Source organism: Massilia sp. CFBP9012 (assembly GCF_034045115.1).
GTDB lineage: Bacteria > Pseudomonadota > Gammaproteobacteria > Burkholderiales > Burkholderiaceae_D > Telluria.
On record NZ_JAXCWM010000011.1, the window covers coordinates 1 to 110,736 of the forward strand.

107 protein-coding genes and 2 tRNA genes (1 of these 109 only partly in view) are annotated in these 110,736 nt (G+C 66.3%); 58 read left to right on the forward strand and 51 right to left on the reverse strand.

Features of this window, described 5'->3' with window-relative positions; all coding sequences use genetic code 11:
• Positions 1–198: 198 nt before the first annotated feature.
• The 4 genes from SOM61_RS18205 to SOM61_RS18220 are packed head-to-tail and all read right to left on the reverse strand — an operon-like array spanning position 199 to position 5,720.
• Positions 199–1,299 (reverse strand): diguanylate cyclase, encoded by a 1,101-nt coding sequence (locus SOM61_RS18205; RefSeq protein WP_320475391.1) that lies wholly within the window; start codon positions 1,297–1,299, stop codon positions 199–201.
• Entirely contained in the window at positions 1,296–4,001 is a 2,706-nt protein-coding gene (locus tag SOM61_RS18210; RefSeq protein WP_320475392.1) for a bifunctional diguanylate cyclase/phosphodiesterase, read from the reverse strand. Before SOM61_RS18210 ends, SOM61_RS18205 begins: the two co-directional genes overlap by 4 nt.
• 7 nt (positions 4,002–4,008) lie before the next feature.
• Positions 4,009–4,455 carry a phosphate ABC transporter substrate-binding protein gene (locus tag SOM61_RS18215; protein ID WP_320475393.1) on the reverse strand — a complete coding sequence of 149 codons (447 nt, stop codon included), beginning with the start codon at positions 4,453–4,455 and terminating at the stop codon, positions 4,009–4,011.
• Entirely contained in the window at positions 4,455–5,720 is a 1,266-nt protein-coding gene (locus tag SOM61_RS18220) for a hypothetical protein (protein WP_320475394.1), read from the reverse strand. The genes SOM61_RS18215 and SOM61_RS18220 overlap by 1 nt, the downstream gene beginning before the upstream one ends.
• A gap of 250 nt (positions 5,721–5,970) precedes the next feature.
• On the opposite strand from SOM61_RS18220, the gene SOM61_RS18225 reads away from it, so the two are divergent.
• A complete protein-coding gene (locus SOM61_RS18225; protein WP_320475395.1) occupies positions 5,971–6,384 on the forward strand; it encodes a hypothetical protein in 414 nt (137 codons plus the stop codon).
• On the opposite strand, the gene SOM61_RS18230 is transcribed toward SOM61_RS18225, so the two are convergent.
• The 4 genes from SOM61_RS18230 to SOM61_RS18245 form a co-directional block, all read right to left on the reverse strand.
• Positions 6,381–6,896, reverse strand: coding sequence for a M48 family metallopeptidase (locus tag SOM61_RS18230; protein ID WP_320475396.1), 516 nt, complete (start codon positions 6,894–6,896; stop codon positions 6,381–6,383). The genes SOM61_RS18225 and SOM61_RS18230 overlap by 4 nt on opposite strands.
• Positions 6,897–6,980: 84 nt before the next feature.
• Positions 6,981–7,340, reverse strand: a complete 360-nt coding sequence (locus SOM61_RS18235) for a KGG domain-containing protein (RefSeq protein ID WP_320475397.1) — start codon at positions 7,338–7,340, stop codon at positions 6,981–6,983.
• A 159-nt stretch (positions 7,341–7,499) separates the two neighbouring features.
• Positions 7,500–7,904: a phasin family protein gene (locus SOM61_RS18240; RefSeq protein ID WP_320475398.1), complete on the reverse strand. Its 405-nt coding sequence runs from the start codon at positions 7,902–7,904 to the stop codon at positions 7,500–7,502.
• 65 nt (positions 7,905–7,969) lie between these two features.
• Positions 7,970–9,001 carry an NADP-dependent oxidoreductase gene (locus SOM61_RS18245; protein ID WP_320475399.1) on the reverse strand — a complete coding sequence of 344 codons (1,032 nt, stop codon included), beginning with the start codon at positions 8,999–9,001 and terminating at the stop codon, positions 7,970–7,972.
• Between the two features lie 115 nt (positions 9,002–9,116).
• Here SOM61_RS18245 and SOM61_RS18250 point away from each other — a divergent pair, with 115 nt between their 5' ends.
• Positions 9,117–9,659, forward strand: a complete 543-nt coding sequence (locus SOM61_RS18250; protein ID WP_320475400.1) for a YaeQ family protein — start codon at positions 9,117–9,119, stop codon at positions 9,657–9,659.
• A gap of 17 nt (positions 9,660–9,676) precedes the next feature.
• Here SOM61_RS18250 and SOM61_RS18255 read toward each other — a convergent pair whose 3' ends face one another.
• A complete protein-coding gene (locus tag SOM61_RS18255) occupies positions 9,677–10,447 on the reverse strand; it encodes a head GIN domain-containing protein (protein WP_320475401.1) in 771 nt (256 codons plus the stop codon).
• A gap of 182 nt (positions 10,448–10,629) precedes the next feature.
• On the opposite strand from SOM61_RS18255, the gene SOM61_RS18260 reads away from it, so the two are divergent.
• From SOM61_RS18260 to SOM61_RS18270, 3 genes are all read left to right on the forward strand, one after another.
• Positions 10,630–11,112, forward strand: a complete 483-nt coding sequence (locus SOM61_RS18260) for a DMT family transporter (RefSeq protein WP_320475402.1) — start codon at positions 10,630–10,632, stop codon at positions 11,110–11,112.
• A gap of 69 nt (positions 11,113–11,181) precedes the next feature.
• Complete coding sequence (locus tag SOM61_RS18265; protein ID WP_320475403.1) at positions 11,182–12,303, forward strand: type IV pilus twitching motility protein PilT; 1,122 nt, start codon at positions 11,182–11,184, stop codon at positions 12,301–12,303.
• A 142-nt stretch (positions 12,304–12,445) separates the two neighbouring features.
• Positions 12,446–12,844 carry a VOC family protein gene (locus tag SOM61_RS18270; RefSeq protein ID WP_320475404.1) on the forward strand — a complete coding sequence of 133 codons (399 nt, stop codon included), beginning with the start codon at positions 12,446–12,448 and terminating at the stop codon, positions 12,842–12,844.
• Positions 12,845–12,872: 28 nt separating this feature from the next.
• Here the strand turns inward: SOM61_RS18270 and budC are convergent, their stop codons facing one another.
• From budC to SOM61_RS18295, 5 genes are all read right to left on the reverse strand, one after another.
• A complete protein-coding gene (budC, locus tag SOM61_RS18275; protein ID WP_320475405.1) occupies positions 12,873–13,634 on the reverse strand; it encodes a meso-2,3-butanediol dehydrogenase in 762 nt (253 codons plus the stop codon).
• A gap of 157 nt (positions 13,635–13,791) precedes the next feature.
• Positions 13,792–15,060, reverse strand: coding sequence for a c-type cytochrome (locus SOM61_RS18280; protein ID WP_320475406.1), 1,269 nt, complete (start codon positions 15,058–15,060; stop codon positions 13,792–13,794).
• A complete protein-coding gene (locus SOM61_RS18285) occupies positions 15,057–15,776 on the reverse strand; it encodes a c-type cytochrome (RefSeq protein ID WP_320475407.1) in 720 nt (239 codons plus the stop codon). Before SOM61_RS18285 ends, SOM61_RS18280 begins: the two co-directional genes overlap by 4 nt.
• A gap of 90 nt (positions 15,777–15,866) precedes the next feature.
• Complete coding sequence (locus SOM61_RS18290; protein WP_320475408.1) at positions 15,867–16,472, reverse strand: 3'-5' exonuclease; 606 nt, start codon at positions 16,470–16,472, stop codon at positions 15,867–15,869.
• Entirely contained in the window at positions 16,469–16,978 is a 510-nt protein-coding gene (locus SOM61_RS18295) for a ProQ/FINO family protein (protein ID WP_320475409.1), read from the reverse strand. The genes SOM61_RS18290 and SOM61_RS18295 overlap by 4 nt, the downstream gene beginning before the upstream one ends.
• Positions 16,979–17,540: 562 nt before the next feature.
• Here SOM61_RS18295 and rpoD point away from each other — a divergent pair.
• Positions 17,541–20,273, forward strand: coding sequence for an RNA polymerase sigma factor RpoD (rpoD, locus tag SOM61_RS18300; RefSeq protein WP_320475410.1), 2,733 nt, complete (start codon positions 17,541–17,543; stop codon positions 20,271–20,273).
• A 217-nt stretch (positions 20,274–20,490) separates the two neighbouring features.
• Here rpoD and ppc read toward each other — a convergent pair whose 3' ends face one another.
• Positions 20,491–23,301, reverse strand: a complete 2,811-nt coding sequence (gene ppc, locus SOM61_RS18305) for a phosphoenolpyruvate carboxylase (RefSeq protein ID WP_320475411.1) — start codon at positions 23,299–23,301, stop codon at positions 20,491–20,493.
• 167 nt (positions 23,302–23,468) lie between these two features.
• On the opposite strand from ppc, the gene hemC reads away from it, so the two are divergent.
• The 5 genes from hemC to ppa all read left to right on the forward strand — a co-directional run bounded on the left by hemC (position 23,469) and on the right by ppa (position 28,332).
• Positions 23,469–24,434: a hydroxymethylbilane synthase gene (gene hemC / locus SOM61_RS18310; RefSeq protein WP_320475572.1), complete on the forward strand. Its 966-nt coding sequence runs from the start codon at positions 23,469–23,471 to the stop codon at positions 24,432–24,434.
• A complete protein-coding gene (locus tag SOM61_RS18315; RefSeq protein ID WP_320475412.1) occupies positions 24,427–25,215 on the forward strand; it encodes a uroporphyrinogen-III synthase in 789 nt (262 codons plus the stop codon). Before hemC ends, SOM61_RS18315 begins: the two co-directional genes overlap by 8 nt.
• Positions 25,215–26,465 (forward strand): uroporphyrinogen-III C-methyltransferase, encoded by a 1,251-nt coding sequence (locus tag SOM61_RS18320; protein WP_320475413.1) that lies wholly within the window; start codon positions 25,215–25,217, stop codon positions 26,463–26,465. Before SOM61_RS18315 ends, SOM61_RS18320 begins: the two co-directional genes overlap by 1 nt.
• Positions 26,466–26,491: 26 nt before the next feature.
• The gene (locus tag SOM61_RS18325; RefSeq protein ID WP_320475414.1) at positions 26,492–27,688 is read left to right on the forward strand and encodes a heme biosynthesis protein HemY; all 1,197 of its coding nucleotides are present in this window, start codon (positions 26,492–26,494) and stop codon (positions 27,686–27,688) included.
• 104 nt (positions 27,689–27,792) lie between these two features.
• Entirely contained in the window at positions 27,793–28,332 is a 540-nt protein-coding gene (gene ppa, locus SOM61_RS18330) for an inorganic diphosphatase (protein WP_320475415.1), read from the forward strand.
• A 128-nt stretch (positions 28,333–28,460) separates the two neighbouring features.
• Here ppa and SOM61_RS18335 read toward each other — a convergent pair whose 3' ends face one another.
• The 11 genes from SOM61_RS18335 to SOM61_RS18385 form a co-directional block, all read right to left on the reverse strand.
• A complete protein-coding gene (locus SOM61_RS18335) occupies positions 28,461–29,960 on the reverse strand; it encodes a PA domain-containing protein (RefSeq protein ID WP_320475416.1) in 1,500 nt (499 codons plus the stop codon).
• Positions 29,947–30,357, reverse strand: a complete 411-nt coding sequence (locus SOM61_RS18340) for a post-PEP-CTERM-1 domain-containing protein (protein ID WP_320475417.1) — start codon at positions 30,355–30,357, stop codon at positions 29,947–29,949. Before SOM61_RS18340 ends, SOM61_RS18335 begins: the two co-directional genes overlap by 14 nt.
• Positions 30,358–30,372: 15 nt before the next feature.
• On the reverse strand, positions 30,373–30,795 hold the full coding sequence (locus SOM61_RS18345) for a choice-of-anchor J domain-containing protein (protein WP_320475418.1): 423 nt from the start codon (positions 30,793–30,795) through the stop codon (positions 30,373–30,375).
• A gap of 313 nt (positions 30,796–31,108) precedes the next feature.
• A complete protein-coding gene (locus SOM61_RS18350; RefSeq protein WP_320475419.1) occupies positions 31,109–32,230 on the reverse strand; it encodes an FAD-dependent monooxygenase in 1,122 nt (373 codons plus the stop codon).
• 100 nt (positions 32,231–32,330) lie between these two features.
• Positions 32,331–33,422, reverse strand: a complete 1,092-nt coding sequence (locus SOM61_RS18355; RefSeq protein WP_320475420.1) for a branched-chain amino acid ABC transporter permease — start codon at positions 33,420–33,422, stop codon at positions 32,331–32,333.
• Between the two features lie 4 nt (positions 33,423–33,426).
• Complete coding sequence (locus tag SOM61_RS18360) at positions 33,427–34,461, reverse strand: branched-chain amino acid ABC transporter permease (RefSeq protein WP_320475421.1); 1,035 nt, start codon at positions 34,459–34,461, stop codon at positions 33,427–33,429.
• A gap of 8 nt (positions 34,462–34,469) precedes the next feature.
• The gene (locus tag SOM61_RS18365) at positions 34,470–35,228 is read right to left on the reverse strand and encodes an ABC transporter ATP-binding protein (protein ID WP_320475573.1); all 759 of its coding nucleotides are present in this window, start codon (positions 35,226–35,228) and stop codon (positions 34,470–34,472) included.
• The gene (locus SOM61_RS18370) at positions 35,215–36,015 is read right to left on the reverse strand and encodes an ABC transporter ATP-binding protein (protein ID WP_320475422.1); all 801 of its coding nucleotides are present in this window, start codon (positions 36,013–36,015) and stop codon (positions 35,215–35,217) included. Before SOM61_RS18370 ends, SOM61_RS18365 begins: the two co-directional genes overlap by 14 nt.
• A gap of 1 nt (position 36,016) precedes the next feature.
• Positions 36,017–37,216 (reverse strand): substrate-binding domain-containing protein, encoded by a 1,200-nt coding sequence (locus SOM61_RS18375; RefSeq protein WP_320475423.1) that lies wholly within the window; start codon positions 37,214–37,216, stop codon positions 36,017–36,019.
• A gap of 21 nt (positions 37,217–37,237) precedes the next feature.
• Complete coding sequence (locus tag SOM61_RS18380) at positions 37,238–38,110, reverse strand: alpha/beta fold hydrolase (RefSeq protein WP_320475424.1); 873 nt, start codon at positions 38,108–38,110, stop codon at positions 37,238–37,240.
• A gap of 120 nt (positions 38,111–38,230) precedes the next feature.
• The gene (locus SOM61_RS18385; protein ID WP_320475425.1) at positions 38,231–40,513 is read right to left on the reverse strand and encodes a TonB-dependent receptor; all 2,283 of its coding nucleotides are present in this window, start codon (positions 40,511–40,513) and stop codon (positions 38,231–38,233) included.
• 283 nt (positions 40,514–40,796) lie between these two features.
• Between SOM61_RS18385 and SOM61_RS18390 the strand changes: the two genes are divergently transcribed.
• From SOM61_RS18390 to SOM61_RS18400, 3 genes are read left to right on the forward strand one after another with little or no spacing between them, the layout of a single operon-like run.
• Complete coding sequence (locus SOM61_RS18390; RefSeq protein WP_320475426.1) at positions 40,797–41,723, forward strand: LysR family transcriptional regulator; 927 nt, start codon at positions 40,797–40,799, stop codon at positions 41,721–41,723.
• Positions 41,724–41,766: 43 nt separating this feature from the next.
• A complete protein-coding gene (locus SOM61_RS18395) occupies positions 41,767–42,684 on the forward strand; it encodes a LysR family transcriptional regulator (RefSeq protein WP_320475427.1) in 918 nt (305 codons plus the stop codon).
• On the forward strand, positions 42,681–43,544 hold the full coding sequence (locus tag SOM61_RS18400; protein WP_320475428.1) for a hypothetical protein: 864 nt from the start codon (positions 42,681–42,683) through the stop codon (positions 43,542–43,544). The genes SOM61_RS18395 and SOM61_RS18400 overlap by 4 nt, the downstream gene beginning before the upstream one ends.
• 7 nt (positions 43,545–43,551) lie before the next feature.
• Here SOM61_RS18400 and SOM61_RS18405 read toward each other — a convergent pair whose 3' ends face one another.
• A complete protein-coding gene (locus SOM61_RS18405) occupies positions 43,552–43,704 on the reverse strand; it encodes a DUF1731 domain-containing protein (protein ID WP_320475429.1) in 153 nt (50 codons plus the stop codon).
• 350 nt (positions 43,705–44,054) lie between these two features.
• Between SOM61_RS18405 and SOM61_RS18410 the strand changes: the two genes are divergently transcribed.
• From SOM61_RS18410 to SOM61_RS18455, 10 genes are all read left to right on the forward strand, one after another.
• Complete coding sequence (locus SOM61_RS18410) at positions 44,055–45,479, forward strand: SLC13 family permease (RefSeq protein WP_320475430.1); 1,425 nt, start codon at positions 44,055–44,057, stop codon at positions 45,477–45,479.
• A gap of 22 nt (positions 45,480–45,501) precedes the next feature.
• Positions 45,502–47,169: a malonate decarboxylase subunit alpha gene (mdcA, locus tag SOM61_RS18415; protein ID WP_320475431.1), complete on the forward strand. Its 1,668-nt coding sequence runs from the start codon at positions 45,502–45,504 to the stop codon at positions 47,167–47,169.
• A gap of 10 nt (positions 47,170–47,179) precedes the next feature.
• Positions 47,180–47,506 (forward strand): malonate decarboxylase acyl carrier protein, encoded by a 327-nt coding sequence (mdcC, locus tag SOM61_RS18420; protein WP_147936526.1) that lies wholly within the window; start codon positions 47,180–47,182, stop codon positions 47,504–47,506.
• The gene (locus SOM61_RS18425) at positions 47,503–48,402 is read left to right on the forward strand and encodes a biotin-independent malonate decarboxylase subunit beta (protein ID WP_320475432.1); all 900 of its coding nucleotides are present in this window, start codon (positions 47,503–47,505) and stop codon (positions 48,400–48,402) included. Before mdcC ends, SOM61_RS18425 begins: the two co-directional genes overlap by 4 nt.
• Positions 48,403–48,404: 2 nt before the next feature.
• Positions 48,405–49,121 (forward strand): biotin-independent malonate decarboxylase subunit gamma, encoded by a 717-nt coding sequence (locus tag SOM61_RS18430; RefSeq protein ID WP_320475433.1) that lies wholly within the window; start codon positions 48,405–48,407, stop codon positions 49,119–49,121.
• A complete protein-coding gene (gene mdcG, locus SOM61_RS18435) occupies positions 49,105–49,785 on the forward strand; it encodes a malonate decarboxylase holo-[acyl-carrier-protein] synthase (protein ID WP_320475434.1) in 681 nt (226 codons plus the stop codon). Before SOM61_RS18430 ends, mdcG begins: the two co-directional genes overlap by 17 nt.
• On the forward strand, positions 49,773–50,660 hold the full coding sequence (gene mdcB / locus SOM61_RS18440) for a triphosphoribosyl-dephospho-CoA synthase MdcB (RefSeq protein ID WP_414675026.1): 888 nt from the start codon (positions 49,773–49,775) through the stop codon (positions 50,658–50,660). The genes mdcG and mdcB overlap by 13 nt, the downstream gene beginning before the upstream one ends.
• A gap of 1 nt (position 50,661) precedes the next feature.
• On the forward strand, positions 50,662–51,591 hold the full coding sequence (locus SOM61_RS18445; RefSeq protein WP_320475435.1) for an ACP S-malonyltransferase: 930 nt from the start codon (positions 50,662–50,664) through the stop codon (positions 51,589–51,591).
• A 130-nt stretch (positions 51,592–51,721) separates the two neighbouring features.
• Positions 51,722–51,850 (forward strand): hypothetical protein, encoded by a 129-nt coding sequence (locus SOM61_RS18450; protein WP_320475436.1) that lies wholly within the window; start codon positions 51,722–51,724, stop codon positions 51,848–51,850.
• Positions 51,851–52,115: 265 nt separating this feature from the next.
• The gene (locus SOM61_RS18455) at positions 52,116–53,369 is read left to right on the forward strand and encodes an acetamidase/formamidase family protein (RefSeq protein ID WP_320475437.1); all 1,254 of its coding nucleotides are present in this window, start codon (positions 52,116–52,118) and stop codon (positions 53,367–53,369) included.
• A gap of 4 nt (positions 53,370–53,373) precedes the next feature.
• Here SOM61_RS18455 and SOM61_RS18460 read toward each other — a convergent pair whose 3' ends face one another.
• The 3 genes from SOM61_RS18460 to SOM61_RS18470 form a co-directional block, all read right to left on the reverse strand.
• Positions 53,374–55,692 (reverse strand): arylsulfatase, encoded by a 2,319-nt coding sequence (locus SOM61_RS18460; protein ID WP_320475438.1) that lies wholly within the window; start codon positions 55,690–55,692, stop codon positions 53,374–53,376.
• A gap of 18 nt (positions 55,693–55,710) precedes the next feature.
• On the reverse strand, positions 55,711–57,126 hold the full coding sequence (locus SOM61_RS18465) for a DUF1254 domain-containing protein (protein WP_320475439.1): 1,416 nt from the start codon (positions 57,124–57,126) through the stop codon (positions 55,711–55,713).
• Between the two features lie 103 nt (positions 57,127–57,229).
• The gene (locus tag SOM61_RS18470; RefSeq protein ID WP_320475440.1) at positions 57,230–58,381 is read right to left on the reverse strand and encodes a GNAT family N-acetyltransferase; all 1,152 of its coding nucleotides are present in this window, start codon (positions 58,379–58,381) and stop codon (positions 57,230–57,232) included.
• Between the two features lie 64 nt (positions 58,382–58,445).
• Between SOM61_RS18470 and SOM61_RS18475 the strand changes: the two genes are divergently transcribed.
• The 3 genes from SOM61_RS18475 to SOM61_RS18485 all read left to right on the forward strand — a co-directional run bounded on the left by SOM61_RS18475 (position 58,446) and on the right by SOM61_RS18485 (position 62,809).
• Positions 58,446–60,494 carry an NAD(+) synthase gene (locus SOM61_RS18475; RefSeq protein ID WP_320475441.1) on the forward strand — a complete coding sequence of 683 codons (2,049 nt, stop codon included), beginning with the start codon at positions 58,446–58,448 and terminating at the stop codon, positions 60,492–60,494.
• 26 nt (positions 60,495–60,520) lie between these two features.
• Positions 60,521–60,859, forward strand: coding sequence for a P-II family nitrogen regulator (locus SOM61_RS18480; protein WP_005669566.1), 339 nt, complete (start codon positions 60,521–60,523; stop codon positions 60,857–60,859).
• 477 nt (positions 60,860–61,336) lie between these two features.
• Positions 61,337–62,809, forward strand: coding sequence for a hypothetical protein (locus tag SOM61_RS18485; protein ID WP_320475442.1), 1,473 nt, complete (start codon positions 61,337–61,339; stop codon positions 62,807–62,809).
• Between the two features lie 29 nt (positions 62,810–62,838).
• On the opposite strand, the gene SOM61_RS18490 is transcribed toward SOM61_RS18485, so the two are convergent.
• The gene (locus SOM61_RS18490; RefSeq protein ID WP_005669569.1) at positions 62,839–63,444 is read right to left on the reverse strand and encodes a trimeric intracellular cation channel family protein; all 606 of its coding nucleotides are present in this window, start codon (positions 63,442–63,444) and stop codon (positions 62,839–62,841) included.
• Between the two features lie 104 nt (positions 63,445–63,548).
• Here SOM61_RS18490 and SOM61_RS18495 point away from each other — a divergent pair, with 104 nt between their 5' ends.
• Positions 63,549–64,601: a DUF1176 domain-containing protein gene (locus tag SOM61_RS18495; protein WP_320475443.1), complete on the forward strand. Its 1,053-nt coding sequence runs from the start codon at positions 63,549–63,551 to the stop codon at positions 64,599–64,601.
• Here the strand turns inward: SOM61_RS18495 and SOM61_RS18500 are convergent.
• From SOM61_RS18500 to trxB, 3 genes are all read right to left on the reverse strand, one after another.
• Positions 64,570–66,759, reverse strand: a complete 2,190-nt coding sequence (locus SOM61_RS18500; RefSeq protein WP_320475444.1) for an ATP-binding protein — start codon at positions 66,757–66,759, stop codon at positions 64,570–64,572. The genes SOM61_RS18495 and SOM61_RS18500 overlap by 32 nt on opposite strands.
• Positions 66,760–66,925: 166 nt before the next feature.
• Positions 66,926–67,603, reverse strand: coding sequence for a Smr/MutS family protein (locus tag SOM61_RS18505; protein WP_320475445.1), 678 nt, complete (start codon positions 67,601–67,603; stop codon positions 66,926–66,928).
• 40 nt (positions 67,604–67,643) lie between these two features.
• Complete coding sequence (trxB, locus tag SOM61_RS18510; protein WP_123068839.1) at positions 67,644–68,612, reverse strand: thioredoxin-disulfide reductase; 969 nt, start codon at positions 68,610–68,612, stop codon at positions 67,644–67,646.
• Between the two features lie 217 nt (positions 68,613–68,829).
• Here trxB and SOM61_RS18515 point away from each other — a divergent pair, with 217 nt between their 5' ends.
• From SOM61_RS18515 to nhaA, 7 genes are all read left to right on the forward strand, one after another.
• Complete coding sequence (locus tag SOM61_RS18515; protein WP_320475446.1) at positions 68,830–71,286, forward strand: DNA translocase FtsK; 2,457 nt, start codon at positions 68,830–68,832, stop codon at positions 71,284–71,286.
• A gap of 2 nt (positions 71,287–71,288) precedes the next feature.
• Positions 71,289–71,942 (forward strand): outer membrane lipoprotein chaperone LolA, encoded by a 654-nt coding sequence (lolA, locus tag SOM61_RS18520; RefSeq protein ID WP_320475575.1) that lies wholly within the window; start codon positions 71,289–71,291, stop codon positions 71,940–71,942.
• An 84-nt stretch (positions 71,943–72,026) separates the two neighbouring features.
• The gene (locus SOM61_RS18525) at positions 72,027–73,349 is read left to right on the forward strand and encodes a replication-associated recombination protein A (protein WP_320475447.1); all 1,323 of its coding nucleotides are present in this window, start codon (positions 72,027–72,029) and stop codon (positions 73,347–73,349) included.
• Between the two features lie 224 nt (positions 73,350–73,573).
• A complete protein-coding gene (locus SOM61_RS18530; RefSeq protein WP_320475448.1) occupies positions 73,574–73,753 on the forward strand; it encodes a hypothetical protein in 180 nt (59 codons plus the stop codon).
• A 127-nt stretch (positions 73,754–73,880) separates the two neighbouring features.
• Entirely contained in the window at positions 73,881–75,176 is a 1,296-nt protein-coding gene (serS, locus tag SOM61_RS18535) for a serine--tRNA ligase (RefSeq protein WP_320475449.1), read from the forward strand.
• Between the two features lie 112 nt (positions 75,177–75,288).
• Positions 75,289–75,378 (forward strand) — tRNA-Ser (locus SOM61_RS18540).
• Positions 75,379–75,568: 190 nt separating this feature from the next.
• Positions 75,569–76,786 carry a Na+/H+ antiporter NhaA gene (gene nhaA, locus SOM61_RS18545; RefSeq protein WP_320475450.1) on the forward strand — a complete coding sequence of 406 codons (1,218 nt, stop codon included), beginning with the start codon at positions 75,569–75,571 and terminating at the stop codon, positions 76,784–76,786.
• Positions 76,787–76,832: 46 nt separating this feature from the next.
• Here nhaA and arsH read toward each other — a convergent pair whose 3' ends face one another.
• From arsH to SOM61_RS18560, 3 genes are read right to left on the reverse strand one after another with little or no spacing between them, the layout of a single operon-like run.
• Positions 76,833–77,549 carry an arsenical resistance protein ArsH gene (arsH, locus tag SOM61_RS18550; protein WP_320475451.1) on the reverse strand — a complete coding sequence of 239 codons (717 nt, stop codon included), beginning with the start codon at positions 77,547–77,549 and terminating at the stop codon, positions 76,833–76,835.
• Between the two features lie 19 nt (positions 77,550–77,568).
• A complete protein-coding gene (locus tag SOM61_RS18555; protein ID WP_320475452.1) occupies positions 77,569–78,849 on the reverse strand; it encodes an arsenic transporter in 1,281 nt (426 codons plus the stop codon).
• A complete protein-coding gene (locus tag SOM61_RS18560) occupies positions 78,843–79,316 on the reverse strand; it encodes an arsenate reductase ArsC (RefSeq protein WP_320475453.1) in 474 nt (157 codons plus the stop codon). The genes SOM61_RS18555 and SOM61_RS18560 overlap by 7 nt, the downstream gene beginning before the upstream one ends.
• 101 nt (positions 79,317–79,417) lie before the next feature.
• Between SOM61_RS18560 and SOM61_RS18565 the strand changes: the two genes are divergently transcribed.
• The gene (locus tag SOM61_RS18565; RefSeq protein WP_320475454.1) at positions 79,418–79,759 is read left to right on the forward strand and encodes an ArsR/SmtB family transcription factor; all 342 of its coding nucleotides are present in this window, start codon (positions 79,418–79,420) and stop codon (positions 79,757–79,759) included.
• A gap of 113 nt (positions 79,760–79,872) precedes the next feature.
• The gene (locus SOM61_RS18570) at positions 79,873–81,378 is read left to right on the forward strand and encodes a DASS family sodium-coupled anion symporter (RefSeq protein WP_320475455.1); all 1,506 of its coding nucleotides are present in this window, start codon (positions 79,873–79,875) and stop codon (positions 81,376–81,378) included.
• Here the strand turns inward: SOM61_RS18570 and SOM61_RS18575 are convergent.
• Positions 81,369–81,944 (reverse strand): isochorismatase family protein, encoded by a 576-nt coding sequence (locus SOM61_RS18575; RefSeq protein WP_320475576.1) that lies wholly within the window; start codon positions 81,942–81,944, stop codon positions 81,369–81,371. The two genes, SOM61_RS18570 and SOM61_RS18575, sit on opposite strands and share 10 nt — an antisense overlap.
• 119 nt (positions 81,945–82,063) lie before the next feature.
• Here SOM61_RS18575 and SOM61_RS18580 point away from each other — a divergent pair, with 119 nt between their 5' ends.
• From SOM61_RS18580 to SOM61_RS18595, 4 genes are read left to right on the forward strand one after another with little or no spacing between them, the layout of a single operon-like run.
• Positions 82,064–83,014 (forward strand): phosphate acetyltransferase, encoded by a 951-nt coding sequence (locus SOM61_RS18580; RefSeq protein ID WP_320475456.1) that lies wholly within the window; start codon positions 82,064–82,066, stop codon positions 83,012–83,014.
• Between the two features lies 1 nt (position 83,015).
• The gene (locus tag SOM61_RS18585) at positions 83,016–84,212 is read left to right on the forward strand and encodes an acetate/propionate family kinase (RefSeq protein WP_320475457.1); all 1,197 of its coding nucleotides are present in this window, start codon (positions 83,016–83,018) and stop codon (positions 84,210–84,212) included.
• Complete coding sequence (gene fabI, locus SOM61_RS18590; protein WP_320475577.1) at positions 84,212–84,979, forward strand: enoyl-ACP reductase FabI; 768 nt, start codon at positions 84,212–84,214, stop codon at positions 84,977–84,979. The genes SOM61_RS18585 and fabI overlap by 1 nt, the downstream gene beginning before the upstream one ends.
• A gap of 16 nt (positions 84,980–84,995) precedes the next feature.
• On the forward strand, positions 84,996–85,283 hold the full coding sequence (locus tag SOM61_RS18595; RefSeq protein ID WP_123068860.1) for an RNA-binding protein: 288 nt from the start codon (positions 84,996–84,998) through the stop codon (positions 85,281–85,283).
• Here the strand turns inward: SOM61_RS18595 and SOM61_RS18600 are convergent.
• The 4 genes from SOM61_RS18600 to SOM61_RS18615 are packed head-to-tail and all read right to left on the reverse strand — an operon-like array spanning position 85,280 to position 87,342.
• Positions 85,280–85,528 (reverse strand): hypothetical protein, encoded by a 249-nt coding sequence (locus tag SOM61_RS18600; protein WP_320475458.1) that lies wholly within the window; start codon positions 85,526–85,528, stop codon positions 85,280–85,282. The two genes, SOM61_RS18595 and SOM61_RS18600, sit on opposite strands and share 4 nt — an antisense overlap.
• A gap of 52 nt (positions 85,529–85,580) precedes the next feature.
• Entirely contained in the window at positions 85,581–85,805 is a 225-nt protein-coding gene (locus SOM61_RS18605; protein WP_320475459.1) for a zf-HC2 domain-containing protein, read from the reverse strand.
• Positions 85,802–86,371, reverse strand: coding sequence for a sigma-70 family RNA polymerase sigma factor (locus SOM61_RS18610; protein WP_320475460.1), 570 nt, complete (start codon positions 86,369–86,371; stop codon positions 85,802–85,804). Before SOM61_RS18610 ends, SOM61_RS18605 begins: the two co-directional genes overlap by 4 nt.
• A complete protein-coding gene (locus SOM61_RS18615; RefSeq protein WP_320475461.1) occupies positions 86,368–87,342 on the reverse strand; it encodes a catalase family peroxidase in 975 nt (324 codons plus the stop codon). Before SOM61_RS18615 ends, SOM61_RS18610 begins: the two co-directional genes overlap by 4 nt.
• 386 nt (positions 87,343–87,728) lie before the next feature.
• Here SOM61_RS18615 and SOM61_RS18620 point away from each other — a divergent pair, with 386 nt between their 5' ends.
• From SOM61_RS18620 to SOM61_RS18630, 3 genes are all read left to right on the forward strand, one after another.
• On the forward strand, positions 87,729–88,271 hold the full coding sequence (locus SOM61_RS18620; protein ID WP_320475462.1) for a carboxymuconolactone decarboxylase family protein: 543 nt from the start codon (positions 87,729–87,731) through the stop codon (positions 88,269–88,271).
• Entirely contained in the window at positions 88,268–88,789 is a 522-nt protein-coding gene (locus tag SOM61_RS18625) for a redoxin domain-containing protein (RefSeq protein WP_320475463.1), read from the forward strand. The genes SOM61_RS18620 and SOM61_RS18625 overlap by 4 nt, the downstream gene beginning before the upstream one ends.
• A gap of 101 nt (positions 88,790–88,890) precedes the next feature.
• Positions 88,891–89,637 carry a hypothetical protein gene (locus tag SOM61_RS18630; protein ID WP_320475464.1) on the forward strand — a complete coding sequence of 249 codons (747 nt, stop codon included), beginning with the start codon at positions 88,891–88,893 and terminating at the stop codon, positions 89,635–89,637.
• Here the strand turns inward: SOM61_RS18630 and SOM61_RS18635 are convergent.
• The gene (locus tag SOM61_RS18635) at positions 89,627–90,112 is read right to left on the reverse strand and encodes a GNAT family N-acetyltransferase (protein ID WP_320475465.1); all 486 of its coding nucleotides are present in this window, start codon (positions 90,110–90,112) and stop codon (positions 89,627–89,629) included. The two genes, SOM61_RS18630 and SOM61_RS18635, sit on opposite strands and share 11 nt — an antisense overlap.
• The gene (locus SOM61_RS18640; RefSeq protein ID WP_320475466.1) at positions 90,109–90,798 is read right to left on the reverse strand and encodes a hypothetical protein; all 690 of its coding nucleotides are present in this window, start codon (positions 90,796–90,798) and stop codon (positions 90,109–90,111) included. Before SOM61_RS18640 ends, SOM61_RS18635 begins: the two co-directional genes overlap by 4 nt.
• Before the next feature lie 161 nt (positions 90,799–90,959).
• Here SOM61_RS18640 and SOM61_RS18645 point away from each other — a divergent pair, with 161 nt between their 5' ends.
• From SOM61_RS18645 to rnk, 6 genes are all read left to right on the forward strand, one after another.
• Positions 90,960–91,508, forward strand: a complete 549-nt coding sequence (locus SOM61_RS18645) for a GNAT family N-acetyltransferase (protein WP_320475467.1) — start codon at positions 90,960–90,962, stop codon at positions 91,506–91,508.
• A 119-nt stretch (positions 91,509–91,627) separates the two neighbouring features.
• Complete coding sequence (locus SOM61_RS18650) at positions 91,628–93,109, forward strand: RimK family protein (RefSeq protein ID WP_320475468.1); 1,482 nt, start codon at positions 91,628–91,630, stop codon at positions 93,107–93,109.
• Between the two features lie 45 nt (positions 93,110–93,154).
• Complete coding sequence (locus SOM61_RS18655; RefSeq protein WP_147936563.1) at positions 93,155–93,808, forward strand: MarR family winged helix-turn-helix transcriptional regulator; 654 nt, start codon at positions 93,155–93,157, stop codon at positions 93,806–93,808.
• A gap of 11 nt (positions 93,809–93,819) precedes the next feature.
• A complete protein-coding gene (locus tag SOM61_RS18660) occupies positions 93,820–94,542 on the forward strand; it encodes an MOSC domain-containing protein (RefSeq protein ID WP_147936564.1) in 723 nt (240 codons plus the stop codon).
• A gap of 87 nt (positions 94,543–94,629) precedes the next feature.
• Positions 94,630–94,719: transfer RNA gene (locus SOM61_RS18665), tRNA-Ser, on the forward strand.
• Between the two features lie 848 nt (positions 94,720–95,567).
• Positions 95,568–95,948 carry a nucleoside diphosphate kinase regulator gene (gene rnk, locus SOM61_RS18670; protein WP_147936755.1) on the forward strand — a complete coding sequence of 127 codons (381 nt, stop codon included), beginning with the start codon at positions 95,568–95,570 and terminating at the stop codon, positions 95,946–95,948.
• A 25-nt stretch (positions 95,949–95,973) separates the two neighbouring features.
• Here rnk and SOM61_RS18675 read toward each other — a convergent pair whose 3' ends face one another.
• On the reverse strand, positions 95,974–96,582 hold the full coding sequence (locus SOM61_RS18675; protein WP_320475469.1) for a response regulator transcription factor: 609 nt from the start codon (positions 96,580–96,582) through the stop codon (positions 95,974–95,976).
• A complete protein-coding gene (locus tag SOM61_RS18680; RefSeq protein WP_320475470.1) occupies positions 96,572–98,164 on the reverse strand; it encodes an ATP-binding protein in 1,593 nt (530 codons plus the stop codon). The genes SOM61_RS18675 and SOM61_RS18680 overlap by 11 nt, the downstream gene beginning before the upstream one ends.
• 215 nt (positions 98,165–98,379) lie before the next feature.
• Here SOM61_RS18680 and SOM61_RS18685 point away from each other — a divergent pair, with 215 nt between their 5' ends.
• Together SOM61_RS18685 and SOM61_RS18690 are read left to right on the forward strand one after the other, a co-directional pair.
• Positions 98,380–99,240 carry a DUF342 domain-containing protein gene (locus tag SOM61_RS18685; RefSeq protein ID WP_147936759.1) on the forward strand — a complete coding sequence of 287 codons (861 nt, stop codon included), beginning with the start codon at positions 98,380–98,382 and terminating at the stop codon, positions 99,238–99,240.
• On the forward strand, positions 99,237–99,938 hold the full coding sequence (locus SOM61_RS18690) for an N-acetyltransferase (protein WP_229493896.1): 702 nt from the start codon (positions 99,237–99,239) through the stop codon (positions 99,936–99,938). The genes SOM61_RS18685 and SOM61_RS18690 overlap by 4 nt, the downstream gene beginning before the upstream one ends.
• 32 nt (positions 99,939–99,970) lie before the next feature.
• Here SOM61_RS18690 and SOM61_RS18695 read toward each other — a convergent pair whose 3' ends face one another.
• Positions 99,971–100,600, reverse strand: a complete 630-nt coding sequence (locus tag SOM61_RS18695; RefSeq protein WP_320475471.1) for a response regulator transcription factor — start codon at positions 100,598–100,600, stop codon at positions 99,971–99,973.
• Positions 100,601–100,827: 227 nt separating this feature from the next.
• Here SOM61_RS18695 and SOM61_RS18700 point away from each other — a divergent pair, with 227 nt between their 5' ends.
• A complete protein-coding gene (locus SOM61_RS18700) occupies positions 100,828–101,268 on the forward strand; it encodes a winged helix-turn-helix domain-containing protein (RefSeq protein WP_147936752.1) in 441 nt (146 codons plus the stop codon).
• Here the strand turns inward: SOM61_RS18700 and SOM61_RS18705 are convergent.
• Entirely contained in the window at positions 101,258–102,772 is a 1,515-nt protein-coding gene (locus tag SOM61_RS18705; RefSeq protein WP_320475472.1) for a hypothetical protein, read from the reverse strand. The genes SOM61_RS18700 and SOM61_RS18705 overlap by 11 nt on opposite strands.
• Before the next feature lie 198 nt (positions 102,773–102,970).
• Positions 102,971–103,906: a class I SAM-dependent methyltransferase gene (locus tag SOM61_RS18710; protein WP_320475473.1), complete on the reverse strand. Its 936-nt coding sequence runs from the start codon at positions 103,904–103,906 to the stop codon at positions 102,971–102,973.
• Positions 103,907–104,065: 159 nt separating this feature from the next.
• Here SOM61_RS18710 and SOM61_RS18715 point away from each other — a divergent pair, with 159 nt between their 5' ends.
• The 5 genes from SOM61_RS18715 (at position 104,066) to SOM61_RS18735 (ending at position 109,131) form a co-directional block, all read left to right on the forward strand.
• On the forward strand, positions 104,066–104,248 hold the full coding sequence (locus SOM61_RS18715) for a hypothetical protein (RefSeq protein ID WP_147936749.1): 183 nt from the start codon (positions 104,066–104,068) through the stop codon (positions 104,246–104,248).
• A 15-nt stretch (positions 104,249–104,263) separates the two neighbouring features.
• Positions 104,264–105,145, forward strand: coding sequence for a KPN_02809 family neutral zinc metallopeptidase (gene ypfJ / locus SOM61_RS18720; RefSeq protein WP_320475474.1), 882 nt, complete (start codon positions 104,264–104,266; stop codon positions 105,143–105,145).
• Positions 105,146–105,322: 177 nt separating this feature from the next.
• Positions 105,323–106,507, forward strand: coding sequence for a zinc-dependent alcohol dehydrogenase (locus tag SOM61_RS18725; protein WP_320475475.1), 1,185 nt, complete (start codon positions 105,323–105,325; stop codon positions 106,505–106,507).
• Between the two features lie 25 nt (positions 106,508–106,532).
• Positions 106,533–107,138, forward strand: coding sequence for a hypothetical protein (locus SOM61_RS18730; protein ID WP_320475476.1), 606 nt, complete (start codon positions 106,533–106,535; stop codon positions 107,136–107,138).
• Positions 107,139–107,292: 154 nt separating this feature from the next.
• Positions 107,293–109,131 (forward strand): M4 family metallopeptidase, encoded by a 1,839-nt coding sequence (locus SOM61_RS18735; protein ID WP_320475477.1) that lies wholly within the window; start codon positions 107,293–107,295, stop codon positions 109,129–109,131.
• On the opposite strand, the gene SOM61_RS18740 is transcribed toward SOM61_RS18735, so the two are convergent.
• Together SOM61_RS18740 and SOM61_RS18745 are read right to left on the reverse strand one after the other, a co-directional pair.
• Positions 109,100–109,783: a M23 family metallopeptidase gene (locus SOM61_RS18740; RefSeq protein WP_320475478.1), complete on the reverse strand. Its 684-nt coding sequence runs from the start codon at positions 109,781–109,783 to the stop codon at positions 109,100–109,102. The genes SOM61_RS18735 and SOM61_RS18740 overlap by 32 nt on opposite strands.
• A 56-nt stretch (positions 109,784–109,839) precedes the next feature.
• Positions 109,840–110,736, reverse strand: partial view of a L,D-transpeptidase family protein gene (locus tag SOM61_RS18745; RefSeq protein ID WP_320475479.1) — the 3' portion only. The gene runs 120 nt beyond the window's last position; the window shows 897 of its 1,017 coding nt (coding positions 121–1,017); its start codon lies beyond the right edge, outside the window; it ends in the stop codon at positions 109,840–109,842.

Below are 110,736 nucleotides of genomic sequence, written 5' to 3' on the forward strand. Positions count from 1 at the left end.
TTCATCGGAGGTCGATTTCTAGGCCACTGGCCGGGCACACTTGGGTTCCCGCCTCCGCGGGAACGACGTGGTTTTTCCTATGAAGCGGGCTTATTCAAGGGCCCGAAATTATTCCGGACACCAGTGCGCCTTTGCGGGAACGACGTGTCAGCTGAGCGGTGGCCTCGGGTAGACGGCGGGTTATCACCGAGACCGGTTTCAGGCCACCTCGACCCGGTCGCGTCCCGCGGCCTTGGCCCGGTACAGCGCCTTGTCGGCGCGGCTGATCGCCTCCGTGAACGGCTCGCCCGTGCGGCGCGCGGCCAGGCCGGCTGAAAAACTGATGCGGCGCGCGGGATCGAGTCCCTCGACCCGCAGCGCGTGCACGTGGTTGGCCATGCGCTCGAGCACCTGGCGCGCGTCGTGCGGCGCGGCGTCCGGCAACAGCAGCAGGAATTCCTCGCCGCCCCAGCGCGCCAGCGTGTCGTTCGCGCGCAGCGCACCGCGCGCGGCGCTGGCGAACTCGCGCAGCACGGTGTCGCCCAGCGCGTGGCCGTGGAGGTCGTTGACCTGCTTGAAGAAGTCGATGTCGAGCAGGGCCACGCAGCTGCCCGTGCCGGGCGGCTGGCGCCGCTCCTCGGCGCACAGGAGTTCGTTCATGTGGCGGCGGTTGGCCAGGGCCGTCAGTTCGTCGATCGTGGCCAGGGTGCGGATGGTCTCGAGAGCCTGTTCCAGTTCCTGCTTCTTGCGCTTCATGCGCCGGCGCAGCTTGGTCATCTCGCTCGACAGCAGGGCGGTGGACAGCAGCGCCGCCGCCAGGTAGCCGAAGTTCATCGCTTCCACCGCCGGCGGATGGCGCAGCGGGTCGCCCGCCTGCAGCCACCACATGACGCTGCCCATGCCGCCCAGCGTGACCGCCGACAGAAACATGGTCTGGCGCGGGCGCAGGGCGACGGCGCAGAAGGCGATGATCACCACCGTCATGCACAGCAGCGCGGCGCGCATCGGTCCAGAGATCGCGTAACCCGCCATGCAGCAGCCGATAGCGAATACCGACTGCAGCATCGCCAGCACGTCTGGCGCGAGATCCAAACACGTGCTGAAGCGGATCAGCGCATACGAGGCCAGGGTGCCGGCGGCGGCGGTCGCGCCCAGCAGCAGCGCCAGGTCGCGCGGCGTGTGGCCGGCCGCCACCTGGCAGGTCAGCAGCACGATGGCCGCGAGGTACAGCAGGGCGGTGGCGATCCAGTAATTGAGCATGCGCCGAAGCGTGGGCTCGGCGCCGAGCAGGACGCTAGTGGTGTCGCGCACCGGTTTCACGCGACGACTCCGTGGCTGTCCGCCAGCAGGCGCGCCAGCGCCTGGGCCGGCAGCGGGCGGCTGAACAGATAGCCCTGCATCTCGTCGCAGTCGTTGGCGCGCAGGAAGTCGCGCTGCTGCTCGGTCTCGACTCCCTCGGCGATCACGCGCAGGTTCAGTTTATGACCGAGCGAGATCACCGCCAGGGCGATCGCCTGGTCGTCGGCGCAGCTGGCCAGGTCGGCGACGAAGGACTTGTCGATCTTGAGGCGGCTGATCGGGAACGATTTCAGCGCCGACAGGCTGGAGTAGCCGGTGCCGAAGTCGTCGATCGAGAGCGATACGCCCATCGCCTCCAGCTCGCGCATCTTGTCGACCGAGCGGCCCAGGTCGCGCATGATCAGGCTTTCGGTCACCTCCACCTCGAGGGCGTCGGGCGGCAGGCCGCTCGCGCGCAGGGCGTCGGCGATGCGCTCGACCAGGCGCTTGTCCTCGAACTGGCGCGCCGAGACGTTGACCGACATGCTGATTGGCGGCAGGCCGGCGGCGCGCCAGGAGGCGCCCTGGGCGGAGGCGGTGCGCAGCACCCATTCGCCGATCGGGACGATCAGGCCGCTCTCTTCGGCCAGGCCGATGAAGCGATCGGGCGAGACCAGGCCCTGTTCCGGATGGTGCCAGCGGATCAGCGCCTCGACGCCGAACAAGCGGCCCGAGCGCAGGTCGACCTTGGGCTGGTACAGCAGTTCGAACTGGCAGACGCCGGCATCGTCATCCAGGCAGCTGTCCAGGGCTGCACGCAAGCCTTCCAGCAGGCCCAGCTTCTCGTCGATGCTGGCGTTCATCTCGCTGGCATAGAACTGGACGTTGTCGTTGCCCAGCTCCTTGGCGCGGTACATGGCGATGTCGGCGTGCATCATGAGGGCGTTGGCATCGACCCCGTCGCGCGGATAGAAGGTCACGCCGATGCTGCAGCTGACCTGCACTTCCTGGCCCTCGACCAGCACCGGCTCGGTGACAGCCTGGCGTACCTGTTCCAGCAGCGGCGCGATTGATGCCGGTTCGCCCGACAGGGCGGGCAGCAGGATCACGAATTCGTCGCCGCCGAAGCGCGCCAGCGTGTCGCCCGCGCCCAGGCAGCGCGCCATGCGCGCGCCGACCACCTTCAGCAGCGCATCGCCGGCGTTGTGGCCAAGGGCGTCGTTGACCAGCTTGAAGCCATCGAGGTCGATGAAGGCCAGGCCCACCGCGCCGCCGTCGCCGGCGGCAGTCGCGATCGCCTCGTCCAGGCGCTCGCGCAGCAGGCTGCGGTTGGGCAGGCCGGTCAGGTCGTCGTGGTGGGCCAGGTGGCGGATGCGCCCTTCGGCCAGCTTGCGTTCGGTGATGTCGCGCACGATCACCACCACGCCGTCCTCGACCGCGACCGCCTGGCGGTACAGCCAGCGTTCGCCCTGAGGCAGCGAGCGCGCCAGCCATTCGGCTTCGTGCGTGGCCCCGTCCACCGCCACCGCGGCGAGGTCGGCGAAGATGCCGGCGCTGAAGGCGCCGGGCAGCATCACCGATATGCGCTGGCCGGCCAGCTGCTCCTTGCGCAGGCCGGTGAGCTGTTCGGCGCGGCTATTGGTGGTGACGATGGTGAAGTCGGCCACCCGGTCGTTCCGGACGATGCTGCGCAGGACGAAGAAGGCGTCGGGGCTGGCTTCCGAGGCGGCAGCATAGGTTTCCTGGGCCTGGCGCTCGCGCCGGCGCGCCTTGGCCAGCTGCCAGGACCAGGCGCTGACCAGGATCACCACCGCCACCAGCAGCGCGCTGCCGGCGCCGGCGCCCAGCAGCCAGGCGCGCCGCTGCTGGCGAAATTGCGCCATCTGTTCGCTTTCCGACAGGCCGGCCACCGCCAGCAGCGGGAAGCCCCCCAGCGGCCGGCTGGTGGTGTAGCGCGTCTCGCCATCGATGCGGCAGGCCCGCAGGCCGACCATATCGGTGGGCCCGGGCGTGTAGGACTGGCCCCAGGAGACCTGTTCGCCGATGCGCATCGCGCGCACCACGCCGTCCACACCGACCAGGCCGAGCAGGCCCCGTTCGCCCTGGCGCGAGCGTTCGTACGAACTGGTGAAATAGGCCGGGTCGACCGCGACGATGGCCACCCCGGCGAAGCGGCCGGCGGCGTCGTCGATGCGGCGCGAGAAATGAAGATGCGGCTCGGCGGCCTGCGGGTGGACGATGGCCTGGCTCACGTAGGGCTGGTCATGCCGCAAGTGGCGGTGGAACTCGAAATAACTGGCGCCGGACAGGTCGCGCGCGCCGGCGGCCGGATTGCTGGCCAGCACGCGCCCGTGGCTGTCGGTGATCTCGACCTGGAACACCAGGCCGGGCGGCAGCAGCCCCTTGGCCGCCAGCGCGGGCAGGGCGCCTTGTGCGCCGTTCTGCTCGACCGCGTATTTCAGCACGCGCAGGGTCTGGTCAATATTGCTCAGGCTGCGCGCCATCTGCGCCTCGTAGGTGTCGAGCAGCTCTTGGGTGGCGTCGCGCGCGGCGGCGGCCGCGGTGCGGCGCTCCACCTCGATCACATGCAGGGTGCCGAACCACATGGCGCCCAGCAGGAACAGGGCGAACAGCGGCAGCGAGATATGGGTCTCGAGCGCGAGGGCGAGCCAGCGCGCGGGCATGCGGCGCGCCCTGACCGGAAACGGCGCGGCCGGCGTGGCGATGGACGCGAGCGTGTTCATCGCATCCTCACGGCAGCACCAGCACGGCGCGCACCGAGGCGTCGAGCGCATCGCGCCCGATATAGCCGATCATCGCCGGATTCCCGGCCACCAGGCGGCGCACGCCGGCGTCGCCACTGGCTTCGCGCGGCGGCTGGCCGCGGCCGGTGAACACCATCTTCGACCAGTGCGCCTTGAGCAGGGCCGGCGTCTTGCCGGTGAGATCGCGGTAGAAGCTGTCGCGCTGCGGCGCGCCGAGCTGCTGGTCGACGGCGACCGCCTGGGTGCCGTCCGGGAAGCGGCTGGCATGGCCGAGGAAGATCGCGGCCACCTGGTCGGCATTGATCGCGGCGACCTGGCTGCGGCTGGAGACCACCACCACCAGTTCGGCCGACGCGTTGGCGGCGGCCAGGCCGAGGGCGAGCGTAACGAACAGACGCCGCAAGGATGGCAAGGAACGAGAGAACGCGCGCATCAGAACACGAAGTCCATGGCCACGCTGCCGACGTGCACCGCGCGGTCGGGACGCAGGCCGGGCTGGTTGTTGATCAGGGTGCCGCGCGAGCCATCGCGCGGACGCACCCGATCGAGCTGCAGCTTGAGCGCGATATTGGTCGCCGCATCCCAGCGCAGGCCGGCGCTCCAGGTGGACTGCACCGGGATCGCCGCCAGGAAGCCATTCAGGCCGGCATTGATCTGGCCGGCCGCCGCGGCCAGCGGCGGCGGCAAGCCTTCCAGCGGCAGGCCGGGATCGCGGGTCGGGACGTCGGCGCGCACCTGGGCGTAGCCGGCGTAGGGTGTCAGTGCGCCGCGGCGCAGGCCAGCGCCGACATACATCGAGGTGCCGCCACCGAGCAGCGAATCGGTGCGGGTGCGTCCGCACTCTGCGGTCACGAACCAGGCGCCCGGGTCGATGCTCATGCCGATGCTGACCATCGAGACGCGCTTGTTCCTGATCTCGTAGCGGTCGGCCAGCGCGTCGCCGGCCGGCCCGAAGCCGCGCAGCACCGTAAACAGTTCTTCGCCGATGGCGGTGTTCAAACGTCCGCTGGCGGCCGACAGGCGCGCGCTGACGGCGCCGCGTTCGATGCTGTGCGACAGGCCGACGATGTCCTCGGCCTCGATGCGCAGCCCGTTGCGCAGGTCCTGGTTGGTGCGTCCGGCGAATACCTGGGTGGCATGCAGCACCGAACCCGTGCCCCAGCGCCAGGTGGCGTCGAGGCCGTCGCTGCTGGAAATCGGCAGGGAACCGTAGACCTCGACCGGCGTGCGCACCCAGGGGATCGTGTAGCCGACCTTGCGCGATTCGGCGCCGAGGAAGACGGGCAGGGCGATGCGCCCGGCGCGCACGGCCAGGTCGGGCGTAAGCTGGTATTTGACATTGGCCCATTCGAGCCGGGGCGCATAGCTGCCGTCCAGCCGCTGCTCGCTGACCACCTGCAGCACGCCCGACCAGGCGCCAAGATCGAGGTCGAGCTGGGCGCCCAGGCGGCTGTCGACGTCCGGACTCCAGGCCCGCGTATGGCCGGCGCCGTCGGCGCGCAGCACCGAGGCGGTGAAGTCGGCGCTGCGCGAGTCTGAATACACCGCGCCCAGCGTGCCGAAGCCGGACAGCTTGAGCACGGACGTGGGCGCGGCCGGCTCGCCCGGCGCTTCGGCGCCGCTGGCGTGGGAAGACAGGAAAGCGAGCGCGCACGTAGCGAACGCGGCGGACAGGCGCCTGGTATGTTGCTGAACCATGTGATGTGTGAGTGGCCGAAGGCGAGCGAGGCCTCGGTATGACGGCAATTCCGAGTGTGCAGACTGTAGCGGAGCCGGTTCACGAAGTCGAGTGACCGGCGGTTAGAAATTTACTTTTACGAAACGTTCGTTGTTGTAGGGAAACGATAATGGTCGGCTGCGATTGCCATGGCCTTCAGGGAGCCGTGCTGTTTGAAAACAGGCTAGGATGACAGGATGGCATGCCGCCCCGTTTTCCTGAAAGGTTGGAATGAAGCGTTTAGCCTTGATCGTCCTTGCCGCCCTGGCCGCGACCGTGTCGGTGGCCAGGCCCGTGCTGGCCGCGGACCCGGCGTTCTGCACCTCGATGTGCGCCTCCGAGCAGCGCGAATGCCGCGCCGGCGCCCAGGCGCTGCCGCTGGAACAGCGCTTGACCGGGTCTACCGCCGAATCCCGCAATCCCCTGGCGCGCACGGCCCAGAGCGCGGTGCCGGGCCAAGCGACCCGCGCGCTCGATGCGGCCGGCGACAACGGACGCCGGATGGCGCGTCTCGGCGCCTGCGACACGGCGCTCCAGCGCTGCACGCGCGCTTGCGCGGCACAGCCGGATGGCGTGGGACGGTCGCCGCTGCAGCAGCCACCAGCGTCGCCAGTGTCACCCGCGGTGTCGGCGCAGTCGAGCTAGTCGCCGCCCCACAAGCGCTCGCCGGACAGGTCGAGCCAGGTCAGGTACAGGCGCACGTCGAACTCGAGCTGGTGGTATTCAGGCTCCATCCAGCAGCACAATTTATAGAACGCCTTGTCGTGTTCCTTTTCCTTCAGGTGCGCCAGTTCGTGCACGGCGATCATGCGCAGGAAGGGCAGCGGGGCGTCGCGAAACAGGCTGGCGATGCGGATCTCGTGCTTGGCCTTCAGGCGTGAACCCTGGACCCGCGAAATGGCGGTGTGCAGGCCCAGCGCGTGCTGGATGATCTGGATCTTGCTGTCGAAGGCGACCTTCGAGACCGGCGCGGCCTGACGCAGGTAGTCGTCCTTGAGATCTTGCACATAGTCGTAGAGGGCGCGGTCGGTGCGGATGCCGTGCGGCTCGGGATAGCGGCGGCGCAAGGTGTCGCCAAGGCGGTTCTGTTCGATCAGCCCGCTCACTTGGGCTTGCAGGGTGTCCGGGTAAGCGGTCAGGTATTTCAGGGTAGGCATAAGCCCGGCAATGTACCACAGGGGCAGGCCCGCCGCGCGGACCGCGCCGGGACCACCCCGTGGACAGCCAACAGCCAGGCAGCGCTAGCCGTCCTCGCCCTGGCGGTTGCCCTTCTGCGAGGCCGAGGCCGAGGCCGCGGCCGCGGCGGCTGCCGCGCGCTGCGCCGATTGCCGGCTTTCGCCGCCCTTGCGGCCGATATCGGCCATATGGGCGCGGTTGCGGCTCACGGCCTCGCCGCCTTTCTGGCCGGCGCGGCGCGCTTCTTCGGAATCGAATTCGTGCGCCGTGCCTTTCTGGTGGGCCGCCTGGCCGCCCTTGCTGGCGATTTCACGCTGCTGGTTCTGGTCCATTGCCGCGAAGCCGCGCTTGGCGGGCGGCCCGCTCTTCTGGGCGCTGCCCTGACTGCTGCTGCTCTTTCCTCCGTTCTCCTTGCTGGTCGCCATGTCGATCTCCTTGTGCCCTTGGGGCTGTCGGTTGTAGAGGCCGTACGCTATGCATGAACGCACTTGGGTTCGAAGAGCCATCTCGCGCTGCGCTCGTGCGTTTAGAGAAACGTGGTGAGCGTTAGTTCCGCCCCGTCGCCACACGGCGCCCTGGCCCGCTCAGGCGGGGCGTTTCGCGGGCGCCGGCGCCAGCGCGGCTGCGTGCCCGAGGCCGGTCTGGGCTTCGGCCATCACGCCCATCAGGCCCTGCTGCCAGGCGCGCACGTGTTCGCCCAGCGGCTGCCAGCCGCGCATCGCGGTGGGTGCCACTTGCAGGGGATCGGTGCAGGCGGCGAGCTGGCGGCCGGTGTCGAGCGCGGTCTCGACGACGTGGCGCGCCATCTGCAGGTTCAGGTCGGTCAGGCGCGCCAGCAGCTCATGGCTGCGCTGCGACAGCGTGGCCAGCAGGTTCGCTTGTGCGCCCAGCTGGGTGGCCAGTTGCGTATTGATCGGCGTGCCCAGTTGCTGATTGAACTGGCCTTGCAGCGCCGGGTTGGCGGAGAATAGTTCGAAAAGGGACAGCATGGCCGGCTCCATGGAGGCAGGGCGAGGCGCCCTGACCTGTACGACCATGGAGCCGGCGACAAGTTCTAGGCATCCGCCACTTTGAGCACCAGCTTGCCGAGGTTGCGGCCTTCGAACAGCATCAATAGCGCTTGCGGGAACTGCTCGAAGCCATCGACCACGTATTCATGGCTCTGGATCGCGCCATCCTTGAGCCATTCGCCGAGCTGGGCCACAGCCTCGGGATAGCGCGCCGCGTAGTCGAACACGATCATGCCTTCCATGCGCGCGCGATTGACCAGCAGCGCCAGGTAGTTGGCCGGACCCTTGACCGGTTCGGTCACGTTGTACTGCGAGATCGCGCCGCAGATCACGATGCGGGCCTTCATATTGATGCGGGTGAGGACGGTGTCGAGGATCTCGCCGCCGACGTTGTCGAAATAGACGTCGACGCCCTGCGGGCAATGCTGCTTGAGTGCGGCGCCGACGTTGCCGGCCTTGTAGTCGATGCAGGCATCGAAGCCGAGGCGGTCGACGACGAAGGCGCATTTTTCGGCCCCGCCGGCGATGCCTACCACGCGGCAGCCCATCTGCCTGGCGACCTGGCCCACGGTCATGCCGACCGCGCCGGCCGCGCCCGACACCACCACCGTCTCGCCGGCCTTGGCCTGGCCCACTTCGCGCAGGCCAAAGTATGCCGTCATGCCGGGCATGCCGAGCAGGTTCAGCCAGGCCGTCAGGTGGCCCACTGCCGGATCGATCTTTGTCAGGTTGGCGGTCTTGTCGTCGGCCGGGCCGGACCAGTAGCGCTGCACGCCGGTGCCGCCCATCACGTAATCGCCCACGTTGAGGCGCGGCGAGCGCGAAGCCACCACTACGCCCACGCCGCCGGCACGCATGACTTCGCCGATCGCCACCGGGCGGATATACGATTTGCCCTCGTTCATCCAGCCGCGCATGGCGGGGTCGAGCGACAGGTACAGGACCTTGACCACGACCTCGCCTTCGCCCGGTTCGGGCACGGCCTGTTCGTGGAACTGCCAGTCTTCGCGCTTGGGCAGCCCGACCGGGCGGGCGGCGAGCAGGAACTGCTGGTTCGGAGGAAAAGCATTGGTCATCGCGATCTCCATATTCGGTAAGACGGCTAGTCTATACCGGCAGGGAACCCGGCAGTCGCCGCGCATGCGACAATAGCGGGTTTTCATCCACCAGCACCTACAAGCGCACGCAACAATGGCTATCAAAGCGACCATCTACAAGGCCGACCTGTCGATCGCCGACATGGACCGAAACTATTATCAGGAACATGCCCTGACCATCGCCCGGCATCCGTCCGAGACCGAAGAGCGCGTGATGATCCGGGTGCTGGCCTTCGCCCTGCACGCCGATCCGGCGCTCGCCTATGGCAAGGATTTGTTCGACGTCGAGGAACCGGCGCTGTGGCTGAAGGACCTGACCGGCGCCATCCAGACCTGGATCGAAGTCGGCCAGCCGGACGAGAAGCGCCTGCTGAAGGCGGCCGGCCGCGCCGAGAAGGTGGTGGTGTACAGCTATAGCGCGACCAGCAGCATCTGGTTCAAGGGCCTGGCCAACAAGATCGAGCGCGCGAAAAACGTCAGCGTGATCAACATCCCGTCCGAGATCAGCGCGCAACTGGAAAAGATGGCGCAACGCTCGATGCAACTGCAGTGCACGATCCAGGACGGCCAGGTGTGGCTGACCGACGGCACGGACACGGTGCAGGTCGAGCGCGAAGCGCTGCGCGGCGCCCTGTAACAGGCGCCGCTACCGGATCAGTTCGGGGCGTCGCCCAGGCGGCGCGACTTGCCCGAACCGGCGACCGAGCTGCGCAGCTTCGGATCGCCATAGTACTTGACGTCGCCGGACCCGGCGATCGACATGCTCAGTTCGTTCCTGGCCCAGACCGTCACGTCGCCCGAGCCGGCCACGCTGATGCTGGCGCTGTCGGCCGCGACCTTGCCCAGGTCCACATTGCCCGAACCCCCGATCGACACCGACACATCGCGCGCCTTGCCGCCGTTGGCACGGAAGTCGCCGCTGCCGCCGACGCTGACCGAGACTTTGTCGGCGTCCAGGCTGGCGACCCGGATCTTGCCCGAGCCACCCAGGTTGATGCGCAGGCTCTGGGCACGCAGCGCCTCGGCATCGATGGTGCCCGAGCCGCCCAGCGACAGGCGCTCGATCTGGCGCGCGTTGACGACGATCTTCATGGTGTGCGCGCGCAGGTTCATATTGCGCTTGGTCGGGCGGATGCGCAGCACGCCGTCGTCGACCTCGGTCTCGATCAGGCGCTGCAGATTCTCGTCGGTCTCGATCGTGATGCCTTCGGTATTGCCCATGCGTAGTTCGAGCTGGGCCGGCAATTCGAGCGCGATGCCGGTGAAGCGCTCGACCTGGCGCGCCTGGCGCGTCACGCTGCCGCTGCCTTCGACTTTTTCGCCGCCGAAGGGCCAGGCCATGGCAGGCGTGGGCGCGGCGACGCAGGCGAGGGTGGCGGCCAGCAGCAGGGTGCGTACAGCGAAGGATGGCTTGAAGGCTGGCATGGGTGGACTCCGTGATTCGTTTGTATTGCAGCCATCGTAGCGAGCCGGACGTGTCCGGGAGAGGCGTTTGCGACGAATTGCAGCCTTCCGGGGATGAAATGCAGGAGCGCGCGACCGGGCGTGCCGACGCGTCGGCCCGGAATGCACTAAAATCGTGCGTTTTTCGTTAGGGATGTACAGGGATGAACCTGATTTTATTGGCGGCGGCATTTTGCATCGGCGTCGCGATGTCGGCGCAGGCTGCGGTGAACAGCCAGCTGGCCCATTCGATCGGCGCCAATTCGATCATGGCGGCGCTGATCTCATTTAGCTGCGGCACGGTGGCGCTGCTGGTGATGGCGCTGGCCAAGGGCGGCGTGTCCGGCCTGGGCACGACCCTCGCGGCGCTGCCGTCGCAGCCGGCCTGGAAATTCCTGGGCGGTTTCATGGGGGCGGCCTTCGTGCTCGGCACCGTATTCCTGGCGCCGCGCATCGGCCTGTTGACCCTGGTGGTGCTGGTGATCGCCGGTCAACTGCTCAGCTCGATGGCGATCGACCATTTCGGGCTGATCAATATGGCCAAGCGCGAGGTGTCGCCGGTGCGCCTGGTTGGTGCGCTGGTGGTGGCGCTGGGCGTGACGATCACGGTGTTTGGCGAACGCATTGTTGCGAGTTTGTCACGCTGACGATTTTTTTACTCTGGTGCAACATTCCAGTTCTATAATGACTGGAACTCGTTTTTACGTCAGCACCAGATGGAACATCACCAGTCCTCGCAGATCCCGACCCTCTCGTACATCGAAAACGAAGACCATCCGGTGTTCGAGACCCTGGTGCAGCAAATCCTGCACCTGCTCAATTCCAAGCTGGTGTTCTCGGACATCATCATTCATCAGAACAGCCCGTTGATGCTGCGCCAGCCGAAAGGCCTGGTGGCGGTGACCGATTCGCCGATTACGAAGGAAGAGCTGGAAGAATTCTTCGACGTGATCGAGCCGAACTGGCCGCAGCGCATCGCCTCACGCGCCTTCGACCGCTCCATCGATTTGCACACGGCGCGCATCCGCGCCAACTGCTTCCGTTTCCAGGGCGGCAAGCGTATCGGGTGCGTGATCCGGCGCTTTCCGAAGGAGCCGATTGCGCTGTCCGACCTGGGCCTGTGGGACGACGAGCGCGAGTTTGCGCGGCTGACCAGCGGGCTGGTGCTGATCATCGGTGACACCTGCCAGGGCAAGTCGACCACCATTGCCTCGATCCTGGACGAGATCAATCGCCAGCGTTCGGGGCACATCATCACCATCGAAGATCCGGTCGAGACCTTGATCCCGCAGCGCAAGTGCATCATTACCCAGCGCGAGGTGGGAGAGGATGGCGACGTCGAGAGCTATTACCTGGGGGCGCTGGATGCGCTGCGCGAGCGGCCGGATGTCATCGTGATCGGCGAAATCCGCGATGCGCAGACGGCGCAGGAGGCGCTGGCGCTGGCCGAGTCGGGGCCGCTGGTGCTGGCGACCCTGCATGCGCGCTCGACCGAGCTCGGGCTGCAAAAGATGCTGCGTTTGCTGGGTAATTCGGACGCGCAGGCGCAGGCATTGGCGCATGCGCTGCGGGGCATCCTGTGCCAGGCCTTGCTGCCGTCGGTCGAGGGGAATCGCTACTACCTGGCGACCGAGTGCCTGACGCCGAGTCCGGCGGTTGTGCGGATGCTGGAGGCGGGGGACCTGGGTGGTATCCGCGCTCACATGAACAAGGGGATCGATGCCGGCTGCCACACGATGAATTCATCGCTTGAGGGACTCCTGGCTTCGCACAAGGTGCGGGTCGAGGATGCGCGTAATGCCACCACGGATCGGGTCGCGTTCGCGGACATGGTCTGACCGGCCTGGCGGTCGTCGCCGCGCTGTGGGCCATGTGGCCTGGCATGAAAATATTGTTCGAGGGCGTGTCGATTCCGCGCGTTGCCGTTCGTCGTAGGGATGATGTACCGGTTGCCCATTCCACCTCTACGAAGGAAACGCGATGAACAAGCAGATTATCCTCAACTTGCCGGTGCAGGACCTGGACAAGTCCAAGGCTTTCTTTTCCGCGCTCGGCTTCACGTTCAATGCCCGCTTTAGTGGCGAGCACTCGGCATTCATGCACATCGTCGGCGACACCATTCAGGCCATGCTGACGACCGAACCTTTTTTCAGGTCGCTGATCGACAAGCCCGTCGCGCAGGCGAAGCAAGCCAATGAGATCGTCATCTGCCTGAGCTGCGAAAGTCGGGAAGAAGTCGACACCCTCATCGCAAGAGCTGTCGCCGCCGGCGGCCGGACGCCGCACCCGCCGGAGGACCACGGGTTCATGTATGACCAGGGCTTTGAGGATATCGACGGCCACTTGTGGAACCTGGTCTGGGTCGCTCCAGAGGCTTGACTCACGTTGCGCCGCCAGCGGGCCGGATTTATTGAGGCGGCTGTCCGTTCGATGCCATCAACCCCGCATCGACCGGCAGATTCACACCGGTAATCAGCCGCGCATCCTCGCTCGCCAGGAACACCATAGCCGCCGCCACGCCCTCCGGATCTTCCGGCGCGCCGAGCGGCATGCGTTCATTGAACTTGGCGACCAGTTCGGGATCGTTCACCATATCCTCGGTCATCCCGGTTTTCGTGAAGCTCGGATTGACGGCGTTTACGCGCACGCCATGCTTTGCCATATCCATCGCCATCGCCCGCACCATATTGCTGACGGCGCCTTTCGAGGTGTTATAGGCAAACAGATTCCAGTCGCCCCCAAGTCCGGAAACCGAGGAGGTCATGACGATCGAGCCGCGCGCTTTGATCAGCTCGGGCATCGCCGCCTTGGCCATGTGATAGTAGCCGCCGACATTGACCGCCATGACGCGCTCGAAGTCTTCTTCGCTCGTCTGCGTGATGTCGCCCTCGGTGGCCATGCCCGCATTGTTGATGAGGATATGCAGGCCGCCGAAGCGGTCGACGGCCGCCTTGACGGCGGCGGTCGCGGTGTCCTTGGCCGCGGTATCGCCGATCTGCACGAGGACGCGGTCTTGCGGAAGGCTGGACGCAGCCTTCTGCAGCTTGTCGCCATCGATATCGAGCATCACGACGCGGGCGCCTTCATCGAGGAAGCGGCGGGCGACCGCCAGGCCGATGCCGGAAGCCGCACCGGTGACTAGTACGGTTTTTTCGTTGAAACGGTTCATGCTATTCCTTTCGGGCCGGCTCATGGCGGCGCGACTGCGCGCAGGCCGCCAACGTGAGCCTGATCGGTTCGCGGGAGTTTGGTCCGACGATAGCACGGCCATACCTGCACAGCCGTTCGGTTCTGGCAGGCAAGGGCAGAGCACGTTGCTATCCGCTTCAGTCTCCCGTAATCGCCCGGTACCGGTTGACCTCGACCGCAGTCACAGGCGGCGCCGCATTGCCCCAGCTGGTCCGGATCCAGCTGAGCACCGCCGCCACCTGGGCATCGTCCAGCTCATGGCCGAACGGCGGCATGCCATACGGACGGGGATTGCCCTTCGTCCCGGGCGGGAAGCCACCATTGACCGTCATGCGGATCGCATTCACAGCCGGCGTAAGGGTCACGGCGCGATTGCCGGCCAGCGGAGGATAGGCGGGCAGCTTGCCCCGCCCATCGTCGCCATGGCACTGCGCGCATTTGGCTTCATAGATGCGGCGTCCTTCGATCAGCACCTGCTCACCCGCAGGCGGCACGCGACTCGGCCGCTGCGCGGGCGTTGCCGGCAGCGATTGCAGATAGCTCGCCATCGCTCCCAGGTCGTCGGTCGTCAGATGCTGCAGGCTGCGCGCCACGACTTCGGCCATCGGCCCTGTCGCCGAGCCGCGCGGCGAGATGCCGGTGCCGAGCAGCGCCACGATGTGTTCCTTGTCCCAGTCGCCAAGGCCAGCCTCGCTGCCGGACGTGAGCGACGGCGCATACCAGCCCAGCGTGGGAATCAGGCCGCCATCGAGTCCTTCCTTGTGCGCGCCGAACTGGTTGCGTGTGCTGTGACAGGCGCTGCAATGTCCCAGGCCTTCGACCAGATAGGCGCCGCGATTCCACTCCGCTCCGCGCGCCGGCTGCTGCTCGTGCACGCCGGGCCGGAAGTACAGCAGGCGCCAGCCGGCCAGCAGCGCCTGGCTGTTATAGGGGAAGCCGAGTTCGTGCGGCCGGTTCGGCTGGCGCTGCGGCGCGAGGCTGCGGAAATAGGCGAACAGGGCGTCCGAATCGTCGCGCGTGACCCTGGTGTAGTTGGTGTAGGGGAAGGCCGGATAGAGCAGGCGGCCATCTTTGGCGATGCCGTTGTGCAGGGCGTTCCAGAAGTCGTCCGCGCTCCAGTCGCCGATGCCGGTCTGCCTGTCGGGCGTGAGATTCGGCCCGTAGAAACGCCCGAATGGCGTCTCGAGCGCGCGGCCGCCGGCATACGCCACGCCGCCGCGCGCCGTGTGACAGGCGATGCAGTCGCCGGCCCGCGCCAGGTAGGCGCCGCGCTCGATATTGGCGGCAGATGGAGCGTAGGCCTGCGGCGAACTCGATGGAATATGCTCGGCGCGCGGCCAGGCCAATACCGCCGTGGCCAGCGCGACAACGATGATGACGAGGAGGACTATCCGTAACGTTTTCATCGCGCCTCCGGATCGCTGCCGCAGGCCAGCGGCAGCGGGCGTGCGATGGATTCGGCCGGGCGCGGGTCATGCGGCATCGGCTGCGCCGCCAGCCAGCCCGACACGGCCGCCACGTCCTCCAGCGACAGGCGCGCGGTGATGTCGGCCATGCAGTCGGGCGCATGCGCGCGCCGCACCTTGTTGCGCCAGGCGCCGAATTGCGCATTGACGTAATCGCGCGGCAGGCCGAGCAGGCCCGGGATGTTCGGCTGCACGCCGGTCAGGCGCGCGCCATGGCAGGCGACGCAGGCCGGGATCTTGCGCGCCGCGTCGCCGTCGACCACGAGCTGGCGCCCGCGTTCGAGCACTGCGCTTGATAAGCCGGGAGCCTGGGGCGGCAGCACGGTCGGCGGCAGGGCCGCGAAGTGCTGGGCGATCTCGCGCAGGTAAGCGTCGGGCAGGTGGTCGACCAGGTAGGTCATCAGCGGATACTGGCGCCGGCCGTCACGGAAGTTGAGCAGCTGGTGATAAAGATAGCCGGCCGGTTTGCCCTGCAATCGCGGATAGAAGCTGTCGTTGACCGGATTGCCGCGCGCATCGACCCGCGCGTGGCAGGTCGCGCAGGCGAGCAGGCGCTGGTCGAGGGTGTCGGGAACGGATTGCGGCGCCGCCGTGGCCGTACAGGCGAGCAGGCCGAACAGGGAAGCAAGGGACAGGCGTAGGCGACGTGAAATCATGAGCTCCCACCGGCATCGACGATGTGGGAATGATATCGCGAATTGTTGAGCCGGAACTCCCTCTTTTGGTGCGCAGTCAGCCGCCGAGGGTCAGGCCGGCGGATTCGCCTTCCAGTGCCGGTAGATCTTCAAGGCCGCATGCGCATCGTCGGCCGCATACTGCAGCTGCTTGTCCGACAGACGGGGCAGGGCCCAGTTGGTGGTGGTGATGCGCTTGGATTTTTGCAGGCGCTGGCCGAAGAAGCGCTCGACGGCGCTACGTGCGCCAAGCGGATTGCGTTCACCGCGCCGGCGCAGGGCCGTCGACAGGTCGAGCACATTGCGCAGCTCGATGCCGAACTTGGATTTCAGGCGCCGCACGTCGTCGCCCAGCCCAAAGCCGACCTTCAGCACGCGCTCGTCTTCGAGCACGGGTTTCAGGACGGTGATGGCCAGCGCATTGCCGGCCGGGGTCGCGGTTTGGAACAGCCAGGCCGTTTCCAGGGTCGCGAGCTGCACCAGGTGCGGCCCGGTCGAGACTTCTCCCTTGGCGAAGGTCGGCTTGGATTCGGTATCGAAGCCGATCGCGTCGCTGCCCAGCAGGTCGGCCAGCGCCTCGCGTGCGTCCTGCTCGCTGCGCACCAGGCGTACATTGGCCAGGTCGATGCCGACGTAGGCCGGCAAATCGTCCTCGATGATCTCGGGCTCTGCGCTCAATTCTTGGCGAATTTCGAGGCCAGCGCCTGCAGTTTTTCCTGGCGCTTGCGGTTGTTTTCTTCTTCTTGCGCGGCGTCGCGCTCGGCCTTCTTGCGCTCGGCTTCTTTCTTGAAGCGCTGTTGCAGCTGCTCCTTGGCGTGCAGGCGGTGCGCCTCGGGCACTTCGGCGCCGGCGGTGCCGTCCAGGTCATGGCGCGTTTTCGCCTTTTCCATCGCGCGCAGGTAGCGCATCGAACCGGTGTGGATGCCGAGTGCGGCGCGCATGACCTTCTTGTCCAGGCCGGGCATGCGGGCCAGCAGTTGCTTGTCGATGCCGATCGACAGCGGCAGGCAGTCGCGGAAGGCTGGATACTCCTGCTGGAGCTGCTTGAGCAGTGCGCGCGCCGACAGGCCTTGCGCCGGCGCGGCGCTTGGCGCCGGTGCGGCCGGTGCTGCTGCTTGCGGCTGCTGCGCCTCCGGCGTGGTGGCGTTGGTGTCGACGGACTCTGCAGGGGTATTGGTATTCATTGACTTCATGGTAAGAACAAGATTGCGAAGGATAGCACGGCGCTCGGGCGCGCATTGTACTAGTTCCAATTATAAATGTTGGGAAACTTGCAGCGGGGGGAAGCGTCGGCGCATGAAATCGTGTATCATCCGCCTCTTGCCTTGAGACCGGCTTGCGCCGGCGCAGACGCACCCAGAAGCTTGTGCAGTCGGCATGTCAGGGTGGCGCTATGTGAATTGTGTATATCCCTTATCGGATCTATCAATTATCACCAAAACTTGCATTGGGGCATAATAGCCCCTTCCCCTATTCTTCTAGAAAAATAGATGCAAGCCCGTGTTAGCGGGCTTTTTTTCGTTCCGACATGCACAGCACGATTTTGAACATCGACCATCGCCTATCTGTCCGCAGCCCAGAATCGAGTTGGCGCGCGCAAAAACCGGTAAGTCGTGCTTGAAACCTGGCATGTCCGCCCCTAGGTAGGGCCACTTCCGTTCCCCCTTTCCCAGGACCCGTACGCGGGTCCCGCTGGATTATTGACTTCGCAGGCGCGCAACTGGCCTCGACTGGAGAGTTTTAAGTATGAAAAACACCGCCAAGACATTGACACTGACAGCGAAAAAAGCGCCGGCCAAGGCTTCGGCGCCGCTGGCAGTGCCGAAAACCGCGACCTCCTACTTCCTCGAAACGGAAGCGGCGGCCAAGGTGACGGTGGTCAAGACCCGTTCGCGCCTGGCCACGCTCAAGGCCCAGGCCGACGCCATCCTGGCCGCCGGCGGCCCGGTGGCGGCCGAGCCGGTCGCTGCGCCAGTCGTGGAAGAGGCGCCTGTTGCTGCGCCGGTCGTGGCCCCGATCGCCGCCGCGGTCGAAGAAGTCGTGGCCGAAGCCGCCGCCCCGGTGCTCGACGAATCTGCTCCTGACTCTGTCGCTGCGGACGTGGAAGCCGGCATCGACCTGGCCGCCGAATACCTGCAGGCGCAGGCCAAGCCGGCCGTGGCGCCGGTCATCGTGCGCAAGCGCGGCAAGCTGGCCGCCCTGAAGACGGCCGAGCCGGAAGCGCCGGTCGTCGCCCCTGCTCCGACCGCGGCGCCGGTGGCCCAGGCCGCCGCCGAGGAAGCGCCGAAAGTCGTGCGCACCCGCGCCGTGCGCCGCGTCGACACGGGCGCCAGCGTCCCTGTGAGCGCCGTCGGCGCCGTCAGCAAGACCACCGACGCCGCCGCGCTGGCTGCGATCGACACCTCGGGCTACCTGCTGCCGCAGGTGAAGGTTCCGGGCCGCCGCGGCCGCAAGCCAAGCGAATTCGTGCCGGAGAACGACGAAGTCGCTGCGTTGAACGCCGTCGAACGCGCCGAACTGAAGGCCGCCTCGAAAGCGCGCGAGCGCAAGGCCAAGGGCATCGCCATGCTGAGCGAAGCCGGCTTCTCGGATACTGAGCTCGAAAAACGCCGCCAGCAGCTGAAGAACCTGATCAATATGGGCAAGGAGCGCGGCTACCTGACCCATGCCGAGATCAACGACCACCTGCCTGAAAACATCATCGATCCGGAAGCGATCGAAGGCATCATCGCGACCTTCAACGACATGGGCATCGCCGTCTACGAGCGGGCCCCTGAAGCCGAGATGATGCTGCTGTCGGACCAGGCCGTGACCCCGACCAGCGAAGATGAAGTCGAAGCCGCCGCCGCCACCGCCTTGTCGACCGCCGACTCCGACTTTGGCCGCACCACCGACCCGGTCCGCATGTACATGCGTGAAATGGGCGCGGTGTCGCTGCTGACCCGCGAAGGCGAGATCGAGATCGCCAAGCGCATCGAGCAGGGCCTGAAGGACATGGTGCAGGCCATCTCGGCGTGCCCGATCACGATTTCGGAAATCATCGCGCTGTCGCACAAGATCGCCAGCGACGAGATGAAGATCGACGACGTGGTGGACGGCTTCGTCGACCTGAACGACACCCCGGCGCCCGCCGCTTCGGTGGCCCACGCGGCTGCCGTGGCCGAAGAGGACGACGAGGAAGAGGAAGAAGTCGAGGAAGAAGAAGAGGAAGGCGAGGGCGGTAACGCCGGCGGCGCCGCGGCCGGCTATTCGGCCGAGCAATTGGCCCAGCTGCGCAAGAGCGCGCTGGAGAAGTTCACGCTGATCGAGCAGCAGTTCGACCTGATGGGCCACGCGTTCAAGAATGAAGGCTACGGTTCGCCGGCCTACGAAGAAGCGCAGGCCGTGATCTCGTACGAGCTGCTGGGCATCCGCTTCACCGCCAAGGTCGTGGAAAAGCTGTGCGACACCCTGCGCCGCCAGATGGACGAAGTGCGTTCGATCGAGCGCGCCGTGCTGGACATCTGCGTGAACCGCTGCGGCATGCCGCGCGCCCACTTCATCAAGGTCTTCCCGGGTAACGAAACCGACCTGCAATGGGGCGACCGCGAAGTCGACTGCGCCTATCCGTACAGCGCGGTGCTGAGCCGGAATCTGCCGGCAATCAAAGAGCTGCAGCAGCGCATGATCGACCTGCAGGCGCGCGTGGCGCTGCCACTGGCCGACCTGCGCAAGATCAACAAGCAGATGGCGGCCGGCGAAAAGCGCGCACGCCAGGCCAAGCGCGAAATGACGGTGGCCAACCTGCGTCTGGTGATCTCGATCGCGAAGAAATACATCAACCGCGGCCTGCAATTCCTGGACCTGATCCAGGAAGGCAATATCGGCCTCTTGAAGGCGGTCGACAAGTTCGAATACCGCCGCGGTTATAAATTCTCGACCTATGCGACCTGGTGGATCCGCCAGGCGATCACGCGCTCGATCGCCGACATGGCGCGCACCATCCGCGTGCCGGTGCACATGATCGAGACGATCAACAAGATGAACCGCATCTCGCGCCAGATCATGCAGGAAACCGGCAGCGAGCCGGATCTGCCGACCCTGGCCGCCAAGATGGAGATGCCGGAGAATAAGGTTCGCGAGATCATGAAGATCGCGAAGGAACCGATTTCGATGGAAACCCCGATGGGCGAGGACGGCGATTCGCAGCTGGGCGACTTCATCGAAGACAACGCGACCCTGGCCCCGCTGGACGCCGCGCTGCATGCTTCGATGCGCAACGTGATCAAGGAAGTGCTGGACTCGCTGACCCCGCGCGAAGCGAAGGTGCTGCGCATGCGCTACGGCGTCGAGATGTCGAACGACCACACGCTGGAAGAAGTGGGCAAGCAGTTCGACGTGACCCGCGAGCGTATCCGCCAGATTGAAGCCAAGGCAATGAGCAAGCTGCGCCAGCCGTCGCGTTCGGACAAGCTCAAGACCTTCCTGCACAACCAGTAATTTGCTGGCTCGCTGGATGTAGAAAAGCCGCCCGGTTTGCGCTGGGCGGCTTTTTTTATGTGTGCTGTTGGTAGGCGGCTGACTTGGGTCCCCGCCTGAGCGGGGACGACGTGCGGAGGCTCGTGGCCCGAGTCAGCGACTGCTGGCAGATAGCTTATGAACGTCGTCCCCGCGCAGGCGGGGACCCAAGCTTGCACGAGAAGCCGTCAGCCCGCCATCACCCCGTATTCCGCAACCCCGCCGCCACCCCATTGATCGACAAATGAATCCCCCGATGCACGCGCGGATCGGCATTATCGGCCAGCTTGCGGCGGCGATGGATCAGCTCCACCTGCAAGTGGTTCAGCGGATCGAGATAGGCGAAGCGGTTCTGGATCGAGCGTGCCAACAGCGGATTGCCGGCCAGCCGTTCGGTGGCGCCGGTGATCGCTTCCAGGGTGCGGATCGTCTCGCCATGCTCGGCCGAGATGCGGCGGAAGATGCGTTCGCGCAGGCCGGCATCGCTCACCAGGCCTGCGTAGCGCGAGGCGATCGCCAGGTCGGTCTTGGCCAGCACCATGTCCATATTCGACAGCAGGGTGGCGAAGAACGGCCAGTCGCGGTACATCGCGCGCAGCTCTTCCAGTTTCGCGTCGCGCTCGCCCCCGACGCTGGCGTCTTCGAGCCAGCTCGTCACGCTCGACGCGAAGCCGAACCAGCCCGGCAGCAGCAGGCGGCACTGGCCCCACGAGAAGCCCCAGGGAATCGCGCGCAGGTCTTCGATGCGGCGGGTCGACTTGCGCGAGGCGGGGCGCGAACCGAGGTTCAGTTCGGCGATCTCGGCAATCGGCGTGCCTTCGAAGAAGTAGTCGGTGAAGCCCGGCGTTTCGTACACGAGGTTGCGGTAGGCCTTGTAGGCGCGGTTCGATAGCTCGGCCATCACGGACTCGAAACGCTGCAGGCGCTCGGCATCGACGCCGTTGACGTGATGCGGCATCAGGCTCGCTTCCAGCGTCGCCGCCACCAGCAACTCCAGGTTGCGGCGGCCGATCTCGGGGTTCGAGAATTTCGAGGCGATGATCTCGCCCTGTTCGGTCAGGCGGATCTGGCCGTTGACGGTGCCGGGTGGCTGGGCGCGGATCGCGTCGTAGCTCGGGCCGCCGCCGCGGCCGACGGTGCCGCCGCGGCCATGGAACAGGCGCAGCTTGACCTGGCGCTGCGCGAACACCTCGACCAGCTTCAACTCGGCCTGGTACAGCTCCCAGTTCGAGGTCAGGAAGCCGCCGTCCTTGTTCGAGTCGGAGTAGCCAAGCATGACTTCCTGCAGGCGGCCCTGTTTCTCGATGATGCCGGCCACCAGCGGAATCGCCATCCACTCGTCCATGATGCCGGCCGCGCGCTGCAGGTCGGGGATGGTTTCGAACAGCGGGATCACCATCGCATCGCTAACACCTGCGCTCACCCGCATCAGGCCCGTCTCTTTCTGCAGCAGCAGCACTTCGAGCAGGTCGGACACGGTCTCGGTGTGCGAGATGATGTAGTTGCGGATCGCGCGCGGGCCGTAGCGCAGGCGGATCTCGCGCGCGGCGCGCAGGATCGCCAGCTCCGAATTGGTCTCGTCGCCATAGCTTTCGTAAGGCGAGAACAGGGGGCGCGGTTGCTCCAGCTCGCGCAGGATCAGCGCGCGCTTTTCTTCTTCTTCCATCCCCGCATAGTCGGCTTCGACGCCGGCGCGCGCGAACAGCTCGGCCAGCACGCGCTCGTGGATGTCCGAGCTCTGGCGCATGTCGAGCGAGGCGAGGTGGAAGCCGAAGATGCGCGCGGCGCGCAGCAGGCCGGCCAGGCGCGGCTGGATCAGCATGGCGCCGTGGTTCTGGCGCAGCGAATCGGCCAGCACCTCGAGGTCCGCCGCGAACAGTTCCGGGTCGAGATAGGGCGCCGCATGGCCGACTTCCTTGCGCAGGATGTGGCCCACGCCCAGCTCGCGCGCGGTGGCGGCCAGGCGCGCATAGATGCCGATCAGGGCGCGGCGGTAGGGTTCGTCGCTGCGGTGCGGCGAGGCGTCGGGCGAGGCGTCGGCCAGCTGTTCCAGCGCGGGCGAGACCTTGACCAGCAGGGTGGAGGCCGACAGCTCGGCGCCCAGCGCGTGCACCTCGTCGAGGTAGAAGTCGAGGATGGTGGTCGACTGGCGCGTCAGCGCGTGGCGCATGGTGTCGGCGTTGACGTTCGGGTTGCCGTCGCGGTCGCCGCCGATCCAGCTGCCCATCTGCAGGAACGAGGCGTGGGCAGCCGCCGATCCATCGCCGCCATACTGTTCGGCGACTTCGAGTTCGATGTCGTCGTACAAGGCCGGGACTTCGCGCAGGAAGGTGATGCGGTAGTAGGACAGCGCGTTCTCGATCTCGTCGGCCACGGTCAGCTTGGAGTAGCGCAGCATGCGCGTCTGCCACAGGGTGGCGATGCGGGCGTGCAGCAGCTGTTCGTTGCGGCGGCGTTCCTTTGGCGTCTGCGGTGCGTCGCGTTCGGCCAGCAGGCGCGCGATATCGTGCTCGGCGTCGAGGATGCTCTTGCGCTGGACTTCGGTCGGGTGGGCAGTGAGCACCGGCGAGATCAGGGCGTCGCGGAAGAATTCATCGACCGTCTCGCGCCCGATGCCGGCCTCAAACAGCTTGCCCAGCGCGTAGCCGATGCTGCCCGAGCGCGGCGAGGACCCCTTGAGCAGGTGCGCGCGGCGGCGGCGGTTGTGGTGCTGGTCTTCGGCGATATTGGCCAGGTGCGAGAAGTACGAGAAGGCGCGCACCACGGAAATCGTCTGGTCGCGGGTGAGTTTGTGCAGCAGGGTGGCCAGCTCTTCGCCGGCGTCCGGATCGTAGTCGCGGCGGAAACGCACCGCGGTCTGGCGGATGGTTTCGACGATGTCGAACACCGCGTCGCCTTCCTGGTCGCGCAGCACGTCGCCCAGCAGGCGGCCGAGCAGGCGGATGTCTTCCTTGAGCGGGGCGTCCTTGTCGGCGCCGGCTTGTACTATGGGTGCAGCAGGATTGTCCATATCGACCACAAGTTATAGATTGTGCGATGGCGGTTGGCCACGATCTGCAAGATGCCCCATGATAAAATTTATGATCTTATGCAGGGAACGGCTACTGGCATCGTCCGGGTCGGCCCAATGACAGTGAAAGAACTCGAGTGTTAAACGCTATACAGCAGGTAGTTACCGTGGCGCCCCAGGCGCCAGCCAGACTGATTATCGCATCCCGCGAGAGCCGCCTCGCCATGTGGCAGGCGGAGCACGTGCGCGACCGGCTCGCCGCATTATATCCAGAATGTAGCGTCGAAATTCTCGGAATGACAACACGCGGCGACCAGATCCTCGACCGTACGCTGTCCAAGGTCGGCGGCAAGGGCCTGTTCGTCAAGGAGCTCGAGGTCGCCATGGCCGAAGGCCGCGCCGACCTGGCCGTGCACTCGCTCAAGGACGTGCCGATGGAGCTGCCCGAAGGCTTCGAGCTGGCGGCCGTGCTCGAGCGCGAAGACCCGCGCGACGCCTTCGTGTCGAACGATTACGCCAGCCTGGATGAGTTACCGGCCGGCGCCGTGGTGGGCACCAGCAGCCTGCGCCGCCAGTCGCTGATCGCGGCGCGCTACCCGCAGTTGGTGATCCAGCCGCTGCGCGGCAACCTGGACACCCGGTTGGCGAAGCTCGATCGCGGCGAGTATGCGGCCATCATCCTGGCCGCCGCGGGCCTCAAGCGCCTGGGGCTGCCGCAGCGCATCCGCGCGCTGCTCGAGCCCGAACTGTCCCTGCCGGCGGCCGGCCAGGGCGCGATGGCGATCGAGATCCTCAGCGGGCAACGCAGCGACGGCGTCGACCTGCGCGCCGTGCTGGCGCCGCTCAACCACGTCGAGACCGCCCAGGCGGTGCTGGCCGAACGCAAGGTGTCGCGCATCTTTGGCGGCAGCTGCCAGATCCCGCTGGCGGCCTACGCCACCGTGCAGGACGGCCAGATGCGCCTGCGCGCCATGGTCGCGACCCCGGACGGCAAGCGCAGCGCCCACGCCGAGGTGGCGGGCGCCGCCGAGCAGCCGGAGTATTGGGGCGAGCAGGTGTCCGAATTGCTGGCGCAGCAGGATGCCAACGCGATCCTGGCCGCCTGCCGCGTCGATGCGGCCGAGGATGCCTGAGCTGGACCCGGCGCCGGGCGCGCGCGTGGTCGTGGTCACCCGGCCGCGCGCCCAGGCCGACGGCCTGGCAGAGGCGCTGCGCGCGATCGGCCGCACGGTCGAGGTGCTGCCGCTGCTTGAGATCGACCCGGTCGACGATCCGGCGCCCCTGCGTGCGGCGCTGGCCGCCGTGCATGACTACGCGCTGGCGGTCTTCGTGTCGCCGAATGCGGTCGATGCGGCGTTTGCCCATCTCGACGGCTGGCCGGCGGCGGTGCCGCTGGCGGTCGTGGGCGAGGGCAGCCGCGCCGCGCTCGCGCGCCATGGCGTCGCGGCGCCCGGCCATACGATCCACAGTCCGCTCGACCCCGCCCACAGCGATTCGGAACACCTTCTGCAGAACCTGGACGTGCTGGCCTTCGCTGGCCGGCGCGTGCTGATCGTGCGCGGTGACGGCGGGCGCGAGCTGCTGGCCGACGCCCTGCGCGCGGCCGGCGCCACCGTCGAGGCGGTGGCGGCGTACCGCCGCAGCACCCCTGTATTGACACCCGGGCTGGCCGCACGATTGCGCGCCTTGCTGGCGCAGCCAAACGACTGGATAATCACGAGCTCGGAAGCCCTGCGTGGCTTGGGGGGCCTGGTGGAGGCGCTGGGGCCGCAATGCGAGGCACAGTTCCAGCAGCAGCGCCTGGTCGTGCCCCACGCGCGGATTGCCGAGACGGCGCATGCCCTGGGCCTGCGCCACGTGACCCTGACGGGATCCGGAGATGCACGCCTACTAGCAGCGTTACAATCACAATAATGAACGAATTGCCGAACAATCCAGATCAGCCGCAGGCCAATGTGCCCGCACCGAGTCTCCACAAGCCCGACGGCGTCCAGGGCGGCGCGCCGTCGGGCGCAGCGGCCGGGGGTGTTCCTCCGGGCAGCGTGCCCCCGGCCGGCGGCGTACCCCCAGCCGGAGGCGGTCCCGTCCTGCCGCGCATGGGTGAGCCGGGCGGCCCCGGCCTGTTCGACCGCCTGGCGCGCCCGCTGCCGCTGGCCGTGATCGCCCTGGCCGTGCTGCTGGCGCTGCAGACGTATGGATCGCACAACCGCATCAACGCGCTGCGCCAGGACATGGCGCGCAGCCTCCAGAAGGGCAATGCGGTCAATGCCGAGACGGCGGCAATGGCGCGCGACGTGGCGGACCAGTCGAAGGAGCTCCAGATCAAGGTGGGCGTGCTCGAAAGCCGCCAGAGCGAGGCCCAGAGCCAGCAGGTGGCGCTCGAGCAGCTCTATAAAGACCTGTCGCAGAATCGCGACGAGTGGGCGCTGACCGAGATCGAGCAGGTGCTGTCGACCGCCAGCCAGCAGCTGCAGCTGGCCGGCAACGTGCAGGGCGCCCTGATCGCGCTGCAGAACGCCGACCGTGCGGTGTCGCGCTCCGACACCCCGCAATTTCTCACCATCCGGCGCGCGATCGCCGGCGACATCGAAAAGCTCAAGGCCTTGCCGGCAGTGGACCTGGCCGGCGTCGCCGTGCGCCTCGACCACGTGATCGGCCAGGTCGATTCGCTGCCGATGCTGTCCAACGAAGAGCCGCTGCTGCCGATGGCGCCGCTGCGCGCCGGCCGCAAGGGCGAGGCTGCGGCCGCGGCTGCGCCGGCCACCGGCCCGGCGCAGCCGCTGGGCGTGGGCCAGCGCCTGCTCGACACCTGGAGCCTCTGGAGCCAGGAGATGTGGGACGACGTGCGCCAGCTGATCCGGGTGCGCAGCGTCGATGCGCCCGAGGCGCTGATGCTGTCGCCGAGCGAATCGTTCTTCGTGCGCGAGAACCTCAAACTGCGGCTGCTGAACGCGCGCCTGGCGCTGTTGTCGCGCAACGAGGCGACCTTCCGCGACGACCTGGCCACGGCCCAGGCCATGCTGGCCAAGTATTTCGACACGCGCGCGCGCGTGACGCAGTCGGCCCAGGCCGCGCTGCGCCAGGTCCAGGCCAATAACCTGACGATCGAGATGCCGACGCTGGCGGACAGCCTGAACGCCGTGCGCAACTACAAGGCGAAATAAGTCATGCACAAAGCGAAGCGATAATAATGCGTTTACTTCTCTGGTTAGTCGCGCTGATGGCCGCCGCCATCGGCATCGCCGTGACGGCGCGCTTCAATCCGGGCAATGTGGTGCTGTTCTATCCGCCGCACCGGATCGACATGTCCCTCAACCTGTTCGTGGTGCTGCTGGTAGTGTCCTTCCTGGCGCTGTACGGCCTGGTGCGCGCCGCCAACGCCACCCTCAAGATGCCGCAGCGCGTGGCCGCCTATCGCCAGCGCCGCGCCGAACGTGAAGGCAACAAGGGCATGCGCGACGCGCTCAAGGCCTTGTTCGAAGGCCGCTTCGGCCACGCCGAAAAAGCCGCGATGCGCGCCGCCGAGCTGCCCGAGAACGCGGGCCTGGCCGCCCTGGTCGGCGCGCGCGCCGCGCACCGCATGCGCGAGCCGGCGCGGCGCGACGCCTGGCTGGCCGGAATCGCCCACGACAACACCCTCAAGACCGCGCGCCTGATGACGGTCACCGAATTGCTGGTCGACGACCACCAGCCCGAGGCCGCGCTCGAAGCCGTGGCCGAACTCAATGCCAGCGGCCAGCGCCACATCCACGCGCTGCAGTGGGCGATGAAGGCCAACCAGCAGGCGCGCAACTGGCCCGAAGTGCTGCGCCTGGTGCGCATCCTGGATAAGCGCCGCGCGCTGCATCCGGCCCTGTCGAGCCGCCTGCGCGAGCTGTCCTACGAGGCGTTGCTGGGCGGCGAGGGACACGACGCCGAATCGCTGCGCCGTACCTGGGCCACGGTGCCGCCGCAAGACCGCACCGTGCCCTATATCGCGGCGCGCGCGGCCAGCGCCTTCAATGTGCGCGGCCTGCACGACGAGGCGCGTGCGATCGCCGAAGAGTCGCTCAAGGCCGGCTGGGACGAGCGCGTGGTGCGCGCCTACCGCGACGCCGCCAGCCCATTCGGCTCTCCTTCGCTCCTGGCCCAGATCGAGGCCTGCGAGACCTGGCGCCGCGAGCGCCCGATGGACGCCAATCTGGCCCTGACCCTCGGTTCGCTGTGCCTGAAACAGAAATTGTGGGGCAAGGCCCAGCGCTACCTGGAGCAGGCGCTGTCGGAGGCCAGCGAGCCGTCGATGGTGCGCGAGGCCCACCTCAAGCTGGCCCAGATGCACGAGGCGCTGGGGCAGGAGCAGGAGGCGGCGAGCCATTACCGGCAGTGCGCATTGGCCAGCATCCTGTGACGCCAGGCTTGCCACACCATTGCCGGATGTTGCGCCGCACAGGCCATGCCTGTTTCGCTATAATGACGGCCTATTATTGACTCTCCAGCAACCAAGGACCATCCATGAGCCTGAATAACGTCCCAGCCGGCAAAGACGTGCCGAACGACTTCAACGTCATCATCGAAATCCCGATGAACGCCGATCCGGTCAAGTACGAGGTCGACAAGGACAGCGGCGCGATCTTCGTCGACCGTTTCATGGGTACCGCCATGCACTACCCGTGCAACTACGGCTACGTGCCGCAGACCATCGCCGACGACGGCGACCCATGCGACGTGCTGGTCATCACCCCGTTCCCGCTGCCTCCGGGCGTGGTGGTGCGCTGCCGCGCGCTGGGCGTGCTGAAGATGACCGATGACGGCGGCGGCGACGCCAAGGTGATCGCGGTCCCGGTCGAAAAAGTGCTGCCGATGTACAAGAAAATCCAGTCGCTGGAAGACCTGGAAGAGCTGCGCCTGAAGCAGATCCAGCACTTCTTCGAGCACTACAAGGATCTGGAACCGGGCAAATGGGTCAAGATCGAAGGCTGGGCCGGCATCGACGAAGCCAAGGCCGAGCTGGTGAGCGGCGTGGAAGCGTTCAAGAAGGGCGCCCAGGCGTAATCGCCCAGGCCCGTTCTTCGCCGAATGAGCCGGCGCCCGCGAGGGCGCCGGTTTTTTTTCGCCGGTCGCGACCGCGGCGCGTGGCGCCGCCGCTGCCGCCTTGTCAGCTCAGATCAGATCAGCTCAGCTTACCAGCCCAGGTCCCACAACAGCGGCAGCGTCAGGTCGCGCGGCGGCATGAGCACGTAGCGCAGGTCGCTGTTGATCGACGGTTCCATCAGCAGGTTGCGCGTGGCCTCGGTGGTGAAGTGCGAAACCGAGGAGCCGGGTGCGTTGACGCCCGGCGTATACATGAGCATGCGCCGGCGGGCGTCGGTGCCGGCCAGCCGCACCGGATCGGACTGCAGCCGCGCCACCACGCCGGAGCGGTTGGACGAGCGGTTCTGCAGGGCCAGCTTGAGCGCCCATCCGTCGGCGCGCGTGATGCGGGCCGAGGGAATCGCGATGCTCGCATCGAGCCCCGGCATGCCCGCCACTTCGCCCGCCGCGCTGTCGGCCACGATCATGCCGAGCGCGCCGGCGGCCTGCACATTGCGCGCCTTGACCACGTAGTCGCAACTGCCGCGGTCGACCAGGGCGATATTGCCGCGCACCGCCAGCGCATTGGCGGCGCTCAGGGGAGAGCAGGCCAGGCCGTTGCCGTTCAGCTGGTCGACCACCGGCATCAGCTGCGCGCTGACCGGCGCATTGCGGATCGGCGGGCCGAAGCTGGCGTCGCCCACCGCGTATTCTCCCGAGGCGGCGCCGGCATTCTCACCGCCGATCGTCAGCACCGACGCCGGGCTCAGCACGGACGGCGTGGAGCGGGTGACATGCCAGCCATTCCATGACAGGCCGCGCCAGGTGGTGGCGCTGGCGACCCGCTCGGTCTCCGACATCATTACCCACAGGCGCTCCCGGCGGTTGTCGACCAGGTTGAAATCCCAGATCGACGGCCGGCCGAGCAGGAAGGCGCCGCTCTCGTCGTCGGTAAAGGTCTGAAAGCCCAGGCCGTGGGCGATCTCGTGCAGCAGGGTGGCCACCAGGTCGATCTGGCTGCCGGCCTTGCGGTCGAGCCCCAGGTAGAAGGTGAGGCCGGGAACACAGTCTGGGAACAGGCCAAGCCGCGAATTGAAGCGCGCGATGATGTGCGGGTCGCCGGGCGCGGCGAAATCGACGCCGGCCAGCTTGCCGGCCAGGGCGGTCGGATACCAGGTGCCGTTGATCGGCGCGGCCGGGAAGTTGGCGACCACCTGGTAGGCGCCGGCCGCGCCGAGCACGGCGCCGGTGGCGTTGCAGTCGAGCGGCAGGAAGGCGGCGCCGATACGGATCGGCACGGTGCTGACCAGGTGCGAGGCCCAGACGTCGGCGGCAAAGCGGAAGGCGTGCAGGCGCTGCTCGCCCAGGGTGGTGCCGGGATTGCCGCCGACCGGCAGGGCCGGGGTCGGATCGTTGAAGCCGACGCCGGGGGCGTTCTCGTTGATGATGTGGATAGTGGCCGCGCGCGCGTCGCCGATGGCCGCAAGGCTTGCCACGGCCAGCAGGGCGATGGCGGCGATGCGGGCAAGGTGGCCAGGACGGCCAGGACGGCCAGGACGGCCAGGACAGGCGCCGGCAGCGAAGCCGGCATGGCGTTCAATGATGGTCATGGCGGGAGGCTCCCTGCGCGGATTGGTCGAGGATGCGGGCGGCGGTGTGGGCGCCGTCGACGCAGTGGTGGTCGAGCTTGCCATCAGCGCCGCGCTTGACGACGGCGTACACGAGGCCGCGCTCGCCCAGCACGGCGCTGCTTTCGCCGCGTGTGCCGGTCACCGCCTGCGGCTGTGCCGGCGCCTCGCGGGTGGTGGTGGCCGGAGAGGCGCGCAAGGCGCGCAGTTCGGTCGCGGTCGGCGCGCGCAGTTCGCCGGTCTCGGCGTCGCGCACGACGGTCAGGCCCTGGGCGGCCGGCGCCTGGGGCGCGGCGCCGGCGATGCCGCACAGCGCCATGAGCGCGCTGGCAAGGGTGGGAGCAAAGGTGGGAGCAATGGAGGAAAGTGTGGTTCGCATGGAATTCTCCGGGTTTCAATAGCGCTCGCGGCGCTGCATCAGGCCAATCACGCCCAGGCTGCTGGCCAGTACCAGCACGCCGGCCGGCTCGGGCACGGCGGTGACCACGCGCACGGCGTCGAGGCCGGCGTAGCCGAGGGTGGCGGGATCGCCCAGGTAGCGGAAGGCGAAGCGTCCTTCTCCTTCGACCGTCAGGTCGTTGCTCCATTGCCGCCACTCGGCGGGAAAGGCGTCGTCGCCGATGGTGGTGAGCAAGGTGTCGAAGCCGGATGCGTCGGCGCCGGGCGGGACGCTGTGGTTGAGGTGGTCCCAGCCGGACAGTCCGGCCGGGTTATCGATGCCCTCATCGAGCACCTCGGCCTCGGCCGCGGTGGCCGGGGACGAAGATGCGGCGGCTGTGACTGCCGCTGTCGCAATCAGGAATGTGAGTCTTTTCATGGTGTGTGTGCATGGGCCAGAAGGATGGAATTCCTCGCGCTGGCTGACGACGAGGCCATTTGCCTATTCATGATAAAAATGGCAACCTCGGCGTTATTGATATGCATTCAGGGTGGCGAACAGGACGTGTCGTGTCCCTCAAACACCGCAACGGAACTTGACGAAAGCGCTTGCATTCACGCAAGTCTATGCTGCGAGGCAATCGCGAAAGGGAAAGCGGGAGGGGGAAGGACGGCGCTGCGGGCGCCGGGTAGGAAAGAGGAAGTCAGGATCGCGCCGGGCGAGAACCCGGCGGCGCAAGGACGCGCCCGGCCTACAGCGGCGCAAGCAGCGGCGCATAGCTGCGCCGGTACAGCCTGTCGCCGAAGAGACCGAAGATGGCGGCGCGCGCCAGCGCGGGCAGGGCGCGCATCTTGTCCCTGGCCGCGCACTGGCGCTGTACCCAGCGGATCCGGTGCTGGCGCCGGCGCGTGTACGACGCCAGCGCAGTGTCGAGGTCCTGTCCCGCGGCGAGGACGTCGGCCAGCACCGCGGCATCCTCGATCGCCAGCGCCGCTCCCTGCGCCATATTGGGCGAGGCGGCGTGGGCCGCATCGCCGATGCAGACGACCCGTCCCTGCACCCAGTCGTCCATGACGACCTGGCCGAGGCGGCCGAAGTGGACTGCCGCCTCGTCCTGGTGGCCGCGCTCGAGCAGCAGCGATACGGGCGCGGCGAATTTCTGGAACAGTTCCGGCAGGCAGGCGTGGCGGTAGCGCTCGGGATCCGCTCCCGGCGGCAAGGTCAGGTCGGCGTACACATAGACCTCGCTGCCGCTCACGGGAATCGCGAGCAGCGTGCTGCCATTGCCCAGCAAGGCGGTCCAGCCCGCGACGCCGGCGATGTTCTGGGTAATGAAACGCCAGCACACCTGGCGGCCGTACTGCGGGTTGACGTCCGGGCGGACGATCCGGCGCACGCCCGAATGGATGCCGTCGGCGCCCACCACCAGGTCATAGGTGGCCGAGCGGCCGTCGGTGAAGGCGACCTCGCAGCGTCCGCTGGACTGGTCGATGGCCTCGACCGACACATCGTGGCGCACCCTGGATTCGCCGAAGGCGGCGCCCAGGATGGCGTGCAGCCGCGCATGCGGCAGCGACAGGCAGGGGCCGCAGCGGGACCAGACGTCGCCGGTGCGGGTCTCGGTCAGTTCCCAGCCGCGGTGGTCCAGGATCTTCTGGCTGCGCACGGCCACGGCGTTGGCGCGTACCCGGTCGAGCAGGCCCAGGCTGGCGATGGCGCGGGTGGCATTGCCGGGCAGGTAGAGCCCGGTGCCGGACGGCGGTGGCGTGGCATGGCGCTCCACGACGTCGGCCGCGATGCCACGCTGTTCAAGGGCCAGGCCCAGCGAAAGGCCGGCGATGCCGCCGCCCACGATCAAGATTTTCCTATGCATGATGTCTGCCGCCCGTTCATTCGTTCAGCATGAAGATACGCGGCGCGCCGCATTTCGGATGCGGCGCGCTGGAAAGGACGGGAGACGGGAAAGGGGGGTATCAGGAAGCGGGCGCGCGGCTCCACGCCAGCCAGGCCCGCACGCGCAGCTTGCCGACGATCCCGATCGGGAAGAAGTAGATCGACAGGATGAACAGCACGCCCAGCCACAGCAGCCAACGGTCCGGGTGCAGGGCCGCCGCCAGCAGCGGCACGCCTTCGAGCGCGGTCGAGCCGTGCGCCATCAGTTCCTTCAGGTAGTTCTGGGCCAGGATGAACAGGGTGGCGCCGATCACCGCGCCATACATGGTGCCCATGCCGCCGATGACGACGATCAGGAGGATGTCGGTCATCACTTCGAAACCGAGCGAGGTCTTGGGCCCAACGTAGCGCAGCCACAGCGCCATCAGGGCGCCGGCCAGCGCCGCCACCAGCGCGGCCAGGCAGTTGGCCCAGATGCGGTAGACCATGGTGCGGTAGCCGAGCGCCTCGGCGCGGAACTCGTTCTCGCGGATCGCCTGCAGCACGCGGCCGAACGGCGAGTTTACCAGCCGCAGCAGGAACAGGAACAGCAGCAGGCAGCCGGCGAACACCAGGTAATAGGTGATCACCTTGCCGTCGACGTAGCGGCCGAAGACCTCGTTCTCGAACAGCAGGTAGCTGGGCGACAGCACCTCCGGCACGCTGAAGGTCACGCCATCCTCGCCGCCGGTCAGGTCGGACAGCTGCGAGGCCAGCACGGCAAAGGAAGATGCAACGGCCAGCGTGATCATCGCGTAGAAGATGGCGCGCACGCGCAGCGCGAACAGGCCGACCACCAGGGCCAGGGCCAGCGCCAGCAGCAGCGCCAGGACCAGGCCCGTGACCATGACGCCCCAGGTGGGTTCGTCGACGCGGGCCAGGGCCAGGCCGATGCCATAGGCGCCGATGCCGTAGAACATGGTGTGGGCAAACGAGACGATGCCGGTATACCCCAGCAGCAAATCGTAGGACGCCACCAGCACGATGTAGACGCAGATCGTGGCCGCCGTGTTGAGCGGACGCGCGCCGGAAAACAGGAAAGGCGCCAGCGCCAGTCCCAGCACGATCAGGAGCAACAGCGTGGTCAGGATGCGGCTGCGCGGCAGGTCGCCGGAAAGAAGTCGGTGCAGCATAAATTCAGCTCCGTGAAGTCGAATACAGGCCGGCCGGGCGCCACAGCAGGACCGAGATCATCAGGATGATGCTCGATACCAGGGCGATCTTCGGCGCCAGGAAGCCGGCGTAGTTGGCCACCAGCGCCATCAGCAGGGCGCCGATGAAGCAGCCGCCCACCGAGCCCAGGCCGCCGATGATGATGACGATGAAGATCATCACCATGATCTCGCTGCCCATCGCGGCGGTGAGGGTTTCCTTGTACAGGCCCCACATCACGCCGCCCAGGCCGGCGAGGCTTGATCCGGCCGCGAAAACGGCCACGAACAGGCGCCGGATGCGGTATCCGAGCGCCTCGACCATCTCGCCGTTCTCGACCCCGGCGCGCACCAGCAGGCCGATCTTGGTCCGATTGAGCACCAGGAACATGGCGACGAACACCACCAGCCCGACCACCACGGCCACCAGGCGATACTTCTCGACCGCGGCATCTCCCATCAGGATGGCGCCGCGCAGCGCGGTCGGCAGCGGCAGGGCGATCGTCTCGGCGCCCCAGATCACGTGGATCAGCTGTTCGGCCACGATCATGCCGCCCATCGTGATCAGGATCTGCTTGAGGTGCTGGCCATAGACCGGCTTGACGATGATGCGCTCGAAGGCCCAGCCCAAGAGGCCCGTGACGACCATCGCCAGCGTGACCGCCAGCGCCAGCACGCCCAGGTTGATTAACAGGGAGTCCATCTCGAGCCAGCCGCGCATGGGCAGCAGGACCAGCGTGGCGGAAAACGCCCCGACGGCGACGAAGGCGCCGTGGCCGAAGTTCAGCACGCTCATCAGGCCGAACACGAGGGTCAGGCCGCTGGCCATGATGAAGATCATCATGCCCATCGCCAGGCCGGCGACGGTGAGGGTGAGCCAGGTGGGGAAGCTGCCGACCAGCGGCAGCATGGCCAGCATCAGGGCCGGCACCAGCAGCAGCGGCGCGATGTCGCGCTTCGCCGCCGGCAGCGGCGCATCGGCCTCCGCCACGGTTTTCGAAACTGGAAGGATTGCACTCATATCGTGTCCTATTGGTGGGAGTCGAGCGACAGCCCGAGCAGGCGCTGCTGCAGCGCGGCGTCGCCGGCCAGCGCCGCCATCTTGCCGGCATGGGCAACGTGGCCGTCATCCATTACGGCCACGCTGTCGCCCAGCGAGCGCACGAAATTGAAGTTCTGCTCGACCAGCAGGATCGTGGTCTCGCGCTCCTTGAGTTCGCGGAATGCTGCGATCAGGCTTTGCACGATGCTCGGCGCCAGGCCCTTGGTCGGCTCGTCGACCAGCAAGAGCTTCCTTGGTTCGGCGATCGCGCGCGCGATCGCCACCATCTGCTTCTGGCCGCCCGACAGGTTCCCGGCCGGCTGGTTCCAGAACTTGCGCAGGGCGGGGAAGAAGCCGCAGATCCAGTCCACGCGGGCCGCGTCCAGCGGGCCGTTGCGGGCGGCCAGCACCATGTTTTCGCGCACGGTGAGTTCCGAGAACACGGCCATGTTCTCGGGCACGTAGGCGATGCCGGCGCGGGCGATGTCGGGCGTGGGCATTGTCGTGATGTCGCGGCCGTCGAAGTGGATGCTGCCGGCGCTGGCCTTCCACAGGCCCATGATGGTGCGCAGGGTGGTGGTCTTGCCGGCGCCGTTACGGCCAAGGAGCACGGCGAGCTCGCCGCGCCGCACCGCCAGGTCGACGCCCTGCAGGATGTGGTATTGGCCGATGTGGGTGTGCACGCCGGCCAGCCGCAGCAGCGGCGCCTCATTTGCCGCGTGATGCGTCGGATCAGGCGTGAGCATGTTCGGGTTCGGGTGTTCCAAGATAGGCTTCCTGTACGATCTTCGATTGCATCACTTCGCGCGGATCGCCGTCCGCCACCAGCGTGCCGTTGTGCAGCACGACGATGCGGTCGGCCAGCTGGCGCACCACGTCCATCTTGTGCTCGACCAGCAACACGGTCTTGTCGCGTTCCTGCTTCACCTGGCGGATCAGGTCGAGCACCACGGGCACCTCGTCGACGCTCATGCCGGCCGTGGGTTCGTCGAACATCATCACCGAGGGCTCGAGCGCCAGCAGGATCGCCACTTCGAGCTTGCGCTGGTCGCCGTGCGACAGCGCGCCCACGAACATGTCGCGCCGGGCCATCAGGGCAACCCGCTCCAGATAGTGCTCGGCGCGCGCGATCAGCTCCTTGTGGCTCGACCAGATCGAGAAGAAGTTCAGGCCCATGCTGGCGCGGCTCTGCACCGCCAGGCGCACGTTCTCGACCACGGTCAGGTGCGGGAACAGGTTGGTCAGCTGGAAGGCGCGGCCGATGCCCAGGCGCGTGCGCCTGGCGGCGCCATCGCGGGTGATGTCGCGCCCGTGCAGGACGACCTTGCCGCTCGTGGCCGCCAGCTGGCCCGAGACCAGGTTGAAATAGGTGGTCTTGCCGGCGCCGTTGGGGCCGACGATCACGGTCAGGGTGCCGGGGTAGAAGTCCGCCGTCACCGCATTCACCGCGACGTGGCCGCCAAAGCGGATGGTCAGGTCGCGGGTCGACAGCGCCGGCTGGCGCGCATCCATTGTGGGGGCAAGCGCCGTCATGTCAGCGCTTGTTCTTCACCGGCAGCGGCATCTCGCTGGCCGGGATTTCGCGCACCAGCTCCAGCAAGTCCCATTCGTTCTTCTGGTCCTTCTTGATGCGGAAGTGGTACATCGGCTGGATCGCCTGGTGGTCTTCCTTGCGGAACGTCATCAATCCCTTCGGGGTCTCGAAGCTCATGCCCTCCATCGCCGCCACCATCTTGTCGCCATTGCCGTCCGGGACCTTGGAGAGCGCCGCCACCACCGCGCCCGCCGCCGCCATGCCGCCGGCGGTGAACATGTCGGGCGGGGCCTTGAAGCGCCTGGTGTGCTCCTTGACGAACCAGTCGTTCATTTTATTTTTCGGGAAGTCGTAGTAGTAATAGATCGTGCCCTGGGTGCCGGCGAAGTTCTTCCAGGTCTTCATCACCGGCAGGATGTTGCCGCCCGGGGAAAGCACGATGCCATGGCGCTCCGGCCTGAGGTCGGCGATCTTGTTCATCGGGTTCGGGCCGGCCCAGACGATCTGCAGGATGCGCGGCTGCGGCTTGTCCTTCAGTGCGTCGAACAGGCGCTGCGAGGACGCGGTGAAGTCGGTCGTCGCCAGCGGTGCGTATTCTTCATGCACCACCTTGGCGCCGCTACCGGTCGCCGCCAGCGCCTCCTTGCCGGCCTTGATCGCATCGCGCCCAAAAGCGTAGTCCTGGGTCAGGAAGCCGATGCTGCCGCCCTTCAGGGTGCTGGCGGCGGCCAATGCATCCTGCATCGAGCTGCGCGCGGTGCGGAAGATATACTTGTTCCACTTGTCGCCGGTGATGGCGTCGGCCACCGCCGGTTCGATGATCAGGACCTTCTTGTATTCCTTGGCCACCGGCAGCATCGCCAGCGCCGAGCCGGATGACGTGGTGCCGACGGCGATGTCGACCCGGTCGTCGCCATAGGCCTCGGCCAGCAGGGTGCGACCCAGGTCTGGTTTACTTTGGTCGTCCTTGACGATCACCTTGATCTTGCGGCCGTTGATGGCCATGGTGCCATTGGTCAGGTATTCGAGGCCGAGCATGAAGCCGGCCTCGGTTTCGCGCGCATACGATTCCATGATGCCGGTCTTGCCGGCAATGAGGGCGACCTTGAAGTCCTTGCCCTGGGCCAGCGCGCCGGGAGCGGCGCCGGCCGCGAAGGCGAAGGCTAGGGAGAAGGCGAGGGGTTTGATCAGATGCTGCATATATGTGTCTCCTTGTTTTATTTAAGGGATCCGCGCCAGGAAAGCGCTGATCGCCTCGAAGGCTTCCGGCTCGGTGAGCATCGGCGCGTGGCCGACGTTCGGCACTTCGGTATAGGCCAGGCTGGGGGCCGCCTTGCGCATCCAGGCCGCCTGTTCGGCTTCGACCAGGTCGGACAGCGCGCCCCGGATCATCAGGGTGGGGCGATGCCGTGTCAGGCGCCGGAAGGCCATGCGCAAGGCCAGCGAGGTTGGAGGAAGTCTACCGTTTTGCAGGCTGTGGGCGATACCGGGATCGTAGCGGGCGCACAACAGACCGTCGTCGCGTTGTTCGAAGGCGCGTTGGGCCCACTTGTTCCATTCCGTATCCGGATTGGCGGGGAAGGCGCAGGCATTGATGTCGCGTACATGGCAGGTCGCCTCGTCCCAGTTGGCAAAGGTGGCCGGCTTGCCGACGTAGCCGGCGATCCGCTCCAGGCCGCGCGGGGACAGCACCGGGCCGATGTCGTTCAACACCGCGCCGGCCACCAGGTCGAGGCGCTGGGCGGCCAGGGTCATCGTGATCAGGCCGCCCATCGAGGTGCCGATGAAGACGGCGCGCGCGATGCCCAGCGCATGCATCAGGGCCACCACGTCGGCGGCGTACACCATCGGCGTGTAGTTGGCCGGGTTCGGGTCGCGCGCCGAGTGGCCGCGGCCGCGCACGTCGATCGCCAGCACGCGGCGTCCCAGGCCCGCCACCTGCGGGGCCAGTTCGTCGAAGTCGAGCGAGTTGCGGGTGAGGCCGTGGATGCAGATCACGGGGAGGCGCGCCGGGCCGCCAGCGCCGTGGTAGTCGCGTGCGTAGAGGGCGAGGCCGTCGCTGCTGGTGTAGGTGATGGCGCTGGAGTGGTGCACGCGGGGGTCCTGTTTAATGTTCGAGTTACTTGATGTCTATGACTTCGGATGAGAACTGGGGTCCCCGCCTTCGCGGGGAGTCGTTTCTGCCAGTGGCAGAAACGACACATTTGATAACGCTTAGAAGCGCAGCTCCAGGGTGGCGGAGACTGTGCGTGGGTTGCCGTAGAAGGCGGTGACGGTGCCTTCGTTGCCCAGGGTTGGGAACAGGTAGCCGGCGGTCTTGTAGTGCTCGTCGCCCAGGTTCTTGCCGTGCAGGCCGGCGCGCACCTTGCCATCTAGACGGGTCCACACGATCGACGCGTCCCAGATCTTGTACGACTCCTGGTCGAGGATCGACGGCGTCTCGAACTGGGCGGTCGCGCCCTTGTACGAATAGCTGCCGATCAGCGAGATGCGGCCGTTGTGGCCCATCAGCGGCAGCGGAATGTCGTAGTTGGCGCGCAGGTTGGCCGAGTTCTTCGGCGTGTTCTGGAAGATGCGCTGGTCGGCCACGTTCACGCCCGCCACGATGTATTCCTTGTACTTGGCGTCGATGTAGCTGTACATCCCGGCGATCATGAAGTTGGGCGTGATGTTGGCGATCGCTTCCAGCTCGGCGCCCTTGATCTCGGCCTTGCCGGCATTGGTGGTCACGCCGGCGAAGCTGTCGTCGCGGCCATCGCCGTTGGTGTCGACCGCGATCGAGCCGGGAATCTGCACGTCCTGGTAGTCGCTGTAGAACAGGGCGGCATTGGTGGTGATGCGCCCGCCGTTGAAGGCCGACTTGAGGCCCAGCTCATAGGTCTCGATGGTCTCGGGCGCATAGCCGGCGCGCGCGACGTCGAGCGGGATGCGGGTGCCGACCACGTTCAGGCGCGGATCGAAGCCGCCGCCCTTGAAGCCTTCGGAATACGAGGCGTAGACGTTATGGGCGGGGTTCATCTTCCAGCTGATGGCCACGCGCGGGGTGAATTTCTTGTCTTCGCGTTCCAGCAGGCCGTTGCGCAGGTCGGTGTCGGTGCGGAACAGGATCGCGGCGGGGTTGCCCATGTCGGGCGTGCCGGCCAGGCCGAAGTAGATCTGGCGCAGGACGTCGGCCTCGCGCTTGTCGACCGTGTAGCGCCCGCCCAGCGACAGGCTCAGGGTGTCGGTGAGGTTGTAGCTGCCGTCGAAGTACGCGGCCCAGGCCTTGGTGTCGATGTCGCCCATGGTGTAGGTGGACGTCGGCACGGCGCCGGCCAGGATGGTGTCGAACTTGTTGAAGGCGTTGGCGTCCATATAGTAGACGCCGGCCACGCCCTGCAGGCGCGGGCCGTTGTAGCTGACCTGGAACTCCTGGCTGAACTGGCGGTTGGTGTACAGCGCCGGCACTTCCATGTCGACCACTGGCAGGGCGTCGAAGTCGATCGGCGCATACGATTTGTCGCGGCGGGCGGCGGTGATCGATTTCACGCTCCACTCGCTATTGAGCACGTATTCGATGGTGGCAGAGCCGCCGTAGGCGCGCACTTCCTGGTCGTGGCCGAGGGCCTTGGTCAGGTTGCCCTGCGTGTCGAACACGTCCGGCAGGATCGGGGCCCCGCTGGTGCGGCCATTGATCAGTCGATGGCCGTTCTTGGGATTGGAGTCGTCTTGCGTGAAGTCGCCGGCCAGGCGGATGAACAGGTCCTGGTTGGGCGTGAACTCGGCCGAGACGCGGCCGGCCGTCACGTCCTTGTCGTAGTTGCCCTTGCCGGTGAACAGGTTGTCGCCAAAGCCGTCGCGCTTGAAGCGGGCGACGGTGGCGCCCACGCGGGCGGTGTCGGTGAGCGGCGTGCTGGCGGTGATCACGGCTTCTTTCTGGCCGTACTCGCCGACGGTGGCGCGCACCCGCACGTCGCGCTGCGGCCCGAGTTTGCGGGTCACGTACTTGACGGCGCCGCCGATGGTGTTGCGGCCGTACAGCGTGCCCTGCGGACCGCGCAGCACCTCGATGCGTTCGACGTCGTAGATGTCTGCCACCGCGGCCTGCGGGCGGGCCAGGTAGATGTCGTCGATATAGATGCCAACGCCGGATTCGAAGCCGGCCAGCGGGTCGGCCTGGCCGACGCCGCGGATGAAGGCGGTGAGCGTGCTGTTGGTGGCGCGCGAGGCCTTGAGGGTGGTGTTCGGCAGCGCCAGGGCCAGGGCGGTCACGTCGGGCACGGCCTGCTTGGACAGCTGGTCGGCGCTGAACGCGGTGACCGAGACCGGGACGTCCTGCAGGGTCTCTTCGCGCCGGCGCGCGGTGACCACCACCTTCGAGACGTTTTCCTCCGTTGAAGCTGCGGTCGCGCCGCCGGCATCCTGGGCCTGGGCCATCCCCACCGATCCGCCGGACAGCACCATCAGGGCGGCGGCGGACTGGTTCAGCAGCTTCATCTTCTTCCTGGTCAGACGCATTCTAGTCTCCTCATTTTTGGTATGGCATGCAATCGAGCATGCGTGCGATCGAGCGCATGCCAAGCAGTGTGCCAAGGTCGGGTTTGGTTGAATAGTCAACAATCGCCCACCCCGTTGTGCATGAATGCACAGCCCGCTTGCCGGAATTCGTGGTGAGCTTTCCTAGGGACAGATGCCGCATTGCACCATTTATGTGCCGCTGCAGACATCGTCGGTAAATTGCTTGCAGAGCGAATGTGCACGAGCGCACAATGTGTCATCTTGATATCTGACAAGCGATCTCATGAATACGCTCCCGGAGTGGACGGACTTAAGATTTTTTCTCGAACTGGCCCGCGCCGGCACCCTGTCGGGCGCCTCGCGCCGCCTCGACGTCGAGCACACGACCGTCGCGCGCCGCATCGACCGGCTCGAGACCCAGCTCGGCGCGACCCTGTTCGACCGCTCGCGCGAGGGTTACGAGCTGACCGAGGTCGGCCTGGCCCGGCTGCCGCACGCCGAGGCGATGGAAGGGGCGGCGCTGGCGGCGGCCGAGCAGATCGGCGGCGCCGAAGTGGCGGCCCATGGCGTGGTGCGGCTCGGGGTGCCCGAAGTATTCGGGGTGAAGGTGGTGGCGCCGCTGCTGGTCGGCCTGCTGGACCAGCACCCAGACCTGCAGATCGACTTGCTGGCGCTGCCGCGCTTTGCCAACCTGGCCAACCGCGAGGCCGATCTGGGCGTAATGCTCGATCCGCCCACCACCGGCCGCTACGTGGTCACGCGCCTGGCCTCGTTCCGCTTTTATTTGTACGCGTCGCCCGCCTATCTGGCGCGCCATCCGACCATCCGCACCCAGGCCGACCTGGCGCGCCACGACTTCGTCGACTACGTGCAGGACCGCCTGGCCAGCCGCGAGCTGTCGTACCTGAACGAGCTGGGTTTCACGCCGCGCCGGCGCATGTGCTGCTCGGGTATGACGGCGCAGATCGAGGCGGCGTCGCTGGGCATGGGCCTCATGATGGCGCCGCCCTATGCGGTGCCGGACGATGGCCGGCTGGTGCCGGTGCTGCCGGGCTTCTCGGCCGAGCGCTCGTTCTGGCTGGCGGCGCCGACCGACCTGTATCGCCTGCGCCGCGTGAAGGTGGTGTGGGACGTGCTGCGCGAGTATGCCGACAGCTCTCCCGGCCTGTTCGTCCAGGATGGCATGCAGCCTGCATTGGCGCCAAATTGAAGAGCGCGGTATCCTCGCACGGTTCATATTTGTAAGGGCCCCCATGCGCAGCCAGATCAGCGACGACATCACCTTCCGCAAACTCGAGATCCTGCTGGCCTATATGGAGGGCGGCAACCTGAACGCCGCCGCGCGCATGCTCGACATCAGCGCGGTGAGCGTGCACCGCGCGCTGCATTCGCTCGAGGAGGGCATGAGCTGCCAGCTGTTCAGCCTCCAGGGCCGCAACCTGATCCCGAACGAGGCGGCCCAGGTGCTGGCCGAGGTGAGCCGCGAAGTAGTCAAGCTGATGGCGGACGGGATCGCCGCCACGCGCTCGGCGGCCGGCTATTCGGCCGACCACCTCAGGATCGGCTCCTTGTATTCGCTGACCACCGGGGCCATCCCCGAAGTCATCATCGGCATCAAGCTGCGCAAGCAGGAAATCGAGACCGAGCTCGTGCTGGGTTCGAACGCCGAACTGCTGCATAAGCTGAAGCAGAACGCGATCGACGCGGCGCTGATGGGCATGCCCGATCCCGACCCCGAGATCGAATCGATCCCGCTGTTCGAGGATGAGGTGTTCTTCGCCGCGCCGGCCGGCTCGCCCTATGCGAATATGAAGGAAGTCGACCTGCGTGCCTGCGCGGCCGAGAAATTCGTATGCCTGAAGGATGGCTTCGTGACCCTCACGGGCTTCCAGGAAGCCTTCCGCATCGCCGGCTATGCGCCGACCATCGTCACCCGCGTGGGCGACATCTTCTCGCTGATGAACCTGGTGGCGGCCGGCATCGGCTACACCTTGCTGCCGGGCCGGGTGCGCAATGCCTTCGGCGACAAGGTACAGCTGATCCCCCTGAAAGCCGACTACCACATGCAGCAGACCATCGGCCTGAGCTTCTTGCGGGTGCGCGAACGCGATCCCAATCTGCTGGCGCTGGCGGCCGTGTGCCGCATGCTGAAGCACCGAACGCCCACATGAAGCGGCTGGCGCCAGACGCATCGCGCAAGCGCATCGGCTTGTCCATCGCGCTTGCCGGCATGTTCGCTGCGAGCGATTGCCATGCTCACACTCCGGTGTTCTTCGACCTCGATTCGCTGTTCATGCTGGTGCTAGGGTATGCTGCGGGACTGTTGGCACTCATCGTCGGCATCGTGGTGTCGAAGCATCGAATGGTCTGGTGTTGCGTGCTGCTCGTCTTCGCCATTTCTCCCTTCGCCCTGTTCTTCATTGGCGGCGCCATCTACAAATCGAGCAATGAGGCGAGCATGGAGCGGGAAAAGCGTGGGCACGCCACCAATATCGAGGCGTTCACCGCCTTCTGCCTGCAGCGGCAGCGGGTGGTCGACTGGCGCGTGCCGGGCGCCGCCAGCGCAACACTGCGCGTGCGGACCGAGAAAGGCATCCCGGCGAGCCCGCACGCGTTCGGCGCGCATTCGATCCGCCTGCACCTGGCCCGAAATCCGCGCCTGTGCGAACAGACTGGGCTGGGCTACCTGGAAGAAGTCCACGACCCCGTACCGGCGGACGGCCAACCCGGCGCGCGCCGGGTGCACACCTATACAGCCTGCGGGGACGGTGGCGTGAGGATATCGGAGCAAACCGGCGCCCGTTTCGAACTCGTCGTCGGTGAGACGGTCGAGCGCAGGCAGGTGCCCTGGCGCAGCGGAATGAACAGGTGGATGGCCAGCTCCTCCGTCCGGGTGACGGATTTGAAGACCGGAACGACGCTCGCGCGCGACACCCTCTATCGACTGTATCCCAAAGACGTGGGAAGCACATGCCCGGAGCCGATAGAGCAGGTCGCCGCGCTGATCGCGGACGCCTTTCCGAAAGAATGACAGGCCCTTACCGCAGGCTGTTCAAGGCCCCCACCAGCTCGGAATAGCGAAACACGAAGCCTTCGCGCTGCAAGCGCGCCGGCGTCACGCGCTGGCCCTTTAGCAGCAGGTCGGCCTGTGCGCCAAGCGCGAGTCGTAGCGGCCCGCCCGGCGTCGGCACGAAGCAGGAACGGTTCAGGATGCGTGCCGCGGTCTGGCTGAACCCGGCCTGCGTGACCTGCTCGGGCGCGGTGAAATTGCTGAAAGAAAGGTCAAGCGAAGCCTCTCGATGACTCTGCGCGGCAGTAAAGCTTCCGCTGACAGTAAACGTCGCCGAGCGAGCGTAATTGATCTTGGCGGCGATCGGGTTTACCTTGGCGTCACAAATAGCTTACAAAGAGCATAACTAAGAGCATGACCCCGGCCCGCCGCCCGGATCCAGGGCGGTCGCGGCATGGGATCATGTATTGGAGACGTACCACCCGCGGTCAACCGGTTGGAGCCGGCGCCGCACCTCGAAGGAGCCTTGCCGTGTCCTCTCATGTCATTGCAATCTGCGTGCTGGCGCTGATGTTCATCGTCGCCACCGCCATGCCCATCAATATGGGTGTCATTGCCTTCGTTGGCGCCTTCCTTGTCGGCACCCTGGTCGCCGGCATGGAAACCAAGACCATCATGTCCGGCTACCCGGCCGAACTATTCCTGACCCTGGTCGGCATCACCTTCCTGTTCGCCCAGGCCCAGAACAACGGCACCATCGACTGGCTGGTGCGGCTCGCGGTGCGCGCCGTCGGCGGGCGCATCGCGGCCATCCCGTGGGTGATGTTCTTCATCACCGCCTTGCTCACCTCGGTGGGCGCCGTCAGCCCGGCGGCGGTGGCAATCATCGCCCCGATCGCGCTGGGCTTCGCGGCCAAGTACAAGATCAATCCCCTCATGATGGGCCTCTTGGTGATCCACGGCGCCCAGGGCGGCGGCTTCTCGCCGATCAGCATCTACGGGGGCATCACCAACAAGGTCGTGCTGGAAGCGGGGCTGCCGATCTCGCCGCTGACCACCGCCTTCACCAGCCTGGGCGTCAACCTGGCGGTGTCGGTGCTGCTGTTCTTCGTGTTCGGCGGCGCCAAACTGATGCGCCAGCAGGTGCCGAAGGCCGAGCGCTCGGGCAAGGGCCTGCCGGTTTCTCCCTTCGGTCCGCCGGTCGCGGTGGCGGCCCAGGGCCCGCAGATCTACGGCGACGCCGAGAATGAATCGGCCAGCGAAGAGCGCCTGACCAAGGAACGTTCGAGCGCCGCCGTCGGTGCCGTGGGCGCCACTGGCTCGGGTAGCGCGGCCGGCCATGCCGCGGTCGACCTGAACGAAGGCCCGACCTTCCACCAGATGTTCACCGTGGTCGGTCTGGTCGCGCTGGCCGTGCTGACCCTGCTGTACAAACTCGACATCGGTTTTGTGGCCATCACCATCGGCCTGTTGATCTCGATCCTGTCGCCGCAGGTGCAGAAACGCGCCATCGGCCAGGTGTCGTGGCCAGAGATCATGCTGATCGTCGGCGTATCGACCTATGTCGGCGTGATGCAGAAGATGGGCACCATCACCTGGGTCGGCGACAGTGCCGCCAGCCTGGCTTCGCCGCTGACCGTGGCCTTGCTGCTGCTGTTCGTCGGTGCGGTTGTCTCGGCCTTCGCTTCCTCGACCGCGGTGCTGGGCTCCCTGATCCCGCTGGCGGTGCCGTTCCTGGCCTCGGGCACCGGCGTCGACCCGATCGGCTTCATCGCTGCCATGGCGGTCGCATCGACCATCGTCGATGTCAGCCCGTTCTCGACCAACGGTGCGCTCGTGCTGGCCAGCGCCCAGGGCATCGACCGCGACGTCTTCTTGCGACAGCTGATGATCTATGGCGGTATCGTGACCCTGGTGGCGCCGGTCGTGCTGTGGGTGCTGTTCGTGGTGTTCTAAAGTTGCATTAATAGGAAATCACATGAATCAAAGTGAAGGCCGCTGGACCACCCAGCAACGCAACCGCGGCGATCGCCTGGCACGGGTCCAGGCGGCGCTCGGCGGGGCGCTGGACGGCAAGATCGTCCAGGCCGCGCACATCGTCGACCTGCTCAATGCCGTGCTGGAGCCGGGCGACCGGGTCTGCCTGGAAGGGAACAACCAGAAGCAGGCCGACTTCCTGGGCAAGGCGCTCACGAAAGTCGACACCAGCCGCGTGCATGACCTGCACATGCTGCTGTCAGTGCTGTCGCTGCCCGAGCACCTGGACGTGTTCGACAAGGGGATCGCCTCCAAGCTGGATTTCTCGTTCTCCGGCCCGCAGGCCGGCCGCCTGGCCAAGCTGGCGCAGGCCGGCAAGCTCAATATCGGCGCGATCCACACTTACCTGGAACTGTTCGCGCGCTACTTCATCGACCTCACGCCGCGCGTGGCGCTGGTGGCGGCCGAGATGGCCGACCGCGAGGGTAATCTGTACACCGGCCCGAACACCGAGGACACGCCGGCCATCGCCGAAGCGACCGCCTTCAAGAGCGGCATCGTGATCGCCCAGGTCAACCAGATCGTCGACAAGCTGCCGCGCGTGGACATCCCGGGCGACTGGGTCGGCTACGTGGTGCAGTCGCCGACCCCGTACTACATCGAGCCCCTGTTTACGCGCGATCCGGCCCAGATCTCCGAGATCCAGGTCTTGATGGCGATGATGGCGATCAAGGGCATCTACGCCGAGTACGAGATCGAGCGCCTGAACCACGGCATCGGCTTCGACACCGCCGCCATCGAACTGTTATTGCCGACCTATGCGGCCAGCCTCGGGCTGAAAGGGAAGATCGCGCGCCACTGGGCGCTCAATCCCCATCCGGCCCTGATCCCGGCGATCGAAGCGGGCTTCGTGGAATCGGTGCACTCCTTCGGCTCCGAACTGGGCATGGAAAAATACATCAGCGCGCGGCCGGACGTGTTCTTCGTCGGACCGGACGGCTCGATGCGCAGCAACCGCGCGTTCTCCCAGGCGGCCGGCCACTATGCCTGCGATATGTTCATCGGCTCGACCCTGCAGATCGATTTGCAGGGCAACTCGTCGACCGCGACCCTGGGCCGCATTGCGGGCTTCGGCGGCGCGCCGAATATGGGCGCCGATGCGCGCGGCCGGCGTCACCCGAGCAAGGCCTGGCTCAAGGCGGGCGAGCAGGCGCGGCAGGGGCGCAACGTGATCCCGCGCGGGCAGAAGCTGGTGGTGCAGATGGTCGAGACCTTCCGCGAGCACATGGCGCCGGCGTTTGTCGAAAAACTCGACGCCTGGCAGCTGGCCGAGCAGGCGAATATGGCGATCCCGCCGGTAATGATCTATGGCGACGACGTGACCCATATCCTGACCGAGGAGGGCATCGCCAACCTGCTGCTGTGCCGCACCGAGGAAGAACGCGAGCAGGCGATCCGCGGCGTGGCCGGCTACACGCCGGTGGGCATGGCGCGCGACAAGCGCATGGTCGAGAACCTGCGCGATCGCGGCATCGTCCAGCGCCCCGAAGACCTGGGCATCGACAAACGGATGGCGACCCGCGACCTGCTGGCCGCCAAGAACATGAAGGGCCTGGTGCGCGCATCCGGCGGCCTGTACGATCCGCCGAAGCGCTTCAGGAACTGGTGAGGAAACAACCATGGAAACGTTGAAATACCGTTTCGAGCAGGGCAGGCGTTCGCTGGCCGGCATGCCGCAGCTGGTGGGCGTGGTCGGCTCGGGCAATCTCGAAGTATTGATCGAGCCGTCACCCTTGCAGGGTGCGTGCGAGATCGAGGTGCGCACCGCGGCCGTCGGCTTCGGCGCCACCTGGCAGGCCGTGATGGCCGACTTTCACGATCGCTGGAGTCTCGCCGACGCGCGCATCAGCATCAACGATATGGGCGCCACGCCGGCCGTGGTCAGCCTGCGGCTGGACCAGGCGGTGGAGTCGCTGACTGGCGCATTTTCAAAGGACTCGCCATGAGTAGTTACCAGGAACTGACGGCGCGCCAGCGCATTCCGGCGATGTTCGACGCCGGCAGCTTCGAGGAATTCCTGCCGCCGAGCGAACGGGTGGCGAGCCCGCACCTGGCCCAGCTGGACGCGCCGGTGTCGTTCGACGACGGCGTCGTCGTTGGCCGCGGCAAGCTCGATGGCAAGCTGGTGTTCGGCGCCGCGCAAGAGGGCGGTTTCATGGGCGGCGCGGTGGGCGAGGTCCACGGCGCCAAGCTGGTGGGCATGCTGCGCCGCGCGATCGACGAGAACGCGCATGCGGTGCTGTTGCTGCTGGAATCGGGCGGGGTGCGTCTGCACGAGGCCAATGCCGGCCTGATCGCGGTGTCGGAAGTGATGCGCGCCATGCTCGACGTGCGCGCGGCCGGCATCCCGGTGGTGGCGGTGGTGGGCGGCGCCAATGGCTGCTTCGGCGGCATGGGCATCGCGGCGCGCTGCGCCAACAGCGTCATCATGTCCGAAGAAGGGCGGCTGGCGATGTCCGGCCCCGAAGTGATCGAGACCGCGAATGGGGTCGAGGAATTCGATTCGCGCGACCGTGCGCTGGTCTGGCGCACCACGGGCGGCAAGCACCGCTACCTGCTGGGCGATTGCCAGGTGCTGGTGGCGGACGAGTCGGACGCCTTCCGCACGGCCGCCATCGCGGCGATCGCCGAGCTGCGTGGCGGCGAAGTGCGCCTGACGCTCGAGGGACTGCTGGCCGAACAGGCCATGCTGGCGCGGCGCCTGGACGACAGCGCGGGTCTGGCCGAACCGATGGACGTGTGGAAGAAACTGGGCGTGCCGGAGCCGGCCAGGGTGCCGATGCTGGAGGCCGACGCCTTCCTCGACATGGCGGCGCAATACCGCGCCACAACGGGAGATTGACGATGGATTGGCAGCTACTTACGACCCAGCTTTTCCCCTGCGGTCACGACGTCGTCGAACGCGACAATTTTTTATCGGGCACGGCGCAAGTCGACGGCAAGCCGGTCGCCGTGATCGGCACCACCGGCCACACGCCGATCGGCATCGAGATCGCGCTGGCCCAGGCGCAGGCGATCCTCAAGACGGTGCAGGAGCATCCCGGCCGGGCGATCCTGATCCTGGTCGACACGCAAGGCCAGCGCCTGCGCCACCGCGACGAAATGTTGGGCATCAACAGCTATATGGCTCACCTGGGCAAGTGCGTCGACCTGGCGCGCCGCCAGGGCCATACCGTGATCGGCCTGGTGTACGACCAGGCGCTGTCGGGCGGTTTCATCACCAGCGGCCTGATCGCGAGCGCCTGCTATGCGCTGCCGCAGTCGACCATCCGCGTGATGGGCCTGCCGGCGATGGCGCGCATCACCAAGGTGCCCGAGGAACGCCTGACCGAGCTGGCCCGGGACAATCCGGTATTCGCGCCGGGCCCCGAAAACTATCTGCGCATGGGCGGCCTGCACGGCATCTGGGACGACGATCTCGCCGGGCAGCTGGTGCGCGCGCTGGGCGATGCCACGGATGAAGACCGGCGCATGGCGCTGGGCCTGGAGCGGGGCGGGCGCCTGCTGGCGCAGCCGGTCGCCGAAGCGGTGCGGAGCGGCGGCCATGTTCGCGCGGCATGACCTGGTCTGGCTGACACGCCGCGGCTGGCAGCGCGTGCGCGCCAGCGCGCCCGAGGCGGCGCTGGCCGCGCTCGACCGCTGGCGCGACGGCGGCTGGCCGGCCGTGGTGCGGCGCGCCGAGGCCGAGATGGCGGCCAACGAGGTGGCGATTGGTTTCCCGCTGCCGCCACGGCCCGAGGAGGGCGGTAAACTGAAGTTCGGCTGCCGGGTCGAGCTGTCCGATATCGGCCGCCGCACGCGCGCCTTGCCGCTGGTCGCGGCCCTGGACGCGGTGCCGGAGCAGTGGCGCGAGAGCCTGGCCCTGCTCGAAAGCCAGGCTGCGGAGGCCGGCGTGGGCCTGGCAACGTATGGCTCGGTGGCGCTGGCGGCGCTGACCGGCCAGTACTATTTGACGCCGCATTCCGACATCGACGTGCTGCTCCAGCCCACCAGCCGGCGCCAGCTGATGAAGGGGCTGGACCTGCTGGCCTGGCATGCGGGCATCCTGCCGCTCGATGGCGAAGTGGTGTTCCCCGATGGGCGCGCAGTGGCCTGGAAGGAGCTGCGCGCGGCCTTTGCCGGCGCGCCGGGCACGCGCGTGCTGACCAAGGGACTGCACCGGATCGCGCTGGTGCTGCCTGAAGAACTGATTGCGACGCTGGAGGAAGAGACGTGCCCGAATTGATTGCCCTGCACACGACGCCGGCGCCGCACCGGCTGGCCGTCATCGCCGAGCGCGCGTTCTGCCAGCGCATTGCGCGCCTGGCCGTGCGCAGCCTGTACGCCGAACTGGCCCTGTATCCGAAGCCCGGCCTGGTTTCGTTCGTCGACAACGGCAGCCACACCGATATGACGGCCGCGACCTTCTTGCGCAGCATGTTCGCGCTGCGCCGCTATTTTCTGAACATCACACACGCGGGCATGCGCGATGCGCCGTTCCATGTGCTCAAGCGGCTCGGCATCGATGCCGAGGCACGCATGCTGCGCGCCACCGCCGGCATCAATACCCATCGCGGTGCGATCTTTTGCCTCGGCATGCTGTGCGCGGCAATCGGGCGCTGTCACGCCAGTGGCGCGGCGCTGACGGCAGGCAGAGTGCACGCCACGCTCCTTGATGGCTGGGGGCGCGAACTCGGCGCGCACAGTGGCGCCACCGATACGCAGTCGAATGGGATCCGGGCGCGGTCGGCCTACGCGGCGAGCGGCGCACGCGAGGAGGGCGCGCGCGGCTTCCCGTCGGTCTTTCATATCGGCCTGCCGGCTCTGCGCCGCACGCTTGCCGCTGGCCGCGGCATCCGGGAGGCACGCATCGATGCGCTATTCGCCCTGATGGCCCATATCAGCGATACAAATGTCTACCATCGGGGCGGCCTTGACGGCGCCATGACCGTGCGGCGCCAGGCGCGCGCCTTCGTCGCGCGCGGCGGCACCGCCAGCCCGGATTGGGAAGCGCGGGCGCGGGCCTGTCACCGGGACTTTGTCGCCGCACGCTTGTCGCCGGGCGGCGCGGCCGACCTGCTGGGCGCGGCCTGCCTGCTGCAGGCCGTGACGGTCGATTAGCATGGCGGGACGGCTCGCCATCCTGTGCCCGGGGCAGGGCGCCCAGCATGCCGGCATGTTCGACCTGGCGCGCATGGACCCTGGCGCCAGCGGCCTGCTGGACCAATGGTTCAGCGACCCGCAACTGGCGCCGGTGCTGCGCGCTTCAGTGGAGAGCGAAGAGCGTTTCGCGAACCGCATCGCCCAGCCGTCCATCGTCGCGGCGACCCTGGCGATGTGGACCGCCTTGCGCGACCGGCTGCCAGAACCGGCGCTGGTCGCAGGCTACAGCATCGGCGAATTGTCGGCCTATGGCGTCGCGGGCGCGCTTGGCCCGGACGATGCGGTGAAGCTGGCGGTTGAGCGGGCGCGCCTGATGGATGCGTGCCTGGAGGGCGGGCCGGCACAGGCGATGGTCGCGCTGTCCGGCATGCCCGATGGGAGTGTGGAGGCGCTGCTGGCGCGCTTCGGCTTTTACGCCGCCATCGTTACTGGCGACGATGCGCTGGTGGCCGGCGGTCCCGCCGCCCAGGGCGAGGCGCTGGCGCAAGCGGCGCTGGCGGCAGGTGGACGCGCGACCCTGCTGCCGGTCGCCGTGGCGTCGCACACCCCGCTGCTGCAGGCCGCCGTGGCGCCGTTCGCGGCGGTGCTGGACAGCCAGCGCTGGTCGGCGCCGGTCTTCCCGGTCTTGTCCGGCATCTCGGCCGAGCCGGTCATCGATGCGAAGAAGGCAATGTGCGAGCTGCCGCGCCAGATCGCCGAGCCGATCCGTTGGCGCGAATGCATGGACGCGTGTGTCGAAGCCGGCGTCACGGTCGCGCTCGAACTGGGGCCGGGCGCTGCCCTGGCGCGCATGTTGCAAGCGCGCCACCCTGGAATCGCCTGCCGCTCCGTGTCCGAATTCCGTTCCCTTGAAGGGATCCATAGCTGGCTAGGGAGGAAACTCGATTAACATTCACGAAGCTGATGTCTGATATTGTTACTCGGAATTGGAAGTTCGTCCGGGTCGCCTATATAACGGTTGCATAGCAGTCGTTATCGTAGGCGCCGCCATTGTTGGCGGTGCAATCAAGGAGTCGAAAGTGAAGAAGATCGTTATTGCCCTGGTCGCTGCCGCCGGCAGCCGCGCCAAGAGCATCATCCGCAAGCAGGCTGAGGCCGGCAAACCGTTCCAGGAGAATTTCCGCAGCAATGCGGGCGGCTGGAACTAAGCACGTCTGCCGCCAGATCGTCGGCGGCAATGAATTAAAAGCTGGATCCGTATCGCGGACCAGCTTTTTTTTCGTCGGTATTGCTTATCGCAACTCAGATGTATTTGTATAGACGAATGTGCATCATGCTGGAATACTTTTGTCGTCTAATGATAAAGGTGGTGCACTGCCATAGTGCGTTTTCCGCAAGAAAGCGCCGAAACGGTTTGGCATGGTTGTTGCTGTTTAGCAGGTTCCTGCTAAACAGTTCTACATCGGAGCCATCATGAAGTTTCGCACCATCCCTCTCCTGACCGCACTCGCCATTGCAGGTATGGCCCCGCTTGCCGCATCCGCCCAAGCGGCCGATGTCGGCTTCCCCTTGCAACCGCTGGCCGACAAGCCCGGCCGCATCGTCCTGCCCGGCACGCAGCATGAGGTCTATTACGTGCCGTCGACCGTGGAAACGATCCAGTGGGGTTACCTGCCGAATGCGGCCACCAAGCCGGTGCTGTCGATTCCATCGGGCGCCACCATCGTGTTCGACACGCTGTCGCACGAAGGCATGGTGGAAGACCAGGGGCGCGATCCGGTCAAGTACTTCGGCAGCAAGGGCATCCCGGCGAATATGGTGCTCAAGGACGCGATCGCCATCACCGGCTCGAACATGGCCCACGATTTCGCCAAGGACGGCCCGCACATCGTGACCGGTCCAGTCGAGATCCAGGGCGCGGAACCGGGCGACGTGCTGAAAGTCGAGCTGCTGTCGGCCGTGCCGCGCGTGCCGTATGGCGTCGTGTCGAACCGCCACGGCAAGGGCGCGCTGCCGGGTGAGTTCCCCGAAACGCCGAAACCGCGCGCAGACGCGTCGGCGGCCAACCCGGAGGCTTACAACAACGTGTCCGTGTTCACCCCGATCCGCCGCGACAAGGATGGAAAGTGGCAGGGCGTGATGAAGACCAAGGACGGCACCGAGGTGATCTTCCCGACTGCGCCATTCATGGGCACGATGGGCGTGGCGGCGGCAACCACCGCCAAGGTCCATTCGGTCCCGCCTGGTCTGCATGGCGGCAATATGGACATCAACGACCTGGGTGTGGGCACCACCGTGTATTTCCCGGTGCTGGTCAAGGGCGCCAATTTCTACACGGGCGACCCGCACATGGTGCAGGGCGACGGCGAAGTCGCGCTGACCGCGCTCGAGCATTCGATGCGCCCGACCTTCCGCATCACCTTGCTCAAGAAGGGCGACAAGGCCATTCCGTCGAGTTCCGGCAGCCTTGGCCGCCCGATGGGCGAGACCCCGGACCACTGGGTGACGATCGGCCTGAACCCCGACCTCGATGAAGCGATGAAGGATGCGGTGCGCGAGTCGATCCGCTTCCTGACCGAGGTGCTGGGCATGGACCGCGCCACCGCCTATGCCTACCTGAGCGCCGCCTCCGACTTCCAGGTCAGCCAGGTCGTCGACGGCACCAAGGGCGTGCACGGGATGATCCGCAAGTCGGACTTCATCAACGTCACCAGCAAGAAACGCTAAATCCTCAGTCGCGCGCCATGGCGGCGACCAGGTGCGTTTCGACGTCGATGTACAGGTCGCTGCCGACGTCGAAGACGACCTTGTTGATCTTGCCACCAGAGAATGCGAACCTGGGCCGGTAATCGCGCGACACGCCGTCGCCCGAGTCGTAGCCGATGCACAGGCCTTCGCCGGTAATGGCGAAGTGCCCCGTCATCGTGCGGATCTCCGCTTCGGCCACGACCCGTTCATCGACGTACAGGCGCGCCGGGCCGAACGATTCCTTGTATTCGCCCATTCTCTCCTTGATGAACTCGACGCCGACCACGTGTTTGCCGGAGCGGGGCGCGTCGCCCACCAGGCGTTGCTCGGGCGGGATGCCGAGGAAGTTGTAGACGTAGATGAGCTTACCGTTCTTGACGAACAGTGCGTGGCCGCCGAAGCGCGAGCCGTGGGCGAACAGGATGCCCTGGCTGTCGGCGGTGAACTCGACGTCCGCCAGCACCTTGAACGAGACGCCGTGGGTATTGGCGGCGGAATGTTCCGGCACGGTGCTGGTGCCCGGGTAATAGGCGTACTGCCGGCTCGGCGGCACGGGCGGCTTGAACTCCATCTTGAGGATGCCCATGACGCCCAGGTCGGACAGCGGCAGCACATTGTATTTCTTCGCCTCGCTCATCCAGAGCGCGGCCATCTCCTCGACTTTTTCCGGGTGCTGGTCCGCCAGGTCGAGCGCTTCGGAACGGTCTTCGTCCGTATGGAACAGCTGCCAGCGGTCCTTGTCAAAATTGCCGAGGTCAGTGAAGGGACCGTGTTCGGTGACCGCTTTCCAGCCCTTGTGCCAGATGCCGCGGGTGCCCAGCATCTCGTAATACTGGGTGTCCTTGTGCGTGGGTGCATCGGCGTCATCGAAGGAGTAGCGCATGGAGACGCCCGGCAGCGGCGTCTGGGCCACGCCGTCGACCGAAGCCGGCATCGTCACGCCGCAGCATTCGAGGATGGTCGGCACGATGTCGGTGCAGTGGTGGTACTGATGACGCACCTCGCCGCGCGCCTTGATGCCCTTCGGCCAGCAGATGACAAGCGGATCGGCGACGCCGCCCTGGTAGGAGTAGCGCTTGAACATCCGGAACGGGGTCGAGAATGCCGCCGCCCAGCCGGTCGGATAATGGTTGTAGGTCGCCGGTGTACCCAGCTGGTCCAGCATCGCAAGGTTCTGGCCGATATCGTCGGGGAAGCCGTTGGCGAACTTGCCTTCGTTGATCGAGCCATTCGGCGAGCCCTCGCCGGAGGCGCCGTTGTCGGCGCAATACATGACCAGGGTATTGTCGAGCTGCCCCGATTCTTCCAGGTAGTCGACGATTCGGCCGATCTGCACGTCGGTGTACTCGGACATGGCGGCATACACCTCGGCCATGCGGCTGAACAAGGCCTTTTCGTCGGCGTTCAGCGTGTCCCACGGACGCACCGCGTCGAGCGGGCTGAAGGTGCCTTCACGCATCGGGTTGAGCGGCGTGAGCGCGGTGTCCTGGGGAAGAATGCCCTTGTCGATCATGCGCGCCAGCGCCCAGTCGCGATACGCTTCGTAGCCGTCGTCGAACCTGCCCTTGTACTTGTCGATGTATTCCCGGGGCGCGTGGTGCGGCGCATGGTTGGCGCCCGGGCAGAACCACAGGTACCACGGTTTGTCCGGCTCGGTCTGGTGCGAGTCGCGGATGAATTCGAGCGCCTTGCCGGCCAGGTCCTTCGACAGGTGGTAGCCTTCCTCCGGCGAGCAGGGCGGCTCGACATAATGGTTGTCCTCGGCCAGGTCGGGATACCACTGGTTGGTTTCGCCGCCGATGAAGCCGTAGTAGCGGTCGTAGCCCATCGCCAGCGGCCAGCGTTTCTTGGACGCGCCCATGGTCCATTCGTCGACCGGCACGTTATGGTTCTTGCCGACCCAGAAGGTGCTCCAGCCGGCCTCGCGCAGCACCGTGGCCATGGTGGCGCACTCCGGCGGCACGTGCGAGTTATAGCCGGGGAAGCCGCTGGCCGCCTCGGAAATCGTGGCGAAGCCGTTCTGGTGGTGGTTGCGGCCGGTCAGGAAGCACGAGCGCGTGGGCGAACACAGCGCCGTGGTATGCCATTGCGAGTACGTCAATCCGTTGTCGGCCAGGCGCTTGAGCGTTGGCATCTCGATGCCCCCGCCGAAGGGCTCCCATGCCGCCAGGCCGGTATCGTCGTACAGGATGACCAGCACGTTCGGCGCACCCTGCGGCGCGCGGCGCGCCAGGAACGGTTCCCAGTCCGGCTTGGAGTCGCGTACGTCGAGTTCGATTACACCTTTGAAATCGGGGTTCATGTCCGTTCCTTTCGCGCTTCAATCCAGGCGCTCGAAGTCGCCCGGCTTCCAGCTGCCGTCGAAGGCCGCCGGTTCGGGCCCGTAGACGCGGAAATAGGCGAACCACCCGCGTTGCGGGATGGTCTTGATCCAGCGCTCCTCGCATCCGGCCGGGGCGGCTGGCCCGAAGAACAATTCCAGCGCCGCGCCGTCCTGGTCCTTGAGCTCGAACAGCGAGCGCAATGCCGCCTTGTCCTGGTCGGTGCTGACCTGGCTGCGGGTGAGCGCGTCGTAGACCGTCACCGACCAGAACAGCGTGCCCGGCACCGGTAGGGGAATCCGCAGCCGGTACTGCTGCGCGCCGTCGAGGTAGGCGCCGGCGCCGTCGCGCAGGCCGAGCCAGTACACCGAACCGCTGCCCGCGGCGCGCCGGAACATCGCCGGCGAGGCGCCGATCGCCTGGTAGAACCACACCTCGCGCGCGTCGAGGTCGGGATAGGACGGGGTGTCGAAGTCGCCGTTCTCGGGCCGCAGACCGACCCATTCCCACAGGCGGTCGGGCCAGACGATCCGGTCGGGCCGGCGGTCGGCGAACGATTGCACGCACATCTGCACATGGCCGATGCGGGCCGCCTGTTCCAGGATCGCGCGCATGCGCGCGTCCGGCGCGAAGGGTCGGCCCTTGGCGATCCCGAGCGCCGCCAGTTCGCCGTAGTGGCCGTAATAGCCAGGGTAGGCAGGCTCCTCGTCGATCACCTTGTGCAGCACTTCCCAGAAACCGAGCTTGTCTTCCCACTTGAGCGGCGTGGTGTCCTGGGAGCGCGCGGTGAGGTCCGGCCAGCTAGGCTCGCGCCAGTCGGCCGTTGGATGCAGGGGATGGACCTTGATCGCGCGGATGCGCGCGAACGCGGCTTCCAGGTCGCCGCCGACCGGCAGCGAGCGCACACCAACGATCAGGCGGTTGGTCGTTGGGCGCCAGACGTGGTAGCCCTCCGGGATGTCGTCCTCGTATTCGGGCGGCAGCAGCAAGTGCTTTCCGCCTTTTCCGGCATCGGGTCCGGGCACGCCCATGTCGGCCACCCAGCGCTGGTTGACGTCGATCGCGACCACGATCAGCGGGCCGGGCTCCAGTTCGATCACGAATGGCCCGTCGCGCAGGTCGAGCATGATCGGGGCGTAAGGCGTGTCCGAGTTATAGGTGAATCCGACGTGACGCGGCTTGCCGTCGAGGATGCCGAAGACGCGATTGTCGACGACGCCGATCTCCAGGTTGCCATGGACGATGGCGGCGCCCGAGACCGTCGGGTAGAAGAAGCGGTAGGCCTGGACCGCGCGATTCAGGTCGGCATCCAGGTAGGCACGTTCTATCGTGTCCGGTGTCGGAAAGCCGCCGCGCAGCTGGTAGTCGGCGGCATGATCGGGGACTTGCGGTGGGACGGTGGCGTGCAGGTTCATTGGAAGCTCCTCGCCCGCTCCAGGCGTTTCCTTCGGAGTCTAGGCCGGCAGCGCGCTTGTCGCCATTGGACCTTTGGTGCACGCCGCCACCGGCGCTCGCCCTTCAGCGCGCCCGGAACGGGTTGCGCTCGTTCAGCTCATCCATGTAATCGTCGATCCCGCCCGCCTCGCGCTCCAGGAAGCGCTCGACCGCGTCCGCGAACGACGGATGCGCCAGCCAGTGCGCCGACCAGGTGCGGGTTGGCAGGAAGCCGCGTGCCATCTTGTGCTCGCCCTGGGCGCCGCCCTCGAAGGTGGCGATGCCCTGTTCGATGCAGAATTCCAGCGGCTGATAGTAGGCGGCCTCGAAGTGCAGGCAGGGCACGTGATCGAGCGCGCCCCAGTAGCGGCCATACAGCGTGTGTTCATCGTGGATCACCAGTGAGGCCGCGATCGCCCGGCCTTCCTGTTCCGCGATCACCAGCAGGATATTCTCCGGCATCGTTTCTCCAATGCGCAGGAAGAAATCGAGGTTGAGGTAGGGCGTCGAGTGGTGTTCGCGGTAGGTGTTGCGGTAGCAGCGGTTGAACAGCACCCAGTCCTCGCGCGTAGCGTCCACGCCGCGGACCCGGCGCATCGTCACGCCGGCCTGGGCCACCTTGCGCCGCTCGGCGCGGATGTTCTTGCGCTTCTTCTGCTCGAGCGTGGCCAGGAATTCGTCGAAGCTGCGATAGCCCCCGTTCAGCCAGTGGAACTGCACCCCGCTGCGCAGCAGGAAGCCGGCGTCGCGCAGCTGCTGCGCCTCGTCCTCGGGCGGGAACAGCACATGGGTCGACGAGACCTCGGTCGCCCGCTGGGTGGCGCATAGTACGTCGATCAGGGCCGCGCGCGCCTGCGCATCGCGCGCCATCAGGCGTGCCCCCGCCACCGGCGTGAACGGGATCGCGCTCAGGAGTTTGGGGTAATACTCGAGCCCATGGCGCTGATAAGCGTCGGCCCAGGCCCAGTCGAACACGTATTCGCCATACGAGTGGCCCTTGACGTACAGGGGCAGGGCGGCGGCCAGCACGTCCTGTTCGTCGTACAGCAGCAGGAATTGCGGCTGCCAGCCGGTCTCGGGCGAGGCGCTGCCCGAGGCGTGCAGCGCATGCAGGAAGGCGTAGGAGAGAAACGGCGTCGGCGCCGCCTGGGCCTGGACCAGTGCGTCCCAGGAGGCCTGGCCGACTTCGGACAGATCGGAAACGATATGCGTGCGATAATTCAAAATTGCTTCCATTGACGAGGTGAGTGACGACAGGCAGCGATGCGGCCTCGACCTGTCTCACTGCGAAGATCATTTTATGAACAGCCCATTCTTCAATCTCTATTCGCACCATTTCGCCCGCGTCGCGGTGGCCATCCCGCGCGTGCGGATCGCCGACCCGGCGTACAACGCCCTGCAGACCATCGCGCTCGCGCGCCAGGCTGCAGAGCAGGGCGCGGCCCTGGTCGCATTCCCCGAACTGGGCCTGTCCGCCTACACCTGCGACGACCTGTTCCACCAGCGCGCGCTGCTCGACGCCACCCTCGAGGGCCTGGCGGCCATCGTCGATGAGTCAAAAACGCTGCCGTTGGCCATGGTCATCGGCATGCCGCTGCGGGTCAACCACATGCTGTTCAATTGCGGCGTGGTGGTCGCGGGTGGCAAAGTGCTAGGCGTGGTGCCAAAGAGTTTCTTGCCTAATTATGGCGAGTTTTACGAATCCCGGCAGTTCACCCCCGCGGATTGCGCGGCGGTGGACCAGATTGACCTGTTCGGCGCGCTCGTGCCCTTCGGCGCCAACCTGCTGTTCGAAGTCGCCAACCTGCCGCTGCTGCGCTTTCACGTCGAGATCTGCGAGGACGTCTGGGTGCCGGTGCCGCCATCCTCGTTCGCGGCGCTGGCCGGCGCCACGGTGCTGGTCAACCTGTCGGCCTCGAACGTCGTGGTGGGCAAGAGCGGCTACCGCCACCAGCTCGTCGGCCAGCAGTCGGCGCGCTGCATGGCGGCCTATCTGTACACCTCGGCCGGCCGCGGCGAATCGACCACCGACATGGCCTGGGACGGTCAGTCGCTGATCTACGAGAAGGGCGAGCTGCTGGCCGAGTCCGAGCGCTTTGCCGACGACTCGCACATCATCTATGCCGACGTCGACCTGGACCGCCTGTCGACCGAGCGCATGAAGGCGACCACCTTCGCCCAGTCGGCGCGGCGCCATGCCGGTGAGGTGTCGAATTTCCGCGTGATCGGTTTCGAGCTGGATTTACCGTTGGCGCGCACCCTGCCGCTCCAGCGGAAGATCGAGCGATTCCCCTACGTGCCGACCGACGCCGCGCGCCGCGACGAGCGCTGCCTTGAAGTCTATAACATCCAGGTGCAGGCCCTGATCCAGCGCCTGTCGTCGAGCGGCATCGAGAAAGTGGTGATCGGCGTCTCGGGCGGCCTCGACTCGACCCATGCGCTGCTGGTGTGCGCGAAAGTCATGGACCGTCTCGGCCTGCCGCGCACCAACATCCTGGCCTATACAATGCCGGGCTTCGCCACCAGCGGCCGCACGCTCAGGCAGGCGCGCGACCTGATGGCGGCGGTCGGCTGCAGCGCGCAAGAGATCGACATCCGCCCGAGTTGTATCCAGATGCTCAAGGACCTGGGCCACCCCTACATTGAGGGCAAGGCCGAATACGACATCACCTTCGAAAACGTGCAGGCGGGCGAGCGCACCAACCACCTGTTCCGCCTGGCGAACTTCCACAACGGGATCGTGATCGGCACCGGCGACCTGTCCGAGCTGGCGCTGGGTTGGTGCACCTACGGCGTGGGCGACCATATGTCGCACTACAATGTCAACGCCAGCGTGCCCAAGACCCTGATCTCCTACCTGGTGCGCTGGGTGGCCGAGACCGGCGCCGTGGTCGGCGGCGACGCCCAGGTGCTGCTCGACATCCTCGACACCGAGATCAGCCCCGAGCTCGTGCCCGGAGGCGACAACGACGACAAGCCCGCGCAAAGCACGCAGGACCGGATCGGCCCCTACGAGCTGCAGGACTTCAACCTGTTCTACACGCTGCGCTACGGCTACAAGCCGAGCAAGACGGCCTTCCTCGCGTATTCTGCCTGGCACGATCGCGAACTTGGCCGCTGGCCCGAGGAACTGGGCACGCGCAACCAGTACGACATGAAAGCCATCAAGCGCAACCTGTCGATCTTCCTGTTCCGCTTCTTCAAGACCAGCCAGTTCAAGCGCTCCTGCGTGCCAAACGGACCGAAGGTCGGCAATGGCGGCTCGCTGTCCCCGCGCGGCGACTGGCGCGCGCCGTCCGATTCCGAAGCCACCGTGTGGCTGGACGACCTGGCGAACATCCCCGATTAACTTTGGTACATGAAAGGACCAACACCATGAAACAGATTACCTGCGTGATCAAGCCGTTCAAGCTCGACGAAGTGCGCGAAGCGCTGGCCGAGGTGAACGTGACCGGCCTGACCGTGACCGAAGTGAAGGGCTTCGGCCGCCAGAAGGGCCATACCGAGCTGTATCGCGGCGCGGAATACGTGGTCGACTTCCTGCCGAAGGTGAAGATCGAGGTGGTGGTGGACGATCCGATGGCCGAGCAGGTAGTCGACGCCATCATCAAGGCCGCGCGCACCGGCAAGATCGGCGACGGCAAGATATTCGTGCAGAACGTGGAGCAGGTGATTCGTATTCGTACCGGCGAGACTGGCGCGGACGCGGTATAACACCGAACATTTTATTGAGATGGTGACGCAATGTTGCCATCTCTTCTCGCAGCTAACTTCAAGTCCATGGTGCTGCCCTGTGAATCTTCTCGGACTGTCTACTGCTGATCCGGTTTTTATACGTTCGCAAAGTAGCGTTTATGCGGTATGGGTGACCACATAACATCTTCGCGTTTGTAAGTGGGTTTGTACGAGAAACACAAAATATCTTATCTCTTTCTCTCCAGGGACATAGTGGCCAAGATGCCACTAGAGCCAAAACTGACAACCCTCAATTGCATGATCAGCCTTCAAGCCGCTGACTCAAAAGAACTTGGCAATAAAGCCACGAGTTCTTGTGCTTCAACTCCGCAGTTATTTAACTTTACTTCATTTCATGCGATCATGATCTTCTGGCACCATTCGCGGCCATATAAGCTGAATCTAGTCATGTTAGATGTGTAAATCTTACAATTAATAATTGGGAGAGGCAGAGGTATGGGCTATTTTGGCACCGTTGATCAGCGTGAGTTCGATGATTTTAAGAAGGTGGTTTTGACCAATCTTGCAGAGCTAAGAGAGAACATAGACCACCGAGTCAGCGACTCTGAAGAAGTTGCGAAAGCTGCTGCGCTTACCGCGCAAGCGATTGAGTTGCGACTAAAAACCGCTGAAATCGAGGTCAATAGTTATATCCACGCTTTAGAATCCTTTAAGTCAGAAGCATCGGTTGAGGTTGAGTCGATTAGGTCGAGTCAGCAGGCTATAAATGATCTAAGTTCTAATCTTCAGGCGAGAATTGAAGTTTCGGTAGAGTCGCTTGCAGAAATAATCGAATCCAAAGAGCGGCTGGCTAACATCGAAGAGGAAGTTGCTTCGAAAGTCGCACTGTTGACTAAATATCTTGAAGAAGGAAAAAATCTTCCAGCAGGTGTGGAGGCGACAAATCAATTATTAGGCGAATCCCGCGAGGTAATAGCAACAATAAATAAACTTTACGAACATGCTGTGAAGCGCAAAAAAGAAATAGATTCGCTTTATAGTGAGATATACGGTGAGGATCTCCCTGATTCGGAGGGAGGTTATGAGCACACAGATGGCATTAAAGATGCATTAGAGGCCTCTTATAAGTCGATCTTGGTGAGGTTGGAGACGCTTGATCAGGAAATGATCAGTGTGGTGAAAGAGGTTGATGATGAGCATGAGCGACTCATGCAGATGCAGCGGACTCATTTTGAGAGCTTGATAGCACAATCAAATGAAAAGGTTGATTCTATTTATGGTCAGCTGACGGGATTGTTGCCAGGTGCAATGGCTGAGGGCTTAAGTGCTGCATACGATAAAAAAAAGGATGACGAAATCCTGTCTTTGACGGAATTTCAGTACAACTTCAAGCTTGCAATTTTTGGAATGATCTTAGTATCTCTGATTCCTTTGTGTGTTGACTTCTACCTCATATTTTTTGATAATCGAGATCTTATTGAGGTTATTAAAGAAACTCCAGCTATGATCGCAGCTATCCTTCCATTATATTTCCCGATATTGTGGATGGCTCATTCTTCTAATAAAAAATACAACTTATCCAAGAGGTTGATCGAGGAATACACTCACAAGGCGGTTCTGGGTAAGACTTTCTCGGGGTTGTCAAACCAAATAGAATCGTTGCAAAATGTTGGGACTGTGAAGGAAGAGTTGAGAAACCGTTTGTTGCATAACGTACTGCAGGTGAGCGCGGAAAATCCTGGGAAGCTCATTACTGACTACCAAAAATCTGATCACCCATTGATGGAGGCCCTCGAAAACAGTGTGAAGTTGGCGGAGTCGATCTCGAAGCTTTCTAAAATCCCGGGGTTTTCAGCGATGGCGAAGAAAATTACGGAAAGGAATGAAAAGATAAATAAAGAGTTAGATGAGAAAGTGGAGACAGGCTTGGATGACGAGGAGGCATTGAATAAAAATCAGGAAAAATAAGCTGCAAGCCAGATGCGTTGGGGCTTTCTCTACCGCCCCATCCGCATATCGAACTTCCACGTCAGCAGCCTCAGCCCGCTGATGAACAGGCAGCTCGACCACAGCGCGAAGTCGTGCGACACGCCGTACTTGCCCATCAACAGGAACAGCCAGTTGCCGAGGAAGGCGCAGATCGCATACGGTTTGCCGTCCCGGAACACCATCGGCACCTCGTTGCAGACGATGTCGCGCAGCACGCCGCCGAAGATCCCGGTGATCACGCCCATCATCGAGGCGATGAAGATCGGCATTTCGGCCGCCAGCGCGGCCGAGGTCCCGGCAATCGAGAACAAGCCCAGTCCCACCGCGTCGGCCACCACGATCAGGCGTTCCGACACGATCTGGCGCAGCGTGCGGATCAGGGGCGACGCCACCAGCGCCAGCACGAAGATCGCAATCGCGTATTCCTGGTGCGTGACCCAGAACAGGGGACGCTTGTCGAGCAGAATGTCGCGCAGGGTGCCGCCGCCAAAGGCGGTGATGAAGGCTACCGTGAAGACCCCGACCAGATCCATGCGTTTGCGCCGCGCCTCGATGAAGCCGGAAAACGCGCCGACCAGGATCGCCATGATTTCGATGAACTTGATGAGGGTCATGCAGCAGCAGGAAGCGGGAAGTGTTGTTAGACTACCATGCGCCTGCAGACTTACGTTAGGTAAATCTACAGCGCCATCAACGACGAGAGAAAGCCCATTTGCGCATGCGTATCGCCACCATCCTGTTGGCCTCCCTGGCCGCCGCCAACCCCGCCAATCCACTGTGGGCCACCGAGTTGCCCAAGCTGTCTTTCCAGCACCACGACTGGGAACTCGCCTGCGACAACACCCGTACCTGCCGCGCCGCCGGCTACCATGCCGAGGAAGGCCGCAACCGGCCGCTGTCGGTCCTGCTGGAGCGCAGGGCAGGGCCGGGCCAGGCTTTCGATGTGAAGCTGCGGCTGGGCGATGCCGACGACGGCATCGACTTGCCCGCGACGCTCGCGATGCAGGTCGACGGCCGCGGGCTCGGCACGGTCGAGCTGAAAGACGCGGAGTCGATCGGCAGCCTGAACGCTTCCCAGGCCCAGGCGCTGCTGCGTGCGGTGGCCGGCGCTGGCAAGGTGAGCTGGCGCGCCGGCGGCCGCACCTGGACCTTATCCGGCAAGGGCGCCTCGGCGGTCCTGCTCAAGATGGACGAGTTCCAGGGCCGCCTGGGCACGCCGGGCGCCGCCATGCGCAAGGGATCGAGGCCGGAGCAGGATGTGTTGCCGGCGCTGCCGGCGCCGGTCGTCACGGCAGCCCCGGTCGCGGCTGGCGAACTGGCGCCGCTGGGCAAGCAAGAAGAACGGATCCTGCTGGCGACCCTGCGCAAGACTGCCGGCAACGAGGACTGCGATGACCTCGCGGCGATCGCCACCGGCGAGAGCAAATTCGCCTATGCGCCGCTCACGTCGACGACGATGCTGGTCTCGGCGCGCTGCTGGCGCGGCGCGTATAACGAGGGGCACGGCTACTGGGTCGCCAACCGCAAGCCACCGTTCGCGCCGGCACTGGTGACGCAATCGGGCACTGACTACGACAAGGGCGTCATCGGCGCGGCGCACAAGGGACGCGGCATCGGCGACTGCTGGGGCCACGACGAATGGGTGTGGGACGGACGGCGCTTCGTGCACACGGCATCGAGTACGACCGGCATGTGCCGCGGCATCGCGGCGGGCGGCGGCTGGACGCTGCCGACGCTGGTCAGCCGCCGACCAGCGGCAGGCGCAAGGTAAACACCACCCGCTCGTTCTCGTAGCGGTAGGCGATCTCGCCGCTGTGCTCGCGCACGATCTGCTGCGTGATGTACAACCCCAGGCCCATGCCGGTGCGGTTGCGCGGATTGTTGAGCGAAGCCCGTTTGAAGGGATTGAACAGGGTCGCCACTGTCTCCGGCGGGATCGGCGCGCCCGCATTCGACACCGCGACCGAGGCTTCGCCGTCCTGCGCGCGCAGGCATACCGTGACCGGCTGGCCCGGCTCGCCGTGGTGGCGCGCATTGCTCAGCAGGTTGGACAACACCTGGGCCAGGCGGCTGCTGTCGGCCTTCACCGTGGCCGGGTCGTCGCATATCAGTTCCAGCGGGATCGACGGATAGGCCATGCGCGCCTCGTCCATCAGGTCGACCAGCAACGCCTTGAGGTCGACCTCTTCGAGCGCCACGCCCAGGCCCATGCCGCGGTCGATGCGGCTCATGTCCAGCACCTGGCTGATCATGCGCTGCATGCGGTTGGTGGACGACTGGATGCGCTTGCCGATGGTCGGCTGGCCGCTGTTGCCGCCGCCGCTGGCGCCGCCGGTGCGTTCCAGCACCATGCCGGCCATATTGATCGAGTGCAGCGGGTCGCGCAGGTCGTGGCCGAGCATCGCCAGCAACTGGGCGCGGGTGGCCTCGGTCTGCGAGCGGTGCGCGTTCATGGCGCGCACCAGTTCGGCAAGGGTCAAGCGCGAATTGGCCAGCACGCTGTGCTCCCATGGGTGGGCGCAGCCGCGCACCGTTTCGTGCCAGGCGTCGAACGAGCCGCGCGGCGTCAGTCGCGCGCCCAGCGGGCCGATGGCTTCGGTCTTGTCCGGGCGGCCGCCCCAGGCCACGGTTTCGATCTGCTCGACGCGCAGCAGGATGCACCAGCCGTGACCGAGCGGGTCGAAGGGCAGGGCCAGCAGGCCGACCCACTTGCCCAGCTGTTCGCGCAGGGTTTCCGGCCAGTCGGCGCGCATCTCGCGCACCACCAGGTCGTGCTGGTTGTCCGGCAGCGAGGCGACAATCGCCTCTGCCAGGCCGGCCGGCAGGTCGCCGTGGGTGGCGATCTTGCCGTGCTGGGTCGCCACCATCGCCTGCGCGCCGCTGGCCGCCATCAGCGCCCGCGCATGTTCGCCCAGCGCGTCGAGGGGGTCGTCGTCGAGCAGCAGCGATTCGACCAGCGCAGTGCGCACGCGCGCCGACTGCTCGGCCAGCGACGCTTCGTGGCGCGCTTCGATGCTGTGGATGGTCGAGGCCATCACCTGGGCCAGCACGTCGACCGCCATGCGGACCGCATGCGGCACCAGCTTGGGCGCCATGTGATGGCAGGCGATCAAGCCCCACAGGCGGCCATTGATCACGATCGACACGCTCATCGAGGCGTACACGTGCATGTTCTTGAGGTATTCGACGTGCACCGGCGAGACGCTGCGCAGCACCGCGAAGCTCATGTCCAGCGGCGCCGCACCCGGCGCGCCATACAGCGGCACCGCCTCGTAGTCCATGTCGGCGATCATGCGCAGGGTATTGAGCGTGTACAGGCGGCGCGCCTGGGCCGGGATATCGCCGGCAGGGTATCGTTGTCCGAGGTAGGGCACCAGGTCGTCGCGGCGGCTCTCGGCCACCACGTCGCCGCTGTCGTCGGCGCGGAAGCAATAGGCCATCACGCGGTCGAAACCGGTGAACTCGCGCACCTGTTGCACCGCCGAGGCCAGCAGGGCCTCGATGGTCTTCTGGCGCCGCAAACGGTCGATCGAGCCGTGGGCCTTGATCGCGAAGCGCGACACTTCCTCGCTCGACGTCTCGCGCAACTCGAACTCGGCGACGATGCGGCCGGCTTCGGCGTGCACCACGCAGTCGTAATCGATGTCGCCGACGCGCAGGCTGGCCACCAGCGGCGCGGCATCGTCGTCGTCGCGCACGGCAATGCAGTCGGCGATGGCGTCGATGGCGTCAGCCGGCAGGCCGAGATCGGCATAGGGCAGGCCGAGTGCGGGCGCGAGGCCGAGCATCGCCGGCGCGTTCATGCTCCATCCTTCCAGCTGGCCGTCCTCATGGAAGAACAGCAGGGCGCCGTGCGGCTGGATCGAGCCCGGGACGTGGATCGGTTCGTCGGCGCAGGATTGCAGGTCGACCTGCCGTCCGTGTTCCATTGGAACTGCTTGCGTCGCGTTCAATTCACACATCCCCTTTGCGGTCAATCCGGAAGCGTCCGGGTACGAGGCATTTTACAGTTAACAGACAACTTCCGGCGAAATTGCCAGTTTGAAACGCGCGCTTGTCACACGAAATGCAGCATACCGTCCAACGCGCGCAACATCAATCGTGCAGGGCGGGACGCAGCAGGGCGATGAGGGCGCCATGGCCACCGTCGGAACGGCCGGCGGCGCAGAAGGCGATGACCTCGTTTTTTTGCACCAGCCAGCTGTGCACGATGCTGCGCAGCACCGGCTCGCCCTTGGGCGAACCGTAGCCGATGCCGTGGATGATGCGTACGCAGCGCATCCCGCGCCGGTTGGCGCGGTGCAGGAAGTCGGTGAGGGCGTCGCGCGCGCCGTCGCGGGTCAGGCCGTGCAGGTCGAGCTCGTCCTGGATCGGCCAGTGGCGCTTGCGCAGCTTCTTCACGACATCGGGGCCGACGCCGTCGCGGGCATAGCTCATGGACGGGTCTTCGTCGAGCATGCCCTCGACGTCGAACAGGTCGGACAGTTCATCCGACATCGAGGCGCGCAGCACGTCCGCCGTTTCGTCCTCGGGGCTCAGCTGCGCCCGCGCTCGGGCGGCGCCCGGCGCCACATACACCGGGCGATGCACGTAGCGGTCTGATTCGGGCATCTTGGTGATGCCTTCCATCGAGGTGCGAAATTCCACCGCCCGTTCGCGCGCGATGCGCTCGCGCTTTTCGCGTTCGGCCTGTTCGATGGCGCGCACGCGCTCGTCTTCCTTGAGCTGGTCGCGCAAGCCTTTCAGCTGCGCGAAGTCTTTCATGCCCGCCATCGCTTGCTACCTTTTTAGTGCGTTGATTACTTTGGATCGCTTATTTAGGATCGTCTTCCAGCGCTTCCAGGTAGCGCTGGGCGTCGAGCGCGGCCATGCAACCAGTGCCCGAGCTGGTGATCGCCTGGCGATAGATGTGGTCTTGCACGTCGCCGGCGGCGAACACGCCCGGCACGCTGGTGGCGGTCGCCATGCCTTCCAGGCCCGACTTGGTCACCAGGTAGCCGCCGCTGTGCATTTCGAGCTGGCCCTCGAAGATGCCGGTGTTCGGCTTGTGGCCGATCGCCACGAACAGGCCGTGCACGGTCAGTTCCTTGGTTTCGTCGCTGTTGGCCGATTTCAGGCGCAGCGAGGTCACGCCGCTCTGGTCGCCCAGGACTTCGTCCAGGGTCTGGTTCAGCTCGAGCACAATCTTGCCTTCGCTGACCTTGTGCATCAGGCGGTCGACCAGGATCGGCTCGGCGCGGAACTTGTCGCGGCGGTGGATCAGGGTGACTTTCGAGGCGATGCCGGCCAGGTACAGGGCTTCCTCGACCGCGGTATTGCCGCCGCCGATGACCGCGACTTCCTGGTTGCGGTAGAAGAAACCGTCGCAGGTGGCGCAGGCCGACACGCCGCGGCCCATGAAGGCCTGTTCCGACGGCAGGCCCAGGTACTGGGCCGAGGCGCCGGTGGCGATGATCAGGGCGTCGCAGGTGAAGGTGTGGCTGTCGCCCACCAGGCGGATCGGTTTTTCGTTCAGGTAGGTCGTGTGAATGTGGTCGAACACGATCTCGGTGTTGAAGCGCTCGGCATGCTGCAACAGGCGCTGCATCAGTTCCGGACCCTGCACGCCCAGCGGATCGCCCGGCCAGTTCTCGACGTCGGTGGTGGTCATCAGCTGGCCGCCCTGCTCGACGCCGGTCACCAGCATCGGCTTCAGGTTGGCGCGGGCGGCGTACACCGCGGCGCTGTAGCCGGCTGGCCCGGAACCGAGGATGAGGACTTTGGCGTGTTTGGTAGTAGTCATGGCGGCGCTCTTTGCTTCACGTGGTTGTTATGTGGACACACGGCAATTGGGGGCGGCCTGACAGGAATCAAGGGCCACCGAAGCCAGCCAGAGGGGTGTCCAGAGAGCGCCGATTATAGTCGATGATGCAGATGTGCATGAATCGTGGGGGCAACGCGACCGTATATCGCTTAGAATGAGCGGATCGTCGATAGTACTTACTTCCGCAGTACCTGTAATGAGCAAGAATAGCCAAGCCAGCACCTCCGGATACACCCGCACCCAGGCCAGCGCCGCCGCCCGTCGTCCGCTGCCGGGCCGCCTCGCGCGCCTGCTGTCCGAGGCGCGCTGGATCGCCGGCGCCGTCGCCTTCCTGTATTTCGTCCTGATCCTGCTCAGCTACAGCAAGCTCGATCCGGGCTGGTCGCACGCCAACGTCGTGCCGCGCATCGCTAACCTGGGCGGGCGCGCCGGCGCCTGGCTGTCCGACCTGCTGCTGTTCATCTTCGGTTTCTCGGCCTGGTGGTGGGGCGTGATCTTCCTGCGCCAGGTCTGGCGCGGCTGGCGCCGGCTCACCGACAAGCTCGGCACCAAGGTAGAGGAACCGCACCACGGCGAGATGTACGTGCGCTGGATCGGCTTCGCCCTGATGTTCGCCGGCAGCGTCGGCCTGGAGTACCTGCGCATGTGGTCCTGGGACGTCGAGCTGCCGCGCGCCCCGGGCGGGGTGCTGGGCCAGCTGATCGGCCATGCGAGCCACGTTGCTTTCGGCTCGACCGGCGCGACCCTGCTCCTGCTGCTGCTGTTCTTCCTGGGCTTTTCGCTGTTCTTCCAGGTGTCGTGGCTGGCCGTGGCCGAGCGCATCGGCGCCGTGGTCGACGGCACCTTCGACTGGTTCCGCCTGCGCATGGAAGACATCGAGGACCGCCGCCATGGCGAAGCTGCCGCCGTCAAGCGCGACGAAGTGGTGGTCCACGAGCGCGCCAAGTTCACCGAAAAGCATGCGGACAAGCCGATCCCGGTGGTGAAGGCCGAGCCGTCGCTCGAGTTGGCGCAGCCGGCGCCAAAAGCCGCCCCATCGTCGGCGTCCTTGCCGTCGGCCCAGGCGGTGGCGCCCACGATCAAGATCGAGCCGCAGATGGTCAGCGTGCCAAAGTCAGAGCGCGCCGAGAAGGAGCGCCAATCGCCGCTGTTCCAGGACTTGAACGGCGATTCCGGCCTGCCGCCGCTGGGCCTGCTGGACGATGCGCCGGCCGCCCAGGAGACGGTGTCGATCGAAACGCTGGAATTCACCAGCCGCCTGATCGAGAAGAAGCTGTCCGACTTCGGCGTCGAAGCCAAGGTCGTGGCCGCCTATCCGGGCCCGGTCGTCACCCGCTACGAGATCGAACCGGCCACCGGCGTCAAGGGCAGCCAGATCGTCAACCTGGCGCGCGACCTGGCGCGTTCGCTGTCCCTGACTTCGATCCGCGTGGTCGAGACCATCCCCGGCAAGAACTATATGGCGCTGGAGTTGCCGAATCCGAAGCGGCAAATCGTGCGCCTGACCGAGATCGTCGGTTCCAAGGTATATGGCGACAGCCCGTCCAGCCTGACCGTGGCGCTGGGCAAGGACATCGCCGGCAAGCCGGTGGTGGCCGACCTGGCCAAGATGCCGCACCTGCTGGTGGCGGGTACCACAGGCTCGGGTAAATCGGTGGGCATCAATGCCACCATCCTGTCGCTGCTGTACAAATCCGACCCGGCCGACGTGCGCCTGATCCTGATCGATCCAAAGATGCTGGAGATGTCGGTCTACGAAGGTATTCCTCACCTGCTGGCGCCGGTCGTGACCGATATGCGCCAGGCCGGGCACGCGCTGAACTGGGCTGTCAACGAGATGGAGCGCCGCTACAAGCTCATGAGTAAGCTGGGCGTGCGTAACTTGGCCGGCTACAACGCCAAGATCCTCGAGGCCGCCAAGCGCGAGGAACACATCCCGAACCCGTTCTCGATCACGCCGGACGCGCCCGAGCCGCTGGAAAAACTGCCGACCATCGTCATCATCATCGACGAGCTCGCCGACCTGATGATGGTCGTCGGCAAGAAGGTGGAAGAGCTGATCGCGCGTATCGCCCAGAAGGCGCGCGCGGCCGGGATCCACCTGATTCTTGCGACCCAGCGGCCGTCGGTCGACGTGATCACCGGCCTGATCAAGGCCAATATCCCGACCCGGATCGCGTTCCAGGTTTCTTCGAAAATCGACTCGCGCACGATTCTCGACCAGATGGGCGCCGAGACCCTGCTGGGCATGGGTGACATGCTGTACATGCCGCCCGGCACCGGTCTGCCGGTACGGGTCCACGGCGCATTCGTGTCGGACGAGGAAGTGCATCGAGTTGTAAAACATCTGCAAGAGCAGGGCGCGCCCAATTATATTGAGGGCATCCTCGAAGGCGGCACCCTGGAAGAAGGTGGCGCCGACGGTGCGGTGGCGGGCGAGGGTGGCGGCGAATCCGACGCCATGTACGACCAGGCAGTGCAGGTCGTGCTCAAGAACCGCAAGGCCTCGATCTCGCTGGTGCAGCGTCACCTGCGCATCGGCTACAACCGGGCCGCCCGCCTGATCGAGCAAATGGAGCAGAACGGCATGGTGTCGCCGATGCAGTCGAACGGCAACCGCGACATCCTGGTGCCGACTGCAAGCGCCGAATAACAATAAAGGAATCCTGGATGCAAGCAATGACCAAATTCAGTTTTGCCGCGCTGGTGGCCGCGAGTGCCTTCGCCTTTTCGGGCGTGGCGAGCGCCGCCGCCCTCGACCAGTTCAAGTCCTTCGTCGCCTCGACCCAGTCGGCCAAGGGCGAATTCACCCAGCAGCAACTGGGCAAATCGAAGAGCGGCAAGGCCACTCCGGCATCGAGCGGCAGCTTCGTGTTCGCCCGTCCCGGCAAGTTCATCTGGACCTACCAGAAGCCCTATGAGCAAGTGCTGCAGGCCGACGGCGAAACCCTGTACATCTACGACAAGGACCTGAACCAGGTCACCACCCGCAAGCTGGGCAACGCGCTGGGCAGCTCGCCGGCCGCGATCCTGTTCGGCAGCAACAAGCTGGAAGAAAACTTCACGCTGAGCGAAGCCGGCGCGCGGGACGGCATGGAATGGCTGAACGCCACGCCGAAGGCCAAGGACACCTCGTTCGAACAGATCAGCATCGGCCTGAAGGACGGCGTGCCGATGGCGATGGAATTGAAGGATACCTTCGGCCAGACTTCGCGCCTGACCTTCACCAACTTCCAGCGCAATCCGCAGCTGGGCGCGCAGCAGTTCAAGTTCACGGTGCCGCAGGGCGCCGACGTCGTGAACCAGTAAGCCATCAACGGGGCGCGCGCCGCGCGGCCCCGTCGTGCATCGGCTACACTACGCCCATGCACAACCATTCGCCTTTCCGCATTCATGTCCACGGATGACCTGTTCAAGACCGCGCCGGCCGCGCCGCTGGCCGAAGCCCTGCGTCCGCGCACCATCGACGAGGTGGTCGGCCAGAGCCATTTGCTGGGCCCCGGCAAGCCGCTGAACCTGGTCTTTAAATCCGGCAAGCCGCATTCGATGATCCTGTGGGGCCCGCCGGGAGTGGGCAAGACCACGCTGGCGCGCCTGACCGCCTATGCTTTCGACTGCGAGTTCATCGCGCTGTCGGCGGTGCTATCGGGCGTCAAGGACATCCGCGCGTCGATCGAGCAAGCCGAGCAGTACCTGGCGCGGGGCAAGCACACGATCCTGTTCATCGACGAGATCCACCGCTTCAATAAATCGCAGCAGGACGCCTTGCTGCCGTTCGTGGAAAGCGGCCTGGTGACCCTGATCGGCGCCACCACCGAGAACCCGTCGTTCGAAGTCAATTCGGCGTTGCTGTCGCGTTCGCAGGTGTATGTGCTGAAGGCCTTGAGCGACGTCGAGATGCGCCAGTTGCTGGAACGCGCCCGCAAGGAAGCCTTGCAGCACCTGGAATTCGACGAACTGGCGATCGACACCCTGATCGGCTACGCCGATGGCGATGCGCGCCGCTTCCTGAACCTGCTCGAGCAGACCAGCACTTCGGCCAATACCGCCGCGACCAATCGCATCACCGCCGAGTTCGTCGAGAACGCGCTGACGCTCAATGCGCGCCGTTTCGACAAGGGCGGCGACAATTTCTACGACCAGATCTCGGCCCTGCACAAATCGGTGCGCGGCTCGCACCCCGATGCCGCGCTGTACTGGCTGTGTCGCATGCTCGACGGCGGCGCCGACGCCAAGTACCTGTCGCGCCGCATCGTGCGCATGGCGTGGGAAGACATCGGCATCGCCGATCCGCGCGCGATCCAGCTGGCCAACGACGCCGCCGCGACCTATGAGCGGCTCGGTTCGCCCGAAGGCGAGCTGGCGCTGGGCCAGGCCGTGATCTACCTGGCGATCGCGTCCAAGAGCAATGCCGGCTACAACGCCTTCAATGCGGCGATGGCCTTCGTGCGCAAGGACAAGTCGCGCGAGGTGCCGGTCCACCTGCGCAATGCGCCGACCAAGCTCATGAAAGAGCTGGGCTACGGCCACGAATACCGTTATGCCCACGACGAGCCGAACGCGTATGCGGCCGGCGAAACCTATCTGCCGGATGGGATGCTAGAACCCGGCTGGTACCAGCCGGTGCCGCGCGGGATCGAGAGCAAGATCGCCGAGAAGCTGGCCTGGTTGCGCAGCCTGGACGACGAGGCGCGCGCCAATGGAGACGGTTCGTAGGCATGCGTACGGCGCCGGCGGAACCGGCGCCAGTCCTTCTTTCTTCATTTCTTCCTTCAACGGCGCGCAATGCGCCGGCATCTCGCGCTTGATCCCGCATTGATGCATTCTGCGCCGCGTTTCATGCGCTTCGTCGCAAGTCGATGGCGATCCAGGGGGCTGGTGGCTAAAGTACCACCATCGCAAAGCAATTCGCGAATCATCCAACCCCTGAAGGAGCCATCATGAACATCCGTAAAAACTTCGAAGTCCTGTTCCTCGCCGTCGCCGCCCTGGGCCTGGTCGCCAGTTTCGCTACCGCCAACGAGCGTCCGATCGAGATCGCCGCATCGACCGTCCCGGCCATCGACATGGCCAGCATCCAGACCGTGATCGTCAGCGCACCGCGCCTGGCAGTCCGCTAAAACCGGCGCAAGCCGGTTTTAGGGGCAGCAGGGCGAGGCCCCGGCAGCATGCTTGCCGAATCTCGCAAATAATGTCGGTCGGCTTGGTACAATTGTGTTTTCGATATACAGCCCAGTCCAACCAGACATGATTGACATCCAACTTCTCCGCAAAGACATCGACAACGTCGCCGCCCGCCTGGCGACCCGCAAGTACCAGCTCGATGTGGCCAGTTTCAACGCGCTGGAGGCCGAACGCAAGGCGAACCAGACGCGCACCGAAGAACTGCAAGGCAAGCGCAATTCGCTGTCGAAGCAGATCGGCATGCTGAAGGGAAAAGGCGAAGACACGACGGCCGTGATGGCTGAAGTCGCCGGACTGGGCGACGAGCTCAAGGCCAACGAAGTGGCGCTGGCCGAGGTCCAGGCCAAGCTGACGAACTTCATCGCCGCACTGCCCAACCTGCCGCACGAGAGCACGCCCGAAGGCAAGGACGAAAGCGCCAACGTCGAAGTGCGCAAGGTTGGTACTCCAGCCGCGTTCGACTTCGAGGTGCGCGACCACGTCGACATCGGCGAGCGCCTGGGCCTGGATTTCGAAACCGCGACCAAGGTCACCGGCTCGCGCTTCTCGATGATGAAGGGCGGCATGGCGCGCCTGCACCGCGCGCTGGCGCAGTTCATGCTCGACACCCACACTGGCCAGCACGGCTATACCGAGTGCTACACCCCGTATCTGGTCAACGCCGATTCGCTGCGCGGCACCGGCCAGCTGCCGAAGTTCGAGGCCGACCTGTTCTCGGTGAAGAAGGGCGGCGCCGAAGGCGAGGGCGAGACCTTCTACCTGATCCCGACCTCGGAAGTCTCGCTGACCAATGTGGTGCGCGACGAGATCGTGGCGCTGGACGAACTGCCGATCAAGATGACCGCGCATACCCCGTGCTTCCGTTCCGAAGCCGGCAGCTATGGCCGCGACACCCGCGGCATGATCCGCCAGCACCAGTTCGACAAGGTTGAGCTGGTCCAGGTGGTGCATCCGGAGCAGTCGTACGCGGCGCTCGAAGAGATGGTCGGCCAGGCCGAATTCATCCTGACCTCGCTCGGCCTGCCATACCGCGTGATGCAGCTGTGCACCGGCGACATGGGCTTTTCCGCCGCCAAGACCTATGACCTCGAGGTGTGGCTGCCGGCGCAGAACACCTACCGCGAGATCTCGTCGCTGTCGAACTGCGAAGCCTTCCAGGCACGCCGCATGCAGGCCCGTTTCCGCAATGCCGCCGGCAAGCCAGAACTGGTGCATACCCTGAACGGCTCGGGCCTGGCCGTGGGCCGCACCCTGGTGGCGGTGCTGGAGAACTACCAGCAGGCCGACGGCAGCGTGATCGTGCCGGAAGTGCTGCGTCCGTATATGGGCGGGCTGGAGCGCATGGTTCCTGCGGCCTGATGCTGCACGCGGGAAGGGGGATGTCACTTCGGTGCAATTTCCCCTTCCATTTTTCGGGAATGCGTCTATAATGGCGGTCTCTTGCAGCCCACTGCAAGGATCGACCAAAGCCGGAGAGGTGGCAGAGTGGTCGAATGTACCTGACTCGAAATCAGGCGTACGGGTGACCGTACCGTGGGTTCGAATCCCACCCTCTCCGCCAAGTATCATGAAAGAAGCCGCCGCAAGGTGGCTTTTTTCATTTCAAGGTCGCTGGCGTGGTCTGCGCGGCGGTTGAAGCGCAACGCCCGATTCGGTACAATCCTGGTATGGCGTGTGCTGCGTGCGCCCGGGGCTATCCCCGAATACGGAGAACGACAAAAACTTCGTTTTCCGTACAAGGAGAAGCCCTCATGAGCGTCAACGCGTCCCATCTTTCCGCCTTCCAGCGATTCCTCGCCAGCGAATCCGCCGGCGGCATCCTGCTGATGTTCGCCGCTGTCGCCGCGCTGCTGGTTGCCAACAGCCCGCTCGCCGACAGTTACCACCACCTGCTGCACCTGCCCACCGGTCCCATACTGAGCGACAAGCTGGGCCCGATGACGCCGCACCTGTGGATCAACGACGGCCTGATGGCCCTGTTCTTCCTGCTGGTGGGCCTGGAGATCCGGCGTGAGCTGGTCGACGGGAGCCTGGCCACCTGGAAGGCGCGCCGCCTGCCGGCCTTGCCGGCCTTGATGGGCATGGCGGTGCCGGCCGTGATCTATACGGCGCTGACCCGCAGCGACCCGCTGCTGGCCAGTGGCTGGGCGATCCCGTCGGCGACCGACATCGCCTTCGCCATAGGCGCGCTGGCCCTGCTCGGGCGCCATGCACCGCTGTCGCTCAAGCTGCTGCTGGTGGCGATCGCCATCCTCGACGACATGGGCGCGGTCGTCATCATCGCCATTTTCTATACCTCGAGCATCGACGGCGGCGCGCTGGCCGCGGCCGGCGCCATCGTCGCAGTCCTGGTCGCGATGAACCGGTTGCGGGTGACGTCGCTGTGGCCTTACCTGATCGGCCTGGCCCTGCTGTGGTACGCGACCCTGCTGTCCGGCGTGCACGCCACCATCGCCGGTGTCGTCGGCGCCTTCCTGATTCCGTATATGCCCTCCACCGGCGAGCCGGATGCATTGGATTCACCCGACTCTCCGCTGCACCGGCTCGAGCATGCGCTGGCGCCCTGGGTGGGCTTCCTGATCGTGCCGCTGTTCGGCTTCGTGAACGCCGGCGTCTCGTTCGCCGGGCTGTCGCCCTCGAGCGTCCTGGCGCCGCTCCCGCTGGGCATCGCGGCGGGTCTGTTCCTGGGCAAGCAGCTGGGCGTGTTCGGCGGCGTGCTGATCGCGGTCAAGACCGGGCTGGCGGCAAAGCCGGCCGGCACCAGCTGGCTGCAGATCTATGCGATGGCGATGCTGTGCGGGATCGGCTTCACCATGAGCCTGTTCATCAGCGGGCTGGCCTTCCCGGGACATCCCGAATTCGTCGAAGAGGCCAAGATCGGCATCCTGCTGGGGTCATTGGTGTCGGCGGCGATCGCCTGCCTGATCTTGCGCTTCGCGCCGAAGACCGGAGAACAGGCCGCGGCCTGAACCCTGCTCACTTCGATGCGATGCCTCGCTGCGGCGCCAGCACAGCCTATAGCTGCGCGATCTGGCGATCGATCGCCCGGTTCGCGCGCTCGCTGCGCTCGCTGTAGCGGTCCGTCAGGTAGGCGCTGCTGCCGCGCATCAGGAGCGTGATCTTGACCAGCTCCTCCATGACGTCGACCACGCGCTCGTAGTAGGCGGACGGACGCATGCGGTCGTCGTCGCCGAATTCCTTGTAGGCCATCGGCACCGACGACTGGTTCGGAATCGTGAACATGCGCATCCAGCGGCCCAGCAGGCGCAGGGCATTGACTACATTGAACGACTGCGAGCCGCCGCAGACCTGCATCACGGCCAGCGTCTTGCCCTGGCTCGGTCGCACCGAACCCTGCTCGAGCGGAATCCAGTCGATCTGGTTCTTGAAGACCGAGGTAACGGCGCCGTGGCGCTCCGGGCTGCACCACACCTGGCCCTCCGACCAGATGCATAGCTCGCGCAACTCGGCCACTTTCGGATGGGACTCCGGCACGCTGCCCACCATCGGCAGCCCGGTGGGATCGAAGATTTTCACTTCGGCGCCGAAGTGGCGCAGGATGCGCGCCGCTTCTTCGGTCAGCAGGCGGCTGAATGCGCGTTCGCGCAGCGAGCCATACAGCATCAGGATGCGTGGCGCATGGTCGATGCCGTAGGCGGGAGCGAGCCGTTCGGCCGCGGGCAGATCGAGGCGCGCCGGATCGAGGTTGGGAAGGTCGGGAATCTGGTCCATGGTCGTTCTCGAAAAAGGTTCAGCCCAGGCGCAGCGCGAGCGCGCACAGCGTGAGCAGCAGGATCGGCAAAGTCAGCACCAGGCCGACGCGGAAATAGTAGCCCCACGATATGCGGATGCCCTTGGCCGCCAGCACGTGCAGCCAGAGCAGGGTGGCGAGGCTGCCGATCGGCGTGATCTTCGGCCCCAAATCGCTGCCGATCACGTTCGCATAGATCATCGCCTCGCGCACCGCGCCTTGCGTGGCGGTGGCGTCGATCGCCAGCGCGCCGACCAGCACCGTCGGCATATTGTTCATGATGGACGACAGGACCGCGGCGATGAAGCCGGTGCCCAGCGCCGCGCCCCATACCCCGTAGGCGGCGCAGCGCTCTAGCAGGACGCTCAGGCCATCGGTCAGGCCGGCATTGCGCAGGCCGTACACCACCAGGTACATCCCGAGCGAGAACACCACGACCTGCCACGGCGCGCCACGCAGCACCGCGCGCGTCGGAATGTGGTGGCCGCGCGCGGCGACGGCGAGCAGGATGATGGCGCCGCCGGCTGCGACGGCGCTGATCGGCACGCCGGCATCGTCCAGCCAGAAGAAGCCGGCCAGCAGCAGCGCCAGCACCCACCAGCCGGCGATGAAGGTCGCGCGGTCGTGGATCGCATCGGCCGGCCGGCGCAGCTGGGCGAGATCGTAGTGGCGCGGGATATCCTTGCGAAAGAACAGGTAGAGAATGGCCAGGGTCGCCGCCACCGACACCAGGTTGACCGGCACCATGACCGCCGCGTAGCGCGCGAAGCCGATGCCGAAATAGTCGGCCGAGACGATATTGACCAGGTTCGACACCACCAGCGGCAGGCTGGCGGTGTCGGCGACGAAGCCCGCCGCCATCACGAAGGCCAGCGTCGCGCGCGGCGGGAAGCGCAGCGCGGCCAGCATCGCGATCACGATCGGGGTCAGGATCAGCGCCGCGCCGTCGTTGGCGAACAGCGCCGCGACGACGGCCCCGAGCAGCACCAGCAGGACGAACAGGCGCCGGCCGTCGCCCTTGCCCCAGCGCGCCACGTGCAGCGCGGACCACTCGAACGAGCCGGCGCGGTCGAGCAGCAGGCTGATGACGATCACCGCGACGAAGGCGCCGGTGGCGTTCCAGACGATGTCCCAGACCACCGGGATGTCGGACAGCTCGACCACGCCGAGGAGCAGGGCGGCGACGGCGCCGGCGGCGGCGCTCCAGCCGATGCCCAGGCCGCGCGGCTGCCAGATCACCAGCGCCAGCGTGGCGACGAAGATGAGCGAGGCGGTCAGCATGCGCCTATGCGGTCCAGCGCTGCCTTCAACGCCGCGCGCTCGCCCGCCAGCTCGGCCAGCGGCAACGCGAACAGTGCCCCGATGCGGGCCAGTACGATCGCGTAGGTCGCCTCGAAGGCCGCCGCGATTTCCGCAGGCGTTCCCTGGACCTCGCTCGGGTCGGTCAGCCCCCAGTGGGTGCGTACGACGTCGCCCAGGTAGGCCGGACAGGTCTCGCCGGCGGCATTGCCGCATACCGTGACCACCACGTCAGGCGTGAGCGGCAGGTCGTGCCAGGATTTGCTGGTATAGCCGTCGACCGCGATGCCGTGACTGCGCAGCAGGCCGAGCGCATCCGGGTTGAGCCGGCCGGTCGGCTGGCTGCCGGCGCTGATGGCCTTGAAGCCGTGCGGTGCGAGATGGTTGAACACGGCTTCGCTCATGATCGAGCGGCAGGAGTTGCCGGTGCAGAGAAACAGGAAGTTCATGGGTAAAAAGGTATCGGGTTAATCTCAATATTTCAATAGATATTGAGATGATGGGCCGACTATAATCTAGGCACTGAAATTCTTCAACTGGAACATCGAGGATGGAAACGAAACAGGTACTGGCGGCGCTCGCCGCCCTGGCCCAGGAATCGCGGCTGGCGATCTTTCGGCTGCTGATCCAGGCTGGCCCAGCGGGACTGCCGGCCGGGAAGGTCGGCGAGGAACTGGGCATCGCCTCGTCGGCGCTGTCCTTCCACCTGAAGGAGCTGAGCCATGCCGGCCTGGTGACGGCGCGCCAGGAAGGGAGATTTGTCATCTACACGGCGCAGTTCGACACCATGAGCGAACTGGTCGGTTTCCTCACGGAGAATTGCTGCGCCGGCGTCCCCTGCGGGATCAACGCGTCGAGCGGGGCTTGCCCGCCACCCTCCGCCAAACGCTGAGCGCCTGGGCCGTTCCCGACCATCGCAGTCAACAATTGATGCATCGCAACATTCCTCTGCTAACATGTTAGCCAGTAGTTGTTATCTGGTTTCACCGTCAGGAAGGAATCGTCATGCTGTCGCAATTGCAGGCCATGTTTCGCTACTTTAACCAGGCAGTGCCGTTCCGCCTGGTTCCCGCCCTCATCACCACCGCCGTCCTCGTCACGCTGCTCGCGCTGCCCCATCCCGAGGGCTTGAACCCCGATTCCTGGGGGCTGGTCGCCATCTTCCTTACCACCATCGTCGCCATCATCCTGAAGGTGATGCCGATCGGCGTCATGGCCCTGATGGCCATCGTCATCGTCTCGCTGTCGCAGGTGACGTCCGGTTCGTCCAAGGGCGCCATGGCCGATGCCCTCGGCAGCTTTTCCAGCCCGCTCATCTGGCTGATCGTGGTCGCCGTGCTGATCTCGCGCGGTCTCAAGAAAACCGGCCTGGGCAACCGCATCGGCCTGCAGTTCATCGCGCTGCTGGGCAAGCGCACGGTCGGCATCGGCTACGGCCTGGCCGTGTGCGAGCTGGTGCTGGCGCCGTTCACGCCCAGTAATACCGCGCGCGGCGGCGGCATCGTGCACCCGATCATGAAGTCGATCGCCAGCGCCTTCGATTCCGATCCGGCCAAGGGCACGCAGGGCAAGGTGGGCACCTATCTGGCGCTGGTCAACTACCACGCCAACCCGATCACCTCGGCGATGTTCCTGACCGCCACCGCGCCCAATCCGCTGGTGGTCGACTTCGTCGCCCGCGCCAGCGGCCAGAGTTTTCATTTGAGCTGGACCACCTGGGCCTTGTGCATGGTGTTGCCGGGCCTGGTCTGCCTGTTCCTGATGCCGCTCGTGGTCTACCTGCTGGCGCCGCCCGAACTCAAGAAGACGCCGGATGCGGTGCACTTTGCGCGCAGCGAACTGACGCGCATGGGGCCCTTGTCGGCCAAGGAGAAAGTCATGCTCGGCACCTTCGGCCTGCTGCTGGTGCTGTGGGCGAACGTGCCGGCCATGCTGTTCGGGCCGGCGTTCACGCTCGATCCCACCATGGTCGCCTTCCTCGGCCTGTTCACGCTGATCATCACCGGCACCCTCGACTGGGACGACGTGCTGTCCGAGAAAAGCGCCTGGGATACCCTGATCTGGTTCGGTGCGCTCGTGATGCTGGCCGAGCAGCTCAATAAACTGGGCGTCATCGCCTGGGCCTCGAACGGCATGCGCGACGCCATCGCCGCCAGCGGCATGGGGTGGGGCGCGGCGGCGACCGTGCTGGTGCTGGCCTTCGTGTTCTCGCACTACCTGTTCGCCAGCACCACGGCCCACATCAGCGCCATGATGTTCGCCTTCCTGTCGGTGGGCGCTGCGCTGGTGCCGGGCGAGTACCTGGTGCTGTTCCTGCTCATGATGACCGCCGCCTCGGCCATCATGATGACGCTCACCCACTACGCCACCGGCACCTCGCCGATCATCTTCGGCAGCGGCTACGTGACGATGGGGGCGTGGTGGCGCATCGGATTGATCATGTGCGTGTTCGAGCTGGCGGTGTTCGCCATCGTCGGTGGCGCCTGGTGGAAGGTTCTCGGCTACTGGTGAGCGTGCACGGGCCCCACGGGCTCGGACTTGACCAGCGCCAGCACCTCGCGAAAGCGCGGATGGCGGCAATCGTGCAGCCACTCGAACAGCACCATTTCGTGGCTCACGATCGTCGCGCCGGCATGCTGCAGGCGGCGCATGGCGGCGGCGTGGTCCGACGGACGGCGCGAGCCGCTGGCGTTCTCCACCACGAAGACCTCGCGGCCGGCGCGCAGCAGGCCGAGCGCCGTCTGCAGCAGGCACACGTGGGCCTCGCAACCGGCGATCACCAATTGCCGGCGGCCCGGGGCTCGCGCGTCGAGCGCCGCCAGCAGGCCATCCTCGCAAGCATCGAAGTGCGTCTTCGCCACCGTCTGCACGCACAGCCGCGCCAGCGCGTCGTTATTCGGCCCGAGCCGTTCGTGGTTCTGCACTGTCCCCAGCACCGGCACCTCGAGCAATGCGGCGGCGCGCGCCAGCAGCAGCGCCTTGGCGATGACGTCGTCGGCGCCGTGGATCGCCGGCATCATCCGGGCCTGGTAGTCGACCAGCACCAGGCTGCTGGCCCCGGCATCGATTGCGTTCATCGTCATTCGGCCTCGGATTTTCTTAAACCAGATTAAGTTTTGTTGCGCCGCAGCATAAAACCGTTGCTTTGCTACTATCTAATGCTACCATCTTGGGGTCACAGGACGAGGAGACGGGCATGGAACCGGTGAACACGACGCATCCCTATTATGACCGCCTGATCGCCGCCGCGCGCGAGCAGGGCCCGGTGACGGTGGCGGTCGCGCATGCCTGCGACCGCTATGCGATCGAAGCGGCGCTCGACGCCGCCCGCATCGGCCTGATCGAGCCGATGCTGGTCGGTCCGCAAGCGCGCATCCACGCCGCGGCCGACGCGGCCGGCCTCGACATCGGGGCGCTGGCGCTGTTCGACACGGAGCACAGCCACGCCTCGGCCACGCGCGCGGTGGAACTGGTGCGCGAGGGCAGGGCGTCGGTCCTGATGAAGGGCAGCCTGCATACCGACGAGTTGATGGGCGCCGTGGTGTCGGGCGCCACCGGCCTGCGCACGGCGCGCCGCCTCTCCCACTGCTTCGTGATGGACGTGCCGGGCCGCGGCGAGCCGCTGATCATCACCGATGCCGCCATCAACATCATTCCCGACCTGGCGGCCAAGCGCGACATCGTGCAGAACGCGATCGACCTGGCCCGGGTGCTCGGCTTCGACGGCGTGCGGGTGGCGATCCTGGCGGCGGTGGAAACCGTGAGCGACAAGATGCCGTCGACGATCGACGCCGCGGCCCTGTGCAAGATGGCCGATCGCGGCCAGATTACGGACGCGGTGCTCGACGGCCCGCTGGCGATGGACAATGCGATCGACCTGCAGGCCGCCGCCATCAAGGGCCTGGTGTCGCCGGTCGCGGGCCGCGCCAACGTGCTGGTGGCGCCGGACCTCGAAGCCGGCAATATGCTGGCCAAGAGCCTGAGCTTCATGGCCGGCGCGGCGGCGGCCGGCATCGTGCTCGGCGCGCGCGTGCCGCTGATTCTCACCAGCCGCGCCGATACGGTCGCGGCGCGCCTGGCCTCGTGCGCGGTGGCGGTGCTGCTGGCGCGCCACCAACTGGCCAGCGCCAGGCTGGCGGGGCGCTGAGATGGGAGCCAGCGACTGCGTCGCCGTCATCAACGCCGGCTCGTCCAGCATCAAGTTCTCGGTGCACCGCTTGCCCGATCTGACGCTGGCCTTCAAGGGCCGGATCGAGAACCTGTATCGCGGGGCGACGCGTTTCATCGCCCAGGACGCCGATGGCGCCACGGTCGGCGAGCGCAGTTGGCCGGACGCGCTCGATCATCATGCCGGCATGGCCTTCCTGATCGACTTCGCCGAGCGTGAACTCGAAGGCTACCGCGTGCGCGCGGTGGGCCACCGCATCGTGCACGGCGGCGTCGACTACAGCGGCCCGCAACGCCTCGTTGATCCCGTGCTCGAACGCCTGGAGCGGCTGGTGCCGCTCGCCCCGCTGCACCTGCCGCACAACCTGGCGCCGGTGCGCGCCCTGATGGCGCTGGCGCCCGGCCTGATGCAGGTCGGCTGCTTCGACACCGCCTTCCATACGGCGCAGCCGGCGCTGGCCCAGGCCTTCGCGCTGCCGCCCGAGATCACCGATCTCGGCATCCGCCGCTACGGTTTCCATGGTCTTTCCTACGAATACATCGCGGCCACCTTGCCGCGGCATGACCCCGCGCTGGCCGGGGCGCGGGTGGTCGCCGCCCACCTCGGCAACGGCGCCAGCATGTGCGCCATGCACGGCGGGCGCAGCGTGGCCAGCACCATGGGCTTCACCGCCGTCGACGGCCTGCCGATGGGCACGCGCTGCGGCGCCCTCGATCCGGGCGTGGTGATCTACCTGATCGAGGAACTGGGCATGAAGGTATCGAGCGTGCAGCGCCTGATGTATCAGGAGTCGGGCCTGCTGGGCGTGTCCGGCCTGTCGTCCGACATGCGCACGCTGGAGGCGAGCAGCGATCCGCGCGCGCAACTGGCGATCGATTTGATGGTCTACCGGATCGGCCGCGAGCTCGGTTCGCTGGCGGCCTCGCTGGGCGGCCTGGACGCGCTGGTGTTCTCGGGCGGGATCGGCGAGAACAGCGCGCGCCTGCGCGCCGCCGTCTGCCGCGACGCCGCCTGGCTCGGCGCCGAGCTCGATGAAGGCCTTAACGACGCGCCGCCGCCCGGCGTCGCCCGCATCAGCACGCCCGCCAGCCGGGTCTCCGTGTGGCTGGTGCCGGCCAATGAAGAACTCATGATCGCCCGTCATACCCTGGATCTTCTTCTGCTGGAGACCGCATGATGCACCATCATTCCATCCTGGAAGGCAAGCGCGCGCTGGTGGTTGGCGTCGCCAACGAGCATTCAATCGCCTGGGGTTGCGCCAAAGCCTTTCATGCGCTGGGCGCCGAACTGGTGCTCACTTACCTGAACGACAAGGCGCGCCCGCACGTCGAACCGCTGGCCGCGCAAATTGGCGCACGCTTGCTGCCGCTCGACGTGCGCGAACCGGGACAGCTGGAAGCGCTGTTCGCGGAACTGGCGCAGCTAGGACAGCTCGACATCCTTGTGCATTCGATCGCCTTCGCGCCCAAGGCGGACCTGCAGGGCGGCCTGCTCGACTGCTCGCTGGACGGCTTCCTGCAGGCGATGGATGTCTCGTGTCACTCCTTCGTGCGCATGGCGAAGCTGGCCGCGCCCTTGATGACGCAGGGCGGCAGCATGTTCGCGATGAGCTACCACGGCGCCGACAAGGTGGTGCCGAACTATAACGTGATGGGACCGGTGAAGGCGGCGCTGGAATCGAGCTGCCGCTACCTGGCCCATGAACTCGGACCGCGCGACATCCGCGTGCATGCCATCTCGCCGGGGCCGCTCAAGACGCGCGCCGCCTCGGGCCTGAAGGACTTTGACCTGCTGCTGAGCGATGCGGTGGCGCGTGCGCCGCTGGGTGAACTGGTCGACATCGACGACGTCGGCCAGGTGTGCGCCTATCTCGCCTCGGACTTCGCGCGCCGCCTGACCGGCAGCACTGTCTATGTCGACGGCGGCCTGAACATCATCGCTTGAACCCTGGAGCAAAACCATGAAAGTCATCCTGTCCGGCCTGCACGGCGACGCCTGCGAAACCGCCATCATCGAAAGCTTCGCGCCTTACTTCCACATCCGCCACGTCGAGATGATCCGCGAAGGCTCGCCCGACAGCCCATGGGCCGTGCTGCATATCGCCGATTCCTATGAGCGTGCCTGGGAAGCGTGCAATACGCTGCGCGGCGTTTTCCACCGCGGTAAACGCCTGCACATGTACATCCCGCTGCACCAGCCCGACATTTACCACGAGTTCGAGCCGCACCAGCGGGTCGATATCCGCTAGGCCTGCGCGTGCGCGAGGTCCGAGTGCGGCGCGACCGGCAGCACCTTGGCGCCGATGACCAGGCTGGGCAACTCGGTGACGCCGCGTTCGCGCGCCTGCGGCGCCAGCCCGGGATGCAGGCATAGATCCACGACCCGCAGGCCGGGGATGGCGGCGCCCAGGGTTAGCGCGATGTCCAGGCACAGGCGGCAGCCGTCGTGATAGAGGATGGGAGCGTCGGTGGATGGGGAGGGGAGCTGGGTCATGATAGCCTCGATCTGATTAGGATTTCTAGTGATAATTCAATGGCGCGCCCTGTCAAGCATCGTCCGGCGCCGCGTCGCGCGCGAGCAGGGTGTCCAGTTGCGCGAACAGCTGGGCGAACTGGCGCGAGGCCACCTGGCAGGCGGCGCAGCCGGCCAGGTGCGCGGCCAGCTGGCGCGCCTGCTGCGGCGTGAGCGGCTGGTCGCGCGCGCTGGAGACGAGCCAGGTGGTGTCGCGGCAGGTGATCGAGGGGGTAGTGTCGGTGGTGGTGTCGCTCATTCTGGTTCTCCCCAGCTGCGCACCGTGCATTCGCGCAGGCGCATGCGCGCGCGGTACAGCACCACGCGCAGGTTGGCATTGGTGAGCATGCAGTGCTCTTCGATTTCCTTCAGTTCCATGCCCAGGTATTCGCGCATCAGGAACAGGCGCGCCGTGTCCTCGGGCAGGCGGCGCATGCACAGCTCGACGATGTCGAGCAGCTGGCGCTGGGCGGCGAGGGTGGCACCGCACATGGTGTCGACGAAGGTGTCGGGATGCCAGGCGCCGTCGGGCGTGAACAGGCCGTCGAATTCGGCCTCGCCATCCGGGATGAGCACGGGCGCGTCAGGCCCCGGCCTTCGGCTGCGAATCAGGTCGACGATCTTGTGGCGCAGGATCCCGGTCAGCCAGCTGCGCAGGGTGGCGCGGCCGGCGTAGCCGTTCCAGCCGCGCGCCGCGCCGACCAGGGTGTCCTGGACGGCGTCTTCGGCATCGGCCTGGCTGCCCAACTGCAGGCGCGCCAGGCGCAGCAGGAAAGGGAGCTCGCCGGCCAGGGCCTGCCACGGGTCGCGCGCCCCGTCCATCATTGCTTGAGGCGGCGCGACAGCGAGACCGCATAGGCGGCGCCGCGCGCGTGCAGGATCGGATCGTCGCTGGCCGCGATCCCCGTGGGCAGCGCCAGCGGCATATAGACCACGCCGTTGCAGGCATCCTGCGGCGCCTGACCCTTGACCAGCAGGCGGCCCAGCTCGACCTTGCCGGCGCCTTGCCACTCGGTGCTCGGATCGAGCAGAGAATCGCCGGCGGCCGGCAACTGGGCGTACAGCGTGAAGCCGATGGGGCCTGCGCCCAGCCGCTTGGCCAGCTCGTCCTGCAGGAACAGGTCGGGCAGGGTCTTTTCTTCGTCGGCGCTCAAGAACTGCACGGGCGCGAACGGCTCGGCGACGATGCGCGCATGATGGGTCTTCTTGCCGCGGCCCCCGAACACGAAGGCGTTGTTCGAGAAGTAGGGCGTGCTGGCATACGAGCTCGGCGCCGCATGCGCGGCCAGCAGGGCCGGCTGGCGCGTGCCGTCCGGGTGGGCGGCGTTGTGGGCGGCGACCTTCGCCGGGTCGGGCTTGCCGGTGGCCGGATCCGGCACGCGCGCCTGCAGGAAGCTGACGAAAGACTCGGGCGTGGCGGCGAAGAAGGCCGGCTCCGAGATCAGGAGCAGGTCCCAGGTCTCGCCGCCGCTGGCCAGGCGCATCGACAGGCCGCGCACGCTGCGGCTCTTGTCCGACGCCTTCGGATTGCCGCCGCCGACCGAGAAGCGCACATTGGCCGGCACGCTGTTTTGCCCGAACAGCGGGCCGTCGGCAAAGTCGCGCGCGCCCTTCGCGGGCTGGAATTGCCCGACCGCGCAGAAGCCCTTGGCGTGCGAGGCGCGCATGCCGGGGTGCGATCCGAACGTGCCGTTGAGGGCGTCGATGAGCGCCGCGGGTCCGGTGTCGATGGGTGCCTGGGCCTGGGCGGCGCTGGCGCAGAGCGCCAGCATGGCGGGAGCGAAATGCCTGTTCATGATAGATCCTGTGTGAATGGTTGGTGCTGTTAAGTCGTCGGCCAGGCGGTTTCGTTACAGGAGACTGAATTTTTTTCCGCGATGGTACGCGCGCCCCGCCGCTTCGGCGCGTCGACATCGAGGGGGAAGGAAGTCTGCTATCGGATCAATAGAAAAGAATTTAGTTAGGACTCCTTGACTTAAATTTGGCAGATGGTATTCTGCGTCCATGGGCAGTCAGGCAGCCGACGTCGCAGCCGCCCAGCAAGACGGACCAGGCATGCCGCCGCATGCCGGCCGTCGCGGCGCCGGATAGCTGACTGCTCCTTTTTATCGTCCTAATAATTAGGATTCCTACTTAATAGGCCTTCTTGACGGACCCGGCCAATCGATTGAAAGGAAACATCATGTCCCGTATCGAACTCGTCAACCCGACCACCGCCCAGGGCACCAGCGGCGAACTGCTGCAACAGATCAAGGGCGCTTTCGGCGTCGTGCCGAATATGTTCCGTGGCGTGGCCAACTCGCCGGCAGCGCTGACCAGCATGTGGGGCTCGTTCGGCGCCCTCGGCGGCGGCACCATCGGCGCCCGCCTGGGCGAGCAGATCGCCGTCGCGATCGCCGACCGCAACGACTGCCACTACTGCCTCGCGGCCCACACGGCACTCGGCCAGAAAGCCGGCGCCACGCTTGAGGAGATGGCGCAGGCCCAGGCCGGCCAGTCGAGCGATCCGCAGACCGCCGCCGCCCTGCGCTTCGCGCTGGCCGTGGTCGAGAAGCGCGGCCACGTCGATGCGAGCGAGGTGCAGGCTCTGCGCAACGCCGGTTTCGACGATGGTGCGATCGTCGAGATCATGGCCCATGTGGCGCTGAACCTGTTCACCAACTACGTGAACGTGGCCTTCGACGTGCCGGTCGACTTCCCCGGCGTGAAGCTGCGCGCAAAATGAACGCGCCACTCTACAACGCCGCCGCGCTCGAGTTCGAGGTCAGCGGCTGGCTGAACGCCACGCAGGCGCCGACCCTGGCGTCCCTGCGCGGCAGGGTGGTGGCGGTGTACGCCTTCCAGATGCTGTGCCCGGGTTGCGTCTCGCACGGCATCCCGCAGGCCAAGGGCATCCGCCAGCTGTTTGGACAGGACGAGGTCGCAGTGCTGGGCCTGCACACGGTGTTCGAGCACCACGAGGCCATGAACGAGGGCGCGCTGAAGGCCTTCGTCCATGAGTACCGCATCGGCTTCCCGGTCGGTATCGACCGCGCCAGCGACACCGGCCCGGTGCCGCGCACGATGGAGCGCTACGGCTTGCGCGGCACGCCGACCTTGCTGCTGTTCGATCGCCAGGGCGTGCTGCGTCACAACCTGTTCGGCCGGGCCGAGGACATGCAGGTCGGCGCGCTGATCGGCCGGCTGCTGGCCGAACCCGTCGAGGCCATGGGCTGCGACGGCGACGCCTGCAGCGTGCGTTAGCAATAGCAACAGCGCCGGCGCGGCGCGCCCCTGGGAGCGGGGTGCCGCCGGCCACCATCGAACGATTCGATCCACTCGCAAAACAAGAAAGAGAACCTGATATGAAACTGATCCAGACCACCATCGCCGCGGCCCTGTCGCTGACCATGCTCGGCGCCCATGCCCATCAGGGTGAACACAAGGGCGGCATCAAGAGCGCGCCCGCCAAGGCCGTGAAAGCGCCATTCGACATCCACCACACCAAGATCACGACCGAAGGCAATATCGCGACCTTCCACGTGTCGGTGTCGGGCAAGGCCGGCGCCTCCAAGCCAGCCAAGACCGGCAAGCTGGCCGGCAGCAAGGTGTTCTCGTATGTGTGGCCGACCACGATGGATCCGTCGACCGTGGGCTTCGAGCGCGGCGCCGGCATCCTCGCCTTCGCCGTGACCTCGCACCCGGATTTCGACGACACCCCGCTGTACGATGAAAACGGCGACGGCAAGCTCGATAACGACGGCGACCTGTGGCACTCGCACTGGGTGGTGCTGACCAAGGACGCCGCCTGCGGCAAGGACGCGCTCAAGATCGTCGACATCCCTGAAGGCGCCAGGCCGAAACTGCCCAGGACCTGGCCGGGCCTCCCGATCCTGATCGACAGCCCGGCCTACAGCCCGGTCTTCAAGGGCGACACACTCGAAGTGAAGGTGCCGTTCGACGACATCACGGTGCTCGACAACGCCGGCTTCGACGGCGTGACCGCGGCTCTGCGCATCAACGAGAGCGTGCACAATCCGCTGGTCTGCGTGGCCGACGTGTTCAAGGTCGCCTCCGGCAACCTGAGCCTACCGGGCAAGGTCAACCAGTAAGGCCGCTGGCAGGGATGCGTGGCGCCAGCGGTTTTTGCAGGCGCAGCGCATCCATGCCGTCGTGGTAATAGGCGGCGTGGCGGCCGAATTCCCGGTAGCCGCGGCCGCGAAACAGCGCCAGCGAGGCCGCATTGTCGGCGCGGATCTCGAGCCGCAGGCAGGTGTAGCCGCGGGCGCGCGCCTGCCGTTCGGCGGCATCGACCAGCCCCGCGCTGACGCCCCGGCCCAGGTGCGCCGGGTGGGTCGCGATCGAATACAGGCGCGCGATCGTCGAGTTGGCGCGAAACAGCAGCAGGACGTAGCCGCGCAAGGACGTGTCGTCGCCGGCATCGACCAGCAGGGCGCCGTGCGCGCTGGCGAGCAGGTAGCGAAAGCGCCGCCGGTCGAGCCGGTTGCCGGGAAAGCTGGCGTCCTCGATGCCGACCAGCGCCGCGACATCGTCCAGGGTGGCGCGCCGGACAGGGTTGGCCTTCATCCCCATAGTGCATGCGCCGCGCCAAGCTGCGCCGCCGGCAATGTCGACAGCTTCGGCAAGGTGGCGTACACCTCGTCGTACAGCGCGTGCATCTCGGCGGCGGACTCGGGATCGCAGGTCTCGGCGTCGCTCACGCAGCGTCCGGGACCATAGTCATGCGCGGCCGGCTGGTGCAGGACGACGTTGGCCAGGCTGGCGTCCTGCACGCGCGTCACGTGGGCCAGCACGGCCGCGCGTTCTTCCATCAGGGGGCCGCCGGCGCCGCAGACCGCGACGAACAGCACCCGCATGCCGGGATTGAAAACGCGCGCCGCGTTCAGGCGCGCCAGCAGCCGGTACTGGCAATCGAGGTCGATCTCGGCGCCGCGCACCGGCACCACCACCAGCCGCGCCGAGGCCAGCACGCAGCGGCATTCCTCGGTGTCGCGCGCGCCGGCGTCGACCAGGATGTCGTTGAACAGCGGGCGCAGGGCGGCCAGCCGCGTCTTGACCGCGCGGCTGCCCACCTGGCGCGTGTCGATCCAGGGCCGCACCGCCGCGGCGCCGCGCTCGGCGCCCCAGCCATCGTCGCGTGCGGTATGCATCAGGCACACGCGGCGCCCGCTGCGCGCGCGCAGCACCGCGAGATTGCGCGCGATGACGCTGCGGTCGGGATTGCCGTGCTGGTTGACGATGGCGATGATCATGATGGCCTCCAGTGCAGGTTCGATGGTGACAAGCGTAGCGGGGCAGCCGTAAAAACCGGGAAAAAGACAGGGGGGCGGAGATCAATGCCGTGTAAACGTGCGCTGACGCGATCGGCGGTGTCGGGATAAGGTGCCGGTCCTCGATCACTCCAGGAGCTGCCATGCCCGACCTTCTTTTTCCTGTGCTTTCCACCGAGCGCCTGCGCCTGCGCGCACTGCACCCAGCCGATGCGCCGGAGCTGCTGGCGCTGTACGCCGATGCCGAAGTGATGCGCCACTGGATCCACCCGCCCTGGACCGCGCTGGCGCAGTCGCAGGCGGCGATCGACGAGGCTCAGCGTGACCTGGCCAGCGGGCGCGCGCTGCACCTGGCGATCGAGGCGCGGGGGCATGGCCGCCTGGCCGGCAGCTGCGCGCTGTACGATTTCGCGCCCGAACAGCGGCGCGCCACGCTCGGCTACCTGCTGGCCGCGCCATACTGGGGGAAGGGGATGGCGCGCGAGGCGCTGCAGGCCCTGTTGGGACATGGACTCGGGACGCTCGGACTGGTGCGCATCGAGGCCGAGGTCACGCCGCACAACGTGGCGTCGCAGTCGCTGCTGGCGCGCCTCGGCTTTCTCCGCGAAAGACGCCTGCACGCGCGCTGGCACGTCGGCGGCGCGACTCGCGACGTCGACCTGTGGGCGTTTACACTCGCTTGCCATGAGTAGGGCGGTTCTTTATACGGTTTTTATGGCTGCGCCGCTAGAGTGGCGGGCAACCCAACTCCGGCATCGCCACCATGACCACGCACTCCACGAATTCTTCCGAGTCTGATCCCGACAGCGAAATGCGAACGCGCCGCCTGGTGGTCGTCGACCAGGCGCGGGACTGGCGCACGCCCGATGGCGATTGCACCGTGATCGAGGCCGACGACTTCCTGGCGGGATGTGCGTCCGACGAGGGCGCACTGGTGATCAACCTGTGCGGCAGCTACAAATACCTGTCGGTCGGCTACTACTGCTCGCTGATGGCGCAGGCCAGGGGGCAGCAGGTGCTGCCGTCGGTGAAGACCATCAACGACCTGTCGCGCAAGGCGATCTATACCCTCGACACGGTTGAACTCGACCGTGCGCTGAACGAGGCGCTCGGCGGCGCCGGCGGCGTGCCGATGCCGGTCGCGTTCTCGCTCGATATCCGTTTCGGCACGACCGACTACACGCCGCTGGCCGGCCTGGCGCGCAGCATCTTCGACACCTTCCCGGCGCCGCTGCTGCGGGTCGACTTCGCACGCGGCGACGCATGGCATATCGTGGCGATCCGGATGCAGGGCCCGGGCGCGCTGGGCGGCACGGAACGCAGCGCCTGCGAGGCATTGGCAGCCGCCTGGGAAGGCTTGCCGCGGCGCGCGCCGGCCGCACGCCGCTACCGCTATCGCATCGCCATGCTGCATGACGCGCACGAGGAGCTGGCGCCGAGCAATCCAGGCGCGCTGGCGCGCTTCGCCGCCGTGGGGCGCGAACTGGGCGTCGAGGTCGCGCCGATATCACGGCTGGATTTCTCGCGCCTGGCCGAATTCGACGCCCTGTTCATCCGCGAGACCACCGCCATCAATCACCACACCTATCTGTTCGCGAAAAAGGCCGAAAGCGAGGGACTGGTGGTGATCGACGACCCGTCCTCGATCCTGCGCTGCACCAACAAAGTGTATCTTGCCGACCTGCTGCGCCGGCACGATATACCCACGCCGCTGACCTTGACCCTGCAAAAGGCCGATGCCGGCGCGCTGGCCGCCATCGAGGCCAACATCGCCTATCCGATGGTGCTCAAAATCCCGGACGGCGCCTTTTCGCGCGGCGTCGTGAAGGTGCGCGATGCGGATGAATTCAGGAGCGTGGCGCAGGAACTGCTGCGGCAGTCGGCCCTGATCCTGGTGCAGGAATACCTGTACACCGATTTCGACTGGCGCATCGGGGTGCTGGACCGGCAAGCCATCTTCGCCAGCAAGTACTTCATGTCGAAAGGCCACTGGCAGGTCGCCAAGCGCGACGCCAGCGGCAAGGCCGAATTCGGCATGGCGGCGGCCGTGCCGCTGGGCGAGGCGCCACCCGAGCTGCTCGACTACGCGCTGCGGGCGGCCAAGCTGATCGGTGACGGCCTGTATGGCGTGGACATGAAGATGACGCCGCGCGGGCCGGTGGTGATCGAGGTGAACGACAATCCGAACATCGATGCCGGCGCCGAGGACAGCGTGCTGGGCGACGAACTGTACCGGATCGTGCTGCGCGACTTCGTGCGCCGCCTGGATCTGCTGCACGGGGTGAATCCCTAATTAGGACTCCTTGACAAACCCGCGTGCTTTGCTATCCTGAAGCACATGGACATCCAACCCGAAACCCCATGGGACAGCACGCCCGACGTCTCCGCCCGCATCGTCACTGCCATCGGCCGCATCGCGACCGTGCTGCGCGCGGGCATGTGGGAAGTCTCGACCAGCGAAGGCCTCAATCCGGCCCAGGCCGAGATCCTGCACCTGCTGCAGCACCGCACGCGCGGCGTGCGGCTGTCGTGGCTGGCCAAGCAGCTGTCGATCTCGGCGGCCAGCGCCAGCGATTCGGTGGCCGCCCTGGTGGGCAAGGGCCTGGTGCGCAAGGCGCGCGCCGAGGACGACGGCCGTGCCACCGCGCTGCATCTCACGCCCGACGGCGAGCGGGTGGCCGAGCGCCTTGGCCATGCGCTCTCGTTCGCCGACAATGCGGCGTCGCGGCTGGCGTCAAGCCAGCAGGTGCAGATGCTCACCGGCCTGTTCAAGCTGATCGCTGAACTGCAGAAGACCGACCGCTTCCCCGAACTGCGCGCCTGTCTGTCGTGCCGCCACTTCGAGGCCAATAAATACCCGGGCGCCGAGGTGCCGCACCACTGCGCGCTGGTGGGGGCGCCGCTGCCGATTTCCTTCCTGCGCATCGATTGCGCCGAGCACGAGCCGACCGATCCTGTCACCCAGCAGCGCAACTGGGCCATCTTCGCCTGAGGGGGGACACCATGAGTTCATTTCAGGCGCGCCCGATCGAGGCGCTCTTGAGCGGCCGCGCGCGCATGATCGGCACGCCCGGCACGCTCGAGGTCCTGAGCGGTATCGGCAAACAGGCGCGCCATGGCGCCCTGTGGCTGGCGCTCGATGGCCTCGAGGGTGACGAGCAGGGCGACCGGGTCTACCACGGCGGTCCCGAGAAGGCGCTGCACCACTACGCGTTCGAGCATTACCCGCATTGGCGCGCCTGGTATCCGGACAGCCCGGTGCCTTATCTTGCCGGGGCGTTCGGCGAAAACGTGTCGACCGTCGGCATGAGCGAGCGCGAGGTGCACGTGGGCGACGTGTTCCGGGTCGGAGAGACGCTGGTGCAGGTGTCGCAAGGGCGCCAGCCGTGCTTTCGCGTCAACCTGCGCTTCGCCCGGCCGGATGCGGCGCTGGCGCTGCAGGCCAGCGGCCGCACGGGCTGGTACTACCGCGTGCTGCGCGAGGGCTGGCTGGCGGCGGGCGACGCGTTCGAGCTGGTCGATCGGCCGTGTCCCGACTGGCCGCTGGCGCGCGCGATCGCGGCCATGTTCCCGGACGATGCCCGGGCGCCCGGCCTGCGTGAGGAATGGATCGAGGCGTCCCGGCTGGCGCCGCTGGCAGAGCGCTGGCGCACGACCTTCGAGCGGCGCCAGGCGAGCGGGAAGGTCGAGGACTGGAGTCTGCGGCTGAACGGCCCACCGACGTAAAAATTACCTGGCGCGCATGCCTTGCAGTTTTCGCCAGACGTCCGCTATAATGCGGCCTCGCTTACGCGACCACGCAACACCGATTCAGGAGAGGTGGCAGAGTGGTCGAATGTACCTGACTCGAAATCAGGCGTACGGGCGACCGTACCGTGGGTTCGAATCCCACCCTCTCCGCCAAGTAGCATGAAAAAGCCACCGCAAGGTGGCTTTTTTCATTCCGGAACGTCACAGAGGAGTAGGGCGCCTGCGCGCCCTACGTGTGGGGATTCGAAGGGCATCGCGTACTCGCGATGCCGCGGCCTGCAGGATGTAGGCGAATCCCACCCTCTCCGCCAGGCAGCATGAAAGAAGCCACCGCAAGGTGGCTTTTTTCATTCCATAAGACGAGTCGCGCATAGCCTCGGCGCATCAGGGAAACCCTTAAGCGCTTCCCTGATGCGGCGCGCTACCTTGTTTGCGACAATAGGGCTACGGGTGTCTCCACGCCCGTTCCGGGCGGCGCCGCACGAGCTTGTCGGCGCCATGGCCCCATCTTTTTCTTCCATCGAATGACAGGTGCGATGTCGCTCTCTCCGATAGATACGGTCTTTCGGCCTTTCCTGCATGGAGGCCGCGCCCGGCTTTGCTGAGCTCGGCGGTTGCAGGTCTGGCGGTTGGTTCCGCCGGGCCTGGCTCCCGCCGAGCGCCCGGATGCGCTCCGGTTCCACGCCCGCAAGGCGTGGCCGGCTTTCCAGTATGTCTGCAGCGGGAGCAGCAATGCACGATCTAACCGTTTCATATCGCCCGGGCGCGCACGCCCCGGATCCGGCGCGCGAAGCCAGGGCCAGGCTCGCGGGACGCCGAAAACGCCTGCTCGGACGGCAGGCGCTGGCACGCGGCGCACGCTGGCGCCGCTGCGCGCTCGGCGCCATGACGTCGGCACTGGCCATCCTGGTCGCCCTCCAGTTCGGCATGGGACGCCCGGCGCCGCCGCCGGCGCCGTCCGGCCCCCATCCCATCCAAGACCAGACCAGACCAGGAACACGATGACCAACAAACTGCCTCGTATTTTCGTATCGAACACCGACTTCGAACGCCTCATGGCCCGGCTACGCGCCTTGCCGATCGCCGATGCCGACCGCCTGCAAGGGCTGGCCGATGAGCTGGACCGGGCCGATGTACGCGATTGCCGCGCGATGCCGGCCGACGTCGTCATGATGGGCTCGACCGTCACGTTCGCGATCGGGACCGGCCCCGACCTGACGCTGACGCTTGTCTACCCGGACGAGGTGGACGGTCAGCCCGACCGGATTTCGGTCTTCGCCCCGGTTGGCAGTGCCTTGCTGGGCTTGCCGGTGGGGGCGCGCATCGAGTGGCCGCGTCCGGACGGTGTAACGCAACTCATCACGATCAAGCAAGTGAGCTAGAAGCGAGGCTCGCGCCGATGCGCCTTCAGTGCGGCTGGTTCTGCAAATGCTGGCGCACCAGGTCGGCGACCGTCGCCACGTTCAGCTTGTCCATCACGCGCGCCTTGTGCACCTCGACGGTCCGCACGCTGATCGCCAGCAGCTGAGCGATTTCGCGGTTGTGGCGGCCGTCGACCACCAATTCCATCACCTCGCGCTCGCGCGGCGTCAGACTGGCGTGGCGGCGCGCATAGTCGCGCGCGGCGTTTCCACGGGGCGCGTCGCTCTGGCGCGACAGCGCTTCTTCCACCGCCTGCATCAACTGCGCTTCTTGCAGAGGCTTTTCCAGGAAATCCACCGCCTGCGAGCGGAATGCTTCGCGCGCCGAGCCGACGTCGCCATGCCCGGTGATGATCAGGACCGGCAGCCTGCTGCCCAGTTCCACCAGCTTCTTTTGCAGGGTCAGTCCGTCCATGCCCGGCATGCGGATGTCCAGCAGCACGCAGCCGCGCAACTCTTCGTTCCAGGCGCCAAGGAAGGTCGTGGCGTCGGCAAAGAAGGCGGTCCGGTAGCCGTGCAGGCTCAGGAGAAGGCCGAGCGCGTCGCGCACGGCCGCATCGTCGTCGACGATGTAGACGGTTTGTTCATTGTGCATGGTCTGGACCTTCATCGGCGCCGTCATGTAAGGGCAGGGTGATCTTGAGTATCGCGTGGGGCCCGGGTTCCACGCTCAGTGTGCCGCCATGTGTCTCCACGATCGCGCGGCTGATGGCCAGGCCCAGTCCCAGGCCGCTCGACTTGAGCGAGATGAACGGTTCGAACAGGCGCGCGCGGATCTTGTCGGCGATCCCGGGACCGTTGTCGGCGATCCGGATCCATACCGTGGCGCCGTCCATACCGGAGCGCACCGCGATGCGGCGCTCGGCCCCGGCCGGCATCTCGGCCAGCGCCTGGAGCGCATTCGACAGCAGGTTGCGCAGCACGATCTCGAGCTGGATGCGGTCGCCGAGCAGCACGGCGCGCGGCGGCGGCGAGACGTCGAGCGCAATGCCCTGGGCGCTGGCCTGGCCCACGAACGGCGCCACCGCGGCGCGGATGAGTTCCGCCAGCGCCAGCGGTTCGAGCGCCGTCGTCCCGGTGCGAAAGAAGTCGCGCAGGCGCTTGAGCACGTCCGACGCGCGCTGCGATTCGGCGACCATCGACCTGATCGTGGTCTGCAGCAGGGCCTCGTTGCCGCCGCGCGCCATCAGCCGCTCGCAGGCGCTGCCATACATCGACAGCGCCGTCAGCGGCTGGTTCAGCTCGTGCGCGACGGCCCCCGCCATCTCGCCGGCGGCAGCCAGGCGCAGCGAGTGGCGCAGGTCGTGGCTGGCGCGACGCGCGACGTCCACCGCGATCCCGATCAGGAAGCCGGACAGCGTCAGCGTCAGCACCAGCATCTGCACGTTCGGCATTTGCGCCGGGTAGGCGATCGGGCGCAGGGCGGCGATGGTCACGCCCGCCTCGAGCACGATGGCGGCGGTGACCGCACCAGCCATGCCGTGGCGCGCGGCCGACCAGGCCAGGGGCAGAAACAGCAGGTAATAGACCAGCGACTCGGGCGCGGGCCGCTGCAGCCCGACGGCCAGCACCAGTGCGATCAGCGCGACATAGGCCAGCGTTTCCCAGCTGACGATTCGGCCCAGCACGTCGGCGCGCAGCCCGGCGTCGAGCAGGTAGTGCAGGGCCGGCACGATCACCAGCATGCCCGCCGTCTCGGCGATCGTATAGCGCGTCACCAGATCGAGCCAGGCACGGCTGGCGAAAGCATCGGCGCCCAACAGCATCAGCGCATAGGCGGCCGCGCTGAGCAGGCTGCCGAGCGTGACCAGTCCGGCCCAGGTCAGCAGGCCGCGGTGGCTGGCGAAGAAGGCGTTGCCGGCCAGGTAGCGCCGCATGACGGCGCCCACGGCCAGGTACATCGGCACCGGAAGCAAGCCGACCACGAGCGACTGCAGGGGCTGGGCAGGCAGGGCCGGGGTGATGGCAGCGGCGACCAGGACCGTCGCCACCAGCAGCGGCACGCCTTTGAACCCTGCGGCCAGCACCAGGTAGAGCGCCAGGCCAGCGGCCGGGTGCCATACCGGCGCGATCGTCTGATGGCGCGCTTCGGGGCCGCTGAGCATGTCGAGGACGATGTAGGCGATAGCGAAAGCGCCGCCGAGCCAGACAGCCCGCACGGCACGCAAGTCGATCATGGTGTGCTTTCCCGGCGCGCGCGCCGTCGGCAGGATGGCAAGAGCGTGAAAAGAGCGCATCCTGCACCGTTTTGCGCGGCAGGTCCATGAGAGAAACCCTTACGGGCGGTCCTGATGTGCGCGCGAATGCCCGTCATTATACTGCCGCCGCCTGGTCGCTGGCCGCGTTGCCAGCCCCGATGCACAAGCCCGATTTTCCCGTTCGATTTCTTGACATGGACCTGAACAAGCAATTCATCAAGACCAAGCGACCCTGCGCGGACGGTTTTCGCTGGTTCCTCAAACACCACCAGGAGGGCGCCGATTACCAGCCGCTGCTCGATGCGCTGGTGCTGGCCGGACGCACCGGCGACGCCTGCTGGCTGCTGGAGCAGTTCGGCCCGACCGATACGGTGCTCGAGGTCGACGCTGTCGAGGCCGGGGCGCTCGTGTTCGCAGGCTCGCTGCTGGTGCGGGGTGGCGTCGAGGTCGACACCGTGCTGGTGGCCGGCGGCGGCATTCGCGCCGGCGGCGGCATCCGCACCGGACAGGGGCTCACGAGCGGGGGCGACATCCGCGCCGGTGGCATGATCCGCTGCGGCGGCACCCTGGCGTGCGGTGGCGACGTTGGCGCCCAGTGGAATATCGAGGTCGCCGTGGACCTGCGCGCGGCCGGCAACGTACGCGCCGGCTGGGACATCGCCTGCGGCGGCGCCGCCGACATCGGCGGCAACTGCAGCGCCGCGCATGGCATCGCGTTCGGCGCCGCCGCGCGCTGCGGCCACGGCCTGCGTGCGGGCGAAGGCATCGAGGGCGAGGCGGCGATCCGCGCCGGCCACGGTATCGAGGCCGGCAGCAACATCGCCTGCCGCGACCATCTCGAGGCGCAATGGGGCATTCGGGCCGGCGGCGATATCCGCGCTGCAGGCGCGATCCGGGCCGGCGAAAGCCTGCAGGCGCAGCACATCGAGGCCGGCCAGGGCTTTGGCGTGTACGCCGGGCTGGCGGTGCGCGAGGACAACTGGGCGGCCTGCGCCCAGGTACGCTCGGCGCAGCGCCCGGTGCGGCTGTTCAGCGGGCACTGGGAGCGGCCATGATGGCGACGCCCATTCCCGCCATCCTGGTCCTGTGCGGCAGGCCGCACGCGTTGCGGATCGACGTCGACCATTGCGACGACGGCATCGAGCATGAACTGGCCAGCCTCTATCGGCGCATGGCGCGACCTGGCGACTGCCTGTATGGCATGGCGGCGCCGGGCATTGCGCATCCTGGCTTCGCATTCCGCCATCGGGTAGCCGACGGCGAGCACTACGTGTATGCCATCGACGCCGTGCGCGGCCGCATGGCGGGGTATACGGTGTTCAACCGGCTGGTCGAAGTCGACCGACGCACCGATCGCCACGTGCGCGCCCCGCACGCCAAGTTCGGGCTCGCCTACCGCCGCGCCGGCATCGCGACCGCCATCTATCGCTGGTGGCTCGATGGCGGCAATTGCCTGCTCAGCGGCGCGCGCCAGTCGTCCGGCGCCCATGCCCTGTGGATGTCGCTGGCGCGTCGTTACTGTCTGGTTCATGCGAACCTGGACGGTCGCCGGCTACGCGCCGTGCCGCCAGAGCAGCTTGCCCGGCGCCGCGACGAACTCGGCACCCGTATGCTGCTGCTCGGCGAGGGCTGGGACCTCGAGCGCTGGTGCGCCGCGACCGGCATGCCGCCGCCCGAGACGGCTGCTGCCCCAGCGCCGCACCCTGGTCCTGCACGCCCAGGAACCGTGACTGGCAGTGCGGCACGCCGTTAATGTGGCGCCGGCGGCCCGGGCAGACCCGCGCCTCAGTCCAGCATCCCGCGCCGCAGCGCGATCACCACCGCGTGCGTGCGGTCGCTGGCCTGCAGCTTTTGCAGCACATTGCTCAGGTAACCCTTGACCGTCTCTTCGGCGATGCCCAGCTCGCGCGCGACTTCGCGGTTGCCGAGGCCCTGGGCGACCAGGGCCAGCACGTCGCGTTCGCGCGCGGTCAGTTGTTCCGGCCTGGCCTGGGTGAGGCGCTGGGCCAGGTCCGGCGCCAGCACCCGGCGTCCGGCGTGGGCCGCGCGCACCAGTTCGGCCACGCCCGTCCCCAGCGAACTTTTGAGCACATAGCCCGAGGCGCCGGCTTCGAGCGCGCGCTGCACCTGGCCGTCGCCGGCATAGGTGGTGACGGCGATAATGCAGGCTTGCGGGTCCCTGGCGCGGATCGCGCGGATCGCCTCGATGCCGCCGCAGCGCGGCATCGCCAGGTCCATCAGGGTCACGTCCGGCAGCAGGTCGAAATAGCGTTCCTGGGCCTTGAAGCCGTCGTCGGCCTCGGCCACGATCGCAATGTCCGGTTCGTCCTCGAGCACGCCCGCGATCCCGCGCCGCATCAGCGGATGGTCGTCGACCAGCAGTACCCGGATGGGCGGCGTCGGCGCGCCGCTCATCGCGGCATGCCCGGCGTGAAGATGGCGGTAGTCCTTGCCATGAAATCCCTGAAAGATGGTTATGGATGGTGATTCGCGCGACATTCACCCCCGATCGGGCCTGCTGCAGGATGGATGTGACCGCTATCCTCCCATTATGACGCCTCCCGGTTACAAATCAATACAAGTAGCCGGGCGGCCCAGGGCGCCATGCCGGCGTCGTCGGGGAGAGTGCGAAGGAGCGGAGCATGAACATGAACATGAAAGGCAGGGCGGGATACGAAACGCTGGCATTCCTGGATTTCGAGCTGGTGCCGGCGGCGCGGCGCCTGCGGCGCGGCGGGCAGGCGGTCGCCATCGGCGGCCGGGCCTTCGACCTGCTGGTGCTGCTGGCCACCCACGCCGGCGAGGTGCTGGGCAAGCGTGCGCTGATGCAGGCCGTGTGGCCGAACACGGTGGTGGAAGACGTCAACCTGCGCGCGCAGGTCGTCAATCTGCGCAAGGTGCTCGGCGGCGGCGGCGACTGTCCCTGGCTGGTCAATGTCGCCGGCCAGGGCTACTGCTTTACCGCGCCGGTGCGGCGGCCCTTGACGCTGTACGGCGCCGACGATGGCTGGCAGGAGGAGGCGCGGGAGGTGAGGGAAGTGCGCGCGCCGGGCCGCGCCGAGGTGGCGGCGCTCAGCGCTTGAGTGCGTGCGGCCATTCCGCCGCTGCGCACACCGGCGAACCGTTGATATAGCGCCAGCCCTGGCCCATCACCACCACGTCGCGCTCGTCCAGCTTGCGTCCCGGCCCGCACAGGGTCTCATGCGCTCCTGGATTGCGCACGTTGTACAGGGTCTTGAGCGGCTGTTCGGCGTTCGGATAAGCAATCACGCCATTCACGTTGAACGAGCCGTCCTGGTGGTTGGTGCGTTCGTAGAAGATCTCCGGATCCGGGTTGTACCACGACGGCGCCGTCTCGAGCACCCACTGGCCCAGCGGGCTGAAGTCGGTGTAGCCGTAGCGTTTGGCGTGCCACATGGCGCCGAACTGCAGCACCAGCACCGCCGCGATCAGGGCCAGCGGCCAGCGCCGCTGCAGGGCCAGCCAGGCCAGCGCCAGGTACAGCAGCGGCGATGCGCCCCACACCACGTAGCGCATCGGACCCGAGGCGCCGGAATTCCAGTTGACGGTGGACAGCGCCGGAATCGCCAGCGCCAGCATCAGGCCGAAGGTCGCGGCCAGGTGCCACAGCGGGCGCTGCGCGCGCCGCTGCCACAGCAGCCACGCCAGCAGCACGGCGACGGCCGGGAAGGCGATGATGGCGCCCTGGTTCGGGTCGAAGAAGAACGAGCCCAGGCGGCCTGGAGTGACCAGCGCCGGGTCGGTCGAGAACTTGGCGATCAGGCTCGGTTCGTGGAACTCCCACAGGCTGAACAGCATCGGCACCATCGACAGCCCCATCTGCAGCGTGCAGGCGATGGTATTGCGCCAGTTGACGACACGGTGCAGCGCGGCGTGCCACGTCAGGTCTTCCGAGACGATCAGCCAGCCCATGCGGATGAAGGGTGCGAACAGGCCGAAGAACACCAGCGGCGGATTTTGCGTCGCGGCCAGGCCGACCAGGATCGCGCCCGCGATCGGGCGTCCGATGGTGAACAGGATCAGGCCCGCCAGGAGCGAGCCCATGGTGAACACTTCCGGGCTGGTCCAGTTGAGGTAGGGCAGCGCGCCGCTCAGCACGAACAGAGCGATGCCGACCCAGGCGCGCAGGGCCGAGCCGAGCAGCAGGTAGCAGGCCGCGGCCAGCGCCAGCACCGGCAGGTAGTTCATTACCTGGTAGGCCTTCCACGGATTGACGCCGATGCTGTCGAGGATGACGAAGGGGATCGCCGTCAGCATCGAATAGCCGACGAAGTGGATCGACATGTAGTGGCCGCGCTCGGACAGGAGCAGGCCGGGGATCGGGACTTGCTCGCCGGCGCTGATCCTGTCGCGCACGGTGCCGAGCACGGTGCGGAACTCGACCTCGTTTTGCGGCGTGAGTTCGATCATGCGCTCGACGTCGCTGGCCACGATATAGGGCGTGCCGTGTTGGGCGACAGCGACCGTGGTCAGGCCGTATTCGAGGAAGTCGCCATAGCGCTTGACTTCGGTGGTACTGAATACCACCACCAGGACCAGGAACACCGACAGGATAAAGCGCAGCAAGGCTTGCTTGCGGGGAGGCGTGGCGTGCATGAATGGCAGGCGCGATGTCCGCGCCGTCTTTATGGTAGTTGCCAGATTGTAATGCTCTGTCCAGGCAAGTACCAGCATTCGGGCGCCATTCCGGGCTGGTCAGATGTCGATTATTCACCGTGCATGGATCGGACACGAACTGGTCACAAGCCGGCCATCAATCCAGCCTCAGCGCTTGACCGCGTGCAGCCACACCGCCGCGATCCGCTCCACGTCTTCGTAGCCCGGTTCGCCCAGCTGGCCGCCGAAGATGTCGGGATCGAGCTCTTGATAGGTCCAGGTGTCGCATTGCGCCGCCAGGGTCGGGCGCAGGCTTTCCAGGAAATGGTCGCCCGGGCCGGACAGGGCCACGCCGGTGTAGAGCATCAGGCTGCCGCCGCGGCGCAGGCGTCCCAGGCTCTGCTCGACGATGCGGCGCGACAGTTCGGCGCCGCGTTCGCCGCCCCCATGGCGGTAGCGCAGCGCATCCGGATCGACCACGAAGGGCGGGTTCGACACCACCAGGTCGAAGTCGCCCTGCAGGCCGTCGAACAGGTCGCTTTGGGCGAGCGCGAAGTTGGCCGCCCCGTTCAGGCGGCCGTTGACCATCGCCAGCTCGAGCGCCTTCGGGTTGATGTCGGCGCCGATCACGTCGGCGTGCGGGAATGCGCGCGCGATCGTGAGCGCGCCGGCGCCCCCGCCGCAGCCGATGTCCACCGCGCGCACCGGCCCGGCGCCGACGAAGGCGAAGCCGCGCCGCATGGCGGTGACGAAACGGTAGGTGTCGGGGCCGAAGAACACGCTGTCGTCGTCGCGCGTCGGCCAGGCCGAGTGGAACAGCAGCATGTCGTCCAGGGTCGATACCCGGACCAGTGAACGCAGTCCCCCCTCTTTTTCTTCCAGCACGCCGGCATCGACCATCAGCGCGAGCACGCTCGCGGGCAGCAGGTCACGGTCGAACGGCCGGCTCCAGCCGAACACGCCGCGCAGGTCGTGCGCGCGCTCGTTGCCGGGACGGTTATTGATGCGGCGGTGGGTCGAGGGCGTAACCGTCATGAAGCGATAACCGGCCTGGCGCAGGGCAGTGCCGAGGGCGAGCAGGGCGTTGGCATTGGATGAATTCATTGCGTCAGCGTGGCACAGGCGCCACGGCTGCTCCGTGCGCCCGCGCACGCAGGATGTGTGCGTGCGCGGGCGGGATTTGGTGCATTATGTGATCAACCGGGAACGCCGGAAAAAGCGGTTGGAAAATCGACCGGAAAAATCAAAAGTGGGAGAGAAATCATGACGAGTCTGGAACTGGACGACGTGCCGCGCAGCCGCATGGCGCGCGAGATCGCACGCGAGCGCCGCGAGCGCGCGCTGCATGACGAGCTGCGCGCCGGATTGGGCGCGCTGGACGACCTGCGCGGAAAGGACGCGCGCGAGCGCGCCGACACCTGCAACTTGCGCCGCGGCGGCAATTGAACAAGAGGAGCATCGATGCGTTGGGAAGGCGACCGTGAAAGCGACAATGTAGAGGACCGGCGTGGCGACGGCGGCGGCGGCGGTGGAGGTTTCGGCTTCGGCGGCCGCTCGATCGGCATCGGCACCATCGTCGTCGCCCTGGTCGCTTCGTATTTCCTTGGCGTCTCGCCCGCCACCATCCTCGGCCTGCTGTCGGGCGGGGCGCCGCCACAGCAGCAGGCGCAGGTCGAGCAGCCGCGCGCCGCGCGCGCCGACGATCGCGAGACGCGCTTCGTGCGCACCACCCTGGCGTATACCGAGGATGCCTGGGCCCAGCTGTTCAGCGAACAGGGCGCGCAGTACACGCCGGCCCGGCTGGTGTTGTTCGAAGGCCGCACCGCCACCGCCTGCGGTACCGGCGAGAGCGCGACCGGCCCGTTTTATTGTCCGGCTGACGCCAAGGTCTATATCGACCTGGGCTTTTTCCGCACCATGCAGCAGCGCTTCAACGTCGAGGGCGAGTTCGCCCAGGCCTATGTGATCGCGCACGAGGTCGGTCACCACGTGCAGAACCTGCTGGGCATCTCCAATAAAGTGCAAGCTGCCCGGCAGCGCGCCAACGAGACCCAGGGCAATGCCTTGTCGGTGCGCCTGGAACTGCAGGCCGATTGCTTCGCCGGCGTGTGGGCCAACCGCACCAACCAGCGCGCCAAAATCCTGGAGCAGGGCGACGTCGAGACGGCCCTGAACGCGGCCAGCGCCATCGGCGACGATGCCTTGCAAAAGCAGGCGCGCGGCGTTGTCGTGCCGGATTCGTTTACCCACGGCAGCTCGGCCCAGCGGGTGCGCTGGTTCCAGCGCGGGCTCGACAGCGGACAGGTCGAGGCTTGCAATACATTTGATGCCAAAAAGCTATAAATGGCATCAAATAATTGCATTCCACAAACAATTACCTGATTTTATTCGATAAAATCACCCCAAAGGCGTGTTCGTTTCCGTGCGCCTATCGCAATTCGTGACGCATTGACATAAGTTTATGTCACATCAGCTCGTCCTCCCACGAGCCGTCACCAATCGAATTGTGAAGGAGTCTCCATGCTGGCAATGAATTATCGTGGGCCATACCGGGTCCGCGCCGACCACAAGCCCGACCCCGTCATCGAGCACCCCGGCGACGCCATCGTGCGCGTCACCCGGGCCTGCATCTGCGGTTCCGACCTGCACCTGTACCACGGCCTGGTGCCCGACACCCGGGTCGGCCATACCTTCGGCCACGAGTTCATCGGCGTCGTGGAAGAGGTCGGGTCGAGCGTGCAGAAGCTGAAAGTCGGCGACAAGGTCCTGGTGCCGTTCAATGTGTTTTGCGGCTCCTGCTTCTTTTGCCAACACGAGTTGTATGGCAATTGCCACAACACGAATGCGCAAGCGACGGCGGTCGGCGCCATCTACGGCTACTCGCACACGGCGGGCGGCTACGACGGCGGCCAGGCCGAATACGTGCGGGTGCCGATGGCCGACGTCGGCCCGATGGTCATTCCCGACGACATCCACGACGACGACGCGGTCCTGCTGACCGATGCGCTACCCACCGGCTACCAGGCGGCCGAGATGGGCGACATCCAGGAAGGCGATACCGTGGTCGTGTTCGGCGCCGGCCCGGTCGGCATCTTCGCCGCCAAGTCGGCCTGGCTGATGGGGGCGGGGCGGGTGATCGTGGTCGACCACGTCGAGTACCGCCTCGAATTCGTCAAGCGCTACGCCCAGTGCGAGGTCGTCAACTTCAAGGACGTGAAGGACATGGCGCTGCACATCAAGAAGATGACCGACTGGATGGGCGCCGACGTCTGCATCGATGCGGTGGGCTGTGAAGCGGCCGGCAACACCATGCAGACCATCACCGGCGTCTACACGATGATGCAGGCCGGCGCGGCGACCGTGCTGCACTGGTGCATCAACTCGGTGCGCAAGGGCGGCAACGTCTCGATCGTCGGCGTGTATGGCCCGACCTTCAACGCGGTCCCGATCGGCAATGCGTTGAACAAGGGTTTAACGCTGCGCATGAACCAGGCCAGCGTGCGGCGCCACCTGCCGCGCCTGATCGAGCACATCCGTGCAGGCCGGATCGATCCGAAGCAGATCATCACCCACCGCATCCCGCTGGAAGAAGTGTCGGATGCGTATCACATCTTCTCGAGCAAGCTGGACAACTGCATCAAGCCGATCCTGATCCCGCCGCGCGCCAACGAGGTGAAGGCGGTCAAGGCCAGCGTCCCGCAGTAAGCACAGACCGAGTACAGGAGAGAATATGGAAACACGCAACGATATCGTCACCGCCAACGACCAGCACGACGGCCACCACGCGCCGGGCGAGCATGACGGCGAAGGCCATGTGGGCCACGTGCACGGCGCCATCGCGCCGCGCCGCCCGACCCGCGACCAGCTGCAGCACATCCAGGGCTGGGGCGCCGACCTCGATCGCAAGAACCGTCCAGGCGTGCCGATGGAGCGCACACCGCCGCGCTTCATCAACGTCCCCGACGGCGATCCAGTACCGCAGGAGCAGCACGTCGAAGTGCTGGTCTCGACCGAGCGCCCGGGCCGCACGCCGCTGTTCGGTACCGTGCAGCCGCCGTCGGGCCTGTCCGGCGCGATCCGGCGCCTGGCCTTCAAGAGCACCGAGAACGACGTGCGCCACTGGCTGCTGTTGCTGCTGGCCGACCGCGTCAACGTGGTCGAGGGCATCGGCGACGACCTGGCCAAGGGCAAGGTGCCGAACATCCTGGCCGAGATGGGCATCAAGTCCGAGCTCAAGCACAATCCGGCCGGGCTGGCCAAGAAAGTGGCGATCGGCGCGGCCGTGGTCGGCGCCGCCTTCTACCTGATGAAACGGCGCGACCGCCGCTATCGCTGATTGCCCGCTGAGTTGGTCGCCGTATCACCTTGATGACCGTGTTGCCGATTTCTGGCAACACGGTCATTGTTCTTGAGCAAACCCACCTTCACGAGCTCGTCCATCATGGTCGATGACCGGCGCCCCCCGGCCCGGCATACCGGATGGAGACGAGATGATCCCGCAACCGCTTCTCAAGGCAGCCCTGCTGGCGGCTGCAGTCCTGTTCGCGCCCGTGTTTGCGCCCACTGCGCTGGCTGCGCCGATGATGGGGCCGCCGCTCAAGCTGGACGGCAAGGCCCAGGCCCAGGTCGTCAACCAGCTGGCGGCACGCCAGCCGGCGGTCGGCCTCGACGCCGACCACGGCTACAAGGTGATGGCCCAGCATCCGGGCGTGCAGGGCACCCACGTGGTGCGCGTCGCCCACCTGTACAAGGGCTTGCGCATCTTCGGTTCCGAATCCGTGGTGGTGCTCGATGCGCGGCGCCAGATCGTGTCCGAAAGCGCCTCGCCGCGCCGCCTGCACCTGGGGCGCGGCGCCGCCAACCGCATGCGGGGCGCCACCGCTGGTTTCAATGTAAAACCCACCATCAACCGCAAGGCCGCGATCGCCGCCGCGCTGCGCGACATGCCGGACGGCGTCGTCAACGTCGTGGCGCCGACCGCCGAACTGCTGATCTACCCGATGATGCGCGACGAGCGCGCGCCTGGCGCCGAGGGCAAGCTCGAGTCCGAGCTGAACGCGATCGACCTGGTCGAAACCGTGGAGCGCTACGAACTGGCCTGGCTGGTACGGCTGCGCATGCAGGAGGATAAAAAAGCGGGCGCGCAGCCCCTGTACTACGACGTCGTCGTCAACGCCCGTGACGGCGAGATCATCGACCGCTGGAATATGCTGCAGACGGTGGAAGGCATCGGCAAGAGCCAGTACAACGGCGACGTCCCCTTGAGCACCACCTTCGCCAACAACGTCTACCAGATGCTCGACCCCGAGCGCGGCAAGGGCGGATCGTTCGGCGCGATGGCGATCACCAACGCAAACCACGGCACGGCGAGCGGCCGGGTGTACACCAACACCGTCAACACCTGGGGCGACGGCAAGCAGTTCGTCGAGGGTGGCAGCACCACCGGACCGAACGGCCAGACCGCTGCCGTCAACGCCATGTGGGGCCTGAAGAACACCTATGACATGCACAAGAACGTGCTGGGCTGGCTGGCGCTGGACGGCCAGGACACCGCCACCCACATCGCGGTGCACGTCAACCGCGGCTACGACAACGCCTATTACAGCGACACTTGCCGCTGCATGTTCATTGGCGACGGCACGTTCTTCACCAACCTGGGTTCGATCGACGTGGTCGGCCATGAGATGGGCCACGGCATCACGGCCGCCACCTCGAACCTGGTGTACTCGGGCGAGCCGGGTGGCCTGAACGAATCGAGTTCGGACATCGCGGGCGAGGTGGTCGAAGCCTATGCGCGCGGCGGCGGCACCGGCGACGTGATCCCCGAGACCGGCAACGACTGGATGCTGGGCAGCGAAATCAGCCGCACCGGCACGCCCCTGCGCTGGATGATCAAGCCCAGCAAGGACGGCAATAGCCACGATGCCTGGAGCGCGGGCCTGCGCCGGCTGGACGTTCATTACAGCAGCGGCCCGAACAACCGGATGTTCTACTTCCTGGCGAAGGGCTCGAGCGCGGAGAATGGCAACGACGCCTGGAGCCGCTTCCTGGTGAAGCAACCGCTGGCGATGACGGGCATCGGCATCGACAAGGCCTTCCGCATCTGGTTCCGCGCCAACACGACCAAGTTCACGTCCAGCACCAATTACGCTGACGCGCGCGCCAAGATGATCGAGGCGGCCGGCGACCTGTATGGAGCCGGCGGAAGCGAGGCGATCGCGGTGCAGCGCGCCTATGCCGCGATCAATGTGGGGCTCGACGTCGACGAGCCGGTGCCCGCGCCGTCGAGTGCCTCGGCTACTGGTCGGACATTAGTGGAAACGGATTGAGCGGGGTGCCTTTCCACCACTGCTTTTCGGCCGTCAGGGCGACGACCGCGAAGTGCAGGTGCGGCGCGGCCGGGTCGGCATTACCGGTCGCGCCGACGTAGCCGACGATGTCGCCGCGCTTGACGTCCATGCCTTCCTTGATATTGTCGGCATAGCGGTCGAGGTGGGCGTAGTAATAGGCGTACTGCTCGCTCGGATCGAACTGGTAGACGGTCAGGCCGCCCGGTTTGCTCTGGAACAGCTTGACCACCTTGCCGTCGGCCGCGGCGAGCACCGGCGTGCCGGTCGGGGCCATGATGTCGAGCGCCTCGTGCTGGCGCTGTTCGCCGCGTGGTTGATAAAAGGTGTCGGTCAGCTGATCCGACTTGATGCCCTGGACCGGCACCAGCAGCTTGCCGGGCACGGTGGCCGGGACCATGGGCGCGGCGCCTTCCGCGAGTTCGGGCCGCAGCGGCAGATCGGCGTCAAGCAGGTTCGGTTCGACCACCGGCGCGGGCGGCAGCTGGCCCTCGATCTGCGCCGCCGGGACGCCGGCCGGGTTCGGGCCTGGCGGCGCGGTGGCGACGACCTCCGGCGCCGGCGAATCCGATCCGTCGCTCAGCAACACGAACAGTACCCCGGCGCCCAGCAGCGCGCCAACGATCAAGGTCATCAACCATTTCATCGCGTTCTCCGTCCGGCGCCTCTCGCCGGGAGTTGATCTAAAGATTATTTGACGAGTTCGACTTCAGTGCCTTCGCCGACCACCGCGCCCACCTCGGCGGCGCTCCAGTTGGTCAGGCGGATGCAGCCATGCGACTCGGTCTTGCCGACATGGCCGGGCACCGGGGTGCCGTGGATGCCGTAGTGCGGCTTGGACAGGTCGATCCACATCACGCCGACCGGGTTGTTCGGGCCAGGCTTGATTTGCGTTTTGCTGTCGCCCGGCTTGGCATCCCAGAACAGTTTCGGGTTGTAGTTGTAGACCGGGTTGGCATGCACGCCATTGATCTTCCAGTTGCCGATCGGCAGTGGATCGCGCTTGCTGCCAGTCGAGACCGGATACTGGGCCAGCAATTGGCCGCCGGCGTCAAACAACTGCAGGGTCTTGGTCGAATCGCGCACCACGACCTTGGCGGCCGGCGCCAGCGGCTGCTTGCCGCTCACGTGCGGCACCACGATTTTTTCGCCGGCCTGCGACAGCGACTTGCCTGGGTTCAGGCGCTGCAGCAGGGCCGGGCTGGCATGGAATTTTTCGCCCAGGCCTTCGAGCGCCGTGGCGTAGCCGAGCGCGGGCAGCTTGGCCTTGCCCATCATGGTGTCCGGGATTGGCTGGAAGGGGCCGGCCACGTCTTCAGCGGCGATCGTGTATTCGGCCAGGGTCGGGCTGGGGTCGGTGTTCAGTGCGTTCCAGGTGGCTTCGTCGAGCTTGCCGGTAACGGGGAGATTGCGCTGGGCCTGGAAGGTGTTCAGGGCCTGGCGCAAGTTGGAGCCATAGGCGCCGTCGATCTCGCCTGGCGACAGATATTGGCGCTCGAGCAGCACCTGGGCCCGCAGCATGCGTTCGAATTCGGCCTGCTCGGCGATGGCGGGATCCCGAACCGTGCCAGGCGCGGCTTGCATGGG

Excerpts from the sequence above, each read along its gene's own strand:
- SOM61_RS18570 (WP_320475455.1), top strand. The coding sequence starts at position 79,873 with ATGCTGTCGCAATTGCAGGCCATGTTTCGCTACTTTAACCAGGCAGTG.
- SOM61_RS18240 (WP_320475398.1), bottom strand. The coding sequence starts at position 7,904 with ATGCTGTCCCTTTTCGAACTATTCTCCGCCAACCCGGCGCTGCAAGGC.
- SOM61_RS18605 (WP_320475459.1), bottom strand. The coding sequence starts at position 85,805 with ATGAGCGACACCACCACCGACACTACCCCCTCGATCACCTGCCGCGAC.
- SOM61_RS18295 (WP_320475409.1), bottom strand. The coding sequence starts at position 16,978 with ATGAATACCAATACCCCTGCAGAGTCCGTCGACACCAACGCCACCACG.
- SOM61_RS18455 (WP_320475437.1), top strand. The coding sequence starts at position 52,116 with ATGAAGTTTCGCACCATCCCTCTCCTGACCGCACTCGCCATTGCAGGT.
- SOM61_RS18690 (WP_229493896.1), top strand. The coding sequence starts at position 99,237 with ATGATGGCGACGCCCATTCCCGCCATCCTGGTCCTGTGCGGCAGGCCG.
- SOM61_RS18370 (WP_320475422.1), bottom strand. The coding sequence starts at position 36,015 with ATGACGGCGCTTGCCCCCACAATGGATGCGCGCCAGCCGGCGCTGTCG.
- SOM61_RS18560 (WP_320475453.1), bottom strand. The coding sequence starts at position 79,316 with ATGAACTTCCTGTTTCTCTGCACCGGCAACTCCTGCCGCTCGATCATG.
- SOM61_RS18500 (WP_320475444.1), bottom strand. The coding sequence starts at position 66,759 with ATGGAACACGGACGGCAGGTCGACCTGCAATCCTGCGCCGACGAACCG.
- SOM61_RS18210 (WP_320475392.1), bottom strand. The coding sequence starts at position 4,001 with ATGAACACGCTCGCGTCCATCGCCACGCCGGCCGCGCCGTTTCCGGTC.
- SOM61_RS18515 (WP_320475446.1), top strand. The coding sequence starts at position 68,830 with ATGAGCAAGAATAGCCAAGCCAGCACCTCCGGATACACCCGCACCCAG.
- SOM61_RS18470 (WP_320475440.1), bottom strand. The coding sequence starts at position 58,381 with ATGGAAGCAATTTTGAATTATCGCACGCATATCGTTTCCGATCTGTCC.
- SOM61_RS18715 (WP_147936749.1), top strand. The coding sequence starts at position 104,066 with ATGACGAGTCTGGAACTGGACGACGTGCCGCGCAGCCGCATGGCGCGC.
- SOM61_RS18345 (WP_320475418.1), bottom strand. The coding sequence starts at position 30,795 with ATGAAAAGACTCACATTCCTGATTGCGACAGCGGCAGTCACAGCCGCC.
- SOM61_RS18230 (WP_320475396.1), bottom strand. The coding sequence starts at position 6,896 with ATGCCTACCCTGAAATACCTGACCGCTTACCCGGACACCCTGCAAGCC.
- SOM61_RS18740 (WP_320475478.1), bottom strand. The coding sequence starts at position 109,783 with ATGACCTTGATCGTTGGCGCGCTGCTGGGCGCCGGGGTACTGTTCGTG.
- rnk (WP_147936755.1), top strand. The coding sequence starts at position 95,568 with ATGACCAACAAACTGCCTCGTATTTTCGTATCGAACACCGACTTCGAA.
- SOM61_RS18630 (WP_320475464.1), top strand. The coding sequence starts at position 88,891 with ATGAAACTGATCCAGACCACCATCGCCGCGGCCCTGTCGCTGACCATG.
- SOM61_RS18595 (WP_123068860.1), top strand. The coding sequence starts at position 84,996 with ATGAAAGTCATCCTGTCCGGCCTGCACGGCGACGCCTGCGAAACCGCC.
- SOM61_RS18480 (WP_005669566.1), top strand. The coding sequence starts at position 60,521 with ATGAAACAGATTACCTGCGTGATCAAGCCGTTCAAGCTCGACGAAGTG.
- SOM61_RS18220 (WP_320475394.1), bottom strand. The coding sequence starts at position 5,720 with ATGGTTCAGCAACATACCAGGCGCCTGTCCGCCGCGTTCGCTACGTGC.
- SOM61_RS18495 (WP_320475443.1), top strand. The coding sequence starts at position 63,549 with ATGCGTATCGCCACCATCCTGTTGGCCTCCCTGGCCGCCGCCAACCCC.
- SOM61_RS18245 (WP_320475399.1), bottom strand. The coding sequence starts at position 9,001 with ATGACCAATGCTTTTCCTCCGAACCAGCAGTTCCTGCTCGCCGCCCGC.
- SOM61_RS18615 (WP_320475461.1), bottom strand. The coding sequence starts at position 87,342 with ATGAACAGGCATTTCGCTCCCGCCATGCTGGCGCTCTGCGCCAGCGCC.
- SOM61_RS18350 (WP_320475419.1), bottom strand. The coding sequence starts at position 32,230 with ATGCATAGGAAAATCTTGATCGTGGGCGGCGGCATCGCCGGCCTTTCG.
- budC (WP_320475405.1), bottom strand. The coding sequence starts at position 13,634 with ATGAACCGTTTCAACGAAAAAACCGTACTAGTCACCGGTGCGGCTTCC.
- SOM61_RS18340 (WP_320475417.1), bottom strand. The coding sequence starts at position 30,357 with ATGCGAACCACACTTTCCTCCATTGCTCCCACCTTTGCTCCCACCCTT.
- SOM61_RS18725 (WP_320475475.1), top strand. The coding sequence starts at position 105,323 with ATGCTGGCAATGAATTATCGTGGGCCATACCGGGTCCGCGCCGACCAC.
- SOM61_RS18235 (WP_320475397.1), bottom strand. The coding sequence starts at position 7,340 with ATGGCGACCAGCAAGGAGAACGGAGGAAAGAGCAGCAGCAGTCAGGGC.
- rpoD (WP_320475410.1), top strand. The coding sequence starts at position 17,541 with ATGAAAAACACCGCCAAGACATTGACACTGACAGCGAAAAAAGCGCCG.
- SOM61_RS18260 (WP_320475402.1), top strand. The coding sequence starts at position 10,630 with ATGAACCTGATTTTATTGGCGGCGGCATTTTGCATCGGCGTCGCGATG.
- SOM61_RS18465 (WP_320475439.1), bottom strand. The coding sequence starts at position 57,126 with ATGAACCTGCACGCCACCGTCCCACCGCAAGTCCCCGATCATGCCGCC.
- SOM61_RS18360 (WP_320475421.1), bottom strand. The coding sequence starts at position 34,461 with ATGAGTGCAATCCTTCCAGTTTCGAAAACCGTGGCGGAGGCCGATGCG.
- nhaA (WP_320475450.1), top strand. The coding sequence starts at position 75,569 with ATGAGCGTCAACGCGTCCCATCTTTCCGCCTTCCAGCGATTCCTCGCC.
- SOM61_RS18385 (WP_320475425.1), bottom strand. The coding sequence starts at position 40,513 with ATGCGTCTGACCAGGAAGAAGATGAAGCTGCTGAACCAGTCCGCCGCC.
- SOM61_RS18215 (WP_320475393.1), bottom strand. The coding sequence starts at position 4,455 with ATGCGCGCGTTCTCTCGTTCCTTGCCATCCTTGCGGCGTCTGTTCGTT.
- SOM61_RS18525 (WP_320475447.1), top strand. The coding sequence starts at position 72,027 with ATGTCCACGGATGACCTGTTCAAGACCGCGCCGGCCGCGCCGCTGGCC.
- SOM61_RS18620 (WP_320475462.1), top strand. The coding sequence starts at position 87,729 with ATGTCCCGTATCGAACTCGTCAACCCGACCACCGCCCAGGGCACCAGC.
- SOM61_RS18255 (WP_320475401.1), bottom strand. The coding sequence starts at position 10,447 with ATGCCAGCCTTCAAGCCATCCTTCGCTGTACGCACCCTGCTGCTGGCC.
- SOM61_RS18735 (WP_320475477.1), top strand. The coding sequence starts at position 107,293 with ATGATCCCGCAACCGCTTCTCAAGGCAGCCCTGCTGGCGGCTGCAGTC.
- SOM61_RS18395 (WP_320475427.1), top strand. The coding sequence starts at position 41,767 with ATGCGCAGCCAGATCAGCGACGACATCACCTTCCGCAAACTCGAGATC.
- fabI (WP_320475577.1), top strand. The coding sequence starts at position 84,212 with ATGCACCATCATTCCATCCTGGAAGGCAAGCGCGCGCTGGTGGTTGGC.
- SOM61_RS18585 (WP_320475457.1), top strand. The coding sequence starts at position 83,016 with ATGGGAGCCAGCGACTGCGTCGCCGTCATCAACGCCGGCTCGTCCAGC.
- SOM61_RS18645 (WP_320475467.1), top strand. The coding sequence starts at position 90,960 with ATGCCCGACCTTCTTTTTCCTGTGCTTTCCACCGAGCGCCTGCGCCTG.
- mdcA (WP_320475431.1), top strand. The coding sequence starts at position 45,502 with ATGAATCAAAGTGAAGGCCGCTGGACCACCCAGCAACGCAACCGCGGC.
- SOM61_RS18555 (WP_320475452.1), bottom strand. The coding sequence starts at position 78,849 with ATGCTGACCGCCTCGCTCATCTTCGTCGCCACGCTGGCGCTGGTGATC.
- ppc (WP_320475411.1), bottom strand. The coding sequence starts at position 23,301 with ATGGACAATCCTGCTGCACCCATAGTACAAGCCGGCGCCGACAAGGAC.
- SOM61_RS18390 (WP_320475426.1), top strand. The coding sequence starts at position 40,797 with ATGAATACGCTCCCGGAGTGGACGGACTTAAGATTTTTTCTCGAACTG.
- SOM61_RS18270 (WP_320475404.1), top strand. The coding sequence starts at position 12,446 with ATGAACAAGCAGATTATCCTCAACTTGCCGGTGCAGGACCTGGACAAG.
- SOM61_RS18660 (WP_147936564.1), top strand. The coding sequence starts at position 93,820 with ATGAGTTCATTTCAGGCGCGCCCGATCGAGGCGCTCTTGAGCGGCCGC.
- SOM61_RS18680 (WP_320475470.1), bottom strand. The coding sequence starts at position 98,164 with ATGATCGACTTGCGTGCCGTGCGGGCTGTCTGGCTCGGCGGCGCTTTC.
- SOM61_RS18565 (WP_320475454.1), top strand. The coding sequence starts at position 79,418 with ATGGAAACGAAACAGGTACTGGCGGCGCTCGCCGCCCTGGCCCAGGAA.
- SOM61_RS18425 (WP_320475432.1), top strand. The coding sequence starts at position 47,503 with ATGAGTAGTTACCAGGAACTGACGGCGCGCCAGCGCATTCCGGCGATG.
- SOM61_RS18485 (WP_320475442.1), top strand. The coding sequence starts at position 61,337 with ATGGGCTATTTTGGCACCGTTGATCAGCGTGAGTTCGATGATTTTAAG.
- SOM61_RS18320 (WP_320475413.1), top strand. The coding sequence starts at position 25,215 with ATGAACGAATTGCCGAACAATCCAGATCAGCCGCAGGCCAATGTGCCC.
- SOM61_RS18650 (WP_320475468.1), top strand. The coding sequence starts at position 91,628 with ATGCGAACGCGCCGCCTGGTGGTCGTCGACCAGGCGCGGGACTGGCGC.
- SOM61_RS18280 (WP_320475406.1), bottom strand. The coding sequence starts at position 15,060 with ATGAAAACGTTACGGATAGTCCTCCTCGTCATCATCGTTGTCGCGCTG.
- SOM61_RS18700 (WP_147936752.1), top strand. The coding sequence starts at position 100,828 with ATGAACATGAACATGAAAGGCAGGGCGGGATACGAAACGCTGGCATTC.
- SOM61_RS18655 (WP_147936563.1), top strand. The coding sequence starts at position 93,155 with ATGGACATCCAACCCGAAACCCCATGGGACAGCACGCCCGACGTCTCC.
- SOM61_RS18710 (WP_320475473.1), bottom strand. The coding sequence starts at position 103,906 with ATGAATTCATCCAATGCCAACGCCCTGCTCGCCCTCGGCACTGCCCTG.
- SOM61_RS18580 (WP_320475456.1), top strand. The coding sequence starts at position 82,064 with ATGGAACCGGTGAACACGACGCATCCCTATTATGACCGCCTGATCGCC.
- SOM61_RS18225 (WP_320475395.1), top strand. The coding sequence starts at position 5,971 with ATGAAGCGTTTAGCCTTGATCGTCCTTGCCGCCCTGGCCGCGACCGTG.
- SOM61_RS18505 (WP_320475445.1), bottom strand. The coding sequence starts at position 67,603 with ATGGCGGGCATGAAAGACTTCGCGCAGCTGAAAGGCTTGCGCGACCAG.
- SOM61_RS18445 (WP_320475435.1), top strand. The coding sequence starts at position 50,662 with ATGGCGGGACGGCTCGCCATCCTGTGCCCGGGGCAGGGCGCCCAGCAT.
- SOM61_RS18475 (WP_320475441.1), top strand. The coding sequence starts at position 58,446 with ATGAACAGCCCATTCTTCAATCTCTATTCGCACCATTTCGCCCGCGTC.
- trxB (WP_123068839.1), bottom strand. The coding sequence starts at position 68,612 with ATGACTACTACCAAACACGCCAAAGTCCTCATCCTCGGTTCCGGGCCA.
- SOM61_RS18695 (WP_320475471.1), bottom strand. The coding sequence starts at position 100,600 with ATGAGCGGCGCGCCGACGCCGCCCATCCGGGTACTGCTGGTCGACGAC.
- SOM61_RS18625 (WP_320475463.1), top strand. The coding sequence starts at position 88,268 with ATGAACGCGCCACTCTACAACGCCGCCGCGCTCGAGTTCGAGGTCAGC.
- ypfJ (WP_320475474.1), top strand. The coding sequence starts at position 104,264 with ATGCGTTGGGAAGGCGACCGTGAAAGCGACAATGTAGAGGACCGGCGT.
- SOM61_RS18460 (WP_320475438.1), bottom strand. The coding sequence starts at position 55,692 with ATGAACCCCGATTTCAAAGGTGTAATCGAACTCGACGTACGCGACTCC.
- SOM61_RS18315 (WP_320475412.1), top strand. The coding sequence starts at position 24,427 with ATGCCTGAGCTGGACCCGGCGCCGGGCGCGCGCGTGGTCGTGGTCACC.
- SOM61_RS18335 (WP_320475416.1), bottom strand. The coding sequence starts at position 29,960 with ATGACCATCATTGAACGCCATGCCGGCTTCGCTGCCGGCGCCTGTCCT.
- SOM61_RS18375 (WP_320475423.1), bottom strand. The coding sequence starts at position 37,216 with ATGCAGCATCTGATCAAACCCCTCGCCTTCTCCCTAGCCTTCGCCTTC.
- mdcC (WP_147936526.1), top strand. The coding sequence starts at position 47,180 with ATGGAAACGTTGAAATACCGTTTCGAGCAGGGCAGGCGTTCGCTGGCC.
- SOM61_RS18685 (WP_147936759.1), top strand. The coding sequence starts at position 98,380 with ATGGACCTGAACAAGCAATTCATCAAGACCAAGCGACCCTGCGCGGAC.
- SOM61_RS18640 (WP_320475466.1), bottom strand. The coding sequence starts at position 90,798 with ATGATCATCGCCATCGTCAACCAGCACGGCAATCCCGACCGCAGCGTC.
- SOM61_RS18285 (WP_320475407.1), bottom strand. The coding sequence starts at position 15,776 with ATGATTTCACGTCGCCTACGCCTGTCCCTTGCTTCCCTGTTCGGCCTG.
- SOM61_RS18675 (WP_320475469.1), bottom strand. The coding sequence starts at position 96,582 with ATGCACAATGAACAAACCGTCTACATCGTCGACGACGATGCGGCCGTG.
- SOM61_RS18575 (WP_320475576.1), bottom strand. The coding sequence starts at position 81,944 with ATGAACGCAATCGATGCCGGGGCCAGCAGCCTGGTGCTGGTCGACTAC.
- SOM61_RS18365 (WP_320475573.1), bottom strand. The coding sequence starts at position 35,228 with ATGCTCACGCCTGATCCGACGCATCACGCGGCAAATGAGGCGCCGCTG.
- SOM61_RS18635 (WP_320475465.1), bottom strand. The coding sequence starts at position 90,112 with ATGAAGGCCAACCCTGTCCGGCGCGCCACCCTGGACGATGTCGCGGCG.
- SOM61_RS18610 (WP_320475460.1), bottom strand. The coding sequence starts at position 86,371 with ATGATGGACGGGGCGCGCGACCCGTGGCAGGCCCTGGCCGGCGAGCTC.
- SOM61_RS18355 (WP_320475420.1), bottom strand. The coding sequence starts at position 33,422 with ATGCTGCACCGACTTCTTTCCGGCGACCTGCCGCGCAGCCGCATCCTG.
- ppa (WP_320475415.1), top strand. The coding sequence starts at position 27,793 with ATGAGCCTGAATAACGTCCCAGCCGGCAAAGACGTGCCGAACGACTTC.
- serS (WP_320475449.1), top strand. The coding sequence starts at position 73,881 with ATGATTGACATCCAACTTCTCCGCAAAGACATCGACAACGTCGCCGCC.
- SOM61_RS18730 (WP_320475476.1), top strand. The coding sequence starts at position 106,533 with ATGGAAACACGCAACGATATCGTCACCGCCAACGACCAGCACGACGGC.
- SOM61_RS18250 (WP_320475400.1), top strand. The coding sequence starts at position 9,117 with ATGGCTATCAAAGCGACCATCTACAAGGCCGACCTGTCGATCGCCGAC.
- SOM61_RS18400 (WP_320475428.1), top strand. The coding sequence starts at position 42,681 with ATGAAGCGGCTGGCGCCAGACGCATCGCGCAAGCGCATCGGCTTGTCC.
- SOM61_RS18325 (WP_320475414.1), top strand. The coding sequence starts at position 26,492 with ATGCGTTTACTTCTCTGGTTAGTCGCGCTGATGGCCGCCGCCATCGGC.
- SOM61_RS18530 (WP_320475448.1), top strand. The coding sequence starts at position 73,574 with ATGAACATCCGTAAAAACTTCGAAGTCCTGTTCCTCGCCGTCGCCGCC.
- mdcG (WP_320475434.1), top strand. The coding sequence starts at position 49,105 with ATGTTCGCGCGGCATGACCTGGTCTGGCTGACACGCCGCGGCTGGCAG.
- SOM61_RS18490 (WP_005669569.1), bottom strand. The coding sequence starts at position 63,444 with ATGACCCTCATCAAGTTCATCGAAATCATGGCGATCCTGGTCGGCGCG.
- arsH (WP_320475451.1), bottom strand. The coding sequence starts at position 77,549 with ATGGACCAGATTCCCGACCTTCCCAACCTCGATCCGGCGCGCCTCGAT.
- SOM61_RS18430 (WP_320475433.1), top strand. The coding sequence starts at position 48,405 with ATGGATTGGCAGCTACTTACGACCCAGCTTTTCCCCTGCGGTCACGAC.
- SOM61_RS18600 (WP_320475458.1), bottom strand. The coding sequence starts at position 85,528 with ATGACCCAGCTCCCCTCCCCATCCACCGACGCTCCCATCCTCTATCAC.
- SOM61_RS18265 (WP_320475403.1), top strand. The coding sequence starts at position 11,182 with ATGGAACATCACCAGTCCTCGCAGATCCCGACCCTCTCGTACATCGAA.